This is a genomic window from Shewanella sp. JNE2, from assembly GCF_023159115.1.
GTDB classification, from domain to species: domain Bacteria; phylum Pseudomonadota; class Gammaproteobacteria; order Enterobacterales; family Shewanellaceae; genus Shewanella; species Shewanella putrefaciens.
The window spans coordinates 634,385-749,727 of record NZ_CP096169.1 but is presented as its reverse complement, the minus strand read 5'-3'; the positions used below and the strand labels follow the sequence as shown (position 1 = coordinate 749,727).

Here is a 115,343-nt window from a genome sequence, read left to right as displayed (position 1 = left end):
CACCCGCTTTGGCCTTAGGTTTGGCTTTGCCTGTTCCAACTTTGGCGCTAGATGCCGCGGTTTTGCCCGCTTTACCTTGCTTAGCACCTTCACGATTAACACGCTCACGGGCTGTCATAGGTTTATCACGGCTAGCTGATACTTTACGCTTGCCACCTTTGCTATCATCACCCAGCATGATCAAATCAATCTGTCTGTCATCTAAGTTGACTGCAGCAACCTTAACCGTCACCGGATCGCCCACTTGATACACTTGCCCTGTGTGCTCGCCGATAAGACGCTGACGCATAGGATCGAACTGGTAGTAATCGCTACCTAGGCTTGAGATATGCACTAAGCCATCGATAAACAGTTCATTTAAGCGCACAAACAAACCAAAACTGGTTACTGAGGCAATCACAGCTTCAAAGGTATCACCGACGTGATCTTGCATAAACTCGCACTTGAGCCAATCGCTAACATCGCGAGTCGCTTCATCGGCACGACGTTCTGTGGTCGAACACTCTTCACCTAATTGGTCGAGTTCATCGAGTTGATAGTGGTAGCCACCATCCTGCGTCCACTTCTCAGTGGTTTCGCCTCTTTCCTTCGCGAGTAAATAACGGATCACACGATGTAACACTAAATCCGGATAGCGGCGAATGGGCGAGGTAAAATGCGCATATTCTTCTAAGGCTAAACCGAAGTGGCCTTCATTATCCGGTGTATAAATTGCTTGACGCATAGAGCGCAGCAACATCACTTGGATAAGTTCAGCATCGGGACGGTCGGCAATTTGCAGCATCACGTTCTGATAATCTGACGGCGTTGGCTCAAGCCCGCCAGTCATAGTCAAGCCACGCTCGGCCAAAAACTCTTTAAAGTTCGCTAGCTTTTGCTCTGATGGCGCTTCATGTACACGATACAAGACTTCGCCTTTGTGTTTCTTCACAAACTTAGCCGCCGAAACGTTGGCTAAAATCATACATTCTTCAATGATTTTATGTGCTTGATTGCGGCCACGTGGCACAATTTTTTCAATCTTGCGCTGCTCATTAAAAATAAACTGCGTTTCCATGGTCTCAAAGGCAATCGCGCCGCGCTCGGCTCGCTGCTCATCGAGCGCTAAATACAATGATTGTAAACACTGCAAATGTGGGAATAAGGCCTCGTGCTCTGGTGCAATCGGGCCGCCTTCTAACATCTCTGCCACTTGGGTATAAGTGAAACGGGCATGGGAATACATCACAGCCGGATAAAATTTGTAACCCGATAACTTACCTTTTGCAGATACCGTCATCTCAGCGACCATACATAAACGGTCGACGTGAGGATTAAGCGAACATAAGCCGTTAGAGATTTTCTCTGGCAACATAGGGATAACTTGCGACGGGAAATACACTGAATTACCACGGGCACGCGCTTCAGTATCTAATGCCGAATCGGTGCGTACATAGTAACTGACGTCCGCAATCGCCACCCATAAACGCCAGCCGCCACCTGCTTTTTTCTCGGCATACACAGCATCATCAAAATCACGAGCATCTTCCCCGTCAATAGTCACTAAGGGGAGATGACGTAAATCCACACGGCCTACTTTATCGGCTTCGGTCACTTCATCGGGAATACGGCGCAGTTTCTTCTCGATCACGGGTGACCAAGTATGGGGTAAATCATAATTACGCAGGGCAATTTCGATTTCCATCCCCGGCGCCATTTGCTTACCAAGCACTTCGGTCACTTTACCCGCAGCCTTAACAAAACGGCCTGGGCGACGCGTTAATTCAACCACAACCACATCACCTTGACGGGCGCCATTGCGGTCTTCATTGGCGACTAAAATTTCTTGGGTAATGCGTTTATCATCGGCAATCACAAATGCCATACCGCTATCGACATGATAGCGACCGACAATTGCAGCACTGCGAGGCTGAATAAGGCGTACAATACGGGCTTCGCGGCGGCCTCGACGATCTAACCCTGCCTTTTGCGCCAGTACTTTATCACCGTGGAAGTACATCAACATATCGCGGTTGGAGATAAATAAGTCATCACCGCCTTCATCGGGCTTGAAAAAGCCAAAGCCTTCCCTATGCCCAAGAACGATGCCGGAAATTAAGTCCATCTTCTCTGGTAAGCCATAGCTTTGTCCGCGGGTGAACACCAGTTCGCCATCGCGTTCCATCGCACGTAGGCGACGCCTTAAGGCTTCTAGTTGCTCTTCCTCGTGAATGTTTAACGCTGCGGCGATGCTGTCACGAGTGATGGGTGATTTTTGAGAACGTAAGTATTCGATAATATACTCACGGCTTGGGATAGGGTTTTCGTACTTATCCTGTTCACGCTCAAAATGAGGGTCTTTTATCATTCAATATCCAAATAATGTGTCTCTGCTTTCAGAGACATCTTAACGGGTTCGCAACTGCTCTTGCTGGGCCCGCGCCACTGCACTGGGGGGCATTTTAGCTGCTAACACCTGCAGTAAAGATAAGGCTTTTTTCTTCGTCGCCTCATCTACAAATACATCGTTATATAACCAGTGATAGGCCATTTCGTAATCCCTTGGACTACCGTAACCTTCACCGTATAAACGCACTAACATCATACGAGCGGGTAAATCGCCGCTTGCGGCTGCAGGTAACAAATAGTTAACTGCTCGATCTTTATTGCGAATGACAAATTTACCACTTTGATAATACTCGGCAAGTTTCACCATTGCTTCAGGGCTACCTTGTTCAACCGAATCACGTAGCAAGCGCATTCCCTTAGTAGGATTTGCTTTTACACAAGTCCCATGGTTCAGCATTTCTCCCCAAAGAAATTGATATAAAGGTTGCTTCAGAACTTCAGCCCTGGCCTCAATATCTTGGACCAATTGGCAATCATCACGCTTTACTTTCGCTAAATACTGATTGCTACGTATCAATTCAAGCAATTGATCTTGGCTGTAAATATCGACTGCCAGTGTTTGCGCAAAGCACATTGAAGAGACTAAAGGCAGTAGCGCAACTAATACAGTACGAAGCATAACGACTCTCAATGACAATAGGGTGAATACTTGCATCGGCAGTATAACCTATTTCTTGAGCTTAAGCTGAATATCTAACCGCAGGGAAGCACAGAGAAAGGATAGCGCGAAGAGAAAAAGGCCGTGAAACACGGCCTTAACCGATCTTAATTGAATGGATTAACCAAAATCATCGTCTCGTTACGATCAGGACCCGTTGAGATAATGTCGATTGGTGTTTCTAATAACGCTTCAAGACGCTTGATATAATTGATCGCCGCCTGTGGCAGTTGATCAATCGACGTCGCACCAAAAGTCGACTCGCTCCAACCCGGCATTGTTTCATAAACAGGCGTAACCTGCTCATAACCTTCTGCGGCAAGTGGTGTCACTTTCGCGATAGTACCATCGGGGTGTTGATAACCCACACAGATCTTCACTTCTTTGAGACCATCAAGTACGTCCAACTTAGTCAGGCAGAAACCACTGACGCTGTTGATTTGAACTGCGCGGCGCATGGCTACTGCATCCAACCAACCTGGACGACGCTTACGACCCGTGGTCGCACCAAACTCATGACCTTTAGTGCCTAAATGATCACCGACTTCACATAATAGTTCAGTTGGGAATGGACCTGCACCTACGCGAGTGGTGTAAGCCTTCATGATACCTAAGACATAGTCTAAGTGACGCGGACCAAAACCGCTGCCTGTCGCAACACCACCAGCAGTGGTATTTGAAGAGGTTACAAATGGGTATGTTCCGTGGTCGATGTCGAGTAATGTACCTTGAGCGCCCTCGAACAGAATTGGCTCACCGGCTTTACGCGCAGTATCCAATAGTTCAGTCACATCAACACACATGCTCTTCAGATAATCGGCCATAGCCAAAGCATCTGCTAGCGTTTGCTCGTAATCAACCGCTTCGACTTGATAGTACTCTGTCAGCATAAAGTTATGGTATTTCATAACTTCTTTCAGCTTTTCAGCAAACAGTTCAGCATTGAACAGGTCGCCTACTCGCAGACCGCGACGAGAGATCTTGTCTTCATACGCAGGTCCAATACCACGGCCAGTTGTACCAATAGCTTTATTACCGCGCGCTTTTTCACGGGCAATATCAAGGGCACAATGGAAAGGTAGGATCAACGGACACGCTTCAGAAATCAGCAGGCGCTCCTCAACAGGAACTCCACGATCTTTGAGCATATTGATCTCTTTCATCAGGGCGTCTGGTGCAAGCACCACACCGTTGCCAATAATGCATTTCACATTATCACGCAGAATACCCGATGGGATCAGATGAAGAACGGTTTTTTCACCGTCGATAACCAAGGTATGACCAGCATTGTGGCCGCCTTGATAGCGAACTACATATTTTGCCTGTTCTGTTAGAAGGTCGACAATTTTACCTTTTCCTTCGTCACCCCATTGAGTGCCGAGAACAACTACGTTTTTGCCCATTGTTTGCTGCAAGGTTGTGGTTAAAAAAGGATTCTAGCAGATTTGTGGGGCCAAGTTGCAAGCCATTTATGAAAAAATAATCAAGATTACCACGCCGGCAGTAACCAAAGCACCGCCCATTCTGCGTAAAACTTGCTGATTTTGATTGGAAAGCTCACTTAAATAACGACGCCATTTATTGGGAAATAATAGTGGGCCTACGCCTTCTAAAATCAACACCAATGCTATCGCAAGCATAAATAATTGAAATGTCATTTCCATCCTCAAACTTAACCTAACGCTTTATTTTGATAAGCATAATAAATCTTAGGTAATAAAAAACCCAGCATAGGCTGGGTTTTTTGATATTCCAAAAACGAATTAACGCTTAGAGAATTGTGGCTTACGACGTGCTTTACGTAGACCCACTTTCTTACGCTCAACTTTACGAGCGTCACGGGTAACGAAACCAGCAGAACGTAACGATGGACGCAGCGCTTCATCTAATTGCATCAGAGCACGGGTAATACCGTGACGGATTGCGCCTGCTTGGCCAGTGATACCACCGCCTTTAACAGTTACATAGATGTCCAGCTTGTCAGTCATTTCAACTAACTCTAAAGGTTGACGAACAACCATACGAGCAGTTTCACGACCAAAATACTGATCCAAAGGACGTTGATTTACAACGATGTTGCCACTACCAGCTTTAGCGAATACGCGAGCTGTAGAGGTTTTGCGACGGCCAGTGCCGTAGTACTGAGTTGCAGCCATTTGCTTAATCCCGTTTAGATATCAAGAACTTGAGGTTGTTGTGCAGCGTGGTTATGTTCTGCGCCAGCGTAAACTTTCAGTTTACGGAACATGGCACGGCCCAGAGGACCTTTTGGTAACATACCCTTAACTGCCTTCTCGATGATCATTTCTGGCTTATGCGCTTGCAGCTTTTCAAAGCTGATTTGCTTAATGCCACCAGGGAAGCCTGAATGCGAGTAGTACGTTTTGCCTTTCGCTTTGTTACCAGTAACAGTGACTTTTTCAGCATTGATAACGATGATGTAATCACCAGTATCAACGTGAGGAGTGTATTCTGGCTTATGCTTGCCGCGTAAACGGGTAGCAATTTCAGTAGCGATACGACCTAAAGTTTTGCCGTCTGCATCAACGACGAACCAGTCACGAGTTACAGTTTCTGGTGTAGCAGTAAAAGTCTTCATTATTACAAAAACCCAAAGTTAATTTCTGTCTCACATGCCGCTTGCATTTGCAAACAACACAAAATTGCCTTTCAGTACCCCTTCGAGCACTTAATTCGGCTTACAACTTCCGCCCAATTGGCGGAGTAACGTGGGCAGGTGGCGGAGTATAGACAAAGCTGAGTTAAAAATCACCTGATATTTTGACAAAAAACATAAAATTTCGATCAAGCGGCTAGTCATCTCAAGGAGGAATGAGCCGCTCTCGATGGTGTAAAAAAATAACGCGAGTGCGATTGTCTACAAGGACTAGGGAAGATGTTCCGATTTCAAATAATCGTGGGATTGCATCTCAATAAGACGCGAGCGACAACGCCTAAATTCAAAGTTAAGCAAACCATCGGCATAGATATCTTCAAGCGGGACTTGGGCTGACACAATAAGCTTTACATTACGCTCGTAAAACTCATCCACCATCGCTAAAAAACGCCTTGCGATATCGTCACCTGTTAAAAATGCCCCCATTTGTTCTATGCCGCTGACCAGCACGGTATGATAAATCCGAGCCAATTCCATATAATCACGTTGACTACGGGGTCCATCACAAAGAGCCCTGAAATCAATTAATAACACACTCTGTGCTTGTTGACGAATCGGTATCACACGCCCTTCAATTTCAATGGCTTCAGTGGATACCACTGCCTCAGGCGCTAATTGAGAAAAGTAATGCAGTAAATTTTTATCTGCCTGTGCATCTAGCGGGTAATGATAAATTTCCGCTTGCTCTAAGGTGCGTAAACGATAGTCAATCCCAGAATCCACATTAAGCACTTCGCAATGTTGATTGATCAAAGCTATTGCCGGCAAGAAACGCGCACGCTGTAAACCATTTTTGTAGAGATCGTCGGGAATAATATTTGAGGTCGCAACTAATACCACTCCTTCTTTAAATAAAGCTTGGAATAACGTACCGAGTAACATAGCGTCAGTAATATCGGAAACAAAAAACTCGTCAAAACAAATCACTCGATATTTAGCGGCCATCTGTTTGGCAATCACAATCAATGGATCGCGAACGCCCTTTAGCTTGTCCAACTCTAAATGCAACTGGTGCATAAAACGATGGAAGTGAGCGCGCAGTTTTTTATCACCAGGCAATGCATCAAAAAACGTGTCCATCAAATAGGTTTTACCACGACCAACACCGCCCCAAAGATAGAGTCCTTTTATACCTTCAGGAGCGGATTTTAACCCTAAAGCCGTAAACAATTTACCGACGATAGAATGAGGTATTTCGGCTGTGGTTAAGTCCTCATATACACGTTGTAATGCTTTAACCGCCACTTCTTGGGCTGGATCATGGGAAAAACCGTCACGGGTAAGATCTTTTTGATAATGCTGCCAAGGGCTTAACTGGGGCACAGTTTAATTCTCTTCTATCCTTTAATAACACTGTGACGATATTAGCACGGCAAATGTGACACAGGATATATTTAAACTGAGCGTAATATCGTCTTTAATACACGACAGATTGAAGCATCATGTAAACAATCAAAATAGTGTTAGCGGGTAACCCGTTAAGTTGATAGATTTGATTCATCCTCCCCCTTGAAAAGTACATCTTTCGACCATAGTGTTGGCCTTAGTAACAAATCGGAAAAGCTCATAAAACCAGCTTAAAGAAATTAACCTTTGTTAATATTAATGAACTTTTTCAAATAGGTGCGTGTCCGAATGGTTACCTAGGCAAATAGCCAGTACCGATACAGATTCGATCTGGGGCGTATATTACAGCGCATTATAGCCAGATCTTTGAACCCTTATTTGGAGTTATGAATAGATGAAAACAAAACTATCTGTACTTTCAGCTGCAATGTTAGCCGCAACCCTGACTATGATGCCTGCTATCTCACAGGCCGCAATTCCACAAACTGTTGATGGACAGTCGATGCCAAGTCTTGCGCCCATGCTTGAGCGCGCAACGCCAGCCGTCGTCTCTGTGGCTGTCACTGGTACCCACGTTTCTAAACAAAGAGTACCTGATGTATTTCGTTACTTCTTTGGCCCTAATGTGCCACAGGAACAAATTCAAGAACGTCCTTTTAGAGGATTAGGTTCCGGCGTCATTATTGATGCTGATAAAGGTTATATTGTTACCAATAACCATGTGATTAATGGCGCAGATGATATCCAAGTTGGTTTACACGATGGTCGAGAGGTCAAAGCGAAACTCATTGGTGCCGATGCCGAATCGGATATAGCCTTATTGCAAATTGAGGCTAAAAATCTTGTCGCTATCAAGTCATCAGACTCCGATGATTTACGCGTAGGTGACTTTGCCGTTGCCATTGGTAACCCTTTCGGTTTAGGTCAGACTGTGACATCAGGTATCGTCAGCGCCTTAGGTCGTAGTGGCCTAGGAATTGAAATGCTTGAAAACTTTATTCAAACCGATGCGGCAATTAATAGCGGTAACTCAGGTGGTGCCCTTGTTAACCTTAATGGCGAATTGATTGGTATCAATACTGCTATTGTGGCTCCGGGAGGCGGTAACGTCGGTATTGGTTTTGCAATTCCTGCCAATATGGTGAAAAACTTAGTCGCACAGATTGTCGAACATGGTGAAGTACGTCGTGGTGTGCTTGGTATTTCAGGCCGCGATCTCGATAGTCAACTTGCTCAAGGTTTTGGTTTAGATACTCAGCACGGTGGCTTTGTCAATGAAGTGACCGCGGGTAGCGCTGCAGAAAAGGCAGGTATTAAAGCGGGCGATATTATTGTCAGTGTTGATGGCCGGGGCATTAAGTCTTTCCAAGAGCTACGTGCTAAGGTGGCGACTATGGGAGCGGGTGCAAAAGTCGAGTTAGGGATCATCCGCGATGGTGATAAAAAAACCGTTAAAGTCACCTTAGGTGAAGCAAGCCAAACGAGTGATTCGGCCGCAGGCGCGGTGCACCCTATGTTACAAGGTGCCGCCTTAGAAAATGCTGCCAAGGGCGGAGTGACGATTACTGATGTTGCTCAAGGTTCCCCCGCCGCGATGAGTGGCTTACAGAAAGGCGATATCATAGTGGGAATTAACCGCACTGCAATTAAAGATCTTAAGGCACTCAAAGCCCATCTTAAGGATCAAGAAGGCGCCGTAGCGCTAAAAATATTGCGCGATAAGAGCATGTTATATTTAGTACTGCGTTAACGGACTAATCATCGCTGAAAAATCAGCTATTTTTCAGACTTAGATCAGAATAGGGAGCCTGCGCTCCCTATTCTTTGCCTAGCTAAACATGTTAATCTAACTCACCTTTTTCAATATTTATCCTGCCATGACTATAAAAGACACCCTGTTGTATCTCGGTAAAGCCATCCTTTTCGGTCTTATCATGGCGGCAATGTTTTTATTGGTGACTCGTTATTTCGATAGTAACAATCTCGGGAATACTCTACTGCAAACCCGCGCCAATAATACCGTTGAACTTTCCTTTGCCAAAGCCGTTCGCCGGGCAGCCCCCGCCGTTGTCAATATCTATAGTCTCAGTATCGATCAACGTCGCCCTCTCAATTCTGGCTCACTCCAAGGTCTTGGTTCTGGGGTAATAATGAGTAAGGAAGGTTATATCCTTACCAATTATCATGTGATTAAAAAAGCCGACGAAATTGTGGTCGCACTACAGGATGGACGTAAATTTACCTCTGAAGTCGTGGGCTTTGATCCTGAAACCGATTTATCGGTTCTTAAAATTGAGGGGGATAATTTACCGATTGTCCCGGTTAATCTTGATAGCCCACCTCAAGTAGGTGATGTCGTACTTGCCATTGGTAATCCCTATAATTTAGGTCAAACCATTACCCAAGGTATCATCAGTGCCACTGGGCGCAACGGGTTAAGTTCAGGTTACTTAGACTTCCTGCAAACCGATGCAGCGATTAATGCGGGTAACTCCGGTGGCGCATTAATTGATACTAATGGCAGTCTTATTGGTATCAACACTGCAGCCTTCCAAATTGGTGAAGAAGGGGGGGGGCACGGCATTAACTTCGCTATTCCGATTAAATTGGCCCACAGCATTATGGGCAAGTTAATTAAAAATGGCCGCGTTATCCGTGGAGCATTAGGCATTTCTGGCGAACCAATTAACCCTGTTGTGGCGCAAATTCTTAATCTTCCCGATCTACGTGGCGTATTAGTGACAGGTATCGATCCTAATGGTCCAGCAGCACGAGCACAGCTAATGCCAAGGGATGTGATCATTAAATACGAGGGTGAAGATGTCCCCGGCGTCGAGATGCTGATGGATCGCATAGCAGAAACGACCCCTGGCAAAAAAGTGATGATGACAGTGATACGCCAAGGAAAACCTCAAGAGTTACCCGTCATTATTGATGAAAAGGTTGTGGTTGATAATTAAGCCCTGTTGCATCATCCTATTTAGTTAAACTCAGAATAAGGCAGGACCAGCGCCTTATTCTAAGTGTTCACCTTCAGTTGCTTATTCCAACATCCCTAAAATGACGGAGCTAAATATAGCACTGCCATTTCTAACTTACTTTTGCCCCAAAGCAAGACAGTTGAGCTACGTGCATTCCGCATTAATTGACATTGGCTTCCCCAGTGACACGCCGTGAATATGTCCATATAGGCTCGACGGCGACATCCATGTCGCCAACGGTCACTGGTGCAACAATGCCAATCTTAACTAACCCCCTCGCTGCTCGTTTAGCTAAAAAGCTATTGCCCCATTCGGTGTTACGATCGTTGAGGCTCTGTCCAGTTTAACCAATTCGGTTGACCAAATATTAGTAATGATACAAAGTGCCTACAACATCGGAGGCGATGCAAGTTGTTTTTAAAAGGAAGTGTTAAATGCAGTGGATATCTGCTTATAGTCGTTTGTTCAGTATGTTGGATAAAACAGGTTCACCCGCTTACCATAGTGGCTCAGACTTCATAAAGGTAGTTCAGCAGTTTGACCGTGGCTTGCCGGGTTATTCGCTCTACATTGAAGAAAGAAACAGGCTAAAACAAAGTACAACTCGACGTGATTTTTACTGGGATATTCTCCAAAATCTAGATGAGTCAACACGGTTCGAAGTGTTTCGTGCCTTTATAGATATTGTCGAGCCTCATTTTCCTACTGAAGCTCAAGACCTTCGAGCATATATGTTTGGTAACGGTAACCCTGTTCCTAAGGTTACCATTCCGAACCATCAATGGAGTTCTGATAAGCTCAACTCGACACTGTCTAAAATTGACAATGCAATAGATACAGCAAACTATAACAACGCAATGACCTTGGCATATACGTGTCTGGAGGGCTTGTATAAATCTTATGTTCAGAAGCATGTTCCTGCTAGCAGTAATGTCACTGATTTAATGCCATTGTCCAAATTGGTTCGAACTGACATTGATTCAAAGCTCTCAGCCGTAGGTAGCTATCCAGCTCAAATGCTGACAAGTATTTCTACACTTACCAGCGCAATTGCAAACTCTAGAAATAGCTTCAGTGACTCACACTTTGATCATGATGCAAATAAATGGCTAGCTATTTATAGTCGAGACTTAGTTAACTCTATTGGACGTTTGTTGTTACATTTTCTATGAGCCAAACAACTAACAAATAAGGTTCAAGAAGGATTCTCAACACGTAGCATTTTCATTATTCGTTGATTTTAGTGATTAAGGTGGTGTGCGGAAGCAACGTATTGCGTTGCTCCCCCCCGTTAGCAGGGCGTTAAATACCCAAGGAAGCTCGTGGATATTCTAAATAATCGAGAAATTGCAATTGCGTTATGGCTTCTGGCAATTTCGATTTACATTTTTTCTTCCTCGAAAATGGCAGAGGTCAGAAATGGCTTCAAAGGTGTCCTAGCAGCTTTATTTGTTAGAAAAATAATGACTGTCCTTTGTTTGATGGTTGCTTACATGGCGATTGTCATTTACTGGCTTTCTGAGTTGGAACTATGGAATTTTGAACAGCTAAAAAATACTATTTTTTGGTGCGTTTCTGTTGGTTTCATGTCGCTATTTAAGCTTGAAAAAATCAAAAAAGATAAGCATTTTTTCAAGCACTCAGTTTTAGGTAACTTGAAACTACTAGCGATTCTTCAATTTGTCGTTGGTGTATATACTTTCTCTCTTTGGGTCGAGGTTCTGCTAGTTCCGGTTTTAGTATTATTGGGAGCTATGCTGACTATTGCTGAAACCGACAAAAAACATCATCAGGTAAAGGTTTTTCTAGAGTATTGCCTATCTTCTTTCGGGGTAGTCTTAATCGTTCACACTTTGTACATGTTAATAACCGATTTTGGTGAGTTTGGGAAAGAAAAAACTGCATACGACTTCTTTGTTCCACCATTACTGACTCTCTGTTACTTACCATTTGTTTTCTTTATGTTGGTTTATTCCACATATGAGCAGGTCTTTGTTCGTCTAAGGTTTTCAATAAAGAGCCGGTTCCATAGATATGCGGCTAAACTCTATGCATTTATATTGTTTAATTTTCGGCTCAGTCTGCTTGAGCGGTGGTCATTTCAAGTTGCCAAAGCAAACATAGAATCACACTCGGATCTGATTGATACCTTTAAATATATATTTAAAGTGAGACATTCTGAGAAAAATCCAAAGGAAGTACCAAAAGAGCAAGGTTGGAGCCCCTACAAAGCCAAAGAATTTCTCGTAAACGAAGGGCTGAGCACTGGATTCTATAATAGATCTTTCGAAGAAAAATGGTTTGCATCATCTCCAATGAAAGAATTTAGCGATGGTATTATCCCTGATAATATCGCTTATTATGTTGAAGGTTCTGAAGACGTTGCAAAAATACTGAAGCTTAAAGTGAACGTGAATGATTCTTCCAGAACCCATCAGGTATGTGAAAAGTTAGAAGCTATGGCAGAAGTATTGAGTATATCTAGTTTAAGCCTACCTTTATCCAATGAGATGAAAAGTGCTATTTCAGGTTGTAAGTCATATTCTGAGAAAATTGAGGGTAAAACAATCGCCTTGGTTGTAGAGCATTGGCCAAATCACAAGTTTAATGGGTTTGACCTCAAACTCCTGATAGCAAGCATTTAACAAAGCACTGCTGTCGGACAAATTTTCGCAGAAAGCGGCGTTATCCCCATAGAAATTTTAATCCGATACTCACAAATTAGAGTTGGCAATCTAACTCGCTTCTGTCCAAAAACGTACTACCTATGTCTTTAAAACCGACAGATTACGCTAATGCCAAAAAGGTGTGCCAAGGTGATTTGCGAGACGACCGTCCGCCCCATGGACGGGGCGGTCGAGCATCCACGGATGGACTAGCTGCGTGTCGGTGAGCGAATGCCATGGCACACTTATAAGTCGGTGCCTGCATACAGTAAGTTCCCAACAGCTTAAGTTATAAATCGCTCAGTCGTGCTATATTTTTGCACTTTTTCCAACGCACTTTTGTCCAAAAATATGTTGCGTATATCTTTTAAATCTACAAGTTACACTAGTGCCAAAAAAGTGAGCCATGGTGATTAGCGAGACGACCGTCCGCCCCATCACCGCTTTTTGGCATCCATGCCATCGCGGCATTTGTGAATCCTTTCACATCAGACGGGGCGGTCGAGCATCCAGGGGGGGACTTGAACAACGTCCCTGTTTAACTGCCAGTTCGCCGTCCATGGCTCTCGTTCATAAGCTTAGAAACCCTAGGTTTCTATTCACCGTGTCGTCGAACAATACCATGGTTCACGCTTCAATATGGACCGGCATTTAATAACCGTCATTAGTGATATTAGCCCTTCTAAATTTAACGTTCTTCTGTCCCTTTCCCTTTTAGCTGAACTAAATTGAGCGCAATAAAAAACCAGCATTACGCTGGTTTTTTATTGGAGCCAATTCGACGCTGAAGTTATTGCACGCGCTCTACATGCGCGCCCAATCCTTGGAATTTCTGCTCGATATGCTCGTAACCGCGATCTAAATGATAGATACGATCGACGATAGTCTTACCATCAGCGACTAAACCGGCAATCACTAGACTGGCTGACGCACGTAAATCGGTTGCCATCACCTGTGCACCGCTTAAAGACTCAATCCCTTGGATAATACAGGTATTGCCTTCAAGCTCCATGGTAGCGCCCATACGGATAAGTTCTGGCACGTGCATAAAGCGGTTTTCGAAGATGGTCTCGGTAATGGTTGCCGTGCCCTGCGCGAGCGCATTGAGTACACAAAACTGCGCCTGCATATCGGTGGGAAAACCAGGATAAGGCGCCGTCTTGATATTCACCGCCTTTGGACGCTTGCCTTCCATATCCAGCTCAATCCAATCTTCACCTGTGGTGATCTTAGCGCCCGCATCTTCAAGTTTTGCGATAACCGACTCTAATGAAGCGGGATCGGCTTTTAGGCAGCGAATACGGCCACGAGTGACAGCTGCAGCAACCAGGAATGAACCGGTTTCGATACGATCTGGCATCACGCGATACTCACAGCCCTGTAAACGCTCAACCCCTTGAATACGCAGTGTCGCACTGCCTACACCAGTGATTTTTGCGCCCATGGCAATCAAGCAATTCGCCAAGTCGATCACTTCAGGTTCGCGGGCTGCGTTTTCAATCACAGTTTCGCCATCGGCTAACGCCGCCGCCATCAGTAAATTTTCCGTCGCACCAACGCTGACCATGTCCATAAAAATATGCGCGCCTTTAAGACGACCATCGACACGGGCTTTAATATAGCCTTCTTTCACTTCAATCTTGGCGCCCATCATTTCGAGGCCATGCAAGTGTAAGTTCACTGGACGCGCGCCAATGGCACAGCCGCCCGGCAATGAAACGTCAGCGGTACCATAGCGTGCCAATAACGGTCCTAAGATCAAGATAGAGGCACGCATGGTTTTCACTAGATCGTAGGGAGCGCAAAACTCATTCAGATTAGTGGTCGAAATGCGGATCTGTCCGTCACCAAGTTCAGTCACTTCAGCACCAAGGCAGCGTAATAATTTGCAGCTCGTACTTACATCGCGAAGATTCGGCACATTAGAAACCACAAAATCGGTCTCTGCCAATACTCCCGCCATTAGGATAGGTAGCGCCGCATTTTTAGCACCAGAAATGATCACATCACCGGCAAGCGGGGGGCTTGCCTGAATTGTTAGTTTATCCACTTTTCCTCACTAGCTAGGCATGTTGAAAACTTTTTCGCGTTTCCATTGAGTCGGCGTGAAAGTTTTGATCGTTAATGCATGTAATTCACCGCTGGCAATGTGTGCAGTGAGTGGTGCATAAATGGTTTGTTGCTGTTTAACTCGGCTCATACCATCAAAGCACTCACCTACGGCGATGACTTTATAATGGCTACCATCCGAGCTTGCGTGAACTTCTTCAAGCCCTAACGCATCACGTAAAATCTGTTCGATTAAGCTGCATTCCATAGAATCTAATACCTTGTATTCAAATCGCTTCTTCAGAGAAGAAGGACTGTAAATCATATAAATCAATTAATTTTTTAAGTTGCTGCGAAGCGGAACTCAGCGCGAGAGGGGTTTTATGCTCACTGACTAAAGCCAGCAGAAAAGCTACGCCAGCACTATCACTGTATTCAAGCCCAGACAAAGATAGCACCTGTGTCTGTGGGCTAAGTAAGCTGTGTCTTTGTGACCACAAGGCTATCACTTGAGTTTGTGATAAACGTCCTTTGAGGTGGCAAACTGTATCCTGCTGCACAAATTCAATCACGACATTGAGTTCCCAGATGATTTAGCTTGTTTGGTGACTTTGTCTTTAGTCCGTTCTTCTAGCATCTTAATGACAGGATCAATCCCCTGTTGACGAATAAGATTAGAAATTTCAGATTGTTTAGATGACAGTAAACTCACACCTTCAGCGACTAAATCAAACGCCTTCCATGAATCATCCTTTAAACGACGCACTTTAAACAACAGTTTAATCGGTGGACGTCCCGGCTCGATGATCTGCACATTGACGTCGACAATTTTCTCATTGCTGAAATCAATGCCGGGGGAAAATTCAACTTTCTGATTCGTATATTCAGTAAATGCTTGTGCATAGGTGGTAACTAAATATCCCTCAAAAGCATCAACAAAACGATTACGCTGATCTTCAGTCGAATCTTTAAGGTACTGACCTAAAACCTTGTAAGAGGCATATTTATAATCAACGTAGGGCATGAGTTCTTCATGGACGATGACTTTCAGGTGATCGGTATTCGCATCGATCAATGCTTTATCTTTATGGAAACGATCGAAGGTTTTATTCGCAACGGATTTTACCATGGCATATGGATCTTTAGTGTTTACCGTGGCATCAGAAGCAAGCGCACTTGCTGTACCTAAGACCATAACTAACGGCAGTAAAAAGCGAGATAAGCTTTTAAACATAGTAGTAACCCCTATTTATCCTTTGAACCCATACTATATAGGAACTGACCAATCAGATCCTCTAACACTAAGGCAGAGCGAGTATCATCAATTTTATCGCCATCTTTTAGCATGCCGATATCATCATCCACAAAACCTGGAGTAAGACCAAGAAACTGCTCACCTAACAGACCCGAAGTGAGAATCGCTAAGCTACTGGTTTCTGGGAATTTATCGTAACGCTTATCCATAACTATCGTGACGACAGCAACCAATTTAACCGGATCAAGGTCAATACTACTGACTCGCCCAACAACCACTCCGCCCACTTTCACAGGCGAACGCACTTTAAGGCCACCAATATTGGTAAAGTTTGCCGTTAAGGTATAACTGCTATCGCTGGTTTTCACTTCAATATTGGCGACATTAAACACCAATACCAAAAAGGCGGCTAAACCGGTTAAAAGAAATACACCCACTAACAATTCAATTTTTCGTGTCAACATACTCAGTTACCACTCTCTTAATCCATCTAAACTGTGTCTAACGGCGCAATAATCCATTAGCTGCCAAACATCAGGGCTGTTAGTAAAAAATCCAATGCCAGAACGGCAAGACTCGACTGCACTACCGTCGACGTTGTTGCACGGCTGATACCCTCAGGATTTGGGATCACTTGATAGCCACGATACAACGCAATCCAAGTGACCACTACGGCAAATACACCACTCTTGATCAGGCAATTAAGTATGTCTTTTTGCCATTCTACTGATGCCTGTAAAATCGACCAAAACGCGCCACTGTCGATCCCCTTCCATTCCACACCAACAAGATGACCGCCATAAATACCGACCGCGGTAAACATCAATGCCAATAATGGCATACTGATCACCCCAGCCCAAAAGCGTGGTGCAATAATTTGTCTTAATGGATCGATAGCCATCATCTCTAAACTGGAAAGCTGCTCAGTGCTTTTCATTAAACCGATTTCAGCGGTTAATGCTGAACCCGCCCGTCCCGCAAACAATAACGCGGTAACAACAGGCCCCAACTCACGCAATAAACTCAATGCCACCATAGGACCTAGGCTTTCTTCAGTGCCAAAGCCTACTAAGATGTTGTAGCCTTGCAGTGCGAGCACCATGCCGATAAAGAGCCCTGAAACAACAATAATCACCATAGATTGCACACCAACGACATAAATCTGGCGCACTAATAATGGGAACCCTTTACGCACCCGTGGCCAGCGAAAAATCGCTCCCCACAACATAAGACCTGCACGGCCAAAACCGAGCACTAACTCAATCGCGCTACGGCCTAGGTCGGCAATACTGTCTAATAACTTCACTTGCCAACTCCTTTTGCCATTAATTCTTGTTGGTAATCATTTGCCGGATAATGAAACGGCACAGGACCGTCTGGCGCTCCTTGAATAAACTGTTTCAACTGCGGATTATCGGCATACTTTAATTCCTCTGGCGTGCCATGGGCGATCACTTTTTTATCGGCCACCACATACACGTAATCGGCAATGCCAAGCACTTCATCCACATCATGGGATACGACAATTGAAGTTAAGTTCAACGCATCCGATAACTCGCGAATCAGCTTGACTAACACCCCCATAGAGATAGGGTCTTGTCCCGCAAAGGGTTCATCATACATCACCATTTCAGGCTCAAGGGCAATCGCGCGCGCCAATGCAGCACGGCGCTGCATACCGCCGGATAATTCGCTTGGCATCATCTGGGCCGCACCACGCAAACCTACGGCTTCAAGTTTCATCAACACGATAGTGCGAATAATCTCTTCAGGTAATCCCGAGTGCTCACGCAGTGCAAAGGCGACATTATCGAACACATTTATATCCGTGAATAAAGCACCACTTTGGAACAACATGCTCATGCGTTTACGTAAAGCAAATAATTCATTTCGACTCACTGCATGGATATCATACCCATCAAATAACACTTGTCCCTGCGTAGGTGTTAATTGTCCGCCGATTAACTTTAAGAGTGTGGTTTTACCAATCCCGCTTGGCCCCATGATGGCAGTCACTTTGCCCCGAGGAATAGACAAGCTAATATCTTCATATATGACACGCTGTCCGCGGCTAAACCCCAAATGACGGATCTCAACCAGCGGCGTTTGTTCTTGAGTCATGCTTGATTCCGATATTTGAAAAAGAGGTGATCTGAGTTTTAGACAGACCAATCGAAGAGCCGTAAATTGTACGTAATTGCGCTTTAACCTACAACAGAATCGACACTATCGCCCCGCGATACTTTCAATTTGCCCTATTTCCAGCGAAAATGCGCGCTAAGTTTTTATTTCCAGCGAAAACTGTTACACAGAGTTTGGTGGTGAGTTAATTAAATGATCGAATTATTTTGATTGATTGCTAAATCATAACTGCACAAGGTTAGAATGACGGTTAAACAACCCTAGCTTAACTGCTCATATTTAAAAGAGATAGCGAGCAAGCGTGCTGCCCTCTCACATAAAACCATTAAAATAAACGATAAAGACGATGATATTGCTCAAGACATTCAAGCACTAAACACGCTATTCTGCTTCATTAGCCTAGTGATTTACCCTTGGTGGGCGGTAAATGGCCGTCATACAGGCAAAATGAGCAATATTGACAAACGTGGCGCAAAACCGAATCTAAAAATAAAGGCCATGACAAAGTAGCATAGAAAACGACATAACCTTGGCAGGATGCCCTTTTATTTATCATCTTTATCGCGTACCAAATTGTGCTATTCCAATCCCATCCATGGGGCGACAAAGACAATGCAAGAAGAGAGATAGACATGGTAGACCAATCACAATTGCGCCAATGGGGCAGCAAAGTTATCGACATTGAAAAGTTAGCCCTCGATAATCTTTATCAATATGTTGATTCTATTGAATTTGTACAGGCTTGCGAGTTAATCCTTAACTGCTCTGGCAAAGTTATTGTTATGGGAATGGGTAAATCAGGCCATATCGGCAATAAGATTTCAGCGACACTGGCAAGCACTGGTACTCCGGCATTTTTTGTGCATCCCGGAGAAGCGAGCCACGGGGACCTTGGTGTGCTCTCAGACAATGATATTATTCTCGCAATATCAAACTCGGGAGAATCCAGTGAAATCTTGGCCTTAATGCCCGTCATTCAACGAAAAGCTATCCCCGTGATTGCGATGACAGGTAAACCCGATTCAACGATGGCGCGTCTGGCCAAAATCCATTTATGTATAGAAGTGCCAGAAGAGGCCTGCCCGCTTGGGCTTGCACCCACCTCCAGCACAACGGCAACCCTCGTGATGGGTGATGCAATCGCTATTGCGCTACTACAAGCCAAAGGCTTTACTCGCGAAGATTTTGCCATGTCGCATCCAGGTGGCGCACTGGGCCGAAAATTGCTACTAAGAGTCCGCGATGTTATGCACAGCGGTAACGAGTTACCACTTGTCAATCACGATATTTGTATCACCGAAGCCCTCTATGAAATATCCAAAAAAGGCTTAGGTATGACGGCGGTTATTGATGAGCAGCATAAATTAGTGGGCATTTTCACCGATGGCGATTTACGTCGGGTGATTGATGCAGAAGTGAATCTACGTACAACGCCAATTGCCGATGTGATGACTCGCAATTGCATCACAATTACCGATAGCGCACTTGCGGCTCAAGCACTACAAGTTATGGATAGTAAAAATATTAATGGTTTAATCGTGATAAACAAAGATCACCATCCTATCGGAGCACTTAATATGCTCGATTTGGTTAAAGCAGGAGTTATTTAATGCCACAGCAAGGATTTTACGGCCCTATCAGCGATGATGTTTGGCAAAGAGCACAAAAAATAAAACTGCTTATCTGTGATGTTGATGGCGTATTTTCTGACGGGCGCATTTATTTAAGTAATGCAGGTGAAGAACTTAAGGCATTTCATACCCGTGATGGTTATGGTGTTCGCTCGCTACTGACCAGCGGTTTTAACATGGCAGTTATTACAGGTCGCCAATCTAAGATTGTTGCCAATCGTATGACTGCCCTAGGCATTACAGATATTTATCAAGGTGTTGATAATAAATTCGAGCCTTATCAAGCCCTACTATCACACTATAATGTCATCCCAGAAGAAGTGGCTTACATCGGGGATGATATTGTCGATCTTCCGGTGATGAGCGCGGTAGGTTTAGCAGTATGTGTCGCCGATGGTCATCCCTATGTCCGCCAACAGGCACACTTTGTCACCAACCTCAACGGCGGACATGGCGCGCTACGGGAATTAACCGATTTACTGCTGTTAAGCCAAAATAAGTTCACTTCGGCCCACGGGATGAGTATATGAGTCGTGTGACCCTCGCTATCATTGCCTTTTTTGGTACTGCCCTCATTCTCTACTGGCAAGTACAACAAAAGCGGGGTAACGAAACAGACAGCAGCTTGAATAACCAAGATAGTCCCGATTACATTATTGAAGATCTGCGTAGCATTGAATTTAATGAACAAGGTCAAGTGAATAGCCGTGTCACCGCCAAGCACATGGAACACTATGAACTAAAAAGCCAAACCTATTTCACTCAACCTGTATATCTTGTTTATCCTGACCAAGGCAAAGCACAATGGCAGATCAGAGCGGATCAAGGACAACTCAACAAAGAAACAGGCAAGGTTGTATTAGAAAATAATGTTATTATCGATGCCATTAGCCCTGAAGAGCCGATACAAACCTTATCGACTAGTTTTTTAGAACTTGATCTAAACACTATGATAATGACCTCTGACCGTATCATTTACGTCACAGGGAAAGATTTTAATATCCAAGGGCAAGGCCTTTATGCGGACCTGAACGCGCAGGAAGTCCAATTGACCAGTCAGGTAGTAGGAACCTATGAAGCAAAATAAGATATTACTTGCCAGCTTAATGCTGATAATGAGCATGAGCGTTTATGCAAAAGTCGCAGATCTGCAGCAAGAAGTTAAAATTAAAGCCGTTAGCCAAACCGCAGATATCAAAAACAACCAAATCATCTTCTTTGGCCCAGTAGAAGTCACACAGGGTTCAATCAAAATCCAAGCGGCCCAGCTTCGCGCCTTTTCTGCCGATGGTGAAACCAGCAAAATCTTAGTTGCAACGGGCAACCCCGCGACTTACACCCAAATATTAGATGATGGTCGCCCTGCTTCCGCCAGTGCTAAAGAAATTCGCTATGAAATGGCGACAAGAACATTAACACTGACAGGTTCGGCCTCCCTCGATCAAGCGGGCAGTCAAGTGACAGGTAACCTCATTCGTTACAACATCATTCAACAAAAACTGATCGCAGAAAGCACAGGGAGTGGTGATGATCGCGTGATCACTATCATCCAACCTGAAAACTATCAGGATGATCTCAAAACCCAAACACCCGCAGATAAACCTGTGAAAGAGCAGGATTCTCAATGACCCAAATCACCCTAAGAGCACAAAATCTCGCGAAGAGCTACAAAAACCGCCAAGTTGTTAAAGACGTCAGTCTGACAGTCAAAACCGGCCAAATTGTTGGCTTACTCGGCCCAAATGGTGCAGGTAAAACCACGACCTTTTACATGGTGGTTGGGTTAGTAAAAAGCGATAAAGGCCATATTTTTATCGACAATGATGATTTAACTGCAGACCCTATGCATCTTCGCGCCCGCAAAGGAATTGGTTACTTACCACAAGAAGCCAGTATCTTCCGTAAGCTGACCGTTCACGACAATATCATGGCGGTATTACAAACCCGTAAAGAGCTAAAAGACGAAGAACGCGAAGAAGAACTGGAACACCTACTCGAAGAGTTCCATATTACCCATATTCGCGATAGCCAAGGTATGTCCCTTTCGGGGGGTGAACGTCGCCGAGTTGAAATTGCCCGCGCCCTCGCGGCCAATCCAAAGTTTATTCTACTCGACGAGCCTTTTGCGGGCGTTGATCCGATTTCCGTCATCGATATCAAAAAAATTATCGAACAACTTAAGAGTCGTGGCTTAGGCGTACTTATCACAGACCACAATGTCCGAGAAACATTAGACGTATGTGAACATGCCTACATAGTAAGTCATGGAAACCTGATTGCCGAGGGAACTCCTGCAGAGATCTTAGACAATCAGCAAGTTAGGGCTGTGTACTTAGGTGAACAATTCAGGCTATAGTTACTCCAGCGGAGTCTATAGCCTAAAATTATCGCGACTAGACTCCACTCACTGATAACAAGCGGCCTCATTCAAAAATAATAACGTAGGGATCAGCGGTAACATGAAAGCGTCACTCCAGCTCAAACTGGGCCAACAGTTAACCATGACGCCACAGTTACAACAGGCGATTCGTCTGTTGCAGCTCTCGTCATTGGAATTACAACAAGAGATCCAGCAAGCCTTAGACTCTAATCCTCTTCTTGAGCTGGAAGATGAGCAATTTGACGCACCTACAGAACGCAACCAGAATTTATCAGACACCGATTTCAGCGAATCAAGCCCACTGCCCCCCGAACAAGATAGCTCCACTGTTGATACCGCAGAATCCTTGACCAAAGAATCTATGCCAGATGAACTGCCCATGGATACCACTTGGGATGAAGTATTTACCGCCTCACCCAACTCAGGTTCGGGTGGCAGTAGAGAAGACGATATGCCCTTTCAGGGGGAAACCAGCGAGGGCCTGCATGAACATTTAGAATGGCAAAAAAACCTCACCCCCTTCTCTGAAACCGATCTTGCCATTGCCACTGCCATTATTGATGCCATTGATGATCAGGGCTATCTCACCCAAAGTACTGAAGATATTCTCGAAGCGATGGGAAATCATGAGATTGAGTTAGACGAAGTCGAAGCTGTACTTAAACGTATCCAACACTTTGATCCTGTTGGTGTTGCAGCAAGAGATCTCAGCGAATGTTTACTGATCCAGCTATCCCATTTTTCGCCGGACACACCACATCTCGAAAATGCCCGCATGTTGATCAAAGATCATTTAGATCTGATCGCTGCTCGCGATTTTAGGCTGTTAATGCGTAAAACCAAACTGAAAGAAGATGAACTTCGGGATGGTATCGCACTGATACAAACGCTGAACCCTCGCCCAGGTTTGTTGATCACACCGATGGATGAAGAATATGTGATCCCAGATGTGTCGGTATCGAAGAAAAATGGCCGTTGGGTGGTAGAACTCAACCCAGATTGCATGCCCAAAATCAATGTAAACCAGCAATATGCCGCCATGGCTCGCAGCACAAAAAGCCAAGCAGACAGCCAATTTATTCGTGGCCATCTGCAGGAAGCCAAATGGTTTATCAAGAGCTTAGAAAGTCGTAACGACACCTTACTCAAAGTGGCCAATTGTATCGTTCAATACCAACAAGGCTTCTTTGAGTACGGTGAAGAAGCTATGAAACCTATGGTACTTAACGATATAGCCGAAGCGGTTGAAATGCATGAGTCCACCATCTCACGGGTCACAACTCAAAAATACATACATACCCCTAAGGGACTTTTTGAACTAAAATACTTCTTCTCAAGCCATGTCGGGACTGACGATGGCGGTGAGTGCTCATCCACAGCAATCAGAGCCTTTATTAAAAAACTGGTTGCCGCGGAAAACCAGAAAAAACCATTAAGCGACAGCAAGATGGCACAACTTCTGGCAGAACAGGGAATAAATGTTGCGCGCAGAACCATTGCGAAGTATCGAGAAGCAATGCTTATTCCCCCTTCCAATCAGCGTAAAAGTTTATAGCCTACTATGGATATCGGAGGACGTTTCTATGCAAATAAAGCTCATTGGACACCATATCGAGATTACTGAATCGTTACGGGCATATGTAGAGGAAAAATTTTCAAAACTTGAACGCCATTTCGAACAGATCCATAATGTGCACGTTGTGCTCAATGTTGAGAAAATGCAACAGATTGCCGAAGCGCGAATCAACCTCACCGGTGGTGAAGTTTTTGCAACTTCAGAGCATACTGACATGTATGCTGCCATAGACGTCCTGATCGATAAACTTGATCGTCAGGTTATTAAACACAAAGAGAAGTTAACAAAACACTAATAATGGAACTTTGTACCATACTGAGGCCGGAGTGCACTACCTGCGCCACTCCGGGCAGTAAAAAAAAGGTACTGGAACTCATCAGTGACTTAGCCGCTGCCCAGTACCCCACCCTCTCATCTCAAGAGATCTTCGAAAGCCTTGTGGCGCGCGAAAAGATGGGGAGCACAGGTATAGGTAACGGTATCGCCATTCCACATGGTCGATTAACCGATATTACACAACCCATTGCAATACTCGTAAAATGTGAGGAACCGATAGCTTTTGACGCTATCGATAAGCAACCTGTTGATATTTTGTTTGCACTGCTTGTGCCGGCGGATCAATGCCAACAGCACCTAAGCACGTTGTCGTGCATGGCAGAAAAGCTAAGTGATAAACAAATATTAAAACAACTGCGTAAGACGCATGATGAAACGGAACTCTATCAGGTAATCACTGGATGAAACTGGTCATAGTGTCAGGCCGCTCTGGCTCAGGCAAATCTGTCGCACTTAGGGTGCTTGAAGATCTCGGCTATTACTGTGTCGATAACCTTCCCTTGCCACTAATAGGCAGTTTGCTTGAGCAACTCAAAGGCAGTAACGATCTTGTCGCCATTAGTGTCGATGTTCGTAATATGCCAGAGCAAGATAAAGTGCTGGTTCAGCAGCTTTCTAACCTGCCAGCAGGGACGGAGATTACCAGCTTCTTCCTCAATTCAAGCGATAAAGTGTTACTTAAACGCTACAGTGAAACGCGCCGCCTGCACCCGTTATCTAAAAGTCGAGTATCCCTACAAGAAGCCATTAAACTTGAAGGCAAACTGCTCGAACCTATGTCCAAACTGGTAGATCACTACATAGATACTTCAAATTTAAATATCTATGATTTAAGCGATCAAGTCAGACAAATTCTTCTTGGTAGCGTTGATAAAGAATTAGTCATCTACTTTGAGTCCTTTGGCTTTAAAAATGGCATGCCTACAGAAGCCGACTTTATGTTCGATGTGCGCTTTTTACCTAACCCCCATTGGGAGTTAGCATTGCGTCCACTGACAGGCCTAGATGAACCTGTGGCTGAGTTTTTGAATCGCCAGCCCCTGGTAAACAAGTTCATTTGGCAGATAGAAAACTTACTAGAAACCTGGTTACCACACCTTGAGCGTAATAATCGCAGTTATTTAACCATTGCGATTGGTTGCACAGGTGGACAGCACAGATCGGTTTATGTGGCAGAACAATTAGCGAAGCGATTTAGTAATGGTAAACATAAGGTCAATGTACGCCATCGAGAGCTAGATCATGCCAAAGCTTGAACGTCAGATTACCATCTGTAATAAGCTCGGTTTACACGCCCGCGCCGCCACAAAATTGGTGGTGTTAGCCTCTGAGTTTGATGCAACAATAACGTTAATACAAGGCGATAAACAAGCCTCAGCGGCAAGTGTGCTTGGTCTTTTGATGCTTGAAACGGGTATGGGGAAAACCATCAAGCTAATTGCAGAGGGCCCAGATGCAGAACTCGCGCTTGATGCTATTTGCGCATTAATCGATGCTAAATTTGACGAAGCCTGCTGATCTTAAGCAAAGTTACACTTAACCTATTCCCGTTGTACCGTTCACTGGTACTCAATCGGTACTCATTTGTGACTCGACGTTCCCTGTGACGCTCAATTACAATATGTCCCCTGCGTCCGCTGATCAAACCCATTACTCTGACTAGGCTATATTCACACTCAGTGAAAATAGTCGCTAATTATCCGTTTCCCTCACCATATTATGGAGGACAAATGCCCGTAGAAGCTTCAGATAGTCATCAAGTCGGACATCGCCTCGACCAGCTCAGCAAAGCCCTTAGCAGCGGTATGTTTGTCCATGTGCGGCAAATGCTACAGAATATGGCGGCATCGGATATCGCGTTAATCCTCGAATCTTCACCACCAAAGGCAAGGCAAGTCCTATGGCAATTAATTGATCAGGAACAATTAGGGGCGATTCTTGACGAACTGAGTGAAGAGTTGAAAGATCCGCTGATCAGCACCATGAGTCCAGAACGAGTTGCAAAGGCGACTGCGAGTATGGATACGGACGATCTCGCCTATATTCTGCGAAGTCTACCAGATACGGTTTATAAACAAGTATTACAGTCGATGAGCCTACAGAATCGTCAACGAGTGGAGCAAGCACTGTCCTACCCTGATGAGACGGCTGGCAGCTTGATGAATACAGATACCGTCACCCTAAGGCCAGACGTTAATATCGATGTTGTACTGCGTTATCTGCGGCAAAGGGGTAACCTCCCCGATACCACTGACACCCTATATGTGGTCGATAAACAGGATAAAGTCCTCGGCGGTGTCAGACTTGCCGATCTGCTCACCTGCGATCCCAACACGCCTATCCGTAATATTATGGATCCTGACATTGAGAGCATTCCAGTGGGTATGTCAGACAGTGAAGTCGCCCAATTATTCGAGCGTCACGATTGGGTATCCGCGCCCGTTGTGGACAGCGATAACAAACTACTCGGCCGGATCACGATTGATGATGTCGTCGATGTTATCCGTGAAGATGCCGAACATTCTATGATGGGAATGGCAGGCATGGACGATGATGAAGATACCTTTGCACCAGTGCTAAAAAGTACCTTTCGTCGCTCACTTTGGTTGACCATCAATTTGTTTGCCGCCCTACTTGCGGCCTCTGTCAGTAGTATGTTTGAAGGGACTATCGAAAAATTTGCCACTATTGCGATATTAATGACCATAGTTCCGAGTATGGGTGGTGTCGCGGGTAATCAAACCCTTGTTTTAGTCATTCGCGCTATAGCGCTTGGGCATATTGGCCAAAGCAATGCCCGCTGGCTTATTGGTAAAGAATTGGCGATTGGATTTCTCAATGGCTTGCTATGGTCAATACTGGTCTTTGTTGCCGTATCCCTTTGGAAAGGAGATACCGCACTCGCCGGCTTAATTGCGGGGGCAATGCTAATCAATATGACAGTCGCAGGGCTCGCGGGTGCCAGCATTCCGCTAATATTAAAACGACTCAAAATCGATCCCGCGCTAGCTGGCGGTATGGTATTAACCACAGTCACAGATGTAACAGGGCTTTTCGCCTTTCTCGGTTTAGCCACCCTCTATTTAATGAATTAGCATAAAAGAGGATGTCATATAGTCATACCATCGAAAGGTGGTAATACATTAAAACGGCGCGATTCATTGCGCCGTTTTAATATCAGCCATATTTTTATGATTGGTATTGAAGCTAATTTACCGGTGGTTGAAAGCCATAACGACTTAAAATAGCTTGTCCTTTCGCCGATAAAATAAACTCAGCTAAAGGAGCCGCCGAGGCGTTACTCTCTTTCAGGATAAGTAAACCATAGTCGGCCCCAACAGCAAGACTTGTCGGTAAATCAATAATCTGTAGACTAGGCACTTCATTTTTAGCCAGCACTGCATTGGTGCAATAGGTCAAAAAGATATCCGCTTGCTTATTTTCCATGACCCAACCATAAGGGTTACGATCCTTGGGCGGTTTCGTACTATCTGGCCCTCCAGTCAACTGTAATGCTTTGGCCTCTAAAATAGCTTTTGCATCTGGTTTTAGCGTTTGTGCTTTATCAAACACTGCCCAAGCATAATCTCCTGCGGGATCTGCTTTGGGCGTAGAAGTGCCAACTTTAATATTGGGATCGAGCAGTGTATCTAACAGTGTCGCGCTTGTAAGAGAGACGCTATTTTGAGCAATAGCACAGAGCTGATTACGAGCAAACATTTGCACCTTTTCCCCAAACCCTGCGTCAACAAGCGCCTGAGGATGGGCCATATTTGCAGAGGCAAAGAGATCGACGCGCTCTCCCTCTTGAATACGCTTTAACAACAGGCCAGAAGGTGCATATTGCGCAACAACAGTATCTTTAGTTTGGGCTTGGTAGGCAGTAATAATATCGTTCATCGCCGCTTTTAAGCTACCCGCCGCACGCAGTTCAATTGGGGCGACCTCGGCAGTCACAGGGGCACCTTGTACTATCGAAACCATCATAGCGGGGCAAAAACTTAAGGCTACGAGTATATTTTTCTTCGTCATAATGATCTTCTCCTCTAGGTATTGAGCCTTACCCTGCTCAATATTTGCCATACAACACGTGAAATAGCTTTGAAGATCAACTACAAATCATCATCTAGCCGAAGGAAGCTGCACAATTGCAGTACAGATCACTCAAGCCTTAACAGACTAAAGACATATTGTCTCAACGGGAAATAATAAATACCTGGATACAAAAAAGTCGCCCGCAGGCGACTTTTGATTGTTGAGCAGCACTTAGCCCGTAGGTGTTAATGCAATCTCAACACGACGGTTTTGTGCTCGCCCTTCAGCACTGGCATTAGATGCTATTGGACTCGCCTTTCCCATTCCCTTAGATTTAACACGTGAAGCCGCTATACCTTTACTCATTAGGTAATTAGCCACTTCACTCGCGCGCACCTGTGATAAACGTAAATTGTAAGCATCTGAACCACTGCTGTCGGTATAACCTAATACGTTAAGTTGGGTTTTGCTGTATTCCTTTGCCACCAACGCCACAGAGTTAAGCACCCGTGAGGCGCCATCGCTTAACTCGGTTTGATCGACACCAAACGTCACTTCGTTGGGCATATTCAAAATAATATTATCGCCATTACGGGTTACGCTCACCCCCGTAGATGCCAATTGCTGCCGTAATTTGGTTTCTTGCACATCCATATAATAACCAATACCACCGCCCACAGCTGCGCCCGATGCAGCACCAATTAATGCCCCTTTACCGCGGTCACTCTTACTTGAGGAAGCAACACCCACTGCCGCACCAGCAACGGCACCAATAATGGCACCACTGGTCGCTTTAGCCGTTTGCTGCTCGTTAGTATATGGATTAACTGTTGAACAACCAGATACAACAAACGTACCGATAATCGCAGCAAAGGCGAGCCTAGATGATGTAAATCGATTTACCTGAAAACGCTTCATCGTTAATGACCTCATAACAGGATTGAAAATGTGAGTACCCACATAGAAGGCATAGATCTCACTGCCAATGACATAGCGAAATCCTTATTGAATACTCTAAAACCCGCAGTATATAAGCATTCCTCACAGAGACAATCTTTAATCGCTGTGTAAATTTATAAATCGATAATTTAGTCAGCAAAGATACAGGGATTATCTAAGATAACCATCCCCAACAACATAGAGTAAAAGCACTGAAATAGTGCACTTTGCACCGTTTTTGCCATACATGAAAAAATCCCGCGTTTTAATCGATATAGTAACCAATTGATTTTAAACAAAAATAAAAAATTTAGAATATTGGCACGAATTTTACATACTACTTAGTGAGTAAGGCGAGAAATGGACAAGCAAACAAGTTACTCAAGTGCCACTTAAATCGTTTTAACCTAGATGAAATACCTAAAAGCATAACGGGTATTGAGGACGAAAGATGAAAAGCATTATGAACTTAATCAAACTGTGCCGCCATGAATGGATATATCTACGCCATGTTGGACTCAGCCAGTGGGATTTAGAGCAGCGTCGCTAATCTATTTAAGGACTATACATAACCGCTAAACCGATTTTAGTTAGAAGGCAGTAAAGAGGGATCGCTTATGGGAATCGCCGACAATAATCTCAAATTAGATGTCATCGCTGAAGTAAAAGTGAAAGGTCGCTTGCTCTCGGATGTGGCTCACCAATACGGTATTTCAACTAAAGCCGTATACCAGTGGGTAAGAGAAAGCGATCAGCAACCACAGCAAAGAGAATATGCGCTCATCAGTGAAATAGCCCAACTGCAAAAAAGAATTAAGCAGCTTAACAACGAATTACGCACGCTAGGTTAACCATTACGGTTTTATAAGTGCCCTAATCGACAAGGCCGGACAACATTGCAAGTCGCCCTGCTGATGACGCTAACGATATAAAAGATGTGCTAACAACAATAATAACAGCGCCTTTTTAATGTCCGGCCTTGTCATTCAAATAATGAGATTAACGAGTAAAAGGAAGAAGAAAAGTTAACCAGTTTAGGCAGAGTCGGATGGGTATCTATTATCGCTCCCCAACGACCTAAGATATATGCCCAAACAACCTCTAAATACAGGATAAGCATTTTGAGGGTGCTTGGGTGTAAATGCACAAATAACAATAATAAATGTGCTGTTTACCATCTGACTCTGCCGCTTTATTGATTGAATCCAACAGAGATTGGACAATTTGCTCAACACGGGACAATGCAAAAGTTTCGGCAAGACTATAGAGGGAATTATCTCCCCCAAAGATTAAATATGTGAATTGTGCTCCCCCAAGTCATGAACATATTAACCTCTTAGGTCTTGTCCTTTTATTCACAAGATCAATGAAGATCAAACGCTATAGTGAGTGTGGCGTGCCAAGGAGGGCTGTGATTTAACACTATTTAGTGTGATTAAAAATACACAAGGTTTCGGCAAGACTCGAGGGAGTGGTCTCCCCCAAGATTAAATATGTAAATTGTGCTCTCCAACTCAACAGCATATTTCTCTCTCTGGTCTTGTCCTTTTATTCACTTAGTCAATGATGACCCTGTGCTTAACAGCGCATATGCCAAGGATGGCAGTGATACATCAAATAGCACATCAAACCTCAATATTGCCCATAAAAAAGACGCTACCCTGAGCGCCTTTACATGGGATGGTATACCCACCTAATAATCTTCATTCGCCTCTTGGATCCGCAGTTTTCGCTCCTGCGCTTCCTCATAGGCAGCTTGGATTTCTTCAAGTACAGAACCGACATCCGCTTCTGCCAATACTTCGGTAAATTCACCCGTAAGTTGAGTATCAGGCTTAAGATCTCCCGCTTCAAACAAGGCCCACATTTCTTTGGCATATTGGGTCTTGAGTAATTCAGGAGCATATTGACCATAATATTGGGTCATATTATTAATGTCCCTCGCTAACATCCATTTAGCATGGTTATTCGCGGCAGCATCGACGGCTTGGGGTAAGTCGATAATCACAGGCCCTTCACTATCGACGAGAACATTAAACTCAGATAAATCGCCATGGACTAAACCTGCACATAGCATACGTTTAACGTAGGTCATCACTAAGTTATGATCGCGGATCGCTTTTTCGGCGGACAGCGTGACATCATTTAAACGAGGGGCGACATTGCCCTCAGCGTCAGTCACCAACTCCATTAGCAGCACACCATCAAAACAACCATAAGGTATAGGCACGCGAACACCTGCATCGGCTAAACGGTAAAGCGCATCAACCTCTGCACTTTGCCAAGCTTCTTCCATTTGGTCCCGACCAAACTTAGAACCTTTTTCCATAGCCCGAGCACGACGGCTATTACGCACTTTACGGCCTTCTTGGTAAAGCACTGCTTGCTTAAAACTGCGTTTATCTGCTTCTTTATAGACTTTGGCGCAGCGGATATCGTCGCCGCTGCGTACAACGTACACTGTGGCCTCTTTACCGCTCATTAACTGGCTAATGACCTCATCGACCAGTCCTTCATCAACCAGAGGTTGGATTCGTTTCGGAGTTTTCATAGCGCCCTTATACCTTACTTAGGCTTGAGATGGAATACTGCGGACAAATCTTCATATAAAAGCGGTCTCCTGCCAGATAAAGGCACTGTTGATTCTCAATCAAAATCATTTTGTAAACTAAAATAGCAATGATGAATAGTCGATACTTAGGCTGATATCAAACGCAGATACACATCAACTGATTGCGGTTACAACACTAGCAATGCCCATTTAAGAACCTAAAGCCCTAACTTGGTTCCACCGTTGCACTGCCAGCACAAAATAACCGTATCAATCGCTGAATATATCACTAGATCTCATCTTTCAGAGTCCTTATTCTAATCCAACTTTACAATCTATGTCCCTTGAGATCTTCGAATGCGTTACCTAAACCTTACCTTAGCACTTTGCGCCCTGTCTCTCACCCACTGCACGAGTCTCTCCCTTGAAGAATGTAGCAGCAGCGATTGGTATACCCTTGGGCTTGCAGATGGTAATCGTGGGGCAACGGCCACGAGACTCAATCAATATCAAAAGGATTGTAATGAATTTAATCTTAAAGTGGACGCATCTCAGTGGCAGCAAGGCTATCAACAAGGACTCATCAATTATTGTTTACCTGAAAACGGTTATCGTGTGGGATTAGAAGGTGAAAGTTATTACGGGGTCTGCAGCGATAACCAATTTGTAGAACGCTATAACCAAGGGCATCAACAGTATCTCGTCAATAAGCGTTTGGCGGAAATCGCAGACCGTTTACACACTATTGATAGTGAGATCAGCAGTATTAATACCAAACTCAATAATCTCACCGATAAAGCCGACTTATTAAGGCAAAAAAATATCCTCTTAAATGAAAAAAATCATCTTCTAGATGAAAAAGCCCGCCTACGCCAAGGAAATATTGAGTTTAAATTTAGATTCTAACTACAGCATGAGGGAACAAGTGCAGTGGGCTTTGTTCACTGCCGCACAGACAGCTTAGATGAATTTAACGTGCTCCTCTATTGTTAACTAGCGAAGTGACATGCATTAGAGACTAGCTTCGCAGGGAAAAGTGAACTCCCGCAGCTTTGGTGTTGTCTGCAATTGACTGAAAAATATGCATAGATGCGCCATCTTTCCTCTTTTCTACTTACGATCCAAGCAGAGATTTTGCTCACTATTGCCGCAGTTCACCATATGCTGTACGCTAGGTTAAATTTTGATTAATAAACAACGCTTAAGCAATTACTTAATCAATCAACACTAGTTTAGTGTTAGCGAAAATCTCGCTAATAAAATATGGCGATATACAAATGAGTCAGGGAAGATCCGCACGACAAAGCGAATAAGGCAAGGACAAGCATTCTATACCTCTCCTTAAAGATGATCCCCCTCTGAACCAATTGTGATTCAGTTTAAGGTTTCACCAACCACAAGCTGATAGCTTTATTATTGTTTTTATTAAAATTAATAATTTATATGCTGTTTGGTAGTAAGTGCCATGGGCGGTAGCGTGCTTACAGACTTGGATAAAAGCACCACCACTAACTTCAAAGCTAAAACCAACCTCCACTCTTAAAAACGAATAAAAACAACTACATTTGTTGGAACCCACATGCAGAATAAAGAAAAAATTGCGGTGTTTATTGATGCCGATAATGCGCCAGCTAGAAAGTTTGATGTGGTACTCGCTGAGCTTGCAAAACACGGCCTCATCAGTATTCGAAAAGCTTATGGTAACTGGAAAAGCCCGAATCTAAAGCCATGGGAAGATATCCTCCATGAATATGCCATTCAGCCTATTCAACAATTCGATCTTACCAAAGGTAAAAATGCCAGCGATATTGCTTTAGTTATTGATGCTATGGACATTCTTTACACTAAAGATATAGACATTATTTGTTTAATATCCTCGGATTGCGATTTTACCCCTTTGGTAACCCGAGCCTTAGCTGACGGCAAAACCGTTTTTGGTTTCGGAGAACGTAAAGCACCAGCCGCTTTTGTGAATAGCTGTTCTCGCTTCCTCTACCTCGACGCAGAACCTGTTGTTATCACAGAAGAAATAGAGGTGATATCGGAATTAACCCAGCTTCCATTAACGGCACCAGAATCAGTTAGTAAAACCAAGCAAGTTCAGCCTAAAACCGCCACACCGCAAAAATGTAATTTAAAAAGTGACTCCAAACTGCTCAATATGTTGCGTCAAGCCATAGAAGCAACAGAAGAGGAAGATGGCTGGGCGCAACTCGGCACAATAGGATCACATATCTCAAATCACAGCTCTTTCGATCAGCGAAACTACGGATTTAAAAAACTCAGTGATCTCTTTGCCGCAATCGATCTCTTCGAAATGCGTAAAACCCACGGCTCAGTGCTATGGGTAAGATATATAAAAAGAGCAAAGAAAAATGGAAAGTAAATTCATTTTCTAAACAAAACTTAAATCAACTTTGCCAATTAAAGCCTAATGAGCGTGACAAAATTGCAACCACGATAATAGTCACCAAGGATGTTTCAAACTTTCAACATCACCATCAGATTCATAAAAATATTCAAAAGGTATAAGATATTGGAACAAATTGAATTTTTTGAGGTAGCAAGTCCTTGCATAGGAGTCTGTCAAACTGATGCAAGAGGTTATTGTAGAGGCTGCTTAAGAAGCAGAGAAGAACGATTCAATTGGATTCATTATAGCAATTCAACCAAACAAGCAGTTATCACTACACTCATTTCTCGAAAAAGACGTAGGATGCTTGCACTTCTAAAAGCAAGAGATAGCCAGAAATTAAACACAAATGCTGCCAATGATTTTTTTGATAAAGATACTGAAGAATTAGTTCAATCTGTACTCGAACAACCTGCTTTAATCAAAACTCTTGATGAAGATAGATTAAATCTTCTATGGGCATTTCTAAAATATTTTTTCATGCCATTATTGGTTGGTGCAATCCTAATCGTGTTCCAACAAAACTACGAGCATATTACATCCTATTTATCAGAAGCTAAAGATGTTGAGTCATTGAAAACATTAGTCAAAAATGGAACTATATTAACAATCTCTGGCAATTGGGCCGTTGTTACAACTAATAGTCTTAACTTTAGAAAAGAAGCAGGGTTTTCATCTACAATATTAGCAAATCTAAAACTAGGTGAGCCCGTAGAGGTCATTGATGACATGGGGCAAGATTGGTTATATGTGAGAGCTATGATACGGCGTTTTTCAAGCTAGTTGTCACCATCGACCGTTTTAAGCGGCCTTTTTTTCCACTTCTTTAACTGACTCTTTTTCCGGATTCAGTGTTGTCGGTCCCACAGGTTCGCAGTTCCGTACTTCTCGTTTTCCCCAACGACTTGGATTTTCTGCTTTCGCCGCTTCAATCCGTTCTTTGCGCTTTGCCAGCAGGAGTTGATCCTGACCGGTATGACGTTGGTGCGGGGTCACGAACCGTAGTTTGCTGTGCTTGTGTTCGTAGTTGTACCAGCGCGTAAACTTCAGCACCCAAGTCCTTGCTTCATCGATACTTTTAAAACCTGCTGATGGCCAATCAGGCCGATATTTACAGGTGCGGAACAACGACTCTGCAAACGGGTTATCGTTGCTCACTCGTGGCCTGCTGTACGATGTCGTTACACCAAGCTCATACGCCTTCATTCGCATGGTCTGCGATTTCATTGGCGCACCGTTGTCCGAATGCAGCACGACTCCACTGTGTAAACATTTCTCCCGGACCAGTGTCTGCTCTAACAATTTCGCGGCGTTTTCTCCACTTTCCTGTTCAAACACTTCACAACCAACAATTTTCCGGCTGAACAAATCTTCCAGCATGTACAGGTAATAAAACTGCCCACGCACCGTGCTTGGCAAGTAGGTGATATCCCAACAGAGCACCTGGCCAGGCCCGGTCGCTGTGTAGGTCGTTGGCAGCGTTGACCCTTTCGGCGCTAAACTCCGGCCGCGATGATGCAGCTGACCAAAGGCTTTTAATACCCGATAAAATGTTGATTCAGAACCATAATATTCATCTTCATCCAGCAGCGTTGGGACGATTTGCGATGGCGGTAAGCTGGCAAACTTTGGCCAATTACACACCTCGATGATTTTCGCCTGTTCTTTTTCCGTCAGCTTATTCGATGGCTGCGGCCGAATCGCATCCGGCCTTTTGTCTGCGGTGATCTGGCCATCCCGATACCAGCGCCGATAAGTGCGCAGTGTAATGCCAGCTTCTTCGCAAGTCAGATGAAGCCTGGCGCCAGCCTGGTTCGCTTCCTGTATCAAGTTTACACATTCAGTGCGCTCTGAGACCAAGGTTAATCGTAAGCGGTTAATGAACCAGTGAAGCCCTACTCAATTCCACTGAGATAAACATTCCATGGCATCAGATCCGACATATCATCGGCGATTGAACGCTTTGGCAACTCCGTGAACAGGTGCCGGAAGTAATAATAGGGGTTGATGTCATTCGCCCGACACGTCATGACCAAGCTATACAGATTGGCACTGGCTTTCGCACCACCGACTGACGTTGAGAACATCCAGTTTTTTCGCCCCGTCGTGAACGGCCGGATATCCCGCTCTGTCACATTGTTGTCGATGCTGATATGTCCATCTTCCAGGTAGGTCAGCAGCTTAGGCCACTGATTCTTGGTGTAGGTGATGGCCTGGCCTAATGCTCCTTTGGGCAGCACATTCAGGCTATCGAGCCACGCTTTGAAGTCATTCAATATGGGGAGGCTTTCTTGCATCCTCAGCTGTTGGCGGGCTTCGGCCGACAGCGTTTTGGCTCGCTTTTCTATCCCATACAATTTGGCGATAAAGGCCAGGGCCTTTTCGGGTTTCCCTGCCTTTTTCGAAGGGGATGCCTTTTGAGCATCGGTGAACTTGCGGCGCACATGCGCCATGCACGCGGCTTGAGTGACAGCCCAGAGAGCAACCAGTGAAGTTGCGGTTTGCTAATGACAATCACGCCCTGGGAATTCGGGCGAGGCCATTTGAAGGTACCGTTCTCCAAACGGCGATAGTAAAGCCAAAACCCGTTGGTATCCCAAAACAAGATTTTGAGTTTATCGCGTCCGCGATTACAGAATATAAACCAGGCCTCGCTGAACGGGTCCATGTCGAGTTGTTCGGCGACAATGAGCGACAGACCATCGATAGACTTTCGCATGTCGGTGACACCGGAGACCAGAAAGACCTTGCCGGAGGGAGTCATTGCAAGGCATCTACCCAGTGTTTGATCTGAGCGGTACTCAGTGTTGTTGGTAATTCAGCGCGAATACCATTGGCAAAAGTAATGATCACCGACTCAGCCTTCGTCTCTTCATATTCATTGAAAATAATAGGCTGAAGTGTTTGCGTTGCGTCAGGAGAACGCAATCGCTTAGACCAATAGTAGAAGGTTTGATAACTGATGCCGCTGTCTGCACAGAATTGCTTGATGGAAAGCGTGCTTTGTTTTTGTTGCTCAACAACTGTTGCCCAATGGGCGCGCTTTTGCTCTTGGTTCATAGTGCCTCCGATGAAAAAGGCACTATGTCAAAGTATTGGTATTATTGGTATGTGGGGTTTATTAACCGCTTACGGTTAATCGTCCTCGTTGTCGTTCTCCCAAAGCGCATTTAACTTTTTTCTAAGCACCAACAAGGCTGCGGTTTCAGCCAAAGCTTTTTCTTTGCGCCTCAACTCGCTCTTTAACTGTTTAATTTCCTTATGGTCGGCTTGGCGCTGCCGTTTAGCTTCCAATTCCTGCTCGCGGGAGCTCATAAACCCTCGCAGTGCATTGGCTTTCCAGGCCTTTACCTGATCAACATACAGACCTTTAGCTCGACAATACTCACTCAATTCGGCTTCATTTAAACTGGCAGTTTCAAGCACTGTGGCAAACTTAGCTTCTGCTGACCAATGTTCTGAGGTTGGTTTACTTCCGGGCACAGGACGACCTTGTTGTTTGGCTTTATCCCGCCAATTATACAAAGTTTGTACGCCAATCCCTTCTTGTCTGGAAACTTCTGCTACGGTCATGTTCGAAGGAGGCAGTAACTTGTTCAAAATCTGCTGCTTACGTTCTTCACTATAACTCGGCACAATTAAGCCTTAACGCCCCAACTGGTTAAATTTTAAGTAGTGACAACTATCCTGCCAGAGCGGGTTATGCATGAATGAAATTTGTGCAACAACTTTTTGTTAAAATTTGCCGACAAGATCACAGAAGTCAATGAACTAGGTAGAGAAAGTATTACTTTCCTATCAAGTTCATCTAACTCTCTTTCTCTGAGTGTTTTAACAAATTCTAAATGAACCTCTTTCGGACCTAATTCTTTAAACAGGGATAAACAATCTTGCTTTACTGTTTTTGGACTTATCGAAGGTATATAACCAAATCGTCTACTTGTAATATCCAAATACTCTTTAGGTCTTAGACAGTTAAGAACTGCATTCGTACAGATATTATTAGCATTAGATATCGCAATTTTCTTTTCTGAAATAGAGTATCTATTTGTTAGTTCTAATACTCCTACGTGAGGTGGCACTATTGAAACGGCCTTATCAACATAGAGAGCAGGTACCATAACAAATACCCTATCAAAAACCAAACTATAAGAATTTAACTGAGATTCTAATCTTTCAAAAGAATCAAACTCTGTTTTAATTTCATATGCTGTAGATGTGCCATTAAAAACAGCAACGTCAGCAATTGAATGGCCAACTCTAAACTCTGTCACATAACTAACATTAGCTAATTTATGTCGCCCTCTAACAATTTTCTCTGCTATTGCATTCTTATATACATATTCATTCCTATAATTACTTTTCAATTTCAAGTACAAATTCTCAAATACTTCTTTAAAAGAATTATTATCAAGTAGCTCTTTAACTATGGACGATTCTTTAGCAATATTTTTTAATATTTCACTTTCATTGCTTTTAGCCAATTCTAAAATAACAGACTTGCTAAATGCTTTACTCAATAATTGATAATCTCGTTGTTCAGCCATCATTTTACTCATTGAAATTATCTGTAGCCGTTATTGCCCCAAGTTTAGAGTTGAATCATACCGGGTTTGTCGGAGGCTAATTTTCTTGAGAGAATTAGTCTATGAACAAGAGAACAACTTATTCCGCAGAAGTCCGCGAACGCGCAGTTCGTATGGTTTTAACCTCAGAGCATGATCACCCTTCCAGGTGGGCAGCGCTGGTGTCTATTTCATCAAAAATTGGCTGTACACCTGAGACATTAAGGGCTTGGGTTAATCGAATTGAGGTGGATTCAGGCAAAAGGCCTGGAGTTACCACCGATGCCGCAGCCAAGATCAAACAACTTGAGCGAGAGAACAAAGAGCTTAAGCAGGCCAACGAGATCCTGAAAAAAGCTGCTGCGTTTTTTGCCCAAGCGGAGCTCGACCGCAAACCGAAGAAATAGTCCAGTTCATTGATTCGCACCGAGCGTTGCATGGTGTCGAGCCGATTTGTCGTGTGCTGCAAATCGCGCCATCAACGTATTTCCGGTGCAAGTCACTTGCAGCCCAGCCACAGCTGCGCTGTCAGCGTTATCATCAGGATGAGGCGTTAAAGCCAGAGATTCTGCGCGTATGGCAGGACAATCGGCAATGCTATGGCATCAGGAAGGTCTGGAAGCAACTGAAGCGAGAAGACTTTACAGTAGCCCGCTGTACTGTTGCCAGACTGATGAGCACTCTTGGGATCCAGGGCGTGCGACGAGGACGTCGTTGTGTCACAACGATCCCTGATGAGAGTGCTGCTAAGCCGCTGGATCTGGTTAACCGGGAGTTTACGGCAAGTCGGCCAAACCAGCTTTGGGTGGCAGATATTACCTATGTGGCCACTTGGTCAGGCTTCGTTTACGTCGCCTTCGTCACCGACGTGTTCTCCCGTAAAGTTGTGGGCTGGAGGGTAATGAAGTCGATGCAGACGCAGTTAATTCTGGATGCACTGGAACAGGCTTTATGGGCCAGGGGCAAGCCTAAAGGCGTTATTCATCACAGCGACAGAGGAAGCCAGTATGTCTCGATACGATACTCAGAACGATTATCAGAAGCAGGCTTTACCGCGTCTGTCGGCAGCGTTGGTGACTCGTATGACAATGCATTAGCCGAGACGATAAATGGCCTGTACAAAGCCGAGGTCATTTATAAAGACGGCCCTTGGCGAGGGTTGGAGCAGGTCGAGCTTGCAACGCTGGATTGGGTTGACTGGTTTAACAACAGAAGATTACTGGGCTCGATTGGCGATATCCCGCCAGCTGAATATGAGGAAAACTATTATCGACAATTAAGGCAAGATACGGCAGCATGACTCAAACAAATCCGCCTCCGAATTTACCGGTTCGATTCAAGTGTTCTAGTCATGATAACAAGTTGCACGTTCTCCCCCCAAACACCTCACACCATAAGGCTAAAGAGAGATAGAATCGTTTTATTAGGCCACTAATAATCTCACCAAAATCAAATGAATACACCGACTCCAACAAAGGAGCACCAGTGACCATCGGCGACAGGATGTCGCCACGAAATTTAATGAGCCCCCATTATTAAATTTTCTAAAAAACAAAAATCAAAGATAGGATAGGAGTGTAACTCTTCACTCAATGGTTACACCAAAACTGGCATTGTTGCACCAGTGACCTTCTAAAACATGGATAATGGAATGGACCCATCCACTTTAAATCGGCCTCGCAATGGGCCACGATGTAGTCGCTAAAACTCATCAGAAAGAGGACGGGTCCACCTATGAAGATTACTACAATCGGTTTAGATATCGCAAAGTCTGTTTTTCATCTTGTTGGTGTTGATAAAGCTGGCAAGTTAATCAAAAAGAAAATGCTTAGACGCAAAGACTTGCTGCCCTTTGTCGCGAAAATTGAGCCTTGCCTTATCGTTATGGAGGCGTGTGGCGGCGCGAGTTATTGGGCCAGAGAATTTGAGCAATTTGGGCACATAGTTAAGTTAATTGCCCCGCAGTATGTGGTTCCTTTTAGGCAAGGTAATAAAAATGACTACAACGATGCGCTAGCCATTGCGGAGGCTGCGCAGCGACCCAACATGCGGTTTGTAAAACCCAAAAGCGTCGAGCAGCAAGATGTGCAACTGCTCCACCGTATGCGGGAACGATTAACTAAACAATCAACAGCTTTAATCAATCAAGTCAGAGGGATGCTAGCGGAATACGGCATTGTGATGACCAAAAGTAAATCGGCTTTTAAAGCCCAGCTACCTGATATTTTGATCGATGAAGCCAATACACTGACCACCAAGGGTAGAGCCATCTTTTATCAGTTATATGATGAGGTTATCGACATTGAAAAACGGCTTAAGAGTTGTGACACTCAAGTACTAAACGAAACTCAAAACAATGTGATTTGTCAGCGATTACAGACTATCCCTGGTGTTGGGCCTGTCACCGCTACGGCGATTTATGCTGCAGTGGGTGACGGTAAAGACTTTAGCAATGGCCGACATTTTTCAGCTTGGTGTGGCTTAGTACCTAAGCAGCACAGCAGTGGCGGGAAAGATAACCTCCTCGGGATAAGTAAGCGGGGAAACGCCTATTTACGTACGCTGTTCATCCACGGCGCCAGAGCGGTGTTGCGGCACAGTGGGAGTAAGTCGGATAAGTTGAGTTGTTGGGCTATCCAGCTAGCGGAACGCCGAGGTTTCAATCGTGCGTGTGTGGCCGTCGCGAATAAGCTCGCCAGAATGTCATGGGTTATCGCGGCACGTGAAGAAGAGTTTCGGCTCGCTATGTAACAACATCAAATGTACTTATTATGTTAACGATTAACCAACCAGCAAGTTGCTAAGACACTTGATTTGATGATGAGACAGTCAGACTGATCTACTAAAAACCTTACGAAAACACAGGCTCTGATGAAGCCGCAGGGATGATAAGGACAGTAGAAGCAAATATCCATCAGGGCCAGAGGAATCCCTCAATAACAGGCCGAATATATGGGTGCAATGAACTCTTCTCAAAATTGATATCGAATGTCTTGCAAACCGGATGGGTCCATATATGTTTTAGTAGAGCCTACAGGGATGTATTCACGGCGTGTCACTGGTGTAACAGTGCGAAAGCCTGCGGCAGGCAATTAGGAAATACTGAACCTTATAGCGCTGCTGTAGTCCATTCGCAGCATCTATATTAGCCGAGATAACATCAACTCTCTGGCGCTGTCAGCGCCAAAAAACAAAACCCCGACTCAGTTACCCGAGTCGGGGTTTTCATTTTTCTCTTACAAGAATTTAGGTTTAAGCGATTAAGCTAAAGACCGCAGATGTTTTTGCGCAGGATAAAACGTTCAATACAAGGCGCTGTGAGCGTAGCATACGTTGTGTGTATGTGAGCGAGCAGCAACGCCGTAATCAACGTTTTAGACCAGCAAAAATTACATCATGCCGCCCATTCCGCCCATTCCGCCCATATCTGGCGCAGAATTTTGTGGGATCTCAGCAACCATAGCTTCTGTGGTGATCATCAGGCCAGCAATTGATGCTGCGAATTGCAACGCACAACGAGTCACTTTAGTTGGGTCAAGGATACCCATTTCTAACATGTCGCCGTAAGTGTCGTTACCGGCGTTGTAACCGAAGTTACCGCTGCCGTTCTTCACTGTGTTAGCAACAACTGACGCTTCTTCACCCGCGTTCGTGGCGATTTGACGCAGTGGTGCTTCCATTGCACGCAGTGCGATAACCACACCGTGTTTTTGGTCTTCGTTTAATACTTCAACGTCAGCGATCTTAGAAGCTACGCGAACCAGAGCAACACCGCCGCCAGGAACCACGCCTTCTTCTACCGCAGCGCGAGTTGCATGCAGAGCATCTTCAACGCGGGCTTTTTTCTCTTTCATTTCAACTTCAGTCGCTGCGCCAACTTTAATCACTGCTACGCCGCCAGCTAGTTTAGCCATACGCTCTTGCAGTTTTTCTTTGTCGTAGTCTGACGTTGATTCTTCAACTTGTTGTTTGATTTGGCTTACACGAGCAGCAATTTGTGTTTGCTCGCCGTTACCATCGATGATGGTGGTGTTGTCTTTAGTGATCACAACACGCTTAGCTGTACCTAAATCTTCCAGGGTTGCTTTTTCAAGCTCTAGGCCGATTTCTTCAGCAATAACAGTACCGCCAGTCAGGATTGCTACGTCTTGCAGCATTGCCTTACGACGATCGCCAAAGCCAGGTGCTTTAACAGCAGCCACTTTCACGATACCGCGCATGTTGTTCACAACTAAAGTTGCTAATGCTTCGCCTTCAACGTCTTCAGCAACGATAAGCAATGGCTTACCCGTTTTTGCCAGACCTTCAAGGATAGGTAACAGTTCGCGAATGTTAGAGATTTTCTTGTCTACTAACAGGACGAATGGGTGATCTAATTCAACGCTGCCTGTTTCTGGCTTGTTGATAAAGTATGGAGACAGGTAGCCACGGTCGAACTGCATACCTTCTACTACGTCCAGTTCGTTTTCCAGCGCTTGGCCTTCTTCGACTGTGATCACGCCTTCTTTACCGACTTTTTCCATCGCAGTTGCGATGATTTCGCCGATAGATTCGTCAGAGTTTGCAGAGATAGTCGCAACTTGTGCAATCGCTTTTGAATCTGCACAAGGTTGTGATAAAGCTTTTAATTCAGCAACGGCAGCGATAACGGCTTTGTCGATTCCGCGCTTCAGGTCCATTGGGTTCATACCGGCTGCAACGGCTTTTAAGCCTTCAGTCACAATGGCTTGAGCCAGTACAGTTGCTGTAGTAGTACCATCACCGGCGGCGTCGTTGGCTTTAGAAGCAACTTCTTTCACCATTTGCGCGCCCATGTTTTCGAATTTGTCTTCTAACTCGATTTCTTTGGCAACAGAAACACCGTCTTTAGTGATCAGTGGTGAGCCGAAGCTCTTGTCTAATACCACGTTACGGCCTTTAGGGCCTAAGGTCACTTTCACTGCGTTCGCGAGAATATTTACACCAGCCAACATTTTTACACGAGCGTCATTACCAAATACAACTTCTTTAGCTGCCATCTTGATTATCCTTTAAATTTTTAATGATTAATTGGAATGTCGAATTGATGCGAAGGATTAACCTACTACTGCCATCAGGTCAGCTTCTGACAGGATCAAGACTTCTTGACCGTCAATTTTTTCTTTCTTAACGCCGTAACCTTCATTGAAGATCACCACGTCACCCACTTTCACATCCAGTGGTTTAACTGTGCCGTTTTCTAGAATACGGCCATTGCCCACTGCAAGGATTTCACCGCGAGTTGATTTTTCAGCGGCGCTTCCTGTTAGAACGATGCCACCCGCTGAAGTTGATTCAACTTCTAGACGCTTAACGATTACGCGGTCATGTAATGGACGAATATTCATCTATGAACTCTCCTAATGATTTAATGCCCAACAATCGAGGCGATTTGTGATGAAAAAAGGAGGCTTATCCGCCTTCCTCTTTGATGTCTGTGATATGGGGTTAATACTTGTCAGATCCAAGTGCCTTTACAAAAAAAATTTCTTTTTTTTGATGTCGGTTTTTTAAAGCGGGCACAATCCTGCTAGAATTCCGCCTCCGCACGCAAACAAGGCACTATTTTTCCCATGAAAGACAGACACGGGCTGCTCACCGCGCCAATTGGTCGTGTACTGCTCAACATGAGCCTCCCTAACTTGATTGGCATTATGACCATTCTAGGTTTTAGCCTCGCTGACACTTTTTTTATCAGTCAATTAGGGACAGAGCCTTTAGCTGCCATCAGTTTTACCTTTCCGGTTACCCTGATTATTTCGAGCATTGCTATCGGTATTGGTGCAGGTGTTTCAACCAACCTTGGGCGTCTTATCGGCTCAGGAAATGCTCCTAAAGCCAAAGTATTTTTACACGATGCCTTACTGCTGACGTTTATATTAACAGCCAGTTTATCGGCCCTTGGCAGCATTTTTATTACACCGCTGTTTAGTTTGCTTGGGGCGAATGAAAGCAGTCTGCCACTGATCCGCGACTATATGATTTACTGGTATTTAGCCGCACCATTGCTGGTCGTGCTAATGGTGGGCAATCAAGGTTTACGCTCAACTGGTGACACCCGCTCACCTGCAATGATCATGTCACTTGCGGCGATCATTAACCTTATTCTGGATCCTTTACTTATCTTTGGGATTGGCCCATTTCCACGCTTAGAAATTCAAGGGGCTGCCATTGCAACCCTTATTGCTTGGGTTGTGGCTTTATCGCTATCCAGTTATTTGTTGATTATTAAGCGTAAAATGTTGGAGTGGGCGGCTTTCGATATCGATAGAATGCGCGCCAATTGGAGTAAACTTGCCCATATTGCACAACCTGCGGCATTAATGAATTTAATTAACCCGCTTGCCAATGCCGTGATCATGGCCATGTTGGCACATATAGACCACAGCGCTGTTGCCGCCTTTGGAGCGGGTACGCGGTTAGAGTCAGTATTATTGATTGTCGTAATGGCACTGTCGTCAAGCCTAATGCCTTTTATCGCGCAAAACTTAGGTGCAGGGCAACCACAAAGAGCCAAAGAAGCACTGCTGTTATCACTTAAATTTATCTTTATCTTCCAAACCTTACTCTATATACCACTGGTGTTTTTGGCTGAACCCATAGCACACTTATTTAGTACGGATCCGCAAGTATTGGAATGGCTTAGTTTTTATATTTTAGTACTGCCCTGCGCTTACGGGCCTTTGGGGATAGTGATTATTTTCGCTACCGCCCTAAACGCCTATCACAGACCCATAAACTCCTTGGTGATTAATCTGTGCCGCTTAGTATTGCTGATGTTGCCATTGGCGGCATTGGGCTCCTATATTGGCGGGGTAAAAGGCTTATTGCTCGCGCTACCTGTGACCAATATTTTAATGGGAATTGCCTGCTATTGGCTGGCGCAGCAGATATGTGAGCCTGTAAAAGTCACTACTGTAAACGCCAATAGTGCGACCCATTAACCTTAGACGGACTCTTTAATGCGAAAACGCAAATCGTCGTGAGGGAAGGCTTCTTTAGAGACTTTACATGTCCGGCGAGTACTCATCTCGCTCATATTGGTCGGTACGCCATTGGGCACTAATTCTTGCATGATAAAGTCAATAAAACGCCGGCTAGCTAAGCTCACATAACGCCTTGATGGATATGCTAAGAAACACTCACCTTGATGAGCATCAATTTCTGGCAGTAGGGTAACGAGCTCACCCGTTTCGACAAATTCAGCAACCACCTCTGTGGGCGCATAGACAATACCTCTGCCTTGTAATGCAAACTCAACCGCGACTTCCACACTGTTCGAACAAAAATTCCCCCGCACTCTGACTTCTTCTTCCAACCCTATCCATAACTCATTAAAAATTTTGCCATTGGATAATCGAAATAAAGAAACATTATGTGACTCAATCTCTTGAGGTGTTTTTGGTATACCGTGTGCGGCTAAATACTCAGGGCTAGCATAAAAGCGAAGATCCGTTGTAAAAATAGGGCGTACCACTAAATCTAAGGTATCTAAAGCAGGCTCAACCACAAAAGCGACATCGAGGTTATGCTTGACCATATCGACGGATTCAGCGCTGCTAATTACTTCAACTGTGAGTTTGGGATGCATATCCATAAAACGAAAAATGGCTTGCATCAATATCTTCATACTATGGATAGGGAACATTTGAATGCGTAAATGCCCGCTGATCTCGGCGTCATCATTGGTCATCTCAAATAAGGTTTCATCGAGTTGGGCCAAAATATTTTGTGAACGCAGGTAAAAATGGCTGCCCGCCGAGGTTAATGTCATCGAACGACTTTGACGGTGAAACAGTTTAATATTCAGCTCATCTTCCAATGCCTGCAGACGGCGACTGACCGTCGATTTAGGTAAGTTAAGTAAATCAGCGGCTTCAATCAAACTGCCTGTTTCAGCTATTCGGTGGAATAGTGCTAAGTCCTCTGTCTTCATTTTTGCCCTAATTTCAATCTCATTATATGAGACCGATAATCCCAAACAATCCCGTTTATTGCAACAAATTTAACTGTTATCTTCGCGCCTCTGAAATGCTGACAATTTGTTATCAAGGAACCTCCCATGACATCATATCGACTCCTCCCCTTAGCGGCGCTGCTTCCAGCCTTGCTCAGTGGTTGTTCACCTGCCGAGAGTTCAGTGCAAACTCCAGCGGTTCGTCCAGTAAAACTGTTTGAGGTGATACAACTCGAAGGCGGGGATTTTAGAACCTTCCCTGCCCGCGTAGCAGCCAATAGCCGTGCCGAGTTATCGTTTCGTATTTCAGGACAATTGACTGAACTTGCATTAGTTGAAGGACAAAAAGTCACAGAGGGAAGCTTGCTTGCCAAACTGGACGACAGGGATGCACATAACAACTTGATGACGCGTGAAGCCGACCATGAACTTTTGGCTGCGGATTATCAACGTAAAGTAGAGTTATTGAATCGCAAACTGATTTCACAAGCCGAATTCGATAGCACCCAAGCTCAGCTAAAATCCGCCAAAGCCGCTTTAGCAGCCGCGCGCGATCAACTGAGTTATACCCGTTTAACCGCCCCTTTTAGTGGCACTATCGCTAAGCGCTTAGTGGATAACCACCAAATAGTGCAGGCAAACCAAGGGGTGTTAACACTGCAAAATAATAACTTGCTCGATGTCAGCATCCACGTGCCCGAAGCGATGGCCGCAGGCTTAAACGAGTATATTAAGCAGAAAAACTTTACCGCAAAGGTGCGATTCACCGCGCTAGAAGGAATGGAGTTTGATGCTAAATTCAAAGAGTACTCAACCCAAGTTACGCCGGGTACTCAAGCCTATGAAGTGGTGTTTTCGCTCCCACAACCTAACAATGTGCAGCTATTGCCAGGAATGAGTGCCGAGCTAACCTTAGCCTTGGTTAAAGCTCCTAATCAAATTTCAGCTATTGTACCTGTTACCGCTATCGATAAACGTGACCAAGACGGTCAAGTACAGGTCTGGGTATATCAAACTCAATCAGGCGAAGTCGTCCCCGCACCAGTGACACTGGGACGCGTAACCAATCAAGGGATTGAAATTCTTGGTGGTCTAAATAAAGGCGATCTTATTGTCAGTGCGGGCGTGTCTCAGTTATCCACGGGGATGAAAGTTAAACCACTGCGCTGGCAGCGTGGAGTATAAGTGATGAATATTGCTGAATACTCCATTCGTCACAAAGTCATTAGCTGGATGTTTGTGTTATTCCTATTAATTGGTGGTGGCATCAGCTTTACGGGATTAGGACAGTTAGAGTTTCCCGAATTTACCATCAAAGAAGCCCTAGTGATCACGGCTTATCCCGGTGCCTCGCCAGAACAAGTTGAAGAAGAAGTTACCCTACCGCTGGAAGATGCCCTACAACAACTCGATGCAGTCAAGCATGTGACCTCTATTAACAGTGCGGGTTTGTCACAAATCCAAATTGAGATCAAAGACAGTTACGATAAAACTAGCCTGCCACAGGTATGGGATGAAGTGCGCCGTAAGGTCAATGATACTGCGGGCCAATTACCTCCAGGCACAGGGACCCCACAAGTCATGGATGACTTTGGTGATGTATACGGGATTTTATTTAATCTTTCAGGGCCAGATTACAGCAACCGAGAACTGAGCAATTATGCCGACTATTTACGCCGTGAGTTAGTACTCGTGCCAGGGGTAAAAAAAGTTTCAGTTGTGGGCAGTATTACCGAGCAAGTGGTCATTGAAATATCTCAGCAAAAACTCTCGGCGCTAGGGTTAGATCAAAGCTATATCTATGGCCTTATCAATAATCAAAACGTGGTCTCCAATGCAGGAAGCCTAGTGATTGGTGATAATCGAATCCGCATTCATCCCACTGGTGAATTTGGCAGTATTCAGGATCTCGCCCGCTTGATTGTCAGTCCACCCGGCAGCACGGAACTTATCTATTTAGGCGATATTGCCAATATTGCAAAGGATTATAACGAAACCCCGACAGTGCTTTACCACAACAAAGGCGAAGCTGCGCTATCCCTAGGCATTTCCTTCTCTAGCGGTGTAAACGTCGTCGAAGTCGGTCAAAGGGTGAGTGAACGCCTCACCGAACTCGAATCCCAACGTCCGATTGGAATGAATTTAGATACAGTCTACAACCAAAGTTCGGCGGTAGATGACACCGTTAATGGCTTTTTAATCAATCTATTAGAGTCAATTGCCATCGTTATTGCCGTACTGTTGCTGTTTATGGGCTTACGTTCAGGCTTATTAATGGGGCTTATCCTGCTGTTAACCATCTTAGGGACTTTCATCGTAATGAAAGTGCTAGGTATTGAGCTACAGCTCATTTCACTCGGTGCGTTGATTATCGCCTTAGGTATGTTGGTCGATAACGCGATTGTTGTCACCGAAGGAATTTTAATTGGCCTTCGCCGTGGCAAGACGCGCTTAGAAGCGGCAAAACAAATTGTCTCCCAGACTCAATGGCCACTGTTAGGTGCAACCATTATTGCCATCATCGCCTTTGCGCCTATCGGATTATCGCAAAATGCCTCAGGAGAATTTTGTCGCTCACTGTTCCAAGTGCTGATGATTTCATTATCTATCAGTTGGATCACCGCAATTACCCTCACCCCTTTCTTCTGTCATTTGTTGTTTAAAGATGCGCCAAGTGATGATGAGCAAGATCCTTATAAGGGTTGGGTTTTCAACTTATATCGAGCCAGTTTAACCCTAGCGCTGCGATTTAGAATTGTGAGCATACTGCTGGTTGGTGTGCTGTTAGTGAGTGCCGTGATTGGCTTTGGTCATATTAAAAATGTGTTTTTTCCCGCATCCAATACGCCAATCTTTTTTGTGGATATTTGGATGCCTGAAGGCACTGATATTAAAGCAACGGAGCGCTTTGCTGCTGATATTGAACAACAATTACTCAAACAAGCTGAGCAACAGCATACTGGCCTGACCCACCTAACGACAGTAATAGGCCAAGGGGCGCAGCGTTTTATTCTGCCTTATCAGCCCGAAAAAGGTTACCCTGCATTCGCCCAGTTGATTGTAGAAATGCAGGATCTTGAGGCGGTGAAAAACTATATGCCGGAACTGGAGCGTTTTTTAAATCAACGCTTCCCACAGGCACAATATCGCTTAAAAAATATGGAAAATGGTCCATCCCCCGCAGCCAAAATTGAGGCTCGTTTCTATGGTGATGATCCTGAAGTCCTAAGAGCATTAGGTGCCCAAGTCGAAGCTATTTTCTACGCGGAGCCAAGCATGGATGGTATACGCCACGACTGGCGTAACCAAGTCCCGTTAGTTCGTCCGCAATTGGAAAATGCCCAAGCACGGGAAACGGGGATCAGTAAACAAGATCTCGACAATGCACTGCTGGTTAACTTTAGCGGTAAACAAATTGGTTTATATCGAGAAACCAGCCACTTGTTGCCGATAGTCGCAAGAGCACCCGCCGAGGAGCGCTTGCAAGCTGATAGTCTCTGGAAACTACAAATTTGGAGTAGTGAACACAGCACCTTTGTACCAGCAACCCAAGTTGTCAGTAACTTCAATACCGAATGGGAAAATCCACTGGTGATGCGCCGTGACCGTATGCGCATGCTTGCTGTCTTGGCAGATCCTAAATTAGGCAGCGATGAAACGGCGGACTCTGTGCTACGTAAGGTCAAAGATAAGGTTGAAGCTATCGCCTTACCTGCTGGCTACCACCTCGAATGGGGCGGCGAATATGAAACCGCAGGTGAAGCGCAAACAGCGGTGTTTAGCTCAATTCCGCTGGGTTACCTTGCCATGTTTTTAATTACAGTATTCCTATTCAACTCTGTACGTCAGCCATTGGTCATTTGGTTTACTGTACCACTCGCATTGATTGGGGTTTCGGCGGGACTCTTGTTATTCGATGCGCCCTTCAGCTTTATGGCACTGCTTGGCCTATTGAGCTTATCGGGCATGGTGATCAAAAACGGCATTGTGTTGGTCGATCAAATCAACCTTGAACTAAGTGAAGGTAAAGCGGCCTATAGTGCATTGTTGGATTCCTGCGTCAGCCGTGTTCGCCCTGTCATGATGGCGGCGATAACCACAATGCTTGGAATGATCCCCTTAATTTCAGATGCATTTTTTGGTTCGATGGCCATAACCATCATCTTTGGCTTAGGCTTCGCTTCTGTGCTGACATTAATTGTCCTGCCAGTCATGTATAGCTTGGCCTTTAATATCAAACCGACACTAATAGGAGGTCAATCACGTAACTAACGCTCCACTTTTATCCTAAACGCTTCCCGGCGCGGCCGATCGATACTTGATGTGAGTAATCGATCGGTCATTTCACCAACCTTGCCACTAAAAAGCTAACACGCAAACTACTCAGCCTTAATCGCAGGTTCACGCAATAAGGCCTTATCATGCTTAAATACCACTAACTCACCTATTGGACTATCGCTGGTACCTAAAACGATCACATCACATACATAAAGGTAGGGGCCACTTGTAAACTGAAATGAGTGATTACCACCACTGCCATCAAACACGAGCTTACCCTGATTAAGCACTAAATCAGGCTTTTCACTCAATGGCTTACCTTTTGCCCAAGATGCATAGCGGTATTGACCATTACCCATATTATCAACTCGAATCGTAAACTTGGCAGTTTGCCAAGCTAACTCCGGACTAACGAACTGACTCACGCTTTCATGCAGCCCTGTTTTTTGGTTGGCAATAAGCTCAGCTTTAAGTTTGGTCTCTGCAGGTGTTTGATAGTTAACAGCAGTAATCTTGCCATCAAAATCCATCCATATAGTGCCGCTACCTAACATAATGCCGCGCCACCCCATTGCCTGCCAATCAGCTTCAACCTGAGATTGTGCTATTGTCTCAAGGATTTCTGGATCAAATACTTGGTCAAAACGCTTAAGCAATTCCTCCGGAGTGTTAATCGCAGGGATAGGATTTGTACGCTTTATGGGATAAGCCATATAGTCCGCAATAGCTTGACGATCATGTGCCTTTGCCGCATCAATAAATCCCTGAACGAGCGGGATAGACTCCTGCGGTAGCGAGTTATCGGTAACGGCGGCATTGACTACGCTGACATGAATCGCCACCCCCAATGAACCCAGTAATATCATGCGCAATATGTGAGCCTTAAACCGCAGGGTGCGTACCAATCCCTTAGAGATGATTTGGATAATCCATAATACTTGCGCCATTTTTATCCCTTAAATCCAATAATGTCCTGAAAAATGGCACACAGCATAACACAAGAGATTTAGGCGCCATTAGGCCGAAAACAGCAAGTTAGAGACGATCGCGAATGCCACCGCAATAAAAATAACGCCGATAACAGTATCAATAACCGGTGTTAATCGTTGTAGTTTGCGTTGTACCTGTACCTTAGACAGCATTAGTGCCAGAAAACCAAACCACAGCAGTGATAGCAATAGGAGAAGCATGGCGGCTGCAACTTTAGTGCTCACAGTCACACTGGGAGTTATCAAAGCAGAAAACAAGGTTAAGAAAAAAACTAACGCTTTGGGGTTCAATAAATTCGTATAAAGCCCCGTTAAAAAGCCTTGTTTAGGCGACATCGTTGTACCCAAAGGCACTGGCGTTACGGCCGATCCTGCCATGCCACTATCGTTAACACCTTGAGTTCCCTTCGATGTCGCCAATACCGCGAAAGCGGCACGCAAAGCTCCCCATCCCATCCACGCTAAATAACAGGCACCAATGATTTGCACCAACAAATATAAAGTGTGCGAACTCTTAATAACCAAACTGACGCCCGTTAAACTCAGAATAGTGTGAGCGACAATGGCCACCGAAATTCCCACCGCAGCAGCAACGGCAGCGCTTCTTGACTGCTGAGTGGCAATTTTTACCATAATCGCAAAATCGGGTCCTGGGCTGACTAAAGCCACAGCGTGGATCAAGGCTAAGGTGAGTAAAAGGGATAAATCCATAACAAGGCGACTCCGCGAATAAAAATAATGAAGGCCAGTATTACAACTTCGACAAAGGCTGCATTGTAATAAATTGCACCATAAGAAGGAGTTTAAAAGACAAGAAGCACTAAAGCATGCGCCGCTGAAACTGTACAGGAGAGAGTAGGAATGCTTGTTTAAAGGCTTTATTCAAATGGCTTTGGTCGAAAAATCCAAGCTGCTGCGCCACATCAGCGACTAAGGTGCCATGACATAATGACTTTTTGGCTAGCTCTAAGCGCACACGCTTAAGATAGGCATGGGGCGTCATCCCCGTTGCCTGTTTAAACTGACGTAAAAATTGAAACTTACTCAAATTCACTTCACCCGCTAAGGTTTCAAGCTGCGTATTATGCCAAGGCTCATCATGCATTCGCTGTTTAACTAAGCCCAGTTGTAATGTCGATAAACCCTGCGGTGAATTGCACTTGAGTATGCCGCTAGGATGGCGTCTAAGGAGTAGCTGAATGAAATTAAACAGGTGAGACTCACTCGCAAGCGCGGTAACTTGACCTTGAATAAGAAGCTCATGTAAGTGGATAAAATAGTGATAAAGTAGCGCATCGTCCACCATAGGCGCGCTAAAAAAGTGCTCCTTTAGGCCGAGTTCTTGGCTAACTTCATTCATATATTCCACAGGGATAGACATGACTTTCACCCGATAACCTTCGGCGTCACGGCTTTGTCCATCATGGGTATCGTCGGGATTTAGGGTCGATAGACTATGCTGACCAAGCTGATAATAACTGCCCTTATTCACAAACTGTTGGGCACCTTGAGTAACGACGCCTAGGTGATAATCCAAATGGACATGTTTATCGAAGCTAAAATGCGTAAACTCAGCCTGACTTAATTCAATGCCAGATAGACTTGGGTGTCGCCAATAGTCAATGTTCTCAATCGATGCTGTCGTACTCATAATTGGGGGCTTTGGCCGCAAAAATCCTGTAATCGAAATTCATTTAGATAGCATTCTAGTCGTCATTACCACCTAAAGAATAGTAAATAATTGCAGCCTGAGTTTCTGATATCAACACAAATATTCTGCTGAATTTAATCCCATGTCGGCGGTTAAACTCAGCACATAACACTAGAAGTGATAGCTTACACTCACCCTAATCATACGGGGTTCAACGGGATGATAGTGCTGATCTTCTATGCCTTCGGCCGCTTCACCGGGTAAGCGTGAAGCATAGAAATAATCGATATCATGGTCCTGACTATCAAACAGATTTAACAATTCAAGTTTAGTGTCAAAGTGGTCAAATTTATAACCCAGAGCAAGATTCACTAAGGTCGTATCATCGGCCTTATGCTCGTTAAAATTATCAAGCACCCGCTCACCAAGGTATCGAATGCGAATGCTGGAATACAGGCCACCGTCGGGGCGATAGGTTATCCCTGCACTGCCAACAAAAGGCACAGCACCATCGATATATTTGCCTTCTTCGGCTTCGTCCTCGGTAAATCGAGCATGGGTCCATGCCAACTCCATATCAAGACTAATATCATCATTTAGCCAGTAATATGCTGTTATTTCAGCACCATAACGCTCAGACGCACGGCTTGGCTCAGTGTTACCTGCATCGCCAACAAAGACTAACTCCGAATCCAATTGCAAATACCAAACTGCCGCAGAAAAGTTAATAAAATCGCGGTCGTAATATTTGACACCAAACTCACCCCCATTGGAGCGCACTAAAAGATCGACTTTATCAACCTCATCTCCACTAACAGGATCGACTTGGATCGTTGCTCCACGAGCATCGTTTGAGTGCAATCCTTGGCCTGCATTCACATAAAGCTCAAGATTATCACTCCATAAATAGGAAGCCCCCGCCTTGAGACTCAACATACCATCGGACGCATCACCACTGTTGAGCGAATTGTCACTATCAACCTGCACATCAAAATAGTCGTAACGCAGCCCTAGATTAAAACGCCATTGATCAAGGGGTAGCCACTCGAGCTTACCAAATAGACCCCCTGATAATTCCTGCACTTCATCAAGCCTTACCGTGCTTAACCTTTGACGCGCCTGAGTATTGTATAACCCTACTGCACTTATATCGTCGTAACGTATATCAGCACCCAAACTGTAATTAATCTGAGTTCCACCTAAGGATGTATGCCAATCACGTTTAATATCCCCACCCCAAAGGGTGCGTTCATCGACTTGCTCAAATTCATCGCCATTGACGGGATCATTTAGGAAATAGGTAAAATTTGAGAATAAATCCATGGTTGAACGAATTGCATACGCATTTCCCTGCCAATTCCCCGCATCATAATGGGCAGAAATGCTGTAACGACTGGCATCGCCACCCACATCCTTGTCTAAGGATCCATAAAAATCGATGAGTCCAGACTCCACAGCGCGTGCGGGGATCTGATCTGCCGAATTCCAGCTATTGTCATAGGCCATCATAGTCACACTTAAATCACCGCCAGCGAGTCGCGTTAAATAACGGGCGACGACATTAACCTTGCTAACATCTTCATTGATATCCTTCCATGGGCCATCATAGGCTTGTAACTCTGCGCCAAGAATAAAACGCCCAACATCCGTAGTTAACGCTTGAGTCGCCACCAGCCGCTGGTAACCATACTCCCCTAAAGTCACCCCAACTTGGTTATAAGCCAGTTGGTCTGCAAGCATCAACTGCGCGGCTCCGGCACCAGAAAAGTCGGCAACCTCTGGATAATACGCCCCTTTTGCATAACGGATCTCCCCTAAAAGCTCGGGAATTAAAAAGTTAAGATCCGTATAGCCTTGACCATGCCCATGGGTGCGCATATTGACAGGCATACCTTCGACACGAGTATTAAAATCAGTCCCATGGTCTAAGTTAAACCCGCGCAAAAAATACTGATTCGCTTTGCCTGAACCACTGTGTTGGGTAACTATCATCCCAGGGACAAATTCTAAAATCTCTCCCGTTCGTAGCAGAGGTCGACTCGCTATCTCCGCCGCACCGACAATCCCCTCCGAAGCAGAAGTGCTATGTCCTAAGGTATTAATTTGCCTACCACGAATTTCAAGTCGTTCAATATTATCGGCCAAATCTTCGGCGATAACCGTGTACGACAACCCCAAAAGCGGTAAAAAACATACAGCTAATTTCATCTGTCATATCCCAATGTTGATGATAGTTGGCGCCGATTTAACGCTTCACTTACAAACCAAACACTGAGCCAAATCAAAGTTTCACACTTCAACAACGAGATGGTGACGTATTTTTGCTATTTTTATGTGCTGTGTCGCACATTATTTCTTATGGCATAGACAATTTGTCCACAGATAATCCTATTTTATGGGGCTTTAAATAGTGATTAAGATTGCGTGTCTATCATTTTCTGCATCGCAAAATATCGCGCACACTTTCATAGCAAGGAAACAGTGCCACAATAATCAAGCAATAACTCAGCCCTTTATTTAGCATGGCTAATGTGGCTATGCTCAGCCACGCCTCATTGGTGCTTTGTAATATTGGACCGCTAAAAGCAAGTATTAATAAGAACAGCGCATAAGCAACATTAATGCCTATATTTGCCACTAATAACTCAACAGCCCATACGCGACGACGTAATTGCCATAAGCTATTAACGACTGAAAGCACAATAATTGGACTAAACCACTGGAGTAATTGCTGGGCATTGGCACTGAATATCACTGTCAAAGTGCTCAATTGTTCAGGACTCATCCATACCGAAGGCCAAATCACTAATAGCAAGAATATATAAGTTGCAAGATCAGTGAATACATCACTTAAACTGATATACTCCCAACCAGGGCCAACCTTAGGTAAATTTTGGGGTTCCCATGTTTGGCAATGGCGCCCCGTCACAGTCTTCTCTTGTGTCGAAACTAACCAAAAAGACAGCACGATAGCCGTAAAAGCAAAACAAGCATCTTCGATAAATCCCGCTGCAATATTGTGTAAAAAACCGACAAGACTAGCCCCTGACGTCCCCAACCACTGCATAGTTCCACCAACAACTTGCAGTACAAATAACACGCCTAGTACCATAATAAGCGTATGCTTTAACAGTGGAATATCCTCAATGGCAACAATAGGTGTAGAGGGAGAAAACTGCTGAGCAACCTTACGTGGGTGGCCCATCGTCTTTAGCACTTCAGTCACCTGTACTTCGGTCAATTGGCCCTGTTCAGACAGTGCGTCCAATTGATCATAAATATTAGCTTTCAACTCACGACCAATTTCCTGACGTTTGTTCTCGGGCAATTCTCGTTGCACTGCGGCGATATAGCGATCGACTAATTCCATATCAAATCTCCTTTTGACTCGTATCTGAGTTCTTATCAGAACTTGTGGTATCAGTACCATTAGTGTCAGCGCTTTGCTCCAGTAAAAAAGCCAAAGCACCATTAAGTTGCTGCCATTCATCGGTCAGTTGACTGAGCAACTCAGCGCCCAATGATGACAATTGGTAATAACGACGCTCACGCCCTTCGGCTTGACGCCACTCACTCTCCAACAATCCTTGATCGGCTAGGCGGCGCACTAAGGGATACAGAGTCCCTTCGTCAATATCGATACCGCCTTCCTGCAACTGTTTGCGGAGCGAATAACCGTAGTGGGCTTGTTTTAATAATCCCAGTACCGCCAACACTAATACCCCACGGCGCAACTCGAGTCGCATTTTGACTAGCTGTGAACTTGTCATGGTCGAATTCCTATCCTTAACACTGTGTCACACACACTGTGTGCCACACAGCAAATACTATGCATCACACAGTAATAATGCAAGATTTAATGTTGTTTTTTTGTAAATAAAAAAGGTAAACAGGTAGAAACACTTGAAGATGATGTGGTGCCAGATAAGTAAATTTTATATAACATATTGAAATCAAAACACTCACCTAACGGCTATACAACTGATAGGGTTAATCATAGCCATCATATCGACCCTACGAGCACTTGCTTCTATCTTGGTAAATTAATGGGAAATAGCGCAGTTATAATGGGATGGCTTTCATCATACCAATGAACGAGTGAGCAGACTCTCGATAATTAAATGATAATGAAGACTATGAATGCCTCTGACCTAATTCAACAAATTGATTCAACTGAAATGCTAGAACGACTTTTAGCGAGGAAAGCAGCGGTATTGCTGTTATTTGGTGCGCCAAACTGCGGAGTATGCCAAACGCTCAAACCAAGAATTGCTGAAATGTTATCGCAGGAATTTCCACTCATCCAAATGGCCTATATCGATTGCGAGGCTCAAGCAGAGATAGCGGCGAGTTACAATGTATTTTGCCTACCTGTAGTAGAGTGTGTGTTTTATGGTAAAACCTTTGGGCGGTTTGCCAAGGTGTTTTCGCTAGCCGATATAAGAGGGGCGCAGGCTCGCCCCTATACGTTAATCGCCACAGAATAATCTACATAAAAACGGTGATCATTTATTTCCTAACGGCCTAAAACCTGCGTAATGCACTGACTTATCAGATTTCGCCTCTGCTGTTGGCGCTCCAATAAGGCGTGATGAATGAGTTAGGGCATGCGCTTTACCACCGCAACCACAGCCGTCTTTAGAATGACAACATCCGCCCTTAGCGGCATGCTTGAGCGATGCTCGCCCTTGGGATGCATCCGTCAGCCTTAGATTAAGATCGGTACTTTTTGCTAATAAAGTTGCGACTGCTTGGCTCGCGTCACCTTTACTCACACTGATCCCAGAATCTAATAATTTTCCCAACATACGCTCACCAATATGCTGCACAATAACGATATTGGTTTTTTGTTGGACAATAAGATTAAGTAGTGCTTTTTTAGCACTGCAGTCGCCATCAAGTGCGGGATTATCCACTAAGGAAATCAGTTGATGGTGCTCATCAAAAAAACCTATCTGTTGAGCTTTAGTAAAATGGGCCGCGAGTCGCTCACGACTCATAGGCATAGCAATAATCATGATAAATCCTTGTCTGTTTTGCTTGGCAATCTCAACACTTGGCCTTGCGTAATCGCAGTTGCTACTTTTTTACGGGCACTTGCAAGTAAATACCCAAAGGTTTGCCGAGAAATCCCCATCAAAACTGCAGCATCGAGCTGGCTTAATCTTTGTACATCTCCGAGTTCCAATGCTTCAAATTCATCGGCTGCTAACTGGATATGGGTTAGCTCTACGGATGGAATACCATTGGGCTTAAATAAGCTACAGGGTACACAACTCGAGATCTGACGGCATTTTTTGGGTCTTGCCATAACGAAAATCACCTGACAAACAGCGTTAATAGATAAATTTATATTGATGATCTTTTGAGAAACACCAATTGTTTCTGGCGTAGGCCAGAAACAATTATTTCCCACCTTGGGAGCAAAAACTTTGTTACAGCTCACACTGTTCAGGATCAAATCGATACTGTTCGATCCTAACATCAAGACTAAAATGAACGATGACTTAATACTTAACCATAAACGGAGTGGCTCACTTGCACCGAATATCCATCACCTTGTCTAACGAAATCAATAAAGTGTTTGATGGATGGTAGGGCATCCTCCCTATGATGGGACACATATAAAAGCTGACTCAGATGATGATGGGCAATCATCTCTAGCGTACGCATCACTAAGGTACGATTGATAAAATCGAGTCCTTGGTACGGCTCATCAAGAATTAACAATAAGGGCTTTTTAATTAACGCCCGCCCAATCAGTAATAATCGCTGCTGCCCATATTCTAGTTGCTTAAAACTGATGTGTGCCAATTCACTCATATGTAGAATAGCTAACCATTCTTTAGCGAGATCATGTTGAAGCTTAGTGGGTTTATGGTATAGGCCAATAGAATCAAAGAAACCTGAAAGTAGCACATCAAGGGCGGAGCAACTCACTCGATACTGCAAATGCAGTGCGGAAGAAACAATGCCAATCCTTTGTTTAATTTCCCAAATACTTTCACCACTTCCCCGTGGACGACCAAAAAGCGTGATATCGTTGCTATAACATTGGGGATGATCCCCTAAAATAAGCCCAAGTAAAGTACTTTTACCGCAACCATTCGGGCCACGCACTTGCCAATGTTGCCCTGCCTCAATACGCCAGTTAACACCAGAAAAAATCAGCCCACTCACATATTCCACTTTGCCATTTTTAATTTCCACCAAGGGGGCAAAATCTTCAACTTTATGGCGCTGGCGCACCAATAATGCCAATAATTCATCGCTGCGCAGGGCCGACAAAGCATGAAGCTGGGCCATAATGGGATGGCTATGCCACTCATTGATGGACATAGGCAAACTCAACTTATGTATGCTCTGTCCTGATTGAAGCATTTCAGTATTAAACAATGCCACATGGCTGATACATTCTGGTAACTCCTCTTGGCGAGAGGTAATGAGCAGTAGCTGACAGTTCTTGGCAACTTCATCCAACAGTTGTGACAAACTCTCCTGATGCTCACAATCTAAACCCGCATAGGGATCATCAAGGATCAGCAATTGCGGTTGCATTGCTAGGGCACGCGCTAACATTACCCGCCGAGTTTCACCGGTTGATAACTGCCGAAAACCTCGTAGGCGCAAATGTTCTAGCCCTACTTGTTGTAATAATGGGCCTAATTGCTGAGCACCCTGACAACATTCCAGCACTAACAACTCGACACTTGATCCATAATCAAGCTCATCTTTCGCTAATTCCCGCGCCAGTAATGCCTGTTGCTGTCCAAGGGAAACCCAACCAATACGCTGTGGTAGACCAGTTATAATCCCCTGATCTGGTGTAATATCCCCCGATAAGATCCGCCCAAGGAGGGAGCCTGAATAACTATCGGTCGCAAAAATTGCCCAATGCTCAGCCGTTCCTAATTGCCATGCATCAACTACCAGCACATCATTACCGTGCCCATAGCGCAATTGCTCAATCACAATACCTTTATTCAGCACAACATCAGACATCAATCTTCCTCTTTTTATGCAGTAATAAAACTCACTATGCCACCTAATGAAACGTTTTATCACTTTGTTTTATCCACCTGAGGAAAAATAATCTCTAAACCTCAAGAGACCTCAATAAGCCCATTATAAAAAAAGCCCTCAAATTTGAGGGCTTTGGCTTTATTAACCTTTATCAGGCTAAGTATTACTTATATGTCGCTTCGCGCTTTTTAGCTTCTTCATCCCATTTAGGCAGGATGTTTTTCTTGAAGGCTTCTTTCTCTTCAACCATTTGTTTCATATCCATGCCTAACACGGCTTGTGCTTTCGCTTTGGTTGAAATATCAGGAACGGCCACTGGATCAGTAATACCTTTTTTACCCAGTAACTGCGCTAACTTAACACGCGCATCAGCAGCTTTATTGACTGATGTTCCTAGGATACGCAAGGCTTCATCAGGAGCGTGAGCCGCAACACCATGGGAAGCAATCGCTAGATCCCAACGCCATTGCGAATGACGGATATCAGTCAGGATAGGCTTCATTTCTTCTTCAGTTGCACCAGCTTTCCAAGCAGCTTCAGCTTCAAAATGTGCTTTAACTAATTGCTCTTCCGCTTTCAACTTCATTTCTTTGACTTTAGCTTTACGCTCATTCGTCACGCCAACCAAAAACTCTTTCGTTTGGCTATGGCAAGTTGCACAGGTTTCTTCAAAACGGTCGAATGGATTACCGACTTTATGATCGGTAAACTTCTTGCCATCAGCACTGGTGACTTTTGGCATGTGGCAGTCAACACAGCTCACATTATTCATACCATGAATACCCATTTTCCAAGTTTCATACTCTGGATGTTGGGCTTTTAACATTGGTGCTTTAGACAGTGCATGGGTCCAATCTGAGAATTGGATTGAGTCATAATAGACTTCCATCTTCTCAACAGTCACACCCATATCCCAAGGGAATTTGACAAAACCTTTTTTGTCTTCGGTTTTTTCAAAATAGTATTCAACATGGCACTGGGCACACACCATTGATTCTTTATCTTGCTTAGAAGCCTTGCTAAAAGGTGTACCGATTGCATCTAATGCACGGTCAACATAAGGGCGAGAAATACGTAACTTTGGCGAGCCTTTATCATGGCAATCACCGCAGCCAATTGCGTTAGTCACTTCTGGGCCACCCTTAGCCCACTTACCTTTGAAATAACCGTCTTCACCTTGCTCTTCAATCAGGCGAGGCACATCTGGACTTTTACAACTCCAACATGCCATTGGCAATGGGCCGTCTTCCGCATCTTTAGGCGCACCTGTACGTAAGGTATTGCGTACATCGGTTACCGCATACATATGGCCACGCGGAGCTTTATAATCCTTTGCAAAAGGATAACCTGCCCACAGGATAACCATATTAGGATCCTGTTCAAGCGCATCCACTAGCTCTTCACTTTTAGCGGTATCATGCCAGCTATTGTATTGATTTTTAAATTTATCTTTATAAACCTCATTGCGAGGTTCAGTTTTATCGCTCGCCATTGCGCCCGCCGCCATGAAGCTGGCGGCAACCAGTGCACTCAGTGCAAAGGACTTACCTGTCATCTTCTTCATCATCTCATCTCCGTGTTACATTATTGTTGTGAATCACGACATCTCCGTTACCAAAGTTAGTAGCTTAATGCCGCTAAAAATATACCTCTTAGGAGGTATCTGCGGCGAAGTTTGCGCCAGATCAAAATGTAATAGTGTTGTTGTTCACACTTTTATGTTTTTGTTAAGGTATTATATTATTTTCTAATGTAAAAACACAACTAAAGAGCCATCAAAACGTGGCCTTCAACTGGATAGCCAACCTATGAAACGAGGCAGTCTCACCTCTAAGATTTTAGGATTAATGTTAGTCCTTATTCTGCTTTCTAGCAGTTTAGCCATCTTTGCCATCATTAATCTGTCCTATAGTTTAGGCGATGCTAAAGCGATTAACGCATCAGGATCCCTGCGGATGCAAAGTTATCGACTCATGTTTTATGCCAATTCAGGTAGCCAAGCCGCCCAGAAAAAAATTATCGAATTTGAAAATACCTTGCATTCCGAAGCCTTACAGCCATCGACAGGTTGGCTAAGCCCACAAAAAATCGCAGACCAATACCAACTTGTGATCGACAAGTGGCTCGTCATGAAATATTACATTGAGCAGGAAAATTCCCGTGACTATGCTGCAGCACTCAAGGACTTTGTCGATACGATAGATTTACTCGTACTGGAAATGGAACACCATGCCGCCTTTAAATTGAGGTTATTGGCAGCCAGCCAAATTTTTGGTCTAGGGCTGATGCTCTTTATTGCTTTTATTGCCGTGCGGTTCACCAAACGTAAGGTAGTAGTGCCATTGCAAAAATTGATGGAGTCCGCTAACACCATTTCTAAAGGTAATTTTGAAATTGAAATGCCAGAAACCGAATATATCGAGCTCACCGCATTGACCAATGCGCTACAAAAAACAGCAAAGGAATTAGCTACGTTATATGGAAACTTAGAGTCACAGGTTGCAGAAAAAACCTTAGCATTGACGAGGGCAAATAATGAGTTGGCCTTTTTATATGATAATTTACTCACCCTAAATGCCAATAAACTCGATTATAAAGCCCTTAGAGAAGCACTAAATCAGCTTAAAGGTTATGAATCCCTTGATTATCTACGACTGATAATTCAATACCCAGATCAAGAGGTGGAGATCGTTGAGGCAAATGGGGGCTGGCCGACAGAACCAAAGGAAAGTACTCGTTTTCCGATGCAGTTTGAGCAAGTTGATTTAGGTTATTTAGAACTGATTTCCGCACAAACACCTAATATTGCATTATTTAACAACTTTGCCATTATGTTGACTCGCTCAATTGTGATTCACAATGCCACAGAGCAAAGACAACAGTTAGCGTTAATGGAAGAACGCGGGGTGATCGCGCGCGAATTACATGACTCCCTTGGTCAAGTGTTATCTTTTTTGAAGATACAAATCAGCTTGTTGCGTAAAAATCTTGCCTATAGTTGCCGTAGTCCAGCGGTAGAAAATCAGCTAAACGAGATTAACGAAGGTGTGAGTACGGCTTACGCGCAGCTTCGAGAATTGCTATCAACCTTCAGGCTTACCATTAAAGAACCTAATTTGAAAAGTGCAATGGAAGCTATGCTGGATCAGCTTAGAGCTAAAACCGATATAAAAATCAGTTTAGATTACAAACTCTCCCCCCAATGGCTTGAGGCAAAACAGCATATCCATATATTACAAATCACCCGAGAAGCAACGCTTAATGCCATAAAACATTCAAAGGCAACCCTGATACATATACGTTGCTATAAGGATGATAACGCTATGGTCAATATCAGTGTCTGCGATAATGGCGTGGGTATTGAGCATTTAAAAGAGCGAGATCAACATTTTGGTATAGGGATTATGCACGAGCGAGCGAGTAAACTCGCGGGTATGGTGGTGTTTAGCAGCAATGATAAACTCATTGTCCCTAATCATATTGAACCAACCGAAAATCAAATACAAAATGGCACACTTACTACTGTGACCGATGGTGAACTCGGTATTCCCCAAGGAACGAAAGTCACTCTTATTTTTCCTTCTCAACTGGAGCCTACACATGGGTAAACCCTATTCTATCTTGGTCGTTGATGACCATCCGCTTTTACGTAAAGGTATCTGCCAATTGATCACTTCAGATCCTGATTTCAGTCTTTTTGGCGAAGCAGGTGGCGGATTAGATGCGTTAAGTGCAGTCGCGACGGATGAGCCAGATATCATACTCCTTGATTTGAATATGAAAGGTATGACAGGACTCGATACACTCAACGCCATGCGCCAGGAAGGTGTTACTTCACGCATCGTTATTCTCACTGTTTCCGACGCAAAACAAGATGTGATTAGATTACTTCGCGCAGGTGCGGACGGCTATTTACTCAAGGATACCGAACCGGATTTACTGCTCGAAAAACTCAAAAATGCCATGCTCGGTCATAGAGTGATCAGTGAGGAAATTGAAGAATATCTCTATGAGCTTAAAAATGTTGCCGATGAGCAAGAATGGATCTCAAGTCTTACACCAAGGGAGTTACAAATCCTGCAACAATTGGCGGAAGGCTTAAGCAATCGTATGATTTCAGAACATTTACATATCAGTGAAGGCACAGTAAAAGTTCACGTTAAAAATTTACTGCGTAAAGCGAATGCCAAATCACGAACCGAAATGGCAGTAAGGTATTTAAATAACTAAAACAGCAGTGTAAATGATAAAGGCAATCAACAGATTGCCTTTATCATACTAGCCCAAAGAATACACATTCATATGGCATCAGTGATGCTTAAATGCCCTTTTGCACAAATTCTTGCCAGCTTAACAGTGCTTGTTCAAAATCCTCTAAACCGCAATAGGCTTCAGATTCAGCATCATAGAGTGACATCGCATCTTCTAATTCATACTCCTCATCAAATCCCAATACATTGGCGTACACTCTGGCTTGCTCTCGATCTATTTCTAAGGTTAAGTCACTGCCAATAAGCTGCCATGATTCGCGTTTACCCGCGAGGATCTCTGTAACGCTATCTAACACTTGCTGAATTTTGGCTAACTCTGGCCCTAATTCTTCAGAAAACCACTGCCCAAGCACTTCATGATCCATGCTAAAGGTGGCTAAAAAAGTGCCCGTTAAACTGTTACGCCGAAATTCATATTCCATTTTAGGTTCTCTTTCACTAACTCACTTAAGGCTAATTTTAACTTAACATGGGACAAGTTGCTTGAGTAACAGCGTAGCTGCCTTGAACTTATTCAAATATCCCTTGATTAGCATTGCGAGCGACAGACTTCATTTTTAGAACAAAATCAGTTAGCTTGAATAAATGATTGAGAAAGTAATTGGAAAACATATGCATGATGGATTTATCTATAGTTTAGTGCTTAGCGGCGCCCAAGCAGGCTCAAGCTTAAGCCCTGAACAACTTGATGCTTGGGATCCAAAGGATGGCCTACTCTGGCTACATCTGCGTTATCGCCACAAGAAGGCGCGTCATTGGGTCATCAATAGTGGCCTCAATAAAGTTGAAACCGATGCGCTACTCGCACAGGATACCCGACCAAGAGCCGTACTGGCTGGAGAGGGAGTACTGTTAGCACTGCGTGGCGTAAACTTAAACCCCAATTCAGCCCCAGAGGATATGGTTGCCATACGCATCTACGCCGATAAGCAAAGGATTATTTCAACCTGCGACCGTGAATTACAATCGGTAAAAGATGTGGCAGAACTTATCAAAGAAGGTGTAGGGCCGACGACTACGGGGGATTTTATTGTCGCAATCTGTGAGAGACTCACCAATCGAAAGGTCGAGTTTATCGATAAATTAGAAGAACAACTTTCTGAATTAGAAGAACAAGTCGTTTCAGGCAATGTGAAGGATCTGCGTACCGATATCGCCGAGTTACGCCGTCAAACGGTCGCAATTCGCCGCTATTTAGCGCCACAAAGAGAAGCATTCACTAAAATGCTCTCCGATCAATTTACCCTACTTAACGATCCAGAACGGCTTAAACTAAGGGAAATCAACGATAAACTGATCCGTACCATTGAAGATCTCGATGCCCTGCGCGATAGGGCGAATGTGACTCAAGAAGAATTGCTCAGTCAGCAATCAGAACAACTCAATAAACGCTTATATTTCCTATCATTAGTATCGGCAATCTTCTTACCGCTAGGCTTTTTAACGGGTTTGTTGGGAGTCAATATTGGTGGTATTCCTGGGGCAGAAGACACTTGGGCCTTTGCCACCTTCTGCGGCATATTGGTATCCCTTGTTGCTCTGCAAATGGCACTTTTTTACCGATTTAAATGGCTATAATCATCGCAAAATAAAAACGCCAATCCCTTTAGATTGGCGTTTTTATGTTTGCAAAATCACTTTAAGCCTTGGCTACAGATCAAGCAGCTTCGAATAAATTTTCATGTAATGCTTTTACCACCTGAGCCGCTTCCGATTCTGCCACTAACACGCATAAATTATGTGGACTCGCACCTTGGCAGATCATGCGCACATTGTGGGGTTCTAGCACTTCAAACACACGGCGACAAATGCCCGGCGTGGTCGCAATACGGTTACCAATAATTGCCACTAAAGCTAAACCGTCTTCAACACGCACTCGGCAATGTTGTGATAATTCTTGCAGCAGTGCCTCACTCAACAAGCCTTGACCACTCGAGTCTGAGCCCGTTTTATCGAGGGTTAGTGATACGTTCACTTCCGAAGTGGTGATTAAGTCCACACTGATCTTATGCCTTGCAAGCGTTGCAAAGGTTTCCGCTAAAAAGCCTTGGGCATGTAGCATTTGCAAGCTGTGAAGATTTAACAGAGTTTGATCGCGTCGCAGTGCCACAGCGCGGAACACTGGCGCATCTTCCACTTGATGACGGATCCAAGTCCCGCCTTTCTCGGGTTCTTTACTCGAGCCAACAAATACTTGAATTTGCTGACGAACGGCTGGAAGAATAGTGGCAGGATGTAATACTTTGGCGCCAAAGGTCGCCATTTCAGCGGCTTCATTAAAACTGATCTCGGCAATAGGATGGGCATTTGGCGCAAGGCGTGGATCGGTCGTATAAATGCCTGCGACATCGGTCCAAATCTCCACCGCCGATGCACGCAGAGCCTCGGCTAACAAAGCTGCCGAATAATCGCTACCACCGCGGCCAAGCGTTGTTGTTTGCCCCGCTTCATCGGCGCCGATAAAACCTTGGGTCACAATGACTTGCTCTACAAGTAGCGGTTGTAAATAGTCGTGCGATAGGGTTGCAATCTGTTCAACCTGAGGTTCGGCACGGCCAAAGTGGCTATCAGTACGCAGTACTTTACGTACATCAAAAGCACTGGAGTTTGCCCCTTTTTCACGCAATACCGCTGAAAATAAGGCAGAAGAACATTGCTCTCCCAGCGATAGCAACTCATCTATGGTCGCTTTGCTGCGAACGGAAACTAAAGCTTCACTGAGTAGCGCCATCCGACTCAATAATTTATCTAATGCAGCGGCCACATCGTTAGGGCGACCGAGTTTATCTAAGATAGCATATTGAATTTGGGCAATTTGTTTTAATCGTTGTAGACGCGCATCATCGGTTATCGATTCTTGCGTTAATTCAACCAATAAATTCGTCACACCGCTCGAGGCACTGACCACAACTAAACGGCAATCAGGATTTGCTAACACTATATCGGCACAGCGATTCATCGCACCATAGTCAGCAACGGAAGTTCCACCAAATTTTGCGACAACAAGGGACATTAGCTCACCTCCGCAAAATACGCAGGATAAGCGACGACAACAGATTGAATAAGATATTGATTAACTAACATGATCACACTCCGAACTAACGACGTTCGAAGAGCCTGGTGCTCAATGATAACGCACCCCAATAGAAGGGAAACAGCAATCGTCACCAGAAGCTCTCCACCAATTACAGGTGACAATCGTCAGGATTCAGCCTGAACGACCGACATAAACACGCAGCAACCATATCTATGCCTCGGCGTTAATCTCCCTCATCTGTCATCGTTGGAGTTTGTGCTCCTCAGACCGACTACCTAGTTAACGCTCCTCTTCTGTTCCTTTCCACGGAAAGGGACGAAAAAAGTAGCAATAAACCCCTAATGAAGTCAATGCTAATTTCATATCAAATAAACAAATTAACTGAGACTAAGTGTGAGATTAAGTGTTCAAATCAGGCAACTCATACACTAATTGCACATAATCACTAAATTTACCTAAACAAACTTCATCGTATCCCGCTAATGTGCAAGGCACTAAACTCACACAACCCTGCTCAACCATGTAAATGGCATATTGATTAAATTTCTTGCCTAATTGTAGCGCCATGGTTCTATCGATAAACACAGCCCAGCTTTTTTCCATATAGGATAAATCAGGAGCTGCACCGACTAATGCCCTATAAGGACTGCTAAGTGATTCAATATCGCGGAGAAGTTGTCTATCGAGTAAGCGGTTCTTGCTGGGAGAAAAACGTTTTGAAGCAGGATTATGGGCGGTAATTACGGCAAAGGGAAAATCACAGGATAATGCTTGAGTCAGCAAAAATAATGGTGTTTGGTAACACTGCCACAGGTCTTGAGTTGTATTGTCCATTGGTAGTCTAGTCGAAAAATGAACCCGAGTTAGTGTAGCAGAGTGATTGTAAAATCCAAAGAGGCGTGAACTGGCTCACAAGAATTAAAAATACATTAGTTATACTAATCAATAAGTAAAGTAAATATCATGGTAAATATCGCCCTTAGCTTGAAATTTGTTAACATTTCATTTGTTAACAAATGCCTAAAACGAGTACAATGACATCACTGGCCTAGTTGAACAACGGCTTAAGATTGCCTAGTGTTTAATACTGTTTGTTATGTTGTTCTTTGGGGATAACAACGTCGGCTAGACATCTGTTTAAAATGTGTTCTACATTTGATTTATCATTTAAACATTTAAAAAAACAATAGTTAAGGAACTATTTCTAACTATTGCTTATCGAAGTTGATACTTGTTACGTTTTATCGTATTACACTTTAAACGTGCACTTTATATACATCCTGATATGTCGCAGTGAAGATCTTTCCTTTAGAAGCACAGCAGTTCAAGGAAGTATCAACATTTTTATGAATATAAGAGCCCGATGTAAGAGGCACTTATGGTTAGAATAGAATTGATTAAAATTTAGGTAAATAACATGCAAAATCCGCACATTCTGATCGTTGAAGATGAAGCCGTTACCCGTAACACGCTGAGAAGTATTTTCGAGGCAGAAGGGTATGTGGTAACTGAGGCCAATGATGGCGCAGAAATGCATAAGGCTATGCAAGAAAACAAAATTAACTTGGTGGTGATGGACATTAACCTACCAGGTAAAAATGGTCTGTTGTTGGCACGTGAACTGCGTGAAATCAACAATATCGGTCTGATCTTCTTAACAGGCCGTGATAACGAAGTCGACAAAATCCTTGGACTTGAAATTGGCGCGGACGATTATATTACCAAGCCGTTCAACCCACGTGAATTGACGATTCGTGCTCGCAACCTTCTGACTCGTGTTAATAGCGCTGGCAATGAAGTCGAAGAAAAGAGCTCTGTCGAATACTACCGTTTCAACGATTGGAGCTTAGAGATCAACAGCCGTTCTCTCGTAAGCCCACAGGGTGAATCTTACAAACTGCCACGTAGCGAATTCCGCGCTATGCTGCACTTTGTTGAAAACCCAGGCAAAATCTTAACTCGTGCTGATCTGCTGATGAAGATGACTGGCCGTGAGTTAAAGCCACATGACCGTACTGTTGACGTGACTATCCGTCGTATCCGTAAGCATTTCGAAAGCTTACCTGATACGCCAGAAATCATCGCAACCATTCACGGTGAAGGCTATCGTTTTTGCGGTAATTTAGAAGACTAATCTTCGACTTACCGTTTAAACGCCATAAAAAACCAGATCATAGGATCTGGTTTTTTTTATGCATGCTACTTTCCGCTTTTTAACTGTCTATCGAGGAAATCCGCCAGCGAGCGATATAAGTGATTACGCACTTTTTCGCCACGCATTGAGTGTTTAGATCCCGGATAATCGATCATCTGAAATAATTTACCTTCATCCTGCAATGCCTTATAGACGCGAGTGCTGTTTTCAAACAAGACGTTATCATCAGCCATGCCGTGGTACATCAAGAGTCCCGATTGATAGTTTTTCACATAGGGGAATACGCTACTGGCTTCATATCCCGTTTCATTATTCTCAGGATGATCTAAGTAACGCTCAGTGTAATGGGTATCATATAAACGCCAGTCGGTTACAGGTGCACCCGAAATCGCGGCTTTAAAGTAATCCGGCGCCTTAAATAGACTCATTAAAGCCATATAACCGCCGTAGCTGTGGCCGTAAATCGCCACATTATCGGCATCGACAAAGGGCAGACTCCGTAAATAGTCCACTCCCACTTTTTGATCATTGACTTCAGCTTCGCCCAAATGACGGTAAATCACTTGTTCGAACTTGGTGCCTCTGTGGGCACTACCGCGGTTATCCAGTTGAAATACCACATAACCTTGCTGAACTAAGTACTGGGTAAAGTAATCCTGCTCACTCCAGCTATTGGTCACCAATTGCGCATGTGGGCCACCATAAACCCGCACAACCACGGGGTACTTTTTACCCGCATCGAAGGGAACCGGTTTAAATAGGCGTGTTTGCAAGATTTGGCCATCTTCGGCTTTAAGCTCTTTAAACTCAGGCAGTTGCCAAAGTCCCACATAGTCATATAAAGGATGACCCGCTTTGACTTGGTTTTGCTCAACCCACGCTAAATGTTGGCCCTTGTCACCGTGTAAACTAATCTGCGGTGGCTGAGATAAGCTATTGAAATAATCGAGATACACGCTTTGATTGTCGGCAAATACAGGATCATGCATACCCGCCTTTGTACTCACTCGTTCAATCTTGCCGCCCGCTAACGGCACGCGATACAGTTGTTTCTCGATTGGCGTATCTTTACGGCCAGTGAAATACACCCAACCTGCGGTTTCATCGACATATTCCAGCTTATCGACAGCCCACTCACCTTTAGTCAATTGCGTCTTAAGTTTGCCTTTTAAGTCAAAAAGGTACAGATGATTAAAGCCATCGCGCTCAGACGCCCAAATAAAAGCCGATTGCTGCTTTAAAAAGTGCAAGTCATTGTTAAGATTAACCCATGCATCGCTTCGCTCTTTGACTAGCGTTTTCGGCTTGGTCAGCGCATCTAATGCCACTAACTGCAAATCAAGCTTATGTTGATCGCGGCTCTGCCACTGAAACGATAAATGTCTACTGTCGGGCAACCAATTAACCCGCGGCAGGTAAATATCTTTGCTCTTATCATCATTTAAGGTCACCCAATTGATAGCCTTATCTTTTAGCGTGACCACACCTAATGCTATGTCGACGTTGTTTTTGCCCGCATAGGGATAACGTTGCTCGGTAAGTTTAATGCCATCGGCATAGATTTCATTACGAGTGACTAACTCAACGCCAGATTCATCTATTCGCGTAAAAGCGATAGCCGATTCATCGGGTGCCCACCAGTAGCCCGTCATGCGATCCATTTCTTCTTGAGCCACAAATTCTGCCATGGCATTTTTAATCGCCCCACCACCGTCTGTAGTCATGGCCTCAAGCTTTTTAGTTGCAAGATCGAGCACATACAAATTTTGATCCCGCACAAAAGAGACAAAATTGCCCTTAGGTGATAAGCGGGCATCGGTAGCAAAACCTTCACCAATCGAAAGTTGACTCACACGATTATCGACCAAGGAGAAGTAATACAAATTGCCCGAGGCAGGGATCAATAGCGCCTTGCTATCGTCAGCCCAGAAATATTCCATAATGCCTTCGCCATAAATACGTTGGCGCTCGCGGCGTGCCTTTTCTTCATCGGATAACTCATTGCTCGCCAGCTTATCGGCGCTCAGTAACAGGCTAGATTTTCCTGTTTTAACATCCATTTGCCACAGATCGTAAAAGTTTTGGTTATCCTTACGGCCTGCAAGATAAGTCACGCGCTGACCATCGGGAGATAATTTTAAACCTCGGGGACTGGTGCCCGCTAATGCGGGCGAAGCATTCATCCGCTCAATGGTGAGGGGCAGTTTGCCGCCTTCGAGGGCATAACTCGGCGATATTGAAACCATAACCATTTGACTCGCTATTAATAGGGATGAGGCGCCCAATTTCACGGCGCGCAGGGAGGAAGCTAACCCATTTTTAGTCATTATTATTCCTTGGAAGCATATTCGCCTTAAGACGGCGATTAAAAAACTGCCGCCATTGTGCCAGAGGCAAAGCCTAAATAAAAAGCGCGGGCAATATACAGATACAAATTAACTGGCGAACAAAACACCCACAACTCAGCTAAATCATCAAGATGCAAACACAGTTTCGCATTAACAGATAACCGCAACGCTCTAAATTCATTAAAACCCACAGTAACATCGCTGAAATTGTCGACTAACTGAGTTATCATTCGCGGCAAATAACCAAATTGACCTCATTGTTGAACCCCTAAAGGACCTAACATGCAGACTCTTGCCCAGCACTTAACCTCACAGGCAGTGAACGACTCTCTTTCGCAACTGATTTTGACCTTAGCCGACACCTCAAAAGCCATCAGCCATGCCGTACGCCACGGTGCGCTCGCAGGCGTGTTAGGTGCGACCGAGCAAGAAAACGTCCAAGGTGAAACCCAGAAAAAACTGGATATCATCACCAACGATATGCTCAAAGATGCGCTCAAAGCCGACGGAACAGTGCGCGGCTTAGCATCAGAAGAAGAAGATCATGTGGTGGAAGTGAGCACCAATGGTCAATATCTGGTGTGTTTCGATCCCTTAGATGGCTCATCGAACATCGATATCAACTCGCTAGTCGGCACGATTTTCTCTATCCTGCCCGCCTCTGCTGGCGAGTTAACTGAAACTAGCTTTTTACAATCTGGCCGCAATCAGTTAGCCGCAGGTTATGTACTTTATGGTCCATCGACCATGCTGGCATTAACCACAGGCCAAGGCGTGCAACTCTTTACTTTGCACCCAGAAACCAATGAGTTTTTACTGACGAATGCCGCCATGAGCATTAGCGCAGACACCCAAGAGTTCGCCATTAACATGTCAAACCAGCGTTTTTGGGAAGCGCCAATGCAAACCTATATCGCCGACTTACTGTTAGGCAAAATTGGCCCACGCGAAAAATCCTTCAACATGCGCTGGATTGCCGCCATGGTCGGCGATGTACACCGCGTGTTATCCCGTGGCGGTATTTTCACCTACCCAACCGATAATAAAGATCCGAAAAAACCGTACAAACTGCGTTTGATGTACGAAGCCAACCCAATGGCATTCTTAGTCGAACAAGCAGGCGGTAAAGCCTCTACGGGTTATGAAACCATTTTGGATATTCAGCCAACTCAAATTCACCAACGTGTAGCGGTTATCCTTGGCAGCGCCAACGAAGTTGACGCTTGTTTGAGCTATCATGGTTTGGACTACAGCGAAGAACCTGATTTAGAGTAAGCAGAATCGCTTAGATTTTGATTTATCTGATAAAAGCCACTGACCACAGTGGCTTTTTTATTATTTATACGGCCTTACGGCCGAGAAAGTCGTGGGGCTTCACCCCACACCCGACCAAGGAGGACTGCTCGTCCTATCCTCCTTGGATGCTCCAAGACGCCCCAACGGAGTTGAAAACCCCTTGTGCTCATTGCCAAATTTGCTACCGCTTCCAAAGGATGCATCCCTGCACCTGCGAAAGCTAGCTTGCCATCCATGGCAAGACTCACGCAATTTGTCTATTCGCCCTGCAGCAACTCCGAGGGGAGGGTGAACACCTGTCGCTACTGTATGGGCTGTAAATTCAGAAAGAATTGTGCCTGTCCGATCTTTCATCCATGACCGGACTCACGCAATTTATTCCAACGCCCCACGGCAACTTCGCAGGGAATGAGTATCATCTGCACAATTGTATGAACTTAGGTTGAGAAAGCCAATTATTCTTAAAATTAAATAAAAATGTATTTAATCAATTGGATAAAATACTACCTACTTAACTTTTTCGACTTTTTGAGCTCTCTGTGGAAGAGGGCAAACTATTTACATTTTTCTGAGGAGAATTTGATGTAAGACGATAGTTTTGCATCCATAAAGGTAAGCCTCTAACTACTTGAGCAGAGTTACTTTTAATCATTTTGCTTGTCCTTATGTTCTTGTAAAATATCTTGAAGCTCTGCATCAAGAATAAATTCACTCTCTAAGTATGATAATGGAACTAAAGGGATTCTTAGTTCTGCTGTTTCTCTTTTCCAGTCAGCAAGATGACCCGCAGATTTGCGAATAAGCTTCCTTCCATTACCTAACTTCATTGAGAATAGGTCAATAAATTTTCTTGGTCCAACCCCTGCAAACGGATAAAAGTGCACTTTCGTTTCGTCACCATTGAACCTATCAACTTTTATTGAGTCACTATGCAACTTTGTTGCAAAACTCTTTGGATAGGGCTCAATAAACACAACTTTACCAACGCCTGCAGCAACAATATGCTTGGCGCAATTGTGGCATGGGAAAGTGGTTGTGTATAGCGTGGCTCCCAAAACTGAGATCCCCGTACGTGCAGCAGACATCAACGCTTCCATTTCAGCATGCACAGCGCGACCATACTCTGTGATATCCAGTATACCTGTCTGCTTTAAGCGTTTTTTCGCGATTTTATAATTTTCATCTTCGGAAACAGTATTATTATAAGCATCAAATTCTTTTAAAATTTTTAAACTAATAGCCTTTTTTTCCTGCTCATTTGTATCGCATCCTTTGACATAATCTCGCTGATCATTAATCCCAGGCCAATAGAGTCCGCCCCCTTTTTGAGGGACATCATTAGCCCCTGTTGAAATAATATCACCAGAGACTCCCACAACTACAGCACCTACTTGTCGAGATAAATCTGCAGAACGTAGAGAAGCTGCATACGCAAGAAACATTGCATATTCATCTAGATTCGGTGATACAACAGGTTTAGCAAATAAAATACTAAGAATCCGCTGTAGCTGCTCATCGAACTCCTCTACAGTATCAATAGTTAAAAAGAAGTCTGAAAGTTGGAATACATCGCGAGTTGACTGTCCGTGCTCGCCATATTCAGTTGATAAATCATTTTCTCTATCGTCACGCTCTATGAGCTCCTGAGCTTTTTCTCTAGTTTCAATTCCTTTTTGTTCCATAAGATATTTTATACGGCTCTCTTCATCGGCAGTTATGCCTATTAAGACAAAGCCTTTCCCGTAAACAGTCCGTAGAGTTTCCACTTCATCAGGATGCTTTAAAGAACGAATAATATGGGCAGTCCGAAAAAGAGGTTTACTTCTATCAGCCTCTCTTTCACGCTTTGAAAGAATCGAATTAATGGCCACAAGAGCCATAATGTCGTCTCTTTTATAGTCTTTCCGTAAACGATTACCTAAAGCCATAGCATTTTGAAGTCGTTCATCTTCTGAAACGAAGCCAACCTCACCATTCTCAATCAGTTCTGCCATCAATTTACTAAGGTGAAGCCAATTTAGCTTGTATCTGTACCGAGTTAAAAATGTTTCAAAACGAGAACTTATATCGTCATAATTCACACCAACTGGTGTAACAAGTCCAATAATGACCTCACTGTCAGGTGCATAAGTATCCATATTAAGAATTAAGTCCTTCAATAACCGAGTAGACACATAAAAAACACTATTTTAACAAACTTACGACAAAGTCGAGCAAGAGTAAATTGATTGTGTTGTTGGCATCGAAAGATGGCACAGGCATAACTCTTTTGGGATTAACAGCAAACGCCGATATCACAGAAGTTTACCCTCCCCTCGGAGTTGCCGCAGGGCATTTGCGTTCGTTGCGTGAGCGAGGCATGGTCGTTCTCGTGCATCAGACCCATAGGGAAATGGGAAATGGGAAATGTCAGAATGATGTATGGAACGTCATTGACCATGCACTTCACGACATTCAGGCATCCTGCCTATCAGAGAGTTTAACGAGCCACCCATTGTTAAATTTTCTACAAGAGATGCTAGGTATCATTCAGGTTGCTTTAGATGGCTTACAAACAACACCAAAGTGAAAAGAGCTCACCTTCCCCTCGGAGTTGCCGCAGGGCATTTGCGTTCGTTGCGTGAGCGAGGCATGGATGCCGAGATAGCGTCAGTCGAATCAGGGACGAGCGTCTGACGCGATAGCATAAGGACGCTTAATGCCCAAGGGGCTTTCAACTCCGTTAGGGGCGTCAAGGAGCATCCAAGGAGGATAGGACGAGCAGTCCTCCTTGGTCGGGTGTGGGGTGAAGCCCCACGACTTTGACTTACCTCGGACGTAAGGCCGCAATTGCTAACATACTCACAGCGATAACCTTGCCAATTCAACACCAAACAAACCAGCACTATTATCGGGTGTGGGGTGAAGCCCCTTAATTCACCTCGGTCGTAAGACCACAAAGCCAAAAGCTACGTAGCAAGTGCGAAATGTGGCGCAAAGAAAGTCACGACAGGTACAAACTCCAAAGCACAAATCTGCCACAGCAGCCGCAAGGCCTGCGTGAGTGACCATGGCTGGGCTTACACATTTTATAAATCAAGAGGGCCAACGCCCCGCAGCAAGGTCGGCGGGGATTGGTATTGCGTGGCATTAGTGGTGGATTTAGATCAGAAAGATCTACCTATCTGGTTTGTCGCCTTTCTATTCAGCGAATTAAACCTGCAGCTTTACTGACATTGTTTACTTTACTTTCAGTTGATTGTTTACTGAATGCACACCTGAGGTTGCTGCAGTAACCAGTTTAGCCTGGTCTTTTTGAGCTTGGGTGTCTACCTTACCGGAGAGCATGACATCGCCCTTGCGAGTTTCTATCTGAATATCAAAATCTTTTAACTGCGCATCGGCCATCAGCGCGGTATTAACTGCGGTGGTTATTTTCACATCATCACCAGTGCCATCCTCGGTTGTCACGGTTAAATCCGGTGAACCGCTTTGAGCATTAACATCTCCACGGTCACAGCCGCTAAGCAACAGACTACCAGCTAGCACTATACCAGCAGTTACGAACGTAAGTTTTAGTGTTTGCATTATAAGCTCCTTCACACTGCAAAAAGTGCAGGGTAATAACCATAATGCAATAACGATAGCTCTGGCTCTGGCTCTGTGCGCTGACAGACATACCAAGTTATGGGGTGACATTAAGTAAGCGGTAAGTACAGCGTAGTCGTGCGACAAATGAGAGCTCCATAATAGATGGCATTTCATCCCCTCTGCTATTGTATAATGGCGAACCGAAAGTGCATTATGCTATTGTTTTAGCTTAAATGATTCGATTGACTTCTACTGTATCTTATATAAAGGGTTAAATTTTTGATGGAAAAAATATTTGAAAGGCTAATGTATGCATCGCGCTGGATTATGGCGCCGATTTATTTGGGATTAAGCCTCGTCTTATTAGGTTTAGGCATTAAATTCTTTCAAGAAATCTTTCATGTTTTGCCTATCATTTTTGAGATGCGCGAAGTGGACTTAGTGCTAGTCACGCTGTCACTGATTGATATCACGCTTGTGGGCGGGCTTATTGTGATGGTGATGTTTTCTGGCTATGAGAATTTCGTCTCCCAATTAGATGTAGGTGAAGATAGCGAAAAATTAAGCTGGCTTGGCAAACTGGATTCCGGCTCGCTGAAAAACAAAGTCGCTGCCTCTATTGTGGCTATTTCGTCCATTCATTTGCTCAAAATATTTATGAATGTTGAGAACATTTCCAATGACAAGATTATGTGGTACCTGCTGATCCATATCACTTTTGTCTTATCTGCCTTTGCTATGGGATATTTAGATAAAATAACCCGTAAATAAGCGCGCTAGATGGGTGCACCTGTAAGGTTATGAATTTCAGAGTGAAAGAAGACGGACTGCGGGGAAAATATAAGCTCCAATCCCCCGCGTTATATCTAGACATTATCCCATTTAAGTAAGAGCCCCGTTCAGAGCTATTCCTTCAGACTTAGCCACGGCAGGTTTTACCACTGCCGAGGCTAAATTAACACAAAATGGTATTCCATAATCAGTCTGGTGCCGGGGTCGAAGGCGGGAATACTCTCGCCATCATCTCACTCCCGCATAGATATTGATGCCAAGCCTTAGCTCGGCATCAATATCTATGGTTATCAACATCTATGGTTATCTACCGCTTATAACCTAAAGCCACTCAGTGACTTTTTCATATCACTAGCCATGTTCCGTAGTTGATGGCTGGCAGTCGATAGTTCTGAAGATTTTGCATTGGTGTTTTCCACCGCCTGCGCAATATTCTCCATATTTTGATTAATCGTACCCGACACAACGGCCAGTTGTTCTGTGGCGCTGGCCAATTGATCGTTGACATCGGTAATGCTCGACACGGCAGTGTTAATGCGGGTTAGCGCCTCGCTGGCCTGCTGAGAACAGACTATAGTTTGCTCCGTTTCGGTTCGACTTTGCGCCATCGATTGCACGGCGTTGGCAGAGTCTTGCTGAATGCCTTGAATACGCCTATTGATATCCTGAGTTGACGCCTGAGAGCGGCTAGCAAGGGTACGCACTTCATCGGCCACAACAGCAAATCCGCGCCCCATTTCTCCAGCACGCGCCGCTTCTATCGCCGCATTTAATGCCAATAGATTGGTCTGCTCCGCAATCGCACCGATAACATCGGTGACCGCACCAATTTCATCGCCACGTTTAGACAACTGCCCTATCACATCAGAGACTTGCTCCAGTTTTACTTTAAGCGCATCAATGGCCGTTATCGTTTGGCCTACGGATGTCACGCCGTTTTTGGCTTCAGTGTCAGCATCTCTGGTCGCTTTAGCGGCCAGAGTCGCGCTGCGGGCCATATCCTCACAAGTCGAGGTCATTTCATTGACCGCGGTAGCTACTTGGGCTGTTTGGTCCATCACACTTTGTAAAATATGCTGCGTCTGTTGGCTGGTGTCCTCAAGTACCTCTGATTGCTTGACCAATTGCTCAGCCATTGCCGATTGCTGGCCGATAATACTGCGCAACTGGCTGATAAGGCCACTTAATGCCGCCAACAAGCTGTCGTTATCACCCGGCTTTAACCCAAAGTTCACTGAGAAATCACCCGCCGCAACCTGCTGCACCAGTGCTTTGGTTGTCGCCAGTTCCCCACCTAGTGCCTGCAATAACCAGCGGCGGATATACAAAGACACACCAACTGTCAGGGCCATAATAACCACGACGACCAACCCAACTCGCATAGCGACTTCCCAGAAGGCCGCTTTAACATCATCAATATAAATTCCAGAACCGAGCACCCAGCCCCATTTGTCATCTTTTGCCACATAGGACAACTTGGTATAACGCTCCTGCGTCACTCCCCCACCTTTTAAGGGTTTAGGCCATTGGTACTCAACAAAACCATTGCCATAACGGTCGATAACGTCAACAAAACTGACAAACAAGTTGGCGTTGCTCAGTGTTTGTTGTTGGCTGCCATCACGGTTACGCATTAAGGTCGCGTGATGAAAGTTGGGTTTGTCCAGTACGGTGCCGTCTAAAGTGGATACGGTTGGATGCATAACCATTTTGGGGATAGGCCGACCGGTATCGTTAATCCAAATATATTCAGTACCATCATAACGAATGGCCTTAATGGTCGACATGGCCTGCAGCTGCGCTTGCTCAGTGCTTAATGCACCGCTTTGCTCCAGTGTCTGATAATGTTTAACGATACTCAGGCTGCTATCAATAATCGCCACAACGCGATCTTCCCTCCCCTTAGTCAAACTCTGGTTAAGTGCGTTTAGCTCCATGATGCCCAGCACCACGAAACCCAGCAATGCCAGTAACGGAATGCTGAGTAATCGCCCCCCTACTGTCTGCCAAAATCCAGTCATGGTGCCCCCTAATTTTTCAAATGATTCAAGGTTATAAACCAGTATGGTTTAAGTTACATTTATTTAACCACTTTTAATTTGATAAAAATACTCTATGCATCTGACTCAGCTTGGAAATATCGGATTTTTAGGCACGATAAAGGCCGTATTGAAACATTAGAACCAAACAAGCTCACCTTAAGCACAAGATTCACTCTCATCATAAAAGCCAAAGGCAGCTAAATAAATCCATACAACCTTCAATTCACCTAACAAAAAAAGCCACTGATATCAGTGGCTTTTTGCATATCATTTTATAGCGTATAAATGAGTGGCGTTAGCTCTTCGCTAACTCAAGCTGATGCACTTTCTCGGTTTGATCCACTATGGTCAACACCGCAGTATCACCGACCACGTTACAGGATGTCAGCACCATATCGATAATACGATCCAGCGCTGCCACAATGGCAAAGGCTTCTATCGGTAAACCCATTTGATGGATTAACACACCTATCATCACCATACCGCCACCGGGCACACCGCCCGCCCCAACGGATAATAAAAAGATACTAAACAGCAGCGAAGGCAATTGCTCAGTGGTTATTGGCATACCAAAGGCGTTGGCGACAAAGAAAATCGCGACTGTGATATAAATCGCCACACCGCCCATGTTCATGGTCGCACCCAGCGGCACACCAAAACCAGCAACAGCACGGTTCACGCCTAACTTGTCCGTTAAAGTACGCATAGTCACAGGAATAGTCGCATTTGAGCTTGCGGTCGAGAGTGAAAATAACACTTGCTCTTGGGTCTTCTCGCGGAAGGTTTTGGCTGAAATGGGAGTAAAGAATCCCACAGCCATAGGATAAACCACAAAAATCCACAGTAGCAGCAGCGCGAGGATCAGCACCATATACTCAACCACACTCATAAACACACCTGCATCTAAGGTCGCGCCGAGTTTAAACATCAAGGCAAATACACCATAGGGCGCAAGACTCATCACCACAGAAATCAATTTCATCATGATTTTATTGGCGGTTTGAAACCCTTGCACCGCGCCAGTGACATGCTCACCGAGGGATTTGATCACACCACCGAGCATTAACGCCATAAAGATCACTTGCAACATATTGCCCGACATAAAAGCCGCCACAGGATTACGCGGGACTATGTCGATCACCAGCGCCATCAGACTTGGCAACTCTGTTGCGGTAATGGCTACACCGTCTGTGCTGCTCATATCCACGCCTTTACCGGGTTCGAGTAGCTGTGCCACTAATAATGCCGTCGCGATTGCGACAAAGGTATTGATGATATAAAAACCGAAAGTCTTACCGCCCAAACGGCCAAAACTTTTGAGATCTTGTAGCTCACAGACACCGCAAACGATGCTCACGAACACGAGTGGCACAACCAACATCATGATCATATTGACGAACATAGTGCCAACGCCACCGGCAAGCTCCACTAAATTGCCCGAGAAAAAACCGATATCGTTTAAGAAGTATTGCACTATTGTGCCGAAAATAAGGCCGGCAAACAGACCAATAAAGATCCGCGTCGAAAGTGATTTCATCATGCTTGTGGTTTCCCCAGAAAGGTCATTTATTTGTTATTCATCTTCCATGATGAGCACAATTGCCAATCCATTTTTGGCTCAGGCGGGGATAGTGAAACATGCTGGTAGTAAATTCAATGAATAAATTTACTTATTTAATTTCAAATTAAGCAAAGCACATCACAAAAAACCTCTATTAATATGATTTTAAATGAAATAAAAACAACTGAATAATAAACACTCAGTTAATCACTTTATTTTAAAATCAAAATAATAACAGTAATCAAACAAAAAAATCACGATTCAAGGGTTTTATTAGGATAACACTAGATTTAAAAACTGAATAAATACTTTAATTAGCATTTAAAGCTGTCAATATCGAATTTTACAGAGAGATGGGGAAGAATAAAGGTTAACTGTATGCCAGTAGTACTAGCTCAAGCCGATGATGCAGCAGGTGCTGCTGTTTGATACTAATACGGTGTTGATTTAACCAAACGGCTAATTTTTGCCAATGCTTTAACTCGGCATTTTGTAAATACTTAGCCTGTTTCGCTTGCTTGTCAAAATCATCAGTAGAATTAATTTGTGCTATCGCCAATAACTCAGCAGGTGCTGTCAGCGCAAGTTGTGGCACAAGCCAATGAGTCACGCCCGTTAAGGTATGGGCGATTTGTAACCCTGCGGGATCTAAGTCGGTAAAGGCAATGATCGGCAATTTATCTGCCATCGCTTGCAAAAAATGCCGCACGCCAATCGGGGAATGATGACCGCTACCGCGGTAGATAACCATCACATTAGTTAAATCCTGTGGTAAACGCGCTTGATGGATAACATCAAATACATCTAAGTTTTCAACCACTAGGATGGTTGCGACATTGAGTTCATGGCAATGCTTTTGTGCTTCATCCAATGGAATACGCAGTGATGTGCGTGTTGAAATCCCAGTTGGTGAAGATCCGAAACCCAGATACTTCATCAAAACGTATTCGGCTTCGGGACGGATCTTAGCGAGCTTTTCATCGTGACTTTTAGCGGACATCGCCATGCGATCGACGTTGAAATCAAGCTGCCTTAAATCAAGCCCCATTAACGCCAACACGCTTTGCCTTAGCAGTTCGAAATCTTTGGGCGCAAAACACAGATACTTTTCGGATCCGTCTAACTCACCCACTTCTAACTCGCGATAAATCGCGCGCCAGTTAGCCGTGAGCTTAACCTTGGGAGAACGCTTAATAAAAGCGTTCTCCAACAGTTGTAATTGTTGCTGGCCTAGGCGAGCCATAATTCCACATCGCGAATAATAAAGTTGCCGCTATAGATGGGATGCGGCTCGCCCAATGGTTCAAGCTCAAAGTAAGCTTTGTGTTCATCGGGCAAACCTTCATAGCCACCAATCACTTGATAAATCCAGCTTTCGGCGTCCCAAGGCAGTGCTTTATCCGCCAGATATTCCAGCGCCGATTGGCGCAGGCCAGACTCAATCACATCGACAAAATACTCATCCACCGCTTGTTTGAGCGGATTATCCGGCACATCGAAGTCTTCACTTTGGGTGATAGAAACGGATACATCATGCTCACGCACCGCCGCAATCACGGGATGACGACTAATAGCTTTAATGTGCGCGACTATGCCCATCAACTCCAACTCTTGGCTGGCGTTATGTACATCAACCGATGCAGGCGCGAGCAAGATTTCGGCGCGATTGAATAGGCTTGGAATTTCCTTGTGGGACACATGGTCCGCAGGACGATAATCCGGATGTAAATCAGTGTAGAGTAACCAGCCCTTGAGCAAACGGGTACGGCCACGGATTTGCCTGAAGCGACCTAAGAGTTCGAGTAAACGCCCCTGCACTACGCTCAGTTCCTGGGCGCAGTCGCTCATGGTTTCCTGTAAAGTCGTCACTAAGAGCTTGCGCAGTTCACGGATATCGCCTGCGATTTCGCCTAGCTCACTAAACTGGAACATCTCTAAGCCATTAAGCAATTCAGAGACTTGGCTTTGGGCTAATTCGTTTTCGCGGATCTTAGCGTTGATCGTACCGACGTAACCGAACTCGTTGTTGATCCGGCCCCAGAGCACACGAATCGAATAACGCAGACTGTCGGCGAAGCTATAAACATGCTCGCTTAAATCTGATAAATAGGCCTCGGCGGCGCTGTAGTCTGAGCTATGACGCGCCTCTTTATAGTGGTCAGCCAAGGTTTTAATGGTCGCTAAGGCCGAGCCCACATTAGAGTCGATTTGGCGATTGCGCTCATCACTTAAGCCTTCTTCGAGTAAGGCACGCACAGACCGCTTAAGCCGCAGCTCCTGATCTGGCTCTGGCCGCCACAAAATCCCTGCCTGTTTAAGCTTTTCAACCACTCTTGGATCGTGCGCATCCTCGTTAAGAGAGCCCGCCAAATAGGTGTCCATAATGATGTCAGCATGGCGACCTAACTGCTTGAGCAGTTTCACACCCGCCTGATGTAAGTTACTGCTCATCATGGCCTCCTTGGTCGCAGCTTTTACTTAGGTTTAATCGTAACAACATTAGATTAAGTCCCGCTGGGTCGCCGTTTCTGCCTGCGCTTCTAGGCTTAAACCTTCGGTTTCATCGATAAACCGAATGACTTCGTACAAATAATCCAGCTTGCCCGTGGCGATATAGATTTGCTTCTCCGCATTGGGGCGCACTAAATAGCCGAGTTCGACTAAACGTTTGAAGACTAACTTGATTTGCGCATCGCTGTTAGTACTGGTCGAGCCAAATAGCCGATATTGGCTGAGTTTGGCTAACTGCTCACGGAACGCCGGCGTGTCTTCGATACGGCTTTGCAGCTCGGTTAACCGCACGGGCGCACCTTCGCTCAGCGGCGCATCTTGACCACTGGCCTCTTGCACTAATACCAACCATTCCACCAGCGGGATCAATGCCTGACAGATATCTTTGAACTGTGATGAAATCACTTTACGTTCGGCATCGCCTAACTGTAAGTAACCGCAGAAAAACACATCGCCTTCGGCGGCAGAAGCCACGGTACGGTTGATTTGATTGAGGTAAGCCTCAACCCTCTCGCGGGTGCTGTTATTTTTAAGGGTGCGCCAGCCTTCTTCATTAGTGGTGCGGCAAATAAACTCGCCCTTGAGTAACAACTCAATTAACGCGCCGGTGCCGACCAATACGGTTTGGTTCGATTCGTTCATGCCGCTCATTAGATGGCCTCCTTCGACAAACGCTTATTCAACATGTCTGCAATTGGGTTGACCTTAGGTTTTACCACCTGCAACTTCTTAGTTTGTTTGTTGATAATGTAACGGTTGGCGAACAAGTTCAGCACCTCAGACTCAGGGTTCGGGAAGGCGCCCAGCACACAAATATTGTTGTTTTCGCAGGCGTCGAAAATCTTCTTCACGTTGGTATGGTGCAAGGTGCCCAGCTCATCGATAGGCCAGTGAATGGTCACATCGCTTCGGCCACGCAGCAAGCGCGTGAATGCCAACAAGAACTTACACAAAATCAGATATGCCATACCGTGGCTTGAGGATTCGTTAAGTTGTCTATCGGTGCGGATGATTAAGTCGCTGTTACCTTCTTTAAGGCGCAGCTCGATTTCCAGCAACTTAGAGATGCCCCCAGTTAACGCGGCGCGGCCGATAATGTCTAAGGCGCGGCGCATGCTGTTGGTGTAATCCTCATCGGGCAAGCCATTAAAGCCATCGGCTTTCCAATGTTTAAAGGCTTTGACGAACTGTTCAAGCTCAGGCCAAAACTCTAACTCACTGATGCGCGAGCGAATACGTACCGCCGATTCAGACACGCCATCGAGGAATAACTCTTCGCCCACTTCGCGGGTAATGCGCGCACTTTGGGAGGCAATGCGGCGGTCGATATCGGCGAGTACATCGTAGAAGGCGGTCAAGTCGACACCAAAAATCCGTCCCTGCTCACGCAGCGCCATAATCGATTGCGGCACTATTACGTTTAGCAATTGTTCAAGTTGTGGCACTAACTTGCGGTAATCAAGCAGACGAATACCTTTGTCGTTGATAAAGCTCGATTCTTCACGGGCACGCTCCCAAGTTTCGGCAAGACCTGAACCTGACTTGCTGGCGATCACTGAGTCAAAATGCTCCACATATTGCTTCACTGAACCCATTAGGTAATCGCGTTTTAGCAGCAAATCTTCACCTTGGCGCAGACGCTCGCCTAGGCTGCCTTGGGCTTCTTCGTTATTGGTTGGTAACTTAAGCTCGGCGAGTTTACGCATTACTGCACGTAACTTAGTTAAGTTTTCAGAGGCTTCCACCTGCGCCGCATTGGATGCCTTAAGCTCGGTATCCAATTTTTGCCTACGGGTCTTCACCTCTAAGGTTTTAGCCTTAAGCTGTTGATCGATTTCCGATACGGCGCGCTTCACATCGCTAAGCTGAGTTTGCAGTTTAGGTTTGCGCGCAAGCCAAGTGTGCTGATACCAATCGTCGAAGCGCAGTACGTCGCTGCGGCGCTGCTCGGCGCGGCTGATTTTGGTTTCTAACTCGCGAATTTGTTGCTTAAGTTTGAGGATATTATCCTCATCCACACCGCGGGATTTAAGCTCGTTTTTGTACCAAGTCTCGCAGGCCTTCTGCTCAATTTTGGCACTTTCACGGCGCCCTTCAATGGTCGCTTTAATTTGCCCGAGTTGATTGTCGAGCGCACCGATGACTTCCTGCCAATAGGCATTCTTTTCCATGCGCGCTTCTAGCGCTTGCTCTTTTTGATCTTCGAGCCAGAGTTCGTGCTGATGTTTAAGCTGTTTTAGCTCACCATCAAGTTGAGTTAGTCTTTGTCCCGCATGGGCTTTGCGCTCACTCAATGCTTTGTTGATTTTGTCTTGCTCGCTGCGCTTTTCATCGAATAGTCGACGCAGATCGTCACGGCTATTTTTGTACGCCGTGCGGGCAAAGGTCAGTTCACGGCTGAGATTATCCAGCTCGCCATTAATCGAAATTAATTGTGATTCCGCCTCGGTTTGTAGTTCCTGAGCACTTTGTAACGCTTCTTCGGCTTTGCTTAAGCGAATACGCAGCTCTTGCTCAGAGGCGGCATATTCAGGCACATCGATGGCTTTAAGATCTAAATGTACGCCAAAGAAAGCTTCGCTCGACTCACTTACTAAACTGGGATGTAAATCAGTGCGATGCAGTAGTTCAGGCGCGATCACTTTACCTAAACTTTGCTCCCAACCTTGAGCTTCCTTACGCAGAAACTCCAATAGGGTGTGGGATTGCGGGAACAGCATGTGGTGCAGTTCATCCAGCGCAGTTTGACGCTCATTCACCCTTAAGGTAGCGATACGCAAGGCTTCGTTGGCTTGATCGCGCTTAGATCTGAGTTTGCGCTCATCGCTGGCAAGACGCTCGACCTTAACATTGCAGCTTTCTTGCTCTTCATCGGCGCGGTGAATACGTTCGTCGAAAATCGCGAGGCTTAACTTTTCTTCTTCGGTGTAAGTCACACCATCGACACGTAATTTAAGCTCGGCGGCAGTAAGTTTGAATTGGTATTCCTGCTCGCTAAAGCTGGCCTTACCCGCATCGATTTGGTTGCGCCATTGCGCTTCTAAGGCATCAATATCGGCGCGCGCCACCTCGCGCTGTTTATCGCGGGCTTCGCGCTGCTTGTCTTGGTCGCTGTGCAGACTTTCTAATTCACGGTTTAACTGCTCGCCAATCTTGCTACGACGGGCATTGTAGGCCGCCTCAATATCTTGGTGTTTCTCGGTTTGCAGCTTATGGCGTTCACTTAAGTTTTCAACATCGGTGCGCCAGTTTGGTAGCATCTCTAAATCAGCTTTAGCCTCTTCGATGTTGGCATCTAAAAAGGCGGCATGCTGATTTTCAATCGCATCGAGTTCATACTCGCACTTTGCCACATCACCCTTAGCGGCAGATAAGTCGAGGTTTAGCTCATCGCGCTGCTCTTTCCATTCTTCATCTAATAAGCGAAGCTTTAAATTCAATTCCTTAGCTAGGGTTTGCTCCCTATCTTGGCGATCGGCTTCTAAGGTTTCATCGTTTCGATAACCGCGAGACAGACTCGATAAACGCAGTTCGGCGCTGAGCAGTTGGTTAAATTCTTGCTCGAGTTTTTCAAACTCAGGGCGAATGACTTCAAAGCCTTGGATAAGTTGGCTTTCACGGATCCACGCTTCAACGCGCTGCGGATTCAAACGTGAGCTGGGCGGATTAACCCCATCTTCCTCTAAAATGGCGGCGATCATGGATTTGACCGTCTCCATCTTGCCTTCTTTGGAGTGCACCGCTTTAGCGAGTTTTTCGATGTGGCGCAGGGAATGCTCACCCTCACACAGGGCAAATTGGCGTGCATAACCGCGTAGTTCGCTGCGGTTACTGCCCGTGCTTAATAGGGTGCGATCGTTTTGAATAATGGCGCGATATTCACGGGTATTAAGCAAATTAGTGGTGGCGATGCCGGCACGTTTTAAATCACGGCCTAATTCCGCCATGGTGTGGCACAGAATAGTGTCGCCATTTTGCGATTTAATATAATCACTTAACTCAAAACCTTTGGCGATAAAACGATAGTTAACGCCCTTACCATCGCCCGCCGAGGCCAGTACAGCTTGGTACAGTAAGCCATCGGCCTTTTGATATTCGTAAATGATGTAGCTTGAATCGTGTGGCAAATACCAACGCTCGAAACTGTCGCGGGTCGAAGGCACCACGCGGCTTGGGTATTCACCATAAAAAACAGGGACTAGACGTTGTAATGTCGTTTTACCCGAGGCGTTAGTACCACAAATGTTGGTATGACCATTGAGGGCGAGTTCCACCACGCCCGGAAGGTGCGTATCAATCAGCACAATACGAATCAAGCTTGCCATTTCATTCCTTATGCAAACAGGAGAGTCTTATCTAAGCTGCAGAAGTTTCTACACAAATAAGAGAAAACAATCCAAGAGGGCCACTGACGTTAAAATCGTGGCCTAAAAATAGTGCCCCTAAAATAAGGCAATCACAGTGTATTGGCAATTAAGCGGCGATGCACTAATGCCTTAGCTCACATCTCAGCCCATTGCTCAGCAAAAACCTAACCCCATAGCTAGGCCAATATTAAGCGGCCAATGATACGACAACTTAGCCCAAATGGACGGCTAACAAAGCGGCAATTAGCGCGATAAAAGGTAAATTCCAACGGATTTATTCGAGACGTAGGCGTTCGGCGATCCGACTGTAGATCAGCATCATTTCCGCCAGCGATCCCACTTGCATGCCTTTCATCAAATTGGCGCGGTGGATCTCAACCGTGCGCATGGCAATACAGAGACTATCGGCGATCTCTTGGTTTTTCAGGCCTTGGGCAATCAGGTTGAGTATTTCCCGCTCCCTTGGCGTGAGCGCTTGATAAGTCTCAAGATACTGATTGTCTTGATGATGCGCCTTGGTATGTTCCAACGCTTTGACAACCGCTTCGGCTAACTTAGCGCCATCGGCGGGCTTTTGGAAAAAATCCACCGCACCGAGTTTAAGCGCATCTACCGCCATAGGCACATCGCCATGGCCAGTGAGATAAATCACCGCTAGCGGACTATTTTTTGCCACTAATTCAAGATGCAACTGCTGACCACTCAAACCCGGCATACGCACATCGACTAGCGCACAACCCGGTAGTGTTAAGTCAACTGTAGTAAAAAAGGCTTCAGCGCTATCAAAATCGATGATCTTAAGGCCATAACTTTCAAGCATAAAACGCAAAGAACGACGCACTGAGTCATCGTCATCGATTAAATACACAGGTAACTCAAGGCTCATTATTGTGCTCCATTGGGTTCAGGTTTACGCGGTATAGCTACCTGCGCTTGGCAACCGCCACCCATAGCGCTTTCTAGGCTAAACGTCCCACCATGGCTCTCGGCAATATCACGGCAAATCACTAAGCCTAAACCTAACCCCTCTGATTTAGTGGAATAAAATGCTTGCATCAGCAGACTGGTCTCTTCGGTTAACCCTGTGCCATTATCTGTGACTGTCAGCAAGAGCGTGCATTCTTGATAGCGAAGATCGATATCGATCGTGGGCGTGTATGGCTTTTGCGTGATGATCTGTTCGGTGCCACTGGATTCAAGCTCTAACCGCTGAACGCAGGCGTCAAAGGCGTTTTTCAGCAAGTTAAGCAACAACTGCTGCATGCCAACTTCATCGAGGGACTGTAAATAAGGTTCACCATTCACATTGACGGCATGGTTTATCTGATGTTGTTCAAACTCATAGGCGAGCAGCGGCACAGTATCATTGACCAACTCATGCAGATACAAAGGTTGTTTCGACACAGGTCGCTTCTTCAATAAATTACGTAAGCGACTGATAATATTATCGGCGCGCGTGACTTCCTGCTGGATCAGCGCCAATACAGATTGCAACTCCTCAGGGCTCGTCCCCCGCTGTAATCGCACTTCGGCGCCATGACAATAATGGCCAATCGCCGCCAAAGGTTGATTGAGTTCATGGGAGAGACTCGCGCCAAGCTCACCCGCGATTGCAATACGCTGGGCATGTTCCAGTAACGCGCGGTTTTCATTGAGCTGGCGCTGAGTGTTAATCAACTCACGGCCGCGGCGACTAAAGCGGTATTCAAGCCAAAAATGATACACATTGAGTAAAACCAAAATTCCTAACACAAGCCAAGCCCATTGTTGATGTAGCTTGATCCACTGCCACGCCCTTTGCCACCATGGTGCCTGCAAAGGATGCATATCGAGATCTTTAAGCAGTTGATCGATCGCAAGCTGACTCACGGCCGTGGTCCAGCCCGCAGAATCAGCAGACTTAGCAGCGAGATGATCTTCGGGCAGCGCCAGCAAAGCTTGAGTCACACTTTTAGCCAGAGACTGGGAGGCGCGATTGGTCTTTGCCATAGACCAGTTGGGATAAAGGTGAGTCGAGACTTGGCAGTTGAATCCCGCAGGCGCTTGATTATCGAGCACTCGATAATGGCCGATGTTAATAAGACCTTCCGTTTGCATCTGCTCAAGCTGACACACAGGCACCACAGCCGCATCCAGTCGATTATCTTTCGCCGCATCATCACCACTTTTTTGATCATCTAACTGATAAATCAAGTTATCTAGCGGAAACCCCAACGGAATGATCTCTCCCACAAAGCGAGGCAAATCTATGCCCTTTAGCTGCGCTTCGTACACTAAGGTCAAGTAACCGCCGAAGGCATTTTTCGATACGATCCCGAGTCGACGTCCCTTAAGATCACTTAAGGTGTGATAGGGTGAATCGGCGCGCACCACCAGCGCCGAGCCCACTTGCATTGCCGCGCCATTATTTAACGGACTGCGCAGGGTCGCCAACCAAGTAAGGGAATATTGCCGCGCCAGCAACACGGATTGCCCTGGGTTGGTGATCACAAAATCGAGCCCTTGGGTTTCAACGCCCTTAGCTAGCTCATCGAGGGTAAGAGGGTGTAACCTAAAGTAACTGTTGGGAATTTGGGTTTCGAGCCACCCCATCAAAGGTTGCCAGCGGTTGATGGTTGCCTTATAACCGCGGATGGCTAACACGCCAACATCGACTACTTGATAACTGGGCTCTTCGATAGCAACTTGAGCAACAACCTCAGGGTCAGTTAAGCCCGAATGCGCACTTTGATTCAGTGGCTCCGCAGCAAACACCTTAACTGAAGCCAGCAAGCATAGGAATAACACTGCGTTCCTTGGCCTTTTCCTCGGTATTGCCACGGAATGTGGAGTGCTCAGAATCGATAACGGCCACTTGACCGATACAGCGAAGCGAAACACAGTTTTCATCATCCTAAATAACATGAAGTGCAATACTTTATCCCCAGTCACTCACACTAAAATCAAGTCCAACTTAAGCTAAGAAAGGCCAAACTCAAGTAACAAAAAATAAAACCCTAGCATTTTGAAGGCTATTCTAACGGATATTTGTTGCGCTAGATCAAGTCCATACCCGATATGTGGAAAACCACTATAGTTATGCCGCCTCCCCTTTTACAGAATGCCTGTAAACCTCGCCATAAACCTTACCCCTAGGTCTATGAGCCAGTTTATTCGCCATCTGCAAGAGTGAAGGAAATCTGTATGGACAAGAGTAAACGTCAGTTTCTCGGCAAAATAGCCAGCGTCAGTGTTGGCGCCGCACTCATCCCTGTCGTACAAGTGTATGCACAGGATGATAAACGCAACCTTCAAAGGCACAGCGCCAGCGAAGGCCAAGTGGGTAAACGTTACGGTATGGTAATTGACTTGCGTCGCTGCGTGGGCTGCCAAGCCTGTACTGTGGCTTGCACTATCGAGAATCAACCGCCCCTCGGCCAATTTCGCACCACAGTGCAGCAGTATGAAGTCTCGCAGCAGGAAGATACTACTCCGCCTGCGTTTTTAATGCTGCCAAGACTTTGTAATCACTGTGAAAACCCGCCCTGCATCCCAGTTTGTCCTACGGGCGCTACCTTCCAGCGCAAAGACGGCATAGTGGTCGTCAACAATGAATGGTGTGTTGGTTGTGGCTATTGCGTGCAAGCCTGCCCATATGATGCGCGCTTTATCAACCACGACACTAATACCGCCGACAAATGTACCTTCTGCGCCCACAGGTTAGATGCAGGGTTACTGCCCGCCTGTGTCGAAACCTGCGTAGGAGAAGCCCGTGTGATTGGCGATCTGAATAATCCCAACAGCCAGATAAGCCAACTGCTCGCCGCCAACAAAACCGATATCAAGGTGCTCAAACCGACGGCCAACACTGCGCCACGGGTGTTCTACATCGGCATGAGCAGCGCTTTTGAGGACAAGATTAGCGGCCAAGCCCCCGTTAGAACCTTACTTACCGATACTGGCGAGGAGATCCACCATGGTCATTAAAGAAATCTTTACCCCAGATATCGCCATTACTTGGCTACCTTGGGCAGTACAATACTTTTTTATGATGGGGCTCGCCTACGCCAGCGTATGGGTAGCGACAATACACTTGTTCAGCCAACCCAAACCCGATGACAGATTGCTGAAGCTCTGCGCCTGTTTAATGTTAACCGCAGGCATAGTCGCCCCTATCGCCTTACTCGCCGATTTACACCAACCGCTGCGGGCTTGGCATTTTTATGCGCAAGTTCGCCCTGATTCTTGGATGTGGTATGGCGCCTTTTTACTGCCCGTATTCTCGGGCACCAGCGCAGTGTTTGCTTGGCTGCTACTGCGTCAATATCTGCCTAAGCACACCACGAATCAAGACTCAGATTGGGTGAATAAAATAGGCCAATTACTGAGATTCGGTGATTGGAACAGTGACAAATTCATCAAGCCGATCGCACTGATCACGGCCCTGAGTGCCTGCAGTATCGCCCTCTACACTGGCATGGAAACCATGGCCATTAAGGCGCGGCCACTGTGGCATACCTATTGGCTGCCACCTTTGATGGCAATGAGTGCCCTGCTCGCCGCCTGCGGCACTTTGGTGGTACTGAATCGACTATTAAAGGGCTACCAACAGCGCACCCAAGACAGCCTATTACTCTGGGTAAGAGCGAGTTTTGGTCTATTCGCCCTATGCCTTATCGGCTGGGCGTTATTCGATAAGGGCTCGGCCCCTGAAGCCGCACTATTGCTTGAAACCAGCCCAAGCTGGCAACTGGCTGCGATTTGGGTACTGGTCACACTCGCCGTGCTGGCACTGATGCTCGCCATTCGTCACTTACCCAATATGGCAATGCTAATCGTCAGCCTCACGGCCATTCACCTTGCGTGGGGATTTCGCTGGATAGTGCTCATCCAAGCGCAAACCGATCCTAAATACGGCGCGGGGACTTACCTCTATCAACTGCCTTGGGGACCCGAAGGGCTATTAGGCATAGCTGGTACCTTCGGCCTTTGGTTAGCATTAATGGCGCTGGTCTCCGAACTTATTCGCCACACGCCTGCGGCAAAACTTGCTCGCTGAGCACCCAAATAGTTTACAGAATTAAGGAGTCCATCATGGATAAGAGTAAACGTCGTTTTATCAAAGGGGCCGCTGTAACGGGTGGTGTGGGATTATTTGCTGCGGGTTATAGCCATACATTAGCGCAAATAGGTAAAGGTGTCGTCAATGGTACTTCAGGAAAACCGACCCAAGATCCGCTGCACGGCAATTCCTTAGCACCTGAATACAAGGTCGATTTACAGTCAGGTCAGTTAATCAGCAATGACGATCAACGCATCGCCAATACTATGTGCTTAGGTTGCTGGACCAAATGCGGCGTGCGCGCTCGTATCGATCAAAAAACCGATAAAATCATCCGTATCAGCGGTAATCCTTATCATCCGTTGTCATCGCGGGAACATATCGATTTTGATACGCCGATCAAAACCGCCTTTGTTGGGCTTAGCGCCTTTCAAGAACAGGGTCTACAGGGGCGTTCCACCGCCTGCGCCCGCGGTAATGCCATGCTAGAACAATTAGATAGCCCACATCGCGTCACCCAATGCCTTAAACGCGTGGGTAAGCGCGGCAGCGGCCAATGGCAGAGCATTAGCTTTGAGCAATTGCTGAATGAAGTCGTCGAAGGCGGTGATTTATTTGGTGAGGGCCAAGTCGAAGGACTAAGAGCGATTCGTGATATCGCCACGCCACTCGATACCAATAATCCAGAATACGGCCCTAAAGCTAATCAGTTACTGGTCTCAAACGCATCAGATGAAGGCCGCGATGCCATTATCAAACGCTTCACCTTCAACAGCTTTGGCACGCGCAACTTTGCCAACCACGGCGCTTACTGTGGATTTACCTACCGTGCTGGAGCGGGCGCTTTATTGGATGATTTGAAAAAATACGCCCACTTAAAACCCGATTGGGACCATAGTGAATTTTTACTCTTTATCGGCACTTCACCGCAGCAATCGGGCAATCCCTTTAAACGCCAAGCAAGACAATTGGCTAACGCGCGGGTGAATAACAGCAATTTCAGTTATGTGGTGGTGTCGCCCATGCTGCCTAATACCTCGAATCAACCTTGCGCGGGTAACAATACTTGGCTGCCGATCCGCCCCGCCACCGACTCAGCCCTCGCCATGGGCATGTTGCGCTGGATTATTGATAACCAGCGCTACGCCGCCGATTTTTTGAGTGCGCCCAATATCGATGCCGCAAAAGCATCAGGTTACCGTGGTTTTAGTAACGCAGGTTTCTTGATCGTCAGCGAACCTACCCATCCAAGATATGGCCAATATCTCTTTGCCAGCGATCTTGGCTTACCTTTCGACGACAAAGCCTACGGCGAGCAAGACTCGCAGTTGGTTGTCGATGCCGCGAGTGGCAAGATAGTTTTGGCTAGCCAAAGCCTGAAAGCCAAGCTCGACGTTGACCAAAGCGTCGACACACCTAAGGGAATGATTGCGGTTAAATCTAGCTTCCAACTGTTAAGTGAAGCGGCGCAGAGCTTCGAGATGGCACACTATGCCAAGGAGTGCGATATCAGCGAGGCGCAGATCATTGCCCTCGCGGATAAATTTACCAGCCATGGCACTAAGGCTGCGGTGATCTCCCACGGCGGCACAATGAGCGCCAATGGTTTTTATAGCGCGTGGGCAATCATGATGCTCAACGCCATGATAGGTAACATCAATTTAAAAGGTGGCGCATTAGCTTCCGGCGGTTCCTTCCCCGCCTTTGGTAAAGGCCCAAGGTATAATCTGCAGGAGTTTGACGGCATGGTCGAGCCTAAGGGCGTATTCCTATCGCGATCTAAATTCCCCTACGAGAAAACCTCAGAGTATCGCCGTAAAGTCGAAGCGGGCGAATCGCCTTATCCAGCTAAAGAGCCTTGGTTTCCGATTTCATCGCCCTTGCTTGGAGAACATTTAACCGCAGCGGTGCACGGTTATCCCTATCGACTCAAAGCATGGATTAACCACATGGGCAATCCGATTTATGGTCAAGCGGGCTTAGGTGAAGCCATTGGTGAACAACTGAAAGATCCCAAAGTGCTACCACTGTTTATCAGTATCGACAGCTTTATTAACGAAACCTCGGCGCTATCGGATTATATCGTGCCCGACACCTTAACCTACGAGTCATGGGGTTGGAGCCCTTCGTGGCATGGGACTCTGACGAAAGAAACGACAGGTCGCTGGCCGATTGTCGAACCAAGGGTCACAAAAATGGCCAGTGGCGATGTGGTGTGCATGGAGTCTTTCTTGAGCCAAGTGGCGATGAAACTGCAATTACCTGGTTTTGGCGAAAATGCCGTTAAGGCCGCAGATGGCAGCTTACATCCGTTAACGCGCGCAGCGGATTATTCCCTTTATGGTGCCGCTAACGTGGCCTATTTGGGTAAAGCCGTCGCCGATATCAATGCCGAGGACATGTACCTTAGCGGTGTGAGTCGTATCCAAAGTGAGCTCAATGCCAGACTCAAGCCAGATGAAGTTAAAAAAGTCAGCTACTTATTTGCCCGCGGCGGCCGCTTTGAAAATATGAGCGGTGCGCGGGATGAAGTGGGGAATCCAACCAAGGTCTGGCCAAAACCTATGATGCTGTGGAATCCCGAAGTGGGCAGTCGCCGTAACAGTCTCACAGGGGAATTTATGAGTGGCTGTCCGCGCTTATATCAACCCGCCTTGGCCGATGGCACGCCGCTCGATAAGGCGTTTGATAAGTCACAGTGGCCTTTGCTGATCAGCAGCTACAAATCCCACACCATGAGCTCTATGAGTATTGGCTCGGATCGTTTGCGCCAAGTGCACCCTAATAATCCGGTGCGGCTGAACGAGAAGACCGCCGCTCGCCTTGGGATCAGCACTGGTGACACGGTCAAGATCAGTATGCCCAACGGCAGCGTAATCGCCTTAGTGGAATGTGTTGCCGGAGTGCACCCTGACTGCATCGCTATCGAACACGGTTATGGTCATAAGGAACTCGGCGCGCGGGACGTAGTGATCGACAACCTTAAAATCGCCGCCAATCCGCTGATCCGAGTCGGCATCAATATGAACGACTTGAATCTGTTTGATCCGAGTCGCCACGGCCGCTACCCGCTGGTGGATTGGGCAAGTGGCGCTTCGGCAAGACAAGGGCTGCCCGCAAAAATAGAGAAAGTCGTATAAGGTTTATTCTCACCTCAAGTTGGCAGGCTTTTATGCAAAGCAAAGCCCGTATAGTGAATCTACACAAACGGGCGATAATCTAGCAAAAACGTCTGCCAAACTCCGCTACTTGGCAACATTTGCTCATGTAAGCTTGATGTCTGCACTTTATCCACATCTGATTTTAGTGATCTTACTTGCCAATATTGCAGTATACAGTTCGGCGTACCATGTTAATAAAAACCACAAATCATCCCAATCATAGCTATATTTATCAGTGTATTTGGCGCCATATCATCCAATAAAAAAGAGTTCGTTTTTGAATTAAGGAGTATCTCAGTGTTTAATTCATCGTTACGTAAAAGCCTTGAAGAGAGTGAAGCGAAACTACTGGAATCAGAATCTTTAGTTGATTCCATCGATAACAGCGTCGCCACTATCACGTTTTCACCAGATGGTGAAATCCTAGATGCTAATCCTCTGTTTTTAAATACGATGGGTTATTCTCTGGTAGAAATTATAGGCCGAAGCCATAGGATATTTTGTAAGCCAGAATATGCAAACGCCTCTACCTATCGTCAGTTTTGGGACAACTTGAAAGCAGGCCATCTGCAGGAAGGTAATTTTTGCCGTATCCATAAAAATGGACACGAGATATGGCTTAAAGCGACTTATTTTCCCATTAAATTAGATGGGAAAGTGATAAAAGTGATGAAGATTGCCGCTGATATCACGAAAGAAAAGCTTCAACTCGATGATCAAGCGGCTATTTTCGATGCATTAAATAAGTCACAGGCTATTATTGAATTTACGCCAGAGGGTACCATACTCAACGCCAATCATAATTTCTTACGGGTAATGGCGTACAGCAAAGAACAAGTCATCGGCAAGCACCACCGTATTTTTTGCTTTGATAATTTCTATCAGCAACAACCTCATTTTTGGGACGATCTTAAAAATGGGCAATTTAAGAGCGGTTTGTTTGAGCGTAAAAATGCCTATGGTCAATCCATCTGGTTAGAGGCTGCCTATAATCCCATTATTGATGAAAACGGTCATGTCAGAAAAATCATCAAATTCGCCAGCGATGTCAGCGCGCGAATCCAACAAAATCAAGCCGTTCAAGAAGCCGCGAATATTGCGCTGATCACCTCACAACAAACACTTACACAAGCCCAACAAGGTGTGAAATTGCTGGATGCAACAGTAAGTACCTCAAATGCCATTGCCGAGCAAACCCATAGGACGACGGATTCAATGGCAAAACTCAATGAGCAGTCTCAGAGTATTCAAGCCATTGTTGCAACCATCAGTTCGATTGCAGATCAAACGAATCTTCTGGCGCTTAACGCTGCCATTGAAGCTGCGCGTGCAGGTGATCAAGGGCGTGGCTTTGCCGTTGTCGCCGATGAAGTGAGACAACTTGCAGCCCGAACCAGTAAATCAACCAGTGAAATTGCCGCCGTAGTCAGTAAAAATACTCAATTAACCGCTAGCGCAACACACATGATGAATGAGGTTGAGCGTATCGCTCAGGAAGGGAAACTGCAGTTAGCAGAGGTGACATTGGTTATGGGGGAAATTCGTAATGGGGCGGAAAATGTCTCATCAACGGTGTCAAAGCTTTCCATCGACGATCAACATTAATCCGCATATTACATCATTCATTAGCGCTATTTATGGATGCATAGCGCTTTGCCTACAGACAAAAAACCACGCGATGACCTAAGCGTCTATCAATAATCTATTTTACGGCCTTCATAGGTTGCGCACATTTGCTGCACAAAAACCTCATCGTAAGCACGTAATCCACTCATCACTAAGGTCTTTATACCTGTTCCGACTAAGGTATCACCACTGTGTAACTCAAAATGCAAAGTCACATCGCCGCGTTTGCCATCAATTTTAAGATCTTGTCCAACGAGGGATAAAGTGACCTCAATAAAATCAAGTGTAGTGAGATCGAACGACATGCTTTCGTAAATCACTAATGGGCGTTCTGGATTTATCATCACTTGATGCTGTTTCATTAACGGCACTAAGATATCGATGAAATTATGTCCAGAGAAAGCAACATATTGACGAATAAAGGATTCTGTCTGCGCATCACAACAACTTACATCACCCTGACGGCTGACATTAAGATAGGCTTTTTCACGACTATCGCAAATCGAAAAACTATCATTAACCTGCTCTGGAAATTGCAATTCGACGCCATCCCCCACCATGCCCGCAAAGCTAAATTTCATGCTCTGACTCAAACCATACTGGGTTAACACTAAAGCAAACAGCAGATCTCCGGGGACACAAAAACGCTTGGCGCCGACATCATGTATAGGATTAAAATCCTGTGCAACTTTCTTAGCGAAATCGCTAGCCTGCTGTGCCGAAACTGAAATTGCTTGATTTTGCTTTGAAAAATAAGGCGCTAGAAACATATAAACTCTATTAGTAATGACTCAAGTAGGGATGGATAACAAAATTCTCACGAGTCTACCTTAATTTAGGTATTTCACTCACCCGATGACTTGAATCCAACGAAGCCGTAAAAGTAACACCGTGATAATATTTGTAAAGCGAATAACCTCGTTGTTGCATTTCACATTGCTAGCGCATTTCCATCGCAACATGCATCTTTTAGACTTTATTAAACTCACGTTTTAATTGAAAACCATCGTCAGTCACTAACTGCTCTAGCACCTCAACACGACGACGCAGCGTTTCTAACTCGGTGCGCAGCACTTGGTTCTCCTGTGCTTGCTCATGACTCGCCAATCTTTGCTTTTCACGGATCTTCATAATTGCCACAACATATCCTCCCACAATCGCAAGTATGGGAATAAGTAAAGCAAGAGCACCATTGTTCATAATCCATTCCTTTCGTTTTAGGGTGTGTTGACGTTTCAGGGTTATTTTTGCAGTGAAATTTAATCTCGAAACGCAGTAACAATCAGTATGTTCAAGATACGCCAAATACACCAGTGACAAAAGTCATGAGATTTGACTGCAAAATCATTCCTTATCAAAACTATCCACAACGATAGCGCCCATAGAGGCCGGCATAGTAATCACTATGATCCGTTTAATCGAGGTCAGAGGATCCTCAAAAAATGGCACTTTATCGAGGCAAAACAGCACCAGAAAAACAACAAGTGCAGTGAGCAAATACGCCACCACTATCCGAAAAATAAACACAGGGATCCGTGTTCGAATATTCTGCTGGAACACGCTGTGGTAAGTAAATACTCCGAGAAATAACAACGATAAACTAAAGAGCATAGCAATATTTAATAAAGGCAACGTTTCGCCAAGTTGCCACGCTTCCTCAGAAAATGCGATGGGAACCGCAAGGGCAAAAGCGCCTACACATACTTGGCTCGCATCTTCGGTGTTAAAACTAAATTTCATGCTGATCGCTCCCTAATCTTCCAATCTATTTGATTAGTCGAAAATAACGTTCGGTGAAGATGCGCTTATTACTGAGGTATTAAGTGCGATAAAGCACTTTAACGACATGCCAGCCAAACTTCGTTTTTACTATATGTGGCACCAATAACTCGCCCGAAAATGCGATTTTATCGAACTGTGGCACCATTTGGCCTTTTTTAAACTCACCTAAGTCGCCGCCTTTTTTGGCTGAAGGACAAGAGGAAAAACGCTTAGCGAGCACAGCAAAATTAGCACCATTATTTAGCTGCTTAACAATATCCTCAGCCTGCTCTTTGTGTTTCACTAAAATATGCACGGCGGCAGCGGTTTTAAACATGTCATTTCTCACTTTGAGTTAACGTCCCGAGCAAAAGGAAGAGTGACATCCCGAGTTTGCTCTCGATAACATCACTTCCATCGACACAGGTTCTACTGGTTTTATATTCAACACATCAGTGCGTTATTGGCCAATAATCGCCCCGATTAACCTAGAAAATCTTCTGCCACCATTGCAAAGGTTCACCGCAATTTTGTGCAGGATTATAGGTTCCCTTTAATGCGGGTAGAGCTTCGACATTGCCACAACCCGCTTCTTTAGCGATGCCGGTATCACGGTCAAAATAGCCTCGCACAACACCTGGAACCGGGATTGAGCGTAAACCAATTGGTGGGCGCTCACTTAAGAAGGATTGATATACCGCCATGGCGCCACTACTACCATATAGGCTAGTTTTGCCATTATCGTCCCGTCCTACCCAAATTGCTGCAACATTACGCTCATCAAACCCCGCAAACCAAGAGTCACGGCTATCGTTACTCGTTCCCGTTTTACCCGCTAGCGCCACCCCAGGGAAAGCATTACCTAACCGTGTAGCCGTACCAGAACGCACCACCTGCTGCATCGCATATTGCACGAGAAAATCTGTTTCGGGTGTAATGGCTTGCTCTTTAGGTGAACGAGTCACTGGCAAAGGTTCATTATGGCTATCCAATACTGCAGTAACGGTTGTGAGCTTACGATAAGCCCCATTATCCGCTAGGGTCTGGTACACCTGCGCGACCATCAGAGGAGAGCCATTCACTGCCCCTAATAACATCGATGGATATTCGTTTAAGGGCTCTTCCCAGCCAGATTTGGCTAGGGTGGTTGCTACTGCGTCCACACCAACCGCAATCCCCAAGTTTACCGTGGGCACGTTCATCGATTTTTTCAATGCCGTTAACAGGGATACTTGACCACTAAACTTTTTATCGAAGTTTTGGGGAGACCAAGTTTTACCTTGTTCATTTTTTAAGGTAATAGGCTGATCTTTTAGCGGTGTCGCCAAAGTGAATTTGCTATTAGGCGCCAATGCCGTCGCGTACACAAAGGGCTTAATTAACGAGCCAATAGGACGGCGAATTTCAACGGCGCGGTTAAATCCATCAAACCCTGGCGTTTTATCGCCTACCATTGCGGCAATACCGCCGGTGTATTTGTCGGTCACCACCATACCAATCTGCAATGATTTATTGCCTTTATCTAAACTTTTAAAGGTTTTCATCACTGCATTTTCGGCCGCTTCTTGGGCCATTGGGTCTAGGGTAGTATAAATTTTCACACCAGATTGTTTCAGTAAAGCATCACCATAACGTTGATTTAGTTCTTGCTTCACCAAAGCATAGAAAGCAGGTAACTTCTGATGAACAGGCTTATTTTGACTACGTAAGCCCAATGGAGACTCTACCGCCGCCTTATACTGTTCTGTATTTAATTCACCCGCATCCATCAATAAACGCAATACGAGATCGCGTCTTTCTTGACTACGATCTGGATATTTCCACGGATTGTAGTAAGACGGACCTTTAATTGCTGCCACAAGAAATGCCTGCTGAGGCGCAGTCAGTTCGCTAATCGGACGTCCAAAATAAAATTGCGAGGCCAGCCCCATGCCGTGTATGGCACGGGATTTATCCTGCCCCATATAAACTTCATTTAAATAGGCTTCGAGGATTTCTTCTTTGCTGTAGCGAAAATCAATAATCACCGCCATTAGTGCTTCCCGCACTTTACGCAGCAAAGAACGCTCACTGGACAAGAAAAAGTTTTTTGCAAGCTGCTGTGTCAGCGTTGAGCCGCCTTGTACTGTTCGTCCAGCACTTAAGTTGACAAACGCAGCACGCAGAATCGCAAAAGGATTAACGCCATGATGTTCATAGAAACTGCGATCTTCCACTAGAAGTAATGCCTGAATAATCAATTTAGGCATATCTTCGGTTGGCACAAATAACCTGTCTTCACCGTCGCCAGCAATAATACGATCAAGTAATACGGGTTCTAAGTGAAACACCGCTAATTGACGCTTATCTTCTATCCGCGCGACGGAACTTACACCGTCACTGTCGAAGCTTATCATTACTCTTTGTTCTGCTTGATCGCCCTCAGGATGTAAAAATGGTCTACGCCATAACTCTATACGCGTACTTGAAGCTGAAAATTCACCGACTTGGCGAGGATTAGCGACCTTACGATAACCGAGCAATTTAAGTTCAGCCATTAACTGAGGATGACTGACGGCGGCACCGGGGTACAAGGCCATGGACCGGCTAAATACTTGGGCGGGTAGATGCCATTTTTGCCCTTCAAATTTTTTGGCAATAATTTGATCAAGATAAATACTGTAAAAAGTGACTACGGCAAGCACTACTAAAGTCAACTTCCAAGTGAGCGACCAGATGTGCCCAAAGAGTCCACGACTCCTTTTTGCCTTGCGCTGAGCGGGTGTTTTTTTTGTCGTCTTAGTTGTCATATCTACTTCATCATTCACACATTTAAAGACATCAGTCACGGGCACAACACCTAAATGTTGTAAATCAAAGCAGCCTAAAAGCTATGACTGAGATAAACCCAAGGTTTTCTTCTTGGTATATTTTGTAGGTAAAGTATTCACAGGATCGTCCGGCCACAAATGTTTTGGATAACGACCACGCATTTCTTTTTTGACTTCAACATAAGGGCCCTGCCAAAAGCTGGCTAAATCGGCTGTAAGTGCTAATGGTCGCTGTGCTGGCGAGAGCAACTCCATCGTCACCTTAAGTTTGCCCTGTGCCAATATTGGGCTTTGTGCCATACCAAAGGTTTCTTGTAATCTTACCCTAAGCAAAGCTCGCCCAGAGGCGTCATACACTATCGGGGCATGCGTTCCAGTGACTAACGCCCAAGAGGTTGGCAAACATGTCTCGAGCATTTGTTGCTGCTGCCAACTTAATTGGTTTGCGACAAAGCTAAAACAATCGAGTTTCTGTAACTGCGGCAGATTATTCACATTTTCAAGGTAAGGCGCCAGCCAAGTTTCAAGGTTTGCCAATAATGCAGTGTCACTGATATCAGGCCAATCAGTACTCGCATCCAGTGCTTTAGCCAACTGGAGTCGATATTGGAGTTGTTCTAAGTTGTCGTTCCAATTGAGAATTTTTAATCCCTGCAAACGGATATAGTTCAGTAATGCGGCCACTATTTGTGGGCGTTCAGGCTTAGAGATTGAATCAGACCTGAACAATATTTGGCCAATCTTATATTGGCGTTCTGCCACTACTCGCCCTTTTATCTCATCCCAACCGCATTGCTCTGTGATATTTAGCAGGGGCTTTAGTGCCTCATCGAATAGATTGGGGTGCAACTGACTTGCCAAATAGATCCGACCTGCACTTTTACCTTCTGTTTCTTGAAAATCAGCGACAACAAGCCATGGTGTTTGCGCAAGTCCATCCTCCGCGGCGAGCACAACTCCCGTGCCATTAGCCAATTGATATCCCTCTACGCCCCGCGCCCTCGCGATACGATCAGGATAGGCAAATGCCAATAATAACCCGACATCTTTATGATGAGCATGGGAGGCTATCACGCTTAAATCACCAGACACGGCTAACTTTCTTTGCCATTGTTTTACCTGCTGCCCCACTTGTCCCTGAGTCGCAAAGTACAGGTAATTCATCATATCTGCACCCTTTTTGGGTAAGCCTCTGGCCTCTAAAATCCCCGCAAGCAAACAGGCTAAGCTAGATAATTCTGGTTGAGATAACTGCTCAGCTAAGGTTTTAGCACTCAGTAACATATGGGCAAGCCGAGGATGGCAACCTAACTCATAGGCAGCTTTACCGTGGGGAGTTAACTTATTTTGACCATCAACCATTCCTAAATGCGCTAATAACTGCCAAGCGAGTGCTTCATTTACCTTGGGGGGTGAAGTCAGTAACATCAAGTCACTAAAGGATTTAGCCCCCCAATAGGCACAATCGTGGGCCATTGAGACAAGATCCGCTTGGCAAATTTCAGGCTCATCGGCCTTTAGCATTCGCCCTTGTTCTTCTTGGCTCCATAATCGAATACATACACCCGCGGCTAAACGCCCTGCACGCCCTGCACGTTGAGTTGCCGAGGCTTGACTAATGCGTTTTAAACTGAGGCGAGTAACGCCAGTTTTAGGATTAAAACTGGCTTGACGTTTATAGCCACGGTCGATAACAAAACCAATATTATCAATTGTTAAGCTCGATTCTGCCACGTTGGTTGCCAATACAATTTTACGCTTTCCCTGTGTCGATACCGCTATGGCGCGATCTTGCTCAGCACCAGAAAGCTCACCGTATAATGGACATATCAAGAAAGTATCACTGTCGAGACGCTCACCCAAATACTGCACTAATCGCAGGATTTCAGCTTTGCCGGGTAAAAAGACTAATACATCATTGTGAACGGTATTTTTTTCAGTAACCGTATTTGCACTGACAAGCTCGACAATACAGCGACCAAGATGCTCCAACCAATGCTGCTGACTTGGCACGGGGCAATATTCAACTTCAACGGGGAAACTGCGACCTTCGCTGTGTAAAATCGCCGCCGAGGGCATTAATTCACCCAAGGCTAAGCCCGATAACGTCGCCGACATAGCCAATATTTTTAAATCATCACGCAGGGAAGCTTGTACTTCGAGCGCTAAGGCAAGGCCAAGATCCGTTGTAAGATGCCGCTCGTGGATCTCATCAAAAATGATCACTTCAATCCCTGTTAACTCAGGATCTTGCTGGATCATCCGCGTTAAAATCCCTTCGGTAACTATCTCTAAGCGTGTATTGGCGCTGACCTTAGACTCTCCACGCACCCGATACCCAATCTCTTGCCCTACGTTCTGTTGTCGGCAGCGGGCAATATAATGTGCCACACTACGGGCGGCGACTCGACGAGGCTCAAGCATTAGAATACGCCCAGTGACTTCAGGCCAATCCAACATAGCCAGAGGCAAAGCGGTAGATTTACCCGCCCCAGTAGGCGCCTCAAGAATGACTTGCGCATGGGTAGAAAATGCCTCACGCAGCGGAGCAAGTAGAGAATAAATAGGTAGAGAGTTCAAGGATATGATATCAAAGTTCAAAACAGGTCGTCAGTGTACTCATAATCGGCTTTAATACCAACCGTGCAGGTTGTGGATTTAAGGCTGTAAACCACTGTTCATATCAAGCCAAGGCCGACTTAGCCCTGAAGTTAAATCAGATAAACGAGTGGGTTTGTTAATCGCGTAACCTTGGGCGTAGTCGACCCCGAGCATCTGTAATTTAAGGCCAATTTCGGGGGACTCCACAAACTCAGCGATAATATCAAATCCCATGTCTTGCCCCAACTGACAGATAGCCTTAACAATAGCTTGATCCGCGGGATCCTCACAAATATTAAGGACAAACTGACCATCAATTTTGACAAAATCCACATTAAGACGTTTGAGATAGGCAAAGCTTGAGAAACCAGCTCCAAAATCATCTAGAGCTAACTGACAATTAAGGGGACGTAATACTTCAATCAATTTTGTCGCCTGTTCTAGCTGACTCACCGCTGCCGTTTCAGTAATCTCAATACAAAGTTTGTCCACCAACTCCGGCTCGGTCATTAAGCGCATTTCAAGCCAGTTCATAAACTCACTGTCTCCTAAAGACGTGGCCGATAAATTAACGGAAACAAGATCCAACTGCTGCCAAATCGCTAAATGACTACTACCCCATTTAAGTAAATTATCTATCACCCAAAGATCGACTTTAGAAGCTAAGTTATAACGCTCAGCCGCGGGCAAGAAAATCGCAGGAGAAACAATAGTGCCGTTCGGCTGCACCATACGCAGTAGGATTTCTAAATGTAGACCTGACTCACGGCGATTTAATGGTGTAATAATTTGAAAATAAAGCTCAAACTGATTCAATGCAAGGGCACTGACAATATCAACTGAGGCCATCATCTCAGTATAAAGTCGAGTCATCTTAGGATCTTTGGCGCTGTATAAATGCCAACCATTGCGCCCTTTATCTTTAGCAAGGCGACATGCCGCATCCGCTTGACTCATCACAGTGTAAATATCAGCAGCCGATTTATCGAGCTTGGCAATGCCCATACTCACACTGACATTATGGCAACGGTTCTCCCAAATAAACTCATGGGTTGCAAGCTGGGTACAAATGCGATTAGCAATATGCTGCGCCGAATCCACGTTGCTGTAATGCATCAAAATACCAAATTCATCACCACCAAGGCGCGCAACAATATCGCCTTTGCGGACAAGTTGTTTTAGACGCAAAGCCAACTGACACAGGAGTTTATCTCCCGCTTGATGGCCGTTCACATTATTGATGACTTGAAATTGGTCGACATCAATAAAAGCAACGCAGGTCGGCATGTCATCCCTTGCTTGTAGAAGATTCTCAAGCAATGCCTCAAAATGTAGTCGGTTGGGTAAGCCAGTCAGTGCATCGTAATTAGCATGGAAAGAGAGTTCATCGGCTAAGCGATACTTTTCACTCACATCTTCAGCTATCATCACCAGCGTATTTTTATCACCATGGATCTGGCTGAAACTTAACCTTAACCAATCGAGTTGATGCACCGATTTTAACGGTAACTCACACCAAGCTTGACCTAAGACGCCCTCACGTACCATATGCAAGGTATCGTTGAGCATGGCGTATTCTTCTTCTCGTACCATCTGGAATAAATCATATCCATGCTGCACAGGTAAAGTTTGCAACGCCACTTTATTTAACATTGCCAGTTGATTATGTTTATCGAGTAACGCACAGGCTAAAGGTAACTGATTAAATACTTGACGGTATTTATATTCACTTGCCAGCATATTTTGGGCAATTCGAGTCAATTCCATTGCAGAGCCAATCATCACTGCGGCATGACTAAACTCATCAATAAACGCATTACTCCAATCACAACACTCAGAGCAGTTAACCGCGCCTAGAGCTATCCGTGTTTCGCCAAAAATGACGGGAGGTAAAACCAATAAACTTTTTACATTCCAATCTTTTAGTAGGGCTCTTTCAGCCAATGCCTCATCGGGCAACCGATTAACATCAGGCACATTTAATAATCTTGGTGAACGTACCAACGAACGAAAAAAAGGCATACGTGCTAAAGGCCAAACTCGGATCTGTTGTCCCTTAGTAAATTGCGGTTTTAAATAAAGATTTCGAGTGCGTAAATGGTCAAGAGACTGGCTTCCTGTCAACACAAACACTCCATCACAGTGGAGTTGTAAGGTAATAGTCTCTAGGGCTCGGTCAACATTCTGCTCTAAGGTTTCTAGCGGGGTTTCGCTAAAAATAGTGACGAGTGCCTGTTGGAGTGGATTGGCTAAACCATCTGACATTTCAAGGTATTTCCTTACCTAACATTCCATTTAAGGTGTTATCAACTTACGTTGAGCATAGAAATTTGAATAATCAAAAACGGCTAATGAATAGCTATAAAATAACAAAATGACATTAACCGCTACGGAAAAAAGTATAGCTTATTCAGAAAAACACACTTCTTTATGATTGGTCAAGATTTAGCCTGAAATAGATTAAATCCTGCACTCAATAAGCAGGACTGATAAGGAAAGTCAGATAGAAAGTAGGGGCAACAAACACGAGAAAGTCTAATAATTTATTCAACCAAACGTAAGGTTTCGCGATAGGCTCGTTTTTGTTCATAGGTTTGTAACCGCTGAATGAACTCATCCGTCTTAGTCAGTTCAGCACTCATCTTTAAAGCTTCAATCGCTTTTTGCTGGGTCAATATTGCAGCACTAAAATCACCAATTTCTGCATAGGCAGCAGCGAGGTTATCTAAATTAGTAGGATCGTTTTCATTTACTTTAAGTAACTTTAAGGATAACTCAACCGCTTTATTGCCATCGCGATATTCAGCCTCAGGGCAAGTCGCAAGGATCCACGCCACATTACCCAGCGCAATATCATCACCCACTTGGGTAAATTGCTCGACCGCTTTACCACAATTACGTACAACGCCATCACCGCCAGAGGCATAAATAAAACCTAAACGGAACTGAGCCCAACGATTACCTCGTTCACTCATCACTTTATACCAATGCTCTGCTACCGAGAGATCTCTGGCAATAATTTTGCCCTCAAAGGATAAATCAGCCAGCGTTTGCTGTGCTTTCTCATGCTGTTGTTCAGCAGCCAGGGATATCCAATACATGCCAGATGGCACCTCTTGTTCCACATAGCGCCCAGAGAGATACATCAGCCCCAATAAAAATTGAGCATCATCACTGCCATGCGCCGCCTGAACTTGGATTAGCGCAAATTTACTCGCTGCAATTTCAGCTGCAGGTTGTGGAATAGAAAATGCGTGCGCAACAGAACTAAGCCCTACGCCTAAAGTTAAGCCTATGCTCAAAACCCATTGTCTGTATTTCACCTTACTTACCTCACCTCAAAGCGACCACACCATAAAGTTAGCCTGAATTTTTTGGATAAGTCGAGCCTAAATCGCACTAAAACCAAGACTAAAATGGGATAATAAAGGGATATTTTCTCGAAATAGCAAAAGTAATTACCTCGTACAGTGGCATTTTTTTTATTTTTGGCTCAAAAAATTCTTAAAATGCCTTATAAGATGTGATTAACTCGACAGAGTTAACTGAATCCGATGAGTTTCGTACCGATTTAGTTGACTAATATCACTAAAGTAGCAAAATAAGCTCTAATTTTAGATGGTTAATTGCATTTATTCACTTATTCTAAACTAAGACTTCTATCAAGTTTTTGTGAGTCTAATTGACGTAAAATGCTTATTTAGAATATCCTTACTTTCGTTTTAATCAATCGAGGAACATCAACATGGCTCTGATTGGTAAGCCAAAACCGGACCCAACTTTGGAATGGTTTTTATCACACTGTCACATTCATAAGTACCCTGCAAAGAGCACTCTTATCCATGCTGGTGAAGATTCAGATACCCTTTATTACATCGTAAAAGGTTCTGTTGCCGTATTGATTAAAGATGAAGAAGGTAAAGAGATGATCCTTTCTTATCTTAATCAAGGCGACTTTATTGGTGAGTTAGGATTATTTGAAGAACAAGCAGAACGTACCGCTTGGGTTCGAGCTAAACAAGCATGTGAAATTGCAGAAATTTCATATAAAAAGTTTAAGCAACTGATCCAAGTTAACCCTGAAATTCTGATGAAACTGTCAGCTCAAATGGCTTATCGCCTACAAAGCACGAGTCAGAAAGTCGGCAATTTAGCGTTTCTTGATGTCGCAGGTCGTATAGCACAAACATTATTGCACTTAGCTAAACAGCCTGATGCAATGACTCATCCTGATGGGATGCAAATCAAGATCACTCGTCAAGAGATTGGCCAGATTGTAGGCTGTTCACGTGAGACTGTCGGTCGAATCTTGAAAATGCTTGAAGAGCAAAATTTAATTCAAGCACACGGCAAAACCATAGTGGTATACGGTACCCGTTAAGTTAGTCTTCAGCTTGATTTAAGCCTGTTTCATTAAAGTGGCCTAGCATAAATTCTAGGCCATTTTTTATTGGGGTACACAAATGAAACGGCTGTTTTTTATCTGTTTTTTCAGTCTGTTCGCACTGGTGTATCCAACAATAATCAATGCTGAACCGATTGAATTAGAACACTATCAAGTCAAAGATCTCGTTAACTCAGGACAAATTCTGTCGCTCAATGGTACCCTTGCGGTTGTGGATCAATTTTGCCAAGGTGAACTAATTGATGCCCATCTCTATCAAGAAGCGCATAAATGGCGCTATGATTTACAAATTAAAGTTCAGCGCGGCCAAATCGTTAATCTGAGCATTGATGCAACCAATGGCCAACCCGATCAATCCATTGCACTACCGAGCGAATGCCAAAAAAATGAAACTGCTACTCGTTGAAGATAACCCAATGCTGGTCAATGAACTGGCAAAGCAACTCAAACTTGCTGGCTACGTTACCGATATCACAGACAAAGCACTGGAAGCCGATTACCTCATCAAAGAAACTCAATATGATTGTGTGATCTTAGATATTGGCCTACCCGATGGTAATGGACTCGAATTGCTCGAAGGCTGGCGAAATCAAGGTATTAGTACGCCAGTGATCATGTTAACGGCTCGTAGCCAATGGCATGAAAAAGTCGAAGGTTTTAATGCGGGTGCTGACGATTACCTAGGAAAACCTTTCCATGCTCAAGAGCTGCTTGCTCGCATACAAGCACTGATTCACCGAGCCCATGGACGCTTAAATACTCCCAGTAAACAACTCACCTATGGTGGCGTTACCTTAGATGAAACGGAGCAAACAGTAAAAGTAGCCGATCACCTATACGAGTTAACAGCCATGGAATTTAGATTGCTTAAGATTTTTCTTATGTCACCTAAAAAGCTGTTATCTAAAGCACAGCTAACCGATAAACTCTATCAATTTGATGATGAAAAAGAGAGTAACGTCGTAGAAGTTTATGTGACACATCTACGTAAAAAACTCGGTAAAACCGCTATCGAAACCCGCCGCGGTCAAGGTTATATTTTCCACGGCGCAATTCAATGATATCCATTCGCACTAAGCTCAGTTTATGGTTAACGGGCTTAATAGTGCTGGGCACAGTGATTGGACTCATCTTATTTGAGTCCATGTTGCGCCAAGCTTTTCACGATTCGATTATCAATCGTTTAGAAGAAGATCTTGAACATATCATGCTGGCGACCCATATCAATGATGGTGATATCAGCATAGATCAAAGCCAGCTTTCCAGTTTTTATAAACCTGCCTATTCGGGCCGCTATTTCCAGCTTAATCTGCCAAATGAAGTGATTCGCTCACGTTCATTATGGGACATGCAATTAGATATTGAACCATTAGCCCCAAATCAAACCCGAGTTTGGCAAGCTAAAGGCCCAAAAAACAATGATATGCAACTGTTATCCTTGGGATTAAATTCGAGTAGCGCCAATGTCACAGCCACCCTGACAGTGGCGCAGGATCTCAGTATTGGTAGACGCGTATTTAGTGAGGTTTATGGCACTAAACTTGGGGTCAATCTAGCGATGCTAGTAGCGATGATCATGGGGATCTTTTTAATTCTACGTCAGTCTTTTAAACCCGTTAGGCAAATCCAAGATGCGCTATCCCGTTTACAGCAAGGGGAGATCAACGCTCTCGAACTGAGTAATATCCCCCCGGAAGTAAGGCCACTAGCAAAAACCTATAATGAACTACTCGAATACACCGCCAAGCAAATTGAACGTAGTCGCAATAACTTAGGTAACTTGAGCCATGGGCTCAAAACGCCACTGGCGGTGATGCAGCAACAGGTTGAAGCACTTGGGCTTAAAGATCCTGAAACCGCCATAGCCTTGCAGCAGCAACTTGATTCGATTCACAAGATGGTCGAGCGTAAACTGGCGGCGGCAAGGATCACAGGCGACATGCTTCCTGCGGCGCAATTAGTGATCCCAAGAGATTTACACAGCCTAGCCAATACCCTTAATAAGGTCCACCGCAACAAGTCCATCGAATGCAATTTTGAACTCGATCCCAATATCCTACGGCTGCCGATCCACAGAGAGGATGGCATGGAGCTCCTAGGCAACCTATTAGACAACGCCTTTAAGTGGGCTAAGTACCAAGTGAGTATTCAGCTATCACGTCAGCAAGAGCGTCTCTGCCTTTGTATCGATGATGATGGCCCTGGGGTTGCTGATGATGAGCTAGATAAACTCACGCAGCGGGGAACAAGATTAGATGAGGCTGTAATGGGTCACGGCTTAGGTTTATCGATAGTGAAAGAAATTGCCGAGCAATATGAGATTGAACTTAAATTTGCTCACAGCACTCGCTTAGGTGGATTGAGGATCGAACTGACCTTTAGCTAGATGTCTTATTTGAGCTATTCATAAAAAACGCCATCGAATCGATGGCGTTTTTTTATACTCAAAGCGAGATGAGGCCCTGATGAAGTTAAGCTTTATTCACGTTGGTACTTTCAAAAATCTTGTCGGCAGACGCCGCTACAAAGCCCGTGTAAAGCTCGCCATTTGCCATAGGATAACGCAGGGCAAACTCATAGAAACAACTTGGGATTTCTACTGTCGCATTAGTAAATTCAACGCCAATTTTATCGGCCATGGTCGAGGATTGCTCTAACAACACCTCTGGCGAACCTTTAATCTCACCACCAGAACTATTGAGCACAAAGCCTGCTTGTTTCAAAGCATTATTCACTGACTCTAAGGTATCAAAACCATCGAGGTGATTGATAGACACAGTAAAATGGTTTGCACGATAACCAAAAGCGGCTACCCAAGCAGCATATTCACTCTCGGCTAATAAATCCTCATAGGTTTGAGAATCCAATGACCAATGGCAGCCTGAGTAGATAAAATTATCCGCCGTTGTCGCGGCGACATCCACTTGGGCGATTAAACCTTGAATGGTCGCTTGTAGCGCTGGGCTAAATTCTTCAACTAACAACTCAGAGATAAACACTTTAGGCTGAGTCGAGTCTGGATGTTCAAAATGCTTAGCCACCAGTTTTTTCTGCTCGAACTTATAATCACCACAAGCAACATAGCCTAGTGATGTGAAATGCTTAGCCAGCACATCCAAATTCACTTTAGCGATGTTAAAAGTACGTAGGGCGATATGGTCGTTGATGATCGGCTTACCATGACCCAGCAGCGCGTGCACTTTTGCCGCAGAAGGGGTCATTTGAATATAGTCTTGCCACAGGGCGGCAAATAAGGCGTTGATGTCAGTATGCATAAAAACTCCTTTTATTGTGCTGCGGTTATTGCTGTTATTGTGCCGCAAACACTAAATGTAACGACCTAGATGCCACTGTTGCAGCGTCACACATACCCACAGTAGAAACTCAAGTCACGTTACTGCTTGTTATTAAAAAGGAAGAACATTCGTCCTTCCTCCTCTTTACCACATAAAAGTCAAATCTCTACCCGCTTACAAGCTCAAACCTGGGCTTAGTGTCGCGGGTAAACTAACGGCATCAGCCTCGACCGAAGCAACGGGGTAAGCACAGTAATCGGCGGCATAGAAAGCACTCGCTCTGTGGTTACCCGATGCGCCTACGCCACCAAAAGGCGCCGCGCCCGATGCACCTGTGATTTGTTTGTTCCAGTTAACAATGCCTGCACGAATACGCGCGAGGAAATAATCATAATCTTCACGGCTATCGGCAAGTAATCCCGCAGACAAACCATAACGCGTTTGGTTAGCCAATTTGATCGCCTGATCGAAATCGCCATAGCGCACCAACTGCAATAGAGGCCCAAAGTATTCTTCATCCGGCAATACATCAATTGCCGTTACATCGATAAGGCCAGGAGAGACTAAGCCCGTTCCTGCTTGTAAATGCGTTAATTCAACGAGCACTTTACCGCCTAAATCGAGTAGATTGGCTTGCGCCGCAACCATACCTTTGGCGGCAGTTTCTGAAATCATTGAGCCCATAAATGGCTGTGGCTGCGCATTCCAAGGACCGACTTTAATCTGTTTAACCGCATCGACTAACAGGGCAATCAGGGCATCACCCTGCTCGCCTTGCTCAACGTATAAACGGCGTGCACAAGTGCAGCGTTGGCCAGATGAGATATAAGCTGACTGCAGAATATCGTGCACTGCAGCCTTAATATCCTGTACCCCTTTGATGATCAGTGGATTATTGCCACCCATCTCAAGTGCTAAAATTTTGCCAGGATGACCCGCATATTGTTGGTGTAATAGGTGTCCTGTACGTGAACTGCCCGTAAAAAACAAACCATCGATCTGAGGATGTGAGGCTAACGCCTTGCCCGTATCCACTTCACCTTGAACTAAGTTGATAACCCCCGCAGGTAAACCCGCTTTATCCCAAAGCTTGACCATCAACTCGGCCACTTTAGGCGTCAATTCAGAGGGTTTAAAAATCACAGTATTACCCGCAAGTAACGCAGGCACTATATGACCATTAGGCAAATGACCGGGGAAGTTGTAAGGACCGAAGACAGCTACAACACCGTGGGGTTTATGGCGAATAACGGCGCGTCCGGCTGGCGTATCATTGGCTTCTGTGCCCGTGCGCTTATGGTAAGCCGCAGCCGATAGCGCAATTTTACCTATCATGGCGCCGACTTCGGTTGCAGTTTCCCACTGAGGTTTACCGGTTTCTTGGGCTATGGTTTCAGCCAGTTCCGCTTTATTGGCTTCGAGTTGGCTGCGATACGCTTCAACTATGGCTAAACGTGCGTCAAAACCTAACATAAACCAATCAAATTGTGCAGCGCGCGCAGCCTCAACCGCGGTATTAACCTGCTCTGCGGTAGCTGTTTTTCCGCACCAAATAGTTTCACCATTGGCAGGATTGATTGAGGTCACGTCATGACCGTTACCAGTATGCCATTGGCCTTGAATATAATGTGTCATGTGTTTATTCCTACATTGCCAAAATACGGATTTGATCGCCTTTAGCGAGCAACAAACCCGCTGCGAGTTCAGGGCTAATTACTATGTGTTCGGATTTATCATCCACCGCTAAATATGCCGCTGTTGCACGGTAGTTGGCTAATTGGGTATTGGAGATAATGAATTGGCTACTCGCCTCGACCATATCACCTATATCTATGGTCAATAGCCGACTTTCTCGGACTGCGCGAATATCGGATAAACGACACTCAACCGTTGGACCACCATCGAAAATATCCACATAACCGCGGCATCTAAAACCTTCTGCTTGTAGCAGACTCAATGCGGGACGGGTGTTGGTATGCACTTCGCCTATCACCTTTTGTGCTTCTTCCGGTAGTAAACACACATAAACCGGATTTCGTGGCATCATTTCGGCCATAAATGCCTTTTTACCCAAACCAGAAAGATAATCTGCCTGAACAAAATCAATGCCTAAGAAATGCTTTTGCAGCCAGCCATAAAAGGGAGAATGACCATTAGCGTCACTCACACCACGCATTTCGGCGATCA

The 115,343-nt window shown here is 45.0% G+C and carries 98 protein-coding genes, 5 pseudogenes, 1 riboswitch and 1 other annotated feature (2 of these 105 running past the window's edge); of the genes and pseudogenes, 41 read left to right on the top strand and 62 right to left on the bottom strand.

Features of this window, described 5'->3' with window-relative positions:
* From rnr to zapE, 7 genes are all read right to left on the bottom strand, one after another.
* A protein-coding gene (gene rnr / locus MZ182_RS03390) for a ribonuclease R (RefSeq protein ID WP_248066233.1) crosses the window boundary here: on the bottom strand, positions 1-2,347 show its 5' portion. It extends 77 nt beyond the left edge of the window; 2,347 of the gene's 2,424 nt are visible here — the first part of the coding sequence; it begins with the start codon at positions 2,345-2,347; its stop codon lies off the left edge, out of view.
* Between the two features lie 39 nt (positions 2,348-2,386).
* Positions 2,387-3,043 (bottom strand): flagellar protein MotX, encoded by a 657-nt coding sequence (gene motX, locus MZ182_RS03385; RefSeq protein ID WP_011918691.1) that lies wholly within the window; start codon positions 3,041-3,043, stop codon positions 2,387-2,389.
* Positions 3,044-3,153: 110 nt separating this feature from the next.
* A complete protein-coding gene (locus tag MZ182_RS03380; protein ID WP_011790682.1) occupies positions 3,154-4,449 on the bottom strand; it encodes an adenylosuccinate synthase in 1,296 nt (431 codons plus the stop codon).
* 66 nt (positions 4,450-4,515) lie between these two features.
* The gene (locus MZ182_RS03375; protein ID WP_014609861.1) at positions 4,516-4,704 is read right to left on the bottom strand and encodes a DUF2065 domain-containing protein; all 189 of its coding nucleotides are present in this window, start codon (positions 4,702-4,704) and stop codon (positions 4,516-4,518) included.
* Between the two features lie 105 nt (positions 4,705-4,809).
* A complete protein-coding gene (gene rpsI / locus MZ182_RS03370) occupies positions 4,810-5,202 on the bottom strand; it encodes a 30S ribosomal protein S9 (RefSeq protein WP_006083052.1) in 393 nt (130 codons plus the stop codon).
* A 14-nt stretch (positions 5,203-5,216) separates the two neighbouring features.
* A complete protein-coding gene (rplM, locus tag MZ182_RS03365; RefSeq protein ID WP_007650458.1) occupies positions 5,217-5,645 on the bottom strand; it encodes a 50S ribosomal protein L13 in 429 nt (142 codons plus the stop codon).
* 288 nt (positions 5,646-5,933) lie between these two features.
* Entirely contained in the window at positions 5,934-7,046 is a 1,113-nt protein-coding gene (gene zapE, locus MZ182_RS03360) for a cell division protein ZapE (RefSeq protein ID WP_011790684.1), read from the bottom strand.
* A 418-nt stretch (positions 7,047-7,464) separates the two neighbouring features.
* Between zapE and degQ the strand changes: the two genes are divergently transcribed.
* The 4 genes from degQ to MZ182_RS03340 all read left to right on the top strand — a co-directional run bounded on the left by degQ (position 7,465) and on the right by MZ182_RS03340 (position 12,696).
* Positions 7,465-8,820: a Do family serine endopeptidase DegQ gene (degQ, locus tag MZ182_RS03355; RefSeq protein ID WP_014609859.1), complete on the top strand. Its 1,356-nt coding sequence runs from the start codon at positions 7,465-7,467 to the stop codon at positions 8,818-8,820.
* Between the two features lie 127 nt (positions 8,821-8,947).
* Positions 8,948-10,030, top strand: a complete 1,083-nt coding sequence (degS, locus tag MZ182_RS03350; protein WP_061783268.1) for an outer membrane-stress sensor serine endopeptidase DegS — start codon at positions 8,948-8,950, stop codon at positions 10,028-10,030.
* A gap of 455 nt (positions 10,031-10,485) precedes the next feature.
* Positions 10,486-11,223 carry a hypothetical protein gene (locus tag MZ182_RS03345; protein WP_248066230.1) on the top strand — a complete coding sequence of 246 codons (738 nt, stop codon included), beginning with the start codon at positions 10,486-10,488 and terminating at the stop codon, positions 11,221-11,223.
* Between the two features lie 150 nt (positions 11,224-11,373).
* Positions 11,374-12,696, top strand: a complete 1,323-nt coding sequence (locus MZ182_RS03340; RefSeq protein ID WP_248066227.1) for a hypothetical protein — start codon at positions 11,374-11,376, stop codon at positions 12,694-12,696.
* A gap of 811 nt (positions 12,697-13,507) precedes the next feature.
* On the opposite strand, the gene murA is transcribed toward MZ182_RS03340, so the two are convergent.
* Genes murA through mlaF form a run of 7 tightly spaced genes read right to left on the bottom strand, consistent with a single transcriptional unit; the run spans position 13,508 to position 18,142 of the window.
* Positions 13,508-14,767: a UDP-N-acetylglucosamine 1-carboxyvinyltransferase gene (gene murA / locus MZ182_RS03335; RefSeq protein WP_011790698.1), complete on the bottom strand. Its 1,260-nt coding sequence runs from the start codon at positions 14,765-14,767 to the stop codon at positions 13,508-13,510.
* Between the two features lie 9 nt (positions 14,768-14,776).
* Positions 14,777-15,034: a BolA family protein gene (locus tag MZ182_RS03330; RefSeq protein WP_014609846.1), complete on the bottom strand. Its 258-nt coding sequence runs from the start codon at positions 15,032-15,034 to the stop codon at positions 14,777-14,779.
* A gap of 19 nt (positions 15,035-15,053) precedes the next feature.
* Positions 15,054-15,338 carry a lipid asymmetry maintenance protein MlaB gene (locus MZ182_RS03325; RefSeq protein ID WP_011790699.1) on the bottom strand — a complete coding sequence of 95 codons (285 nt, stop codon included), beginning with the start codon at positions 15,336-15,338 and terminating at the stop codon, positions 15,054-15,056.
* Positions 15,335-16,000 (bottom strand): phospholipid-binding protein MlaC, encoded by a 666-nt coding sequence (locus MZ182_RS03320; RefSeq protein ID WP_061783273.1) that lies wholly within the window; start codon positions 15,998-16,000, stop codon positions 15,335-15,337. The genes MZ182_RS03325 and MZ182_RS03320 overlap by 4 nt, the downstream gene beginning before the upstream one ends.
* An 11-nt stretch (positions 16,001-16,011) precedes the next feature.
* Positions 16,012-16,485, bottom strand: a complete 474-nt coding sequence (gene mlaD / locus MZ182_RS03315; protein ID WP_011790701.1) for an outer membrane lipid asymmetry maintenance protein MlaD — start codon at positions 16,483-16,485, stop codon at positions 16,012-16,014.
* 56 nt (positions 16,486-16,541) lie between these two features.
* The gene (gene mlaE / locus MZ182_RS03310; protein ID WP_011790702.1) at positions 16,542-17,327 is read right to left on the bottom strand and encodes a lipid asymmetry maintenance ABC transporter permease subunit MlaE; all 786 of its coding nucleotides are present in this window, start codon (positions 17,325-17,327) and stop codon (positions 16,542-16,544) included.
* Positions 17,324-18,142 (bottom strand): phospholipid ABC transporter ATP-binding protein MlaF, encoded by an 819-nt coding sequence (gene mlaF, locus MZ182_RS03305; protein WP_248066224.1) that lies wholly within the window; start codon positions 18,140-18,142, stop codon positions 17,324-17,326. Before mlaF ends, mlaE begins: the two co-directional genes overlap by 4 nt.
* A 653-nt stretch (positions 18,143-18,795) precedes the next feature.
* On the opposite strand from mlaF, the gene MZ182_RS03300 reads away from it, so the two are divergent.
* The 11 genes from MZ182_RS03300 (at position 18,796) to mgtE (ending at position 27,181) form a co-directional block, all read left to right on the top strand.
* Positions 18,796-19,773, top strand: a complete 978-nt coding sequence (locus tag MZ182_RS03300) for a KpsF/GutQ family sugar-phosphate isomerase (protein WP_014609845.1) — start codon at positions 18,796-18,798, stop codon at positions 19,771-19,773.
* Positions 19,773-20,324 carry a 3-deoxy-manno-octulosonate-8-phosphatase KdsC gene (gene kdsC, locus MZ182_RS03295; protein ID WP_025007927.1) on the top strand — a complete coding sequence of 184 codons (552 nt, stop codon included), beginning with the start codon at positions 19,773-19,775 and terminating at the stop codon, positions 20,322-20,324. Before MZ182_RS03300 ends, kdsC begins: the two co-directional genes overlap by 1 nt.
* Positions 20,321-20,881 carry an LPS export ABC transporter periplasmic protein LptC gene (gene lptC / locus MZ182_RS03290; RefSeq protein WP_011918688.1) on the top strand — a complete coding sequence of 187 codons (561 nt, stop codon included), beginning with the start codon at positions 20,321-20,323 and terminating at the stop codon, positions 20,879-20,881. Before kdsC ends, lptC begins: the two co-directional genes overlap by 4 nt.
* Positions 20,868-21,422, top strand: a complete 555-nt coding sequence (gene lptA, locus MZ182_RS03285; protein WP_248066221.1) for a lipopolysaccharide transport periplasmic protein LptA — start codon at positions 20,868-20,870, stop codon at positions 21,420-21,422. Before lptC ends, lptA begins: the two co-directional genes overlap by 14 nt.
* Positions 21,419-22,150, top strand: a complete 732-nt coding sequence (gene lptB, locus MZ182_RS03280; protein WP_011918686.1) for an LPS export ABC transporter ATP-binding protein — start codon at positions 21,419-21,421, stop codon at positions 22,148-22,150. Before lptA ends, lptB begins: the two co-directional genes overlap by 4 nt.
* A gap of 103 nt (positions 22,151-22,253) precedes the next feature.
* Positions 22,254-23,729, top strand: coding sequence for an RNA polymerase factor sigma-54 (locus MZ182_RS03275; protein WP_248066218.1), 1,476 nt, complete (start codon positions 22,254-22,256; stop codon positions 23,727-23,729).
* Between the two features lie 28 nt (positions 23,730-23,757).
* Positions 23,758-24,045, top strand: coding sequence for a ribosome hibernation promoting factor (gene hpf, locus MZ182_RS03270; protein ID WP_011790710.1), 288 nt, complete (start codon positions 23,758-23,760; stop codon positions 24,043-24,045).
* A 2-nt stretch (positions 24,046-24,047) separates the two neighbouring features.
* A complete protein-coding gene (gene ptsN / locus MZ182_RS03265) occupies positions 24,048-24,491 on the top strand; it encodes a PTS IIA-like nitrogen regulatory protein PtsN (protein WP_011790711.1) in 444 nt (147 codons plus the stop codon).
* Positions 24,488-25,342: an RNase adapter RapZ gene (gene rapZ / locus MZ182_RS03260; protein ID WP_011790712.1), complete on the top strand. Its 855-nt coding sequence runs from the start codon at positions 24,488-24,490 to the stop codon at positions 25,340-25,342. Before ptsN ends, rapZ begins: the two co-directional genes overlap by 4 nt.
* Positions 25,329-25,604, top strand: coding sequence for an HPr family phosphocarrier protein (locus tag MZ182_RS03255; RefSeq protein ID WP_011918683.1), 276 nt, complete (start codon positions 25,329-25,331; stop codon positions 25,602-25,604). The genes rapZ and MZ182_RS03255 overlap by 14 nt, the downstream gene beginning before the upstream one ends.
* Before the next feature lie 212 nt (positions 25,605-25,816).
* The gene (mgtE, locus tag MZ182_RS03250; RefSeq protein WP_014609844.1) at positions 25,817-27,181 is read left to right on the top strand and encodes a magnesium transporter; all 1,365 of its coding nucleotides are present in this window, start codon (positions 25,817-25,819) and stop codon (positions 27,179-27,181) included.
* 112 nt (positions 27,182-27,293) lie between these two features.
* Here mgtE and MZ182_RS03245 read toward each other — a convergent pair whose 3' ends face one another.
* Together MZ182_RS03245 and MZ182_RS03240 are read right to left on the bottom strand one after the other, a co-directional pair.
* Positions 27,294-28,118 (bottom strand): molybdate ABC transporter substrate-binding protein, encoded by an 825-nt coding sequence (locus MZ182_RS03245; RefSeq protein WP_248066216.1) that lies wholly within the window; start codon positions 28,116-28,118, stop codon positions 27,294-27,296.
* Positions 28,119-28,352: 234 nt separating this feature from the next.
* Positions 28,353-29,039 carry an OmpA family protein gene (locus tag MZ182_RS03240; protein WP_248066215.1) on the bottom strand — a complete coding sequence of 229 codons (687 nt, stop codon included), beginning with the start codon at positions 29,037-29,039 and terminating at the stop codon, positions 28,353-28,355.
* 638 nt (positions 29,040-29,677) lie between these two features.
* Here MZ182_RS03240 and MZ182_RS03235 point away from each other — a divergent pair.
* Positions 29,678-29,911 carry a transposase gene (locus tag MZ182_RS03235; protein WP_011918682.1) on the top strand — a complete coding sequence of 78 codons (234 nt, stop codon included), beginning with the start codon at positions 29,678-29,680 and terminating at the stop codon, positions 29,909-29,911.
* A gap of 842 nt (positions 29,912-30,753) precedes the next feature.
* On the opposite strand, the gene MZ182_RS03230 is transcribed toward MZ182_RS03235, so the two are convergent.
* Positions 30,754-31,611, bottom strand: a complete 858-nt coding sequence (locus tag MZ182_RS03230; protein WP_011790717.1) for a PA4780 family RIO1-like protein kinase — start codon at positions 31,609-31,611, stop codon at positions 30,754-30,756.
* Positions 31,612-31,968: 357 nt separating this feature from the next.
* On the opposite strand from MZ182_RS03230, the gene MZ182_RS03225 reads away from it, so the two are divergent.
* The 4 genes and pseudogenes from MZ182_RS03225 (at position 31,969) to MZ182_RS21425 (ending at position 34,807) form a co-directional block, all read left to right on the top strand.
* Positions 31,969-32,517: a DUF2799 domain-containing protein gene (locus MZ182_RS03225; protein ID WP_011790718.1), complete on the top strand. Its 549-nt coding sequence runs from the start codon at positions 31,969-31,971 to the stop codon at positions 32,515-32,517.
* Positions 32,518-33,190: 673 nt separating this feature from the next.
* A complete protein-coding gene (locus MZ182_RS03220; RefSeq protein WP_248066213.1) occupies positions 33,191-33,997 on the top strand; it encodes an NYN domain-containing protein in 807 nt (268 codons plus the stop codon).
* Between the two features lie 150 nt (positions 33,998-34,147).
* Positions 34,148-34,381: pseudogene (locus tag MZ182_RS03215) on the top strand (DUF1289 domain-containing protein); the annotation flags it as partial.
* Between the two features lie 123 nt (positions 34,382-34,504).
* On the top strand, positions 34,505-34,807 hold the full coding sequence (locus MZ182_RS21425) for an SH3 domain-containing protein (protein ID WP_411028094.1): 303 nt from the start codon (positions 34,505-34,507) through the stop codon (positions 34,805-34,807).
* 18 nt (positions 34,808-34,825) lie between these two features.
* Here the strand turns inward: MZ182_RS21425 and MZ182_RS03210 are convergent.
* The 6 genes and pseudogenes from MZ182_RS03210 to MZ182_RS03190 form a co-directional block, all read right to left on the bottom strand.
* Positions 34,826-35,899: pseudogene (locus MZ182_RS03210) on the bottom strand (IS3 family transposase); the annotation flags it as partial.
* Between the two features lie 20 nt (positions 35,900-35,919).
* Positions 35,920-36,495 (bottom strand): annotated as a pseudogene (tnpC, locus tag MZ182_RS03205) (IS66 family transposase); the annotation flags it as partial.
* A 14-nt stretch (positions 36,496-36,509) separates the two neighbouring features.
* A pseudogene (tnpB, locus tag MZ182_RS21420) lies at positions 36,510-36,788 on the bottom strand (IS66 family insertion sequence element accessory protein TnpB); the annotation flags it as partial.
* A complete protein-coding gene (tnpA, locus tag MZ182_RS03200) occupies positions 36,785-37,084 on the bottom strand; it encodes an IS66 family insertion sequence element accessory protein TnpA (RefSeq protein ID WP_088585869.1) in 300 nt (99 codons plus the stop codon). The pseudogene tnpB and the gene tnpA, both read right to left, overlap by 4 nt.
* A gap of 73 nt (positions 37,085-37,157) precedes the next feature.
* A pseudogene (locus MZ182_RS03195) lies at positions 37,158-37,660 on the bottom strand (transposase); the annotation flags it as partial.
* A 32-nt stretch (positions 37,661-37,692) separates the two neighbouring features.
* Positions 37,693-38,583, bottom strand: coding sequence for a sce7726 family protein (locus MZ182_RS03190; protein ID WP_248069915.1), 891 nt, complete (start codon positions 38,581-38,583; stop codon positions 37,693-37,695).
* A gap of 89 nt (positions 38,584-38,672) precedes the next feature.
* Here MZ182_RS03190 and MZ182_RS03185 point away from each other — a divergent pair.
* Together MZ182_RS03185 and MZ182_RS03180 are read left to right on the top strand one after the other, a co-directional pair.
* Positions 38,673-39,889 (top strand): IS3 family transposase gene (locus MZ182_RS03185; protein ID WP_165564867.1). Its coding sequence is split into 2 segments (ribosomal slippage): positions 38,673-38,955 and positions 38,955-39,889, totalling 1,218 coding nucleotides; the frame shifts between segments, so codons are not numbered across the junction.
* Positions 38,951-39,067, top strand: a sequence feature (AL1L pseudoknot). It overlaps the preceding gene by 117 nt.
* A 434-nt stretch (positions 39,890-40,323) precedes the next feature.
* A complete protein-coding gene (locus tag MZ182_RS03180) occupies positions 40,324-41,340 on the top strand; it encodes an IS110-like element ISSpu22 family transposase (RefSeq protein WP_014609791.1) in 1,017 nt (338 codons plus the stop codon).
* A gap of 638 nt (positions 41,341-41,978) precedes the next feature.
* On the opposite strand, the gene groL is transcribed toward MZ182_RS03180, so the two are convergent.
* On the bottom strand, positions 41,979-43,607 hold the full coding sequence (groL, locus tag MZ182_RS03175; protein WP_248067868.1) for a chaperonin GroEL: 1,629 nt from the start codon (positions 43,605-43,607) through the stop codon (positions 41,979-41,981).
* A 57-nt stretch (positions 43,608-43,664) separates the two neighbouring features.
* Positions 43,665-43,955 carry a co-chaperone GroES gene (locus MZ182_RS03170; protein WP_006086113.1) on the bottom strand — a complete coding sequence of 97 codons (291 nt, stop codon included), beginning with the start codon at positions 43,953-43,955 and terminating at the stop codon, positions 43,665-43,667.
* 225 nt (positions 43,956-44,180) lie between these two features.
* On the opposite strand from MZ182_RS03170, the gene MZ182_RS03165 reads away from it, so the two are divergent.
* A complete protein-coding gene (locus MZ182_RS03165) occupies positions 44,181-45,551 on the top strand; it encodes an MATE family efflux transporter (protein ID WP_011790720.1) in 1,371 nt (456 codons plus the stop codon).
* A 2-nt stretch (positions 45,552-45,553) separates the two neighbouring features.
* Here MZ182_RS03165 and MZ182_RS03160 read toward each other — a convergent pair whose 3' ends face one another.
* Positions 45,554-46,543, bottom strand: a complete 990-nt coding sequence (locus MZ182_RS03160) for a LysR family transcriptional regulator (protein ID WP_011790721.1) — start codon at positions 46,541-46,543, stop codon at positions 45,554-45,556.
* A 126-nt stretch (positions 46,544-46,669) separates the two neighbouring features.
* On the opposite strand from MZ182_RS03160, the gene MZ182_RS03155 reads away from it, so the two are divergent.
* Positions 46,670-47,749: an efflux RND transporter periplasmic adaptor subunit gene (locus MZ182_RS03155; RefSeq protein ID WP_025008350.1), complete on the top strand. Its 1,080-nt coding sequence runs from the start codon at positions 46,670-46,672 to the stop codon at positions 47,747-47,749.
* Between the two features lie 3 nt (positions 47,750-47,752).
* Positions 47,753-50,836, top strand: a complete 3,084-nt coding sequence (locus MZ182_RS03150) for an efflux RND transporter permease subunit (protein WP_248067865.1) — start codon at positions 47,753-47,755, stop codon at positions 50,834-50,836.
* Between the two features lie 107 nt (positions 50,837-50,943).
* Here the strand turns inward: MZ182_RS03150 and MZ182_RS03145 are convergent, their stop codons facing one another.
* The 6 genes from MZ182_RS03145 to MZ182_RS03120 form a co-directional block, all read right to left on the bottom strand.
* Complete coding sequence (locus tag MZ182_RS03145) at positions 50,944-51,789, bottom strand: nuclear transport factor 2 family protein (protein ID WP_248067863.1); 846 nt, start codon at positions 51,787-51,789, stop codon at positions 50,944-50,946.
* Between the two features lie 69 nt (positions 51,790-51,858).
* On the bottom strand, positions 51,859-52,542 hold the full coding sequence (locus MZ182_RS03140; RefSeq protein WP_248067861.1) for a LysE family translocator: 684 nt from the start codon (positions 52,540-52,542) through the stop codon (positions 51,859-51,861).
* A 109-nt stretch (positions 52,543-52,651) separates the two neighbouring features.
* Complete coding sequence (locus tag MZ182_RS03135; RefSeq protein WP_011790726.1) at positions 52,652-53,482, bottom strand: AraC family transcriptional regulator; 831 nt, start codon at positions 53,480-53,482, stop codon at positions 52,652-52,654.
* 171 nt (positions 53,483-53,653) lie between these two features.
* Positions 53,654-55,690, bottom strand: coding sequence for a TonB-dependent receptor (locus MZ182_RS03130; protein ID WP_248067859.1), 2,037 nt, complete (start codon positions 55,688-55,690; stop codon positions 53,654-53,656).
* 223 nt (positions 55,691-55,913) lie between these two features.
* Positions 55,914-56,852 (bottom strand): HAAS signaling domain-containing protein, encoded by a 939-nt coding sequence (locus tag MZ182_RS03125; protein ID WP_248067857.1) that lies wholly within the window; start codon positions 56,850-56,852, stop codon positions 55,914-55,916.
* A gap of 1 nt (position 56,853) precedes the next feature.
* Positions 56,854-57,252 (bottom strand): PadR family transcriptional regulator, encoded by a 399-nt coding sequence (locus MZ182_RS03120; RefSeq protein ID WP_014609839.1) that lies wholly within the window; start codon positions 57,250-57,252, stop codon positions 56,854-56,856.
* 351 nt (positions 57,253-57,603) lie between these two features.
* Here MZ182_RS03120 and MZ182_RS03115 point away from each other — a divergent pair, with 351 nt between their 5' ends.
* Complete coding sequence (locus tag MZ182_RS03115) at positions 57,604-57,969, top strand: thioredoxin family protein (protein ID WP_248067855.1); 366 nt, start codon at positions 57,604-57,606, stop codon at positions 57,967-57,969.
* 18 nt (positions 57,970-57,987) lie between these two features.
* Here the strand turns inward: MZ182_RS03115 and MZ182_RS03110 are convergent, their stop codons facing one another.
* The 4 genes from MZ182_RS03110 to nrfA form a co-directional block, all read right to left on the bottom strand.
* On the bottom strand, positions 57,988-58,500 hold the full coding sequence (locus MZ182_RS03110) for a NifB/NifX family molybdenum-iron cluster-binding protein (RefSeq protein WP_011918665.1): 513 nt from the start codon (positions 58,498-58,500) through the stop codon (positions 57,988-57,990).
* Entirely contained in the window at positions 58,497-58,793 is a 297-nt protein-coding gene (locus MZ182_RS03105) for a DUF134 domain-containing protein (protein WP_248067852.1), read from the bottom strand. Before MZ182_RS03105 ends, MZ182_RS03110 begins: the two co-directional genes overlap by 4 nt.
* A 203-nt stretch (positions 58,794-58,996) precedes the next feature.
* A complete protein-coding gene (locus tag MZ182_RS03100; RefSeq protein ID WP_248067848.1) occupies positions 58,997-60,484 on the bottom strand; it encodes an ATP-binding cassette domain-containing protein in 1,488 nt (495 codons plus the stop codon).
* A 184-nt stretch (positions 60,485-60,668) separates the two neighbouring features.
* A complete protein-coding gene (gene nrfA, locus MZ182_RS03095) occupies positions 60,669-62,072 on the bottom strand; it encodes an ammonia-forming nitrite reductase cytochrome c552 subunit (RefSeq protein ID WP_014609836.1) in 1,404 nt (467 codons plus the stop codon).
* A 241-nt stretch (positions 62,073-62,313) separates the two neighbouring features.
* On the opposite strand from nrfA, the gene narQ reads away from it, so the two are divergent.
* Both narQ and MZ182_RS03085 read left to right on the top strand, forming a co-directional pair.
* Positions 62,314-64,113 carry a nitrate/nitrite two-component system sensor histidine kinase NarQ gene (narQ, locus tag MZ182_RS03090; protein WP_014609835.1) on the top strand — a complete coding sequence of 600 codons (1,800 nt, stop codon included), beginning with the start codon at positions 62,314-62,316 and terminating at the stop codon, positions 64,111-64,113.
* A complete protein-coding gene (locus MZ182_RS03085) occupies positions 64,106-64,735 on the top strand; it encodes a response regulator (RefSeq protein ID WP_011790737.1) in 630 nt (209 codons plus the stop codon). The genes narQ and MZ182_RS03085 overlap by 8 nt, the downstream gene beginning before the upstream one ends.
* Before the next feature lie 88 nt (positions 64,736-64,823).
* Here the strand turns inward: MZ182_RS03085 and MZ182_RS03080 are convergent, their stop codons facing one another.
* Positions 64,824-65,198, bottom strand: coding sequence for a YacL family protein (locus MZ182_RS03080; RefSeq protein WP_011918661.1), 375 nt, complete (start codon positions 65,196-65,198; stop codon positions 64,824-64,826).
* 190 nt (positions 65,199-65,388) lie between these two features.
* Here MZ182_RS03080 and MZ182_RS03075 point away from each other — a divergent pair, with 190 nt between their 5' ends.
* Complete coding sequence (locus tag MZ182_RS03075; protein ID WP_025008357.1) at positions 65,389-66,354, top strand: zinc transporter ZntB; 966 nt, start codon at positions 65,389-65,391, stop codon at positions 66,352-66,354.
* 79 nt (positions 66,355-66,433) lie between these two features.
* Here the strand turns inward: MZ182_RS03075 and lysC are convergent, their stop codons facing one another.
* Together lysC and MZ182_RS03065 are read right to left on the bottom strand one after the other, a co-directional pair.
* On the bottom strand, positions 66,434-67,789 hold the full coding sequence (gene lysC, locus MZ182_RS03070; protein WP_011790740.1) for a lysine-sensitive aspartokinase 3: 1,356 nt from the start codon (positions 67,787-67,789) through the stop codon (positions 66,434-66,436).
* 150 nt (positions 67,790-67,939) lie between these two features.
* Positions 67,940-68,114: riboswitch (Lysine riboswitch) on the bottom strand.
* A gap of 98 nt (positions 68,115-68,212) precedes the next feature.
* Positions 68,213-68,647 (bottom strand): DUF3293 domain-containing protein, encoded by a 435-nt coding sequence (locus tag MZ182_RS03065; protein ID WP_011918659.1) that lies wholly within the window; start codon positions 68,645-68,647, stop codon positions 68,213-68,215.
* Positions 68,648-69,230: 583 nt separating this feature from the next.
* Between MZ182_RS03065 and arcA the strand changes: the two genes are divergently transcribed.
* Entirely contained in the window at positions 69,231-69,947 is a 717-nt protein-coding gene (arcA, locus tag MZ182_RS03060) for a two-component system response regulator ArcA (RefSeq protein WP_007644695.1), read from the top strand.
* 65 nt (positions 69,948-70,012) lie between these two features.
* Here arcA and MZ182_RS03055 read toward each other — a convergent pair whose 3' ends face one another.
* A complete protein-coding gene (locus tag MZ182_RS03055; protein ID WP_248067845.1) occupies positions 70,013-72,295 on the bottom strand; it encodes a S9 family peptidase in 2,283 nt (760 codons plus the stop codon).
* Positions 72,296-72,333: 38 nt separating this feature from the next.
* Positions 72,334-72,546, bottom strand: a complete 213-nt coding sequence (locus MZ182_RS03050) for a hypothetical protein (protein WP_248067842.1) — start codon at positions 72,544-72,546, stop codon at positions 72,334-72,336.
* A 52-nt stretch (positions 72,547-72,598) separates the two neighbouring features.
* Between MZ182_RS03050 and MZ182_RS03045 the strand changes: the two genes are divergently transcribed.
* On the top strand, positions 72,599-73,591 hold the full coding sequence (locus MZ182_RS03045; RefSeq protein WP_248067839.1) for a class 1 fructose-bisphosphatase: 993 nt from the start codon (positions 72,599-72,601) through the stop codon (positions 73,589-73,591).
* Positions 73,592-74,256: 665 nt separating this feature from the next.
* On the opposite strand, the gene MZ182_RS03040 is transcribed toward MZ182_RS03045, so the two are convergent.
* Positions 74,257-75,750 (bottom strand): anti-phage dCTP deaminase, encoded by a 1,494-nt coding sequence (locus tag MZ182_RS03040; protein WP_011790744.1) that lies wholly within the window; start codon positions 75,748-75,750, stop codon positions 74,257-74,259.
* A 92-nt stretch (positions 75,751-75,842) separates the two neighbouring features.
* Here MZ182_RS03040 and MZ182_RS03035 point away from each other — a divergent pair, with 92 nt between their 5' ends.
* A complete protein-coding gene (locus tag MZ182_RS03035; protein WP_041408252.1) occupies positions 75,843-76,181 on the top strand; it encodes a hypothetical protein in 339 nt (112 codons plus the stop codon).
* A 650-nt stretch (positions 76,182-76,831) separates the two neighbouring features.
* Here MZ182_RS03035 and MZ182_RS03030 read toward each other — a convergent pair.
* Complete coding sequence (locus MZ182_RS03030) at positions 76,832-77,179, bottom strand: BON domain-containing protein (RefSeq protein WP_014609828.1); 348 nt, start codon at positions 77,177-77,179, stop codon at positions 76,832-76,834.
* 285 nt (positions 77,180-77,464) lie between these two features.
* Between MZ182_RS03030 and MZ182_RS03025 the strand changes: the two genes are divergently transcribed.
* Positions 77,465-77,953: a TIGR00645 family protein gene (locus MZ182_RS03025; RefSeq protein WP_011790746.1), complete on the top strand. Its 489-nt coding sequence runs from the start codon at positions 77,465-77,467 to the stop codon at positions 77,951-77,953.
* Positions 77,954-78,288: 335 nt separating this feature from the next.
* Here MZ182_RS03025 and MZ182_RS03020 read toward each other — a convergent pair whose 3' ends face one another.
* The 8 genes from MZ182_RS03020 to MZ182_RS02985 form a co-directional block, all read right to left on the bottom strand.
* Positions 78,289-79,995, bottom strand: coding sequence for a methyl-accepting chemotaxis protein (locus tag MZ182_RS03020; protein WP_248067837.1), 1,707 nt, complete (start codon positions 79,993-79,995; stop codon positions 78,289-78,291).
* 316 nt (positions 79,996-80,311) lie between these two features.
* Positions 80,312-81,556 (bottom strand): dicarboxylate/amino acid:cation symporter, encoded by a 1,245-nt coding sequence (locus tag MZ182_RS03015; RefSeq protein WP_248067834.1) that lies wholly within the window; start codon positions 81,554-81,556, stop codon positions 80,312-80,314.
* A gap of 391 nt (positions 81,557-81,947) precedes the next feature.
* Positions 81,948-82,820 carry a Wadjet anti-phage system protein JetD domain-containing protein gene (locus tag MZ182_RS03010; RefSeq protein ID WP_014609826.1) on the bottom strand — a complete coding sequence of 291 codons (873 nt, stop codon included), beginning with the start codon at positions 82,818-82,820 and terminating at the stop codon, positions 81,948-81,950.
* Entirely contained in the window at positions 82,808-84,028 is a 1,221-nt protein-coding gene (locus MZ182_RS03005; protein WP_248067830.1) for a phosphoenolpyruvate carboxylase, read from the bottom strand. Before MZ182_RS03005 ends, MZ182_RS03010 begins: the two co-directional genes overlap by 13 nt.
* 48 nt (positions 84,029-84,076) lie before the next feature.
* A complete protein-coding gene (locus MZ182_RS03000; RefSeq protein ID WP_248067879.1) occupies positions 84,077-84,730 on the bottom strand; it encodes a hypothetical protein in 654 nt (217 codons plus the stop codon).
* An 8-nt stretch (positions 84,731-84,738) separates the two neighbouring features.
* The gene (locus MZ182_RS02995) at positions 84,739-88,413 is read right to left on the bottom strand and encodes an ATP-binding protein (RefSeq protein ID WP_248067827.1); all 3,675 of its coding nucleotides are present in this window, start codon (positions 88,411-88,413) and stop codon (positions 84,739-84,741) included.
* 316 nt (positions 88,414-88,729) lie between these two features.
* Positions 88,730-89,341, bottom strand: coding sequence for a response regulator transcription factor (locus MZ182_RS02990; protein WP_248067822.1), 612 nt, complete (start codon positions 89,339-89,341; stop codon positions 88,730-88,732).
* The gene (locus MZ182_RS02985; protein ID WP_248067877.1) at positions 89,341-91,359 is read right to left on the bottom strand and encodes a sensor histidine kinase; all 2,019 of its coding nucleotides are present in this window, start codon (positions 91,357-91,359) and stop codon (positions 89,341-89,343) included. Before MZ182_RS02985 ends, MZ182_RS02990 begins: the two co-directional genes overlap by 1 nt.
* A 279-nt stretch (positions 91,360-91,638) precedes the next feature.
* Between MZ182_RS02985 and dsrO the strand changes: the two genes are divergently transcribed.
* The 4 genes from dsrO to MZ182_RS02965 all read left to right on the top strand — a co-directional run bounded on the left by dsrO (position 91,639) and on the right by MZ182_RS02965 (position 98,262).
* Positions 91,639-92,421: a sulfate reduction electron transfer complex DsrMKJOP subunit DsrO gene (dsrO, locus tag MZ182_RS02980; protein WP_014609822.1), complete on the top strand. Its 783-nt coding sequence runs from the start codon at positions 91,639-91,641 to the stop codon at positions 92,419-92,421.
* Positions 92,411-93,493, top strand: a complete 1,083-nt coding sequence (gene nrfD / locus MZ182_RS02975; protein ID WP_025008365.1) for an NrfD/PsrC family molybdoenzyme membrane anchor subunit — start codon at positions 92,411-92,413, stop codon at positions 93,491-93,493. Before dsrO ends, nrfD begins: the two co-directional genes overlap by 11 nt.
* A 35-nt stretch (positions 93,494-93,528) precedes the next feature.
* Positions 93,529-96,636 carry a tetrathionate reductase subunit A gene (locus tag MZ182_RS02970; protein WP_248067819.1) on the top strand — a complete coding sequence of 1,036 codons (3,108 nt, stop codon included), beginning with the start codon at positions 93,529-93,531 and terminating at the stop codon, positions 96,634-96,636.
* Between the two features lie 318 nt (positions 96,637-96,954).
* Positions 96,955-98,262: a methyl-accepting chemotaxis protein gene (locus MZ182_RS02965; RefSeq protein WP_011918644.1), complete on the top strand. Its 1,308-nt coding sequence runs from the start codon at positions 96,955-96,957 to the stop codon at positions 98,260-98,262.
* 89 nt (positions 98,263-98,351) lie between these two features.
* Here the strand turns inward: MZ182_RS02965 and MZ182_RS02960 are convergent, their stop codons facing one another.
* The 8 genes from MZ182_RS02960 to MZ182_RS02925 all read right to left on the bottom strand — a co-directional run bounded on the left by MZ182_RS02960 (position 98,352) and on the right by MZ182_RS02925 (position 108,778).
* Complete coding sequence (locus MZ182_RS02960) at positions 98,352-99,053, bottom strand: DUF3581 domain-containing protein (RefSeq protein ID WP_011790759.1); 702 nt, start codon at positions 99,051-99,053, stop codon at positions 98,352-98,354.
* 199 nt (positions 99,054-99,252) lie between these two features.
* The gene (locus tag MZ182_RS02955) at positions 99,253-99,483 is read right to left on the bottom strand and encodes a hypothetical protein (protein WP_011918643.1); all 231 of its coding nucleotides are present in this window, start codon (positions 99,481-99,483) and stop codon (positions 99,253-99,255) included.
* A 144-nt stretch (positions 99,484-99,627) separates the two neighbouring features.
* Complete coding sequence (locus tag MZ182_RS02950; protein WP_011790761.1) at positions 99,628-100,023, bottom strand: DUF2391 family protein; 396 nt, start codon at positions 100,021-100,023, stop codon at positions 99,628-99,630.
* Between the two features lie 79 nt (positions 100,024-100,102).
* The gene (locus MZ182_RS02945; RefSeq protein ID WP_248067817.1) at positions 100,103-100,381 is read right to left on the bottom strand and encodes a peptidylprolyl isomerase; all 279 of its coding nucleotides are present in this window, start codon (positions 100,379-100,381) and stop codon (positions 100,103-100,105) included.
* Between the two features lie 151 nt (positions 100,382-100,532).
* Entirely contained in the window at positions 100,533-102,833 is a 2,301-nt protein-coding gene (gene mrcB / locus MZ182_RS02940) for a penicillin-binding protein 1B (RefSeq protein ID WP_248067873.1), read from the bottom strand.
* A gap of 81 nt (positions 102,834-102,914) precedes the next feature.
* On the bottom strand, positions 102,915-105,455 hold the full coding sequence (gene hrpB, locus MZ182_RS02935) for an ATP-dependent helicase HrpB (RefSeq protein ID WP_411028097.1): 2,541 nt from the start codon (positions 105,453-105,455) through the stop codon (positions 102,915-102,917).
* Positions 105,456-105,512: 57 nt separating this feature from the next.
* Positions 105,513-107,720 (bottom strand): putative bifunctional diguanylate cyclase/phosphodiesterase, encoded by a 2,208-nt coding sequence (locus MZ182_RS02930; RefSeq protein WP_248067814.1) that lies wholly within the window; start codon positions 107,718-107,720, stop codon positions 105,513-105,515.
* Positions 107,721-107,998: 278 nt separating this feature from the next.
* On the bottom strand, positions 107,999-108,778 hold the full coding sequence (locus MZ182_RS02925) for a tetratricopeptide repeat protein (RefSeq protein WP_248067812.1): 780 nt from the start codon (positions 108,776-108,778) through the stop codon (positions 107,999-108,001).
* Between the two features lie 422 nt (positions 108,779-109,200).
* Here MZ182_RS02925 and crp point away from each other — a divergent pair, with 422 nt between their 5' ends.
* From crp to MZ182_RS02905, 4 genes are all read left to right on the top strand, one after another.
* The gene (crp, locus tag MZ182_RS02920) at positions 109,201-109,836 is read left to right on the top strand and encodes a cAMP-activated global transcriptional regulator CRP (RefSeq protein WP_011070954.1); all 636 of its coding nucleotides are present in this window, start codon (positions 109,201-109,203) and stop codon (positions 109,834-109,836) included.
* Between the two features lie 82 nt (positions 109,837-109,918).
* Entirely contained in the window at positions 109,919-110,266 is a 348-nt protein-coding gene (locus MZ182_RS02915; protein ID WP_011790766.1) for a PepSY domain-containing protein, read from the top strand.
* Entirely contained in the window at positions 110,247-110,921 is a 675-nt protein-coding gene (locus tag MZ182_RS02910; protein ID WP_011790767.1) for a response regulator transcription factor, read from the top strand. Before MZ182_RS02915 ends, MZ182_RS02910 begins: the two co-directional genes overlap by 20 nt.
* Entirely contained in the window at positions 110,918-112,246 is a 1,329-nt protein-coding gene (locus MZ182_RS02905; RefSeq protein WP_248067810.1) for an ATP-binding protein, read from the top strand. The genes MZ182_RS02910 and MZ182_RS02905 overlap by 4 nt, the downstream gene beginning before the upstream one ends.
* A gap of 85 nt (positions 112,247-112,331) precedes the next feature.
* On the opposite strand, the gene MZ182_RS02900 is transcribed toward MZ182_RS02905, so the two are convergent.
* From MZ182_RS02900 to astA, 3 genes are all read right to left on the bottom strand, one after another.
* Positions 112,332-113,135, bottom strand: coding sequence for a DUF1338 domain-containing protein (locus MZ182_RS02900; RefSeq protein ID WP_248067809.1), 804 nt, complete (start codon positions 113,133-113,135; stop codon positions 112,332-112,334).
* 195 nt (positions 113,136-113,330) lie between these two features.
* Positions 113,331-114,791: a succinylglutamate-semialdehyde dehydrogenase gene (gene astD, locus MZ182_RS02895; protein WP_011918638.1), complete on the bottom strand. Its 1,461-nt coding sequence runs from the start codon at positions 114,789-114,791 to the stop codon at positions 113,331-113,333.
* A gap of 10 nt (positions 114,792-114,801) precedes the next feature.
* Positions 114,802-115,343, bottom strand: the 3' portion of a protein-coding gene (gene astA, locus MZ182_RS02890; RefSeq protein ID WP_011790771.1) for an arginine N-succinyltransferase. The gene runs 478 nt beyond the window's last position; 542 of the gene's 1,020 nt are visible here — the last part of the coding sequence; the start codon falls outside the window, past its right edge; its stop codon occupies positions 114,802-114,804.

Coding starts and splice junctions, on each gene's coding strand:
- motX (WP_011918691.1), bottom strand. CDS start 3,043: ATGCAAGTATTCACCCTATTGTCATTGAGAGTCGTTATGCTTCGTACT.
- MZ182_RS03380 (WP_011790682.1), bottom strand. CDS start 4,449: ATGGGCAAAAACGTAGTTGTTCTCGGCACTCAATGGGGTGACGAAGGA.
- MZ182_RS03375 (WP_014609861.1), bottom strand. CDS start 4,704: ATGACATTTCAATTATTTATGCTTGCGATAGCATTGGTGTTGATTTTA.
- rpsI (WP_006083052.1), bottom strand. CDS start 5,202: ATGGCTGCAACTCAGTACTACGGCACTGGCCGTCGCAAAACCTCTACA.
- rplM (WP_007650458.1), bottom strand. CDS start 5,645: ATGAAGACTTTTACTGCTACACCAGAAACTGTAACTCGTGACTGGTTC.
- degQ (WP_014609859.1), top strand. CDS start 7,465: ATGAAAACAAAACTATCTGTACTTTCAGCTGCAATGTTAGCCGCAACC.
- degS (WP_061783268.1), top strand. CDS start 8,948: ATGACTATAAAAGACACCCTGTTGTATCTCGGTAAAGCCATCCTTTTC.
- MZ182_RS03345 (WP_248066230.1), top strand. CDS start 10,486: ATGCAGTGGATATCTGCTTATAGTCGTTTGTTCAGTATGTTGGATAAA.
- MZ182_RS03330 (WP_014609846.1), bottom strand. CDS start 15,034: ATGGAATGCAGCTTAATCGAACAGATTTTACGTGATGCGTTAGGGCTT.
- MZ182_RS03320 (WP_061783273.1), bottom strand. CDS start 16,000: ATGTTTAAAAGCTTATCTCGCTTTTTACTGCCGTTAGTTATGGTCTTA.
- mlaD (WP_011790701.1), bottom strand. CDS start 16,485: ATGTTGACACGAAAAATTGAATTGTTAGTGGGTGTATTTCTTTTAACC.
- mlaF (WP_248066224.1), bottom strand. CDS start 18,142: ATGACTCAAGAACAAACGCCGCTGGTTGAGATCCGTCATTTGGGGTTT.
- MZ182_RS03300 (WP_014609845.1), top strand. CDS start 18,796: ATGGTAGACCAATCACAATTGCGCCAATGGGGCAGCAAAGTTATCGAC.
- kdsC (WP_025007927.1), top strand. CDS start 19,773: ATGCCACAGCAAGGATTTTACGGCCCTATCAGCGATGATGTTTGGCAA.
- lptC (WP_011918688.1), top strand. CDS start 20,321: ATGAGTCGTGTGACCCTCGCTATCATTGCCTTTTTTGGTACTGCCCTC.
- lptA (WP_248066221.1), top strand. CDS start 20,868: ATGAAGCAAAATAAGATATTACTTGCCAGCTTAATGCTGATAATGAGC.
- lptB (WP_011918686.1), top strand. CDS start 21,419: ATGACCCAAATCACCCTAAGAGCACAAAATCTCGCGAAGAGCTACAAA.
- MZ182_RS03275 (WP_248066218.1), top strand. CDS start 22,254: ATGAAAGCGTCACTCCAGCTCAAACTGGGCCAACAGTTAACCATGACG.
- hpf (WP_011790710.1), top strand. CDS start 23,758: ATGCAAATAAAGCTCATTGGACACCATATCGAGATTACTGAATCGTTA.
- ptsN (WP_011790711.1), top strand. CDS start 24,048: ATGGAACTTTGTACCATACTGAGGCCGGAGTGCACTACCTGCGCCACT.
- rapZ (WP_011790712.1), top strand. CDS start 24,488: ATGAAACTGGTCATAGTGTCAGGCCGCTCTGGCTCAGGCAAATCTGTC.
- MZ182_RS03255 (WP_011918683.1), top strand. CDS start 25,329: ATGCCAAAGCTTGAACGTCAGATTACCATCTGTAATAAGCTCGGTTTA.
- mgtE (WP_014609844.1), top strand. CDS start 25,817: ATGCCCGTAGAAGCTTCAGATAGTCATCAAGTCGGACATCGCCTCGAC.
- MZ182_RS03245 (WP_248066216.1), bottom strand. CDS start 28,118: ATGACGAAGAAAAATATACTCGTAGCCTTAAGTTTTTGCCCCGCTATG.
- MZ182_RS03240 (WP_248066215.1), bottom strand. CDS start 29,039: ATGAAGCGTTTTCAGGTAAATCGATTTACATCATCTAGGCTCGCCTTT.
- MZ182_RS03235 (WP_011918682.1), top strand. CDS start 29,678: ATGGGAATCGCCGACAATAATCTCAAATTAGATGTCATCGCTGAAGTA.
- MZ182_RS03230 (WP_011790717.1), bottom strand. CDS start 31,611: ATGAAAACTCCGAAACGAATCCAACCTCTGGTTGATGAAGGACTGGTC.
- MZ182_RS03225 (WP_011790718.1), top strand. CDS start 31,969: ATGCGTTACCTAAACCTTACCTTAGCACTTTGCGCCCTGTCTCTCACC.
- MZ182_RS03220 (WP_248066213.1), top strand. CDS start 33,191: ATGCAGAATAAAGAAAAAATTGCGGTGTTTATTGATGCCGATAATGCG.
- MZ182_RS21425 (WP_411028094.1), top strand. CDS start 34,505: ATGCCATTATTGGTTGGTGCAATCCTAATCGTGTTCCAACAAAACTAC.
- tnpA (WP_088585869.1), bottom strand. CDS start 37,084: ATGAACCAAGAGCAAAAGCGCGCCCATTGGGCAACAGTTGTTGAGCAA.
- MZ182_RS03190 (WP_248069915.1), bottom strand. CDS start 38,583: ATGAGTAAAATGATGGCTGAACAACGAGATTATCAATTATTGAGTAAA.
- MZ182_RS03180 (WP_014609791.1), top strand. CDS start 40,324: ATGAAGATTACTACAATCGGTTTAGATATCGCAAAGTCTGTTTTTCAT.
- groL (WP_248067868.1), bottom strand. CDS start 43,607: ATGGCAGCTAAAGAAGTTGTATTTGGTAATGACGCTCGTGTAAAAATG.
- MZ182_RS03170 (WP_006086113.1), bottom strand. CDS start 43,955: ATGAATATTCGTCCATTACATGACCGCGTAATCGTTAAGCGTCTAGAA.
- MZ182_RS03165 (WP_011790720.1), top strand. CDS start 44,181: ATGAAAGACAGACACGGGCTGCTCACCGCGCCAATTGGTCGTGTACTG.
- MZ182_RS03160 (WP_011790721.1), bottom strand. CDS start 46,543: ATGAAGACAGAGGACTTAGCACTATTCCACCGAATAGCTGAAACAGGC.
- MZ182_RS03155 (WP_025008350.1), top strand. CDS start 46,670: ATGACATCATATCGACTCCTCCCCTTAGCGGCGCTGCTTCCAGCCTTG.
- MZ182_RS03150 (WP_248067865.1), top strand. CDS start 47,753: ATGAATATTGCTGAATACTCCATTCGTCACAAAGTCATTAGCTGGATG.
- MZ182_RS03145 (WP_248067863.1), bottom strand. CDS start 51,789: ATGGCGCAAGTATTATGGATTATCCAAATCATCTCTAAGGGATTGGTA.
- MZ182_RS03140 (WP_248067861.1), bottom strand. CDS start 52,542: ATGGATTTATCCCTTTTACTCACCTTAGCCTTGATCCACGCTGTGGCT.
- MZ182_RS03135 (WP_011790726.1), bottom strand. CDS start 53,482: ATGAGTACGACAGCATCGATTGAGAACATTGACTATTGGCGACACCCA.
- MZ182_RS03130 (WP_248067859.1), bottom strand. CDS start 55,690: ATGAAATTAGCTGTATGTTTTTTACCGCTTTTGGGGTTGTCGTACACG.
- MZ182_RS03125 (WP_248067857.1), bottom strand. CDS start 56,852: ATGGAATTAGTCGATCGCTATATCGCCGCAGTGCAACGAGAATTGCCC.
- MZ182_RS03120 (WP_014609839.1), bottom strand. CDS start 57,252: ATGACAAGTTCACAGCTAGTCAAAATGCGACTCGAGTTGCGCCGTGGG.
- MZ182_RS03115 (WP_248067855.1), top strand. CDS start 57,604: ATGATAATGAAGACTATGAATGCCTCTGACCTAATTCAACAAATTGAT.
- MZ182_RS03110 (WP_011918665.1), bottom strand. CDS start 58,500: ATGATTATTGCTATGCCTATGAGTCGTGAGCGACTCGCGGCCCATTTT.
- MZ182_RS03105 (WP_248067852.1), bottom strand. CDS start 58,793: ATGGCAAGACCCAAAAAATGCCGTCAGATCTCGAGTTGTGTACCCTGT.
- MZ182_RS03100 (WP_248067848.1), bottom strand. CDS start 60,484: ATGTCTGATGTTGTGCTGAATAAAGGTATTGTGATTGAGCAATTGCGC.
- nrfA (WP_014609836.1), bottom strand. CDS start 62,072: ATGATGAAGAAGATGACAGGTAAGTCCTTTGCACTGAGTGCACTGGTT.
- narQ (WP_014609835.1), top strand. CDS start 62,314: ATGAAACGAGGCAGTCTCACCTCTAAGATTTTAGGATTAATGTTAGTC.
- MZ182_RS03085 (WP_011790737.1), top strand. CDS start 64,106: ATGGGTAAACCCTATTCTATCTTGGTCGTTGATGACCATCCGCTTTTA.
- MZ182_RS03080 (WP_011918661.1), bottom strand. CDS start 65,198: ATGGAATATGAATTTCGGCGTAACAGTTTAACGGGCACTTTTTTAGCC.
- MZ182_RS03075 (WP_025008357.1), top strand. CDS start 65,389: ATGCATGATGGATTTATCTATAGTTTAGTGCTTAGCGGCGCCCAAGCA.
- lysC (WP_011790740.1), bottom strand. CDS start 67,789: ATGTCCCTTGTTGTCGCAAAATTTGGTGGAACTTCCGTTGCTGACTAT.
- MZ182_RS03065 (WP_011918659.1), bottom strand. CDS start 68,647: ATGGACAATACAACTCAAGACCTGTGGCAGTGTTACCAAACACCATTA.
- arcA (WP_007644695.1), top strand. CDS start 69,231: ATGCAAAATCCGCACATTCTGATCGTTGAAGATGAAGCCGTTACCCGT.
- MZ182_RS03055 (WP_248067845.1), bottom strand. CDS start 72,295: ATGACTAAAAATGGGTTAGCTTCCTCCCTGCGCGCCGTGAAATTGGGC.
- MZ182_RS03050 (WP_248067842.1), bottom strand. CDS start 72,546: ATGATAACTCAGTTAGTCGACAATTTCAGCGATGTTACTGTGGGTTTT.
- MZ182_RS03045 (WP_248067839.1), top strand. CDS start 72,599: ATGCAGACTCTTGCCCAGCACTTAACCTCACAGGCAGTGAACGACTCT.
- MZ182_RS03040 (WP_011790744.1), bottom strand. CDS start 75,750: ATGGATACTTATGCACCTGACAGTGAGGTCATTATTGGACTTGTTACA.
- MZ182_RS03030 (WP_014609828.1), bottom strand. CDS start 77,179: ATGCAAACACTAAAACTTACGTTCGTAACTGCTGGTATAGTGCTAGCT.
- MZ182_RS03025 (WP_011790746.1), top strand. CDS start 77,465: ATGGAAAAAATATTTGAAAGGCTAATGTATGCATCGCGCTGGATTATG.
- MZ182_RS03020 (WP_248067837.1), bottom strand. CDS start 79,995: ATGACTGGATTTTGGCAGACAGTAGGGGGGCGATTACTCAGCATTCCG.
- MZ182_RS03015 (WP_248067834.1), bottom strand. CDS start 81,556: ATGATGAAATCACTTTCGACGCGGATCTTTATTGGTCTGTTTGCCGGC.
- MZ182_RS03010 (WP_014609826.1), bottom strand. CDS start 82,820: ATGGCTCGCCTAGGCCAGCAACAATTACAACTGTTGGAGAACGCTTTT.
- MZ182_RS03005 (WP_248067830.1), bottom strand. CDS start 84,028: ATGAGCAGTAACTTACATCAGGCGGGTGTGAAACTGCTCAAGCAGTTA.
- MZ182_RS03000 (WP_248067879.1), bottom strand. CDS start 84,730: ATGAACGAATCGAACCAAACCGTATTGGTCGGCACCGGCGCGTTAATT.
- MZ182_RS02995 (WP_248067827.1), bottom strand. CDS start 88,413: ATGGCAAGCTTGATTCGTATTGTGCTGATTGATACGCACCTTCCGGGC.
- MZ182_RS02990 (WP_248067822.1), bottom strand. CDS start 89,341: ATGAGCCTTGAGTTACCTGTGTATTTAATCGATGACGATGACTCAGTG.
- MZ182_RS02985 (WP_248067877.1), bottom strand. CDS start 91,359: ATGTTATTTAGGATGATGAAAACTGTGTTTCGCTTCGCTGTATCGGTC.
- dsrO (WP_014609822.1), top strand. CDS start 91,639: ATGGACAAGAGTAAACGTCAGTTTCTCGGCAAAATAGCCAGCGTCAGT.
- nrfD (WP_025008365.1), top strand. CDS start 92,411: ATGGTCATTAAAGAAATCTTTACCCCAGATATCGCCATTACTTGGCTA.
- MZ182_RS02970 (WP_248067819.1), top strand. CDS start 93,529: ATGGATAAGAGTAAACGTCGTTTTATCAAAGGGGCCGCTGTAACGGGT.
- MZ182_RS02960 (WP_011790759.1), bottom strand. CDS start 99,053: ATGTTTCTAGCGCCTTATTTTTCAAAGCAAAATCAAGCAATTTCAGTT.
- MZ182_RS02955 (WP_011918643.1), bottom strand. CDS start 99,483: ATGAACAATGGTGCTCTTGCTTTACTTATTCCCATACTTGCGATTGTG.
- MZ182_RS02950 (WP_011790761.1), bottom strand. CDS start 100,023: ATGAAATTTAGTTTTAACACCGAAGATGCGAGCCAAGTATGTGTAGGC.
- MZ182_RS02945 (WP_248067817.1), bottom strand. CDS start 100,381: ATGTTTAAAACCGCTGCCGCCGTGCATATTTTAGTGAAACACAAAGAG.
- mrcB (WP_248067873.1), bottom strand. CDS start 102,833: ATGACAACTAAGACGACAAAAAAAACACCCGCTCAGCGCAAGGCAAAA.
- MZ182_RS02930 (WP_248067814.1), bottom strand. CDS start 107,720: ATGTCAGATGGTTTAGCCAATCCACTCCAACAGGCACTCGTCACTATT.
- crp (WP_011070954.1), top strand. CDS start 109,201: ATGGCTCTGATTGGTAAGCCAAAACCGGACCCAACTTTGGAATGGTTT.
- MZ182_RS02915 (WP_011790766.1), top strand. CDS start 109,919: ATGAAACGGCTGTTTTTTATCTGTTTTTTCAGTCTGTTCGCACTGGTG.
- MZ182_RS02910 (WP_011790767.1), top strand. CDS start 110,247: ATGAAACTGCTACTCGTTGAAGATAACCCAATGCTGGTCAATGAACTG.
- MZ182_RS02905 (WP_248067810.1), top strand. CDS start 110,918: ATGATATCCATTCGCACTAAGCTCAGTTTATGGTTAACGGGCTTAATA.
- MZ182_RS02900 (WP_248067809.1), bottom strand. CDS start 113,135: ATGCATACTGACATCAACGCCTTATTTGCCGCCCTGTGGCAAGACTAT.
- astD (WP_011918638.1), bottom strand. CDS start 114,791: ATGACACATTATATTCAAGGCCAATGGCATACTGGTAACGGTCATGAC.